The 97503-nt window shown below is 31.9% G+C and carries 76 protein-coding genes and 1 pseudogene; 38 read left to right on the top strand and 39 right to left on the bottom strand.

All coding sequences use genetic code 11. The features are described from left to right. The 3 genes and pseudogenes from DK442_RS24160 to DK442_RS24150 all read right to left on the bottom strand — a co-directional run. Positions 1–184 (bottom strand): annotated as a pseudogene (locus tag DK442_RS24160) (hypothetical protein); the annotation flags it as partial. Between the two features lie 92 nt (positions 185–276). Further along, positions 277–1149 carry a type IV pili methyl-accepting chemotaxis transducer N-terminal domain-containing protein gene (locus DK442_RS24155; protein WP_109438492.1) on the bottom strand — a complete coding sequence of 291 codons (873 nt, stop codon included), beginning with the start codon at positions 1147–1149 and terminating at the stop codon, positions 277–279. A 42-nt stretch (positions 1150–1191) separates the two neighbouring features. After that, positions 1192–1551 carry a hypothetical protein gene (locus tag DK442_RS24150; protein WP_109438491.1) on the bottom strand — a complete coding sequence of 120 codons (360 nt, stop codon included), beginning with the start codon at positions 1549–1551 and terminating at the stop codon, positions 1192–1194. A 450-nt stretch (positions 1552–2001) separates the two neighbouring features. Between DK442_RS24150 and DK442_RS24145 the strand changes: the two genes are divergently transcribed. Together DK442_RS24145 and DK442_RS24140 are read left to right on the top strand one after the other, a co-directional pair. Continuing rightward, complete coding sequence (locus DK442_RS24145; RefSeq protein ID WP_109438490.1) at positions 2002–2811, top strand: hypothetical protein; 810 nt, start codon at positions 2002–2004, stop codon at positions 2809–2811. Positions 2812–2815: 4 nt separating this feature from the next. After that, positions 2816–3475, top strand: a complete 660-nt coding sequence (locus DK442_RS24140) for an alpha/beta hydrolase (RefSeq protein WP_109438489.1) — start codon at positions 2816–2818, stop codon at positions 3473–3475. A 136-nt stretch (positions 3476–3611) separates the two neighbouring features. Here DK442_RS24140 and DK442_RS24135 read toward each other — a convergent pair whose 3' ends face one another. The 3 genes from DK442_RS24135 to DK442_RS24125 all read right to left on the bottom strand — a co-directional run bounded on the left by DK442_RS24135 (position 3612) and on the right by DK442_RS24125 (position 7186). After that, a complete protein-coding gene (locus DK442_RS24135; RefSeq protein WP_109438488.1) occupies positions 3612–4202 on the bottom strand; it encodes a YdeI family protein in 591 nt (196 codons plus the stop codon). 26 nt (positions 4203–4228) lie between these two features. Then, positions 4229–4624 (bottom strand): hypothetical protein, encoded by a 396-nt coding sequence (locus DK442_RS24130; RefSeq protein WP_109438487.1) that lies wholly within the window; start codon positions 4622–4624, stop codon positions 4229–4231. A 162-nt stretch (positions 4625–4786) separates the two neighbouring features. Beyond that, on the bottom strand, positions 4787–7186 hold the full coding sequence (locus DK442_RS24125; RefSeq protein WP_109438486.1) for a TIM-barrel domain-containing protein: 2400 nt from the start codon (positions 7184–7186) through the stop codon (positions 4787–4789). 322 nt (positions 7187–7508) lie between these two features. Here DK442_RS24125 and DK442_RS24120 point away from each other — a divergent pair, with 322 nt between their 5' ends. Further along, positions 7509–10373, top strand: a complete 2865-nt coding sequence (locus DK442_RS24120; RefSeq protein ID WP_160114333.1) for an esterase-like activity of phytase family protein — start codon at positions 7509–7511, stop codon at positions 10371–10373. Positions 10374–10483: 110 nt separating this feature from the next. On the opposite strand, the gene DK442_RS24115 is transcribed toward DK442_RS24120, so the two are convergent. Then, a complete protein-coding gene (locus DK442_RS24115) occupies positions 10484–10981 on the bottom strand; it encodes a hypothetical protein (protein WP_109438484.1) in 498 nt (165 codons plus the stop codon). Positions 10982–10984: 3 nt separating this feature from the next. Further along, on the bottom strand, positions 10985–11746 hold the full coding sequence (locus DK442_RS24110) for an MBL fold metallo-hydrolase (RefSeq protein ID WP_109438483.1): 762 nt from the start codon (positions 11744–11746) through the stop codon (positions 10985–10987). Positions 11747–11913: 167 nt separating this feature from the next. Between DK442_RS24110 and DK442_RS24105 the strand changes: the two genes are divergently transcribed. Further along, entirely contained in the window at positions 11914–13362 is a 1449-nt protein-coding gene (locus tag DK442_RS24105) for a nicotinate-nucleotide adenylyltransferase (RefSeq protein ID WP_109438482.1), read from the top strand. A gap of 71 nt (positions 13363–13433) precedes the next feature. Here the strand turns inward: DK442_RS24105 and bcp are convergent, their stop codons facing one another. After that, positions 13434–13883, bottom strand: a complete 450-nt coding sequence (bcp, locus tag DK442_RS24100) for a thioredoxin-dependent thiol peroxidase (RefSeq protein ID WP_109438481.1) — start codon at positions 13881–13883, stop codon at positions 13434–13436. Between the two features lie 159 nt (positions 13884–14042). Between bcp and nth the strand changes: the two genes are divergently transcribed. After that, positions 14043–14711 (top strand): endonuclease III, encoded by a 669-nt coding sequence (gene nth, locus DK442_RS24095; RefSeq protein WP_109438480.1) that lies wholly within the window; start codon positions 14043–14045, stop codon positions 14709–14711. A 235-nt stretch (positions 14712–14946) separates the two neighbouring features. Here nth and DK442_RS24090 read toward each other — a convergent pair whose 3' ends face one another. After that, positions 14947–15531 carry an RNA polymerase sigma factor gene (locus tag DK442_RS24090; RefSeq protein ID WP_109438479.1) on the bottom strand — a complete coding sequence of 195 codons (585 nt, stop codon included), beginning with the start codon at positions 15529–15531 and terminating at the stop codon, positions 14947–14949. 240 nt (positions 15532–15771) lie between these two features. On the opposite strand from DK442_RS24090, the gene uvrA reads away from it, so the two are divergent. Then, on the top strand, positions 15772–18552 hold the full coding sequence (gene uvrA / locus DK442_RS24085) for an excinuclease ABC subunit UvrA (protein ID WP_109438478.1): 2781 nt from the start codon (positions 15772–15774) through the stop codon (positions 18550–18552). A 246-nt stretch (positions 18553–18798) separates the two neighbouring features. On the opposite strand, the gene DK442_RS24080 is transcribed toward uvrA, so the two are convergent. Then, the gene (locus DK442_RS24080; RefSeq protein ID WP_109438477.1) at positions 18799–19998 is read right to left on the bottom strand and encodes a leucine-rich repeat domain-containing protein; all 1200 of its coding nucleotides are present in this window, start codon (positions 19996–19998) and stop codon (positions 18799–18801) included. 195 nt (positions 19999–20193) lie between these two features. Here DK442_RS24080 and DK442_RS24075 point away from each other — a divergent pair, with 195 nt between their 5' ends. The 3 genes from DK442_RS24075 to DK442_RS24065 all read left to right on the top strand — a co-directional run bounded on the left by DK442_RS24075 (position 20194) and on the right by DK442_RS24065 (position 23199). Further along, the gene (locus DK442_RS24075; RefSeq protein WP_109438476.1) at positions 20194–20838 is read left to right on the top strand and encodes a peroxiredoxin-like family protein; all 645 of its coding nucleotides are present in this window, start codon (positions 20194–20196) and stop codon (positions 20836–20838) included. A 116-nt stretch (positions 20839–20954) separates the two neighbouring features. Next, the gene (locus DK442_RS24070; protein ID WP_160114332.1) at positions 20955–21623 is read left to right on the top strand and encodes a hypothetical protein; all 669 of its coding nucleotides are present in this window, start codon (positions 20955–20957) and stop codon (positions 21621–21623) included. 481 nt (positions 21624–22104) lie between these two features. Further along, complete coding sequence (locus DK442_RS24065; protein WP_109438474.1) at positions 22105–23199, top strand: amidohydrolase family protein; 1095 nt, start codon at positions 22105–22107, stop codon at positions 23197–23199. A 16-nt stretch (positions 23200–23215) separates the two neighbouring features. Here DK442_RS24065 and DK442_RS24060 read toward each other — a convergent pair whose 3' ends face one another. From DK442_RS24060 to DK442_RS24035, 6 genes are all read right to left on the bottom strand, one after another. After that, positions 23216–26491 carry a tetratricopeptide repeat protein gene (locus DK442_RS24060; RefSeq protein WP_109438473.1) on the bottom strand — a complete coding sequence of 1092 codons (3276 nt, stop codon included), beginning with the start codon at positions 26489–26491 and terminating at the stop codon, positions 23216–23218. 269 nt (positions 26492–26760) lie between these two features. After that, positions 26761–27792, bottom strand: a complete 1032-nt coding sequence (locus DK442_RS24055; protein WP_160114331.1) for a T9SS C-terminal target domain-containing protein — start codon at positions 27790–27792, stop codon at positions 26761–26763. Between the two features lie 195 nt (positions 27793–27987). Further along, on the bottom strand, positions 27988–30582 hold the full coding sequence (locus DK442_RS24050) for a TonB-dependent receptor plug domain-containing protein (protein WP_160114330.1): 2595 nt from the start codon (positions 30580–30582) through the stop codon (positions 27988–27990). Between the two features lie 35 nt (positions 30583–30617). Continuing rightward, complete coding sequence (locus tag DK442_RS24045) at positions 30618–31538, bottom strand: FecR family protein (RefSeq protein ID WP_109438470.1); 921 nt, start codon at positions 31536–31538, stop codon at positions 30618–30620. Between the two features lie 161 nt (positions 31539–31699). Beyond that, positions 31700–32218: an RNA polymerase sigma factor gene (locus DK442_RS24040; RefSeq protein ID WP_109438469.1), complete on the bottom strand. Its 519-nt coding sequence runs from the start codon at positions 32216–32218 to the stop codon at positions 31700–31702. A 245-nt stretch (positions 32219–32463) separates the two neighbouring features. Next, on the bottom strand, positions 32464–33060 hold the full coding sequence (locus DK442_RS24035) for a hypothetical protein (RefSeq protein WP_109438468.1): 597 nt from the start codon (positions 33058–33060) through the stop codon (positions 32464–32466). Positions 33061–33305: 245 nt separating this feature from the next. Here DK442_RS24035 and DK442_RS24030 point away from each other — a divergent pair, with 245 nt between their 5' ends. After that, positions 33306–34613: a hypothetical protein gene (locus DK442_RS24030; RefSeq protein WP_109438467.1), complete on the top strand. Its 1308-nt coding sequence runs from the start codon at positions 33306–33308 to the stop codon at positions 34611–34613. Positions 34614–34703: 90 nt separating this feature from the next. Here DK442_RS24030 and DK442_RS24025 read toward each other — a convergent pair whose 3' ends face one another. The 4 genes from DK442_RS24025 to DK442_RS24010 are packed head-to-tail and all read right to left on the bottom strand — an operon-like array spanning position 34704 to position 40242. After that, entirely contained in the window at positions 34704–36164 is a 1461-nt protein-coding gene (locus tag DK442_RS24025) for a polysaccharide biosynthesis C-terminal domain-containing protein (RefSeq protein WP_109438466.1), read from the bottom strand. Positions 36165–36199: 35 nt separating this feature from the next. Further along, positions 36200–37486: a glycosyltransferase family 4 protein gene (locus tag DK442_RS24020; RefSeq protein WP_370444680.1), complete on the bottom strand. Its 1287-nt coding sequence runs from the start codon at positions 37484–37486 to the stop codon at positions 36200–36202. An 8-nt stretch (positions 37487–37494) separates the two neighbouring features. After that, positions 37495–39939, bottom strand: a complete 2445-nt coding sequence (locus DK442_RS24015) for a YfhO family protein (RefSeq protein WP_109438464.1) — start codon at positions 39937–39939, stop codon at positions 37495–37497. Between the two features lie 33 nt (positions 39940–39972). Further along, positions 39973–40242: a DUF4834 family protein gene (locus tag DK442_RS24010; RefSeq protein WP_109438463.1), complete on the bottom strand. Its 270-nt coding sequence runs from the start codon at positions 40240–40242 to the stop codon at positions 39973–39975. A gap of 100 nt (positions 40243–40342) precedes the next feature. Between DK442_RS24010 and DK442_RS24005 the strand changes: the two genes are divergently transcribed. The 3 genes from DK442_RS24005 to DK442_RS23995 all read left to right on the top strand — a co-directional run bounded on the left by DK442_RS24005 (position 40343) and on the right by DK442_RS23995 (position 43725). Continuing rightward, entirely contained in the window at positions 40343–42019 is a 1677-nt protein-coding gene (locus DK442_RS24005) for a transporter (protein ID WP_160114329.1), read from the top strand. A 135-nt stretch (positions 42020–42154) separates the two neighbouring features. Then, entirely contained in the window at positions 42155–43273 is a 1119-nt protein-coding gene (locus tag DK442_RS24000; protein ID WP_109438461.1) for a GNAT family N-acetyltransferase, read from the top strand. A gap of 233 nt (positions 43274–43506) precedes the next feature. Beyond that, positions 43507–43725 (top strand): hypothetical protein, encoded by a 219-nt coding sequence (locus tag DK442_RS23995; protein WP_109438460.1) that lies wholly within the window; start codon positions 43507–43509, stop codon positions 43723–43725. Positions 43726–43799: 74 nt separating this feature from the next. Here DK442_RS23995 and DK442_RS23990 read toward each other — a convergent pair whose 3' ends face one another. The 3 genes from DK442_RS23990 to DK442_RS23980 form a co-directional block, all read right to left on the bottom strand. Continuing rightward, positions 43800–45059 (bottom strand): aminotransferase class I/II-fold pyridoxal phosphate-dependent enzyme, encoded by a 1260-nt coding sequence (locus DK442_RS23990; protein ID WP_109438459.1) that lies wholly within the window; start codon positions 45057–45059, stop codon positions 43800–43802. A gap of 269 nt (positions 45060–45328) precedes the next feature. Then, a complete protein-coding gene (locus DK442_RS23985) occupies positions 45329–46369 on the bottom strand; it encodes a PLP-dependent cysteine synthase family protein (protein WP_109438458.1) in 1041 nt (346 codons plus the stop codon). A gap of 87 nt (positions 46370–46456) precedes the next feature. Continuing rightward, the gene (locus DK442_RS23980; protein ID WP_109438457.1) at positions 46457–48535 is read right to left on the bottom strand and encodes a S9 family peptidase; all 2079 of its coding nucleotides are present in this window, start codon (positions 48533–48535) and stop codon (positions 46457–46459) included. Positions 48536–48670: 135 nt separating this feature from the next. Between DK442_RS23980 and DK442_RS23975 the strand changes: the two genes are divergently transcribed. Both DK442_RS23975 and DK442_RS23970 read left to right on the top strand, forming a co-directional pair. Further along, a complete protein-coding gene (locus DK442_RS23975; RefSeq protein WP_109438456.1) occupies positions 48671–48994 on the top strand; it encodes a YbaB/EbfC family nucleoid-associated protein in 324 nt (107 codons plus the stop codon). 126 nt (positions 48995–49120) lie between these two features. Beyond that, entirely contained in the window at positions 49121–49441 is a 321-nt protein-coding gene (locus DK442_RS23970) for a YegP family protein (RefSeq protein WP_109438455.1), read from the top strand. Between the two features lie 29 nt (positions 49442–49470). Here DK442_RS23970 and DK442_RS23965 read toward each other — a convergent pair whose 3' ends face one another. The 3 genes from DK442_RS23965 to DK442_RS23955 form a co-directional block, all read right to left on the bottom strand. Then, on the bottom strand, positions 49471–50517 hold the full coding sequence (locus DK442_RS23965) for a low specificity L-threonine aldolase (protein ID WP_109438454.1): 1047 nt from the start codon (positions 50515–50517) through the stop codon (positions 49471–49473). A 74-nt stretch (positions 50518–50591) separates the two neighbouring features. Further along, positions 50592–51815: a lanthionine synthetase C family protein gene (locus tag DK442_RS23960; protein WP_109438453.1), complete on the bottom strand. Its 1224-nt coding sequence runs from the start codon at positions 51813–51815 to the stop codon at positions 50592–50594. Between the two features lie 101 nt (positions 51816–51916). Continuing rightward, positions 51917–54334, bottom strand: coding sequence for a zinc-dependent metalloprotease (locus DK442_RS23955; RefSeq protein WP_109438452.1), 2418 nt, complete (start codon positions 54332–54334; stop codon positions 51917–51919). A 112-nt stretch (positions 54335–54446) separates the two neighbouring features. Between DK442_RS23955 and prfB the strand changes: the two genes are divergently transcribed. The 5 genes from prfB to DK442_RS23930 all read left to right on the top strand — a co-directional run bounded on the left by prfB (position 54447) and on the right by DK442_RS23930 (position 61106). Further along, positions 54447–55545 (top strand): peptide chain release factor 2 gene (gene prfB / locus DK442_RS23950; RefSeq protein ID WP_109438451.1). Its coding sequence is split into 2 segments (ribosomal slippage): positions 54447–54509 and positions 54511–55545, totalling 1098 coding nucleotides; the frame shifts between segments, so codons are not numbered across the junction. Between the two features lie 162 nt (positions 55546–55707). Continuing rightward, positions 55708–56049, top strand: a complete 342-nt coding sequence (arsC, locus tag DK442_RS23945; RefSeq protein WP_109438450.1) for an arsenate reductase (glutaredoxin) — start codon at positions 55708–55710, stop codon at positions 56047–56049. A 179-nt stretch (positions 56050–56228) separates the two neighbouring features. Next, a complete protein-coding gene (locus tag DK442_RS23940) occupies positions 56229–58688 on the top strand; it encodes a TonB-dependent receptor domain-containing protein (protein WP_109438449.1) in 2460 nt (819 codons plus the stop codon). A gap of 441 nt (positions 58689–59129) precedes the next feature. Then, positions 59130–60527: a class II fumarate hydratase gene (fumC, locus tag DK442_RS23935; RefSeq protein WP_109438496.1), complete on the top strand. Its 1398-nt coding sequence runs from the start codon at positions 59130–59132 to the stop codon at positions 60525–60527. A 129-nt stretch (positions 60528–60656) separates the two neighbouring features. After that, positions 60657–61106 carry a DUF2147 domain-containing protein gene (locus DK442_RS23930; protein WP_109438448.1) on the top strand — a complete coding sequence of 150 codons (450 nt, stop codon included), beginning with the start codon at positions 60657–60659 and terminating at the stop codon, positions 61104–61106. A gap of 412 nt (positions 61107–61518) precedes the next feature. Here the strand turns inward: DK442_RS23930 and DK442_RS23925 are convergent, their stop codons facing one another. After that, positions 61519–62802: a cystathionine gamma-synthase family protein gene (locus DK442_RS23925; protein WP_109438447.1), complete on the bottom strand. Its 1284-nt coding sequence runs from the start codon at positions 62800–62802 to the stop codon at positions 61519–61521. A 133-nt stretch (positions 62803–62935) separates the two neighbouring features. Here DK442_RS23925 and DK442_RS23920 point away from each other — a divergent pair, with 133 nt between their 5' ends. The 3 genes from DK442_RS23920 (at position 62936) to DK442_RS23910 (ending at position 65652) form a co-directional block, all read left to right on the top strand. Next, on the top strand, positions 62936–63391 hold the full coding sequence (locus DK442_RS23920; protein ID WP_109438446.1) for an Lrp/AsnC family transcriptional regulator: 456 nt from the start codon (positions 62936–62938) through the stop codon (positions 63389–63391). Between the two features lie 77 nt (positions 63392–63468). Continuing rightward, a complete protein-coding gene (locus DK442_RS23915; RefSeq protein ID WP_109438445.1) occupies positions 63469–64197 on the top strand; it encodes an SDR family oxidoreductase in 729 nt (242 codons plus the stop codon). A gap of 147 nt (positions 64198–64344) precedes the next feature. Continuing rightward, positions 64345–65652, top strand: a complete 1308-nt coding sequence (locus tag DK442_RS23910; RefSeq protein WP_109438444.1) for a kelch repeat-containing protein — start codon at positions 64345–64347, stop codon at positions 65650–65652. A 17-nt stretch (positions 65653–65669) separates the two neighbouring features. Here the strand turns inward: DK442_RS23910 and DK442_RS23905 are convergent, their stop codons facing one another. After that, the gene (locus tag DK442_RS23905) at positions 65670–67016 is read right to left on the bottom strand and encodes an MFS transporter (protein ID WP_109438443.1); all 1347 of its coding nucleotides are present in this window, start codon (positions 67014–67016) and stop codon (positions 65670–65672) included. A 198-nt stretch (positions 67017–67214) separates the two neighbouring features. Here DK442_RS23905 and DK442_RS23900 point away from each other — a divergent pair, with 198 nt between their 5' ends. Next, on the top strand, positions 67215–68192 hold the full coding sequence (locus DK442_RS23900) for a lipid A-modifier LpxR family protein (protein ID WP_109438442.1): 978 nt from the start codon (positions 67215–67217) through the stop codon (positions 68190–68192). A gap of 4 nt (positions 68193–68196) precedes the next feature. Here DK442_RS23900 and holA read toward each other — a convergent pair whose 3' ends face one another. After that, complete coding sequence (gene holA, locus DK442_RS23895) at positions 68197–69201, bottom strand: DNA polymerase III subunit delta (RefSeq protein WP_109438441.1); 1005 nt, start codon at positions 69199–69201, stop codon at positions 68197–68199. Between the two features lie 26 nt (positions 69202–69227). On the opposite strand from holA, the gene DK442_RS23890 reads away from it, so the two are divergent. From DK442_RS23890 to DK442_RS23875, 4 genes are all read left to right on the top strand, one after another. Next, complete coding sequence (locus DK442_RS23890; protein WP_109438440.1) at positions 69228–69671, top strand: type I restriction enzyme HsdR N-terminal domain-containing protein; 444 nt, start codon at positions 69228–69230, stop codon at positions 69669–69671. Between the two features lie 203 nt (positions 69672–69874). Next, positions 69875–71065: a M57 family metalloprotease gene (locus DK442_RS23885; RefSeq protein ID WP_109438439.1), complete on the top strand. Its 1191-nt coding sequence runs from the start codon at positions 69875–69877 to the stop codon at positions 71063–71065. Between the two features lie 192 nt (positions 71066–71257). Continuing rightward, positions 71258–72250, top strand: a complete 993-nt coding sequence (locus DK442_RS23880; RefSeq protein WP_109438438.1) for a glycosyltransferase family 2 protein — start codon at positions 71258–71260, stop codon at positions 72248–72250. Positions 72251–72348: 98 nt separating this feature from the next. Continuing rightward, positions 72349–73212, top strand: a complete 864-nt coding sequence (locus DK442_RS23875; RefSeq protein WP_109438437.1) for a flagellar motor protein MotB — start codon at positions 72349–72351, stop codon at positions 73210–73212. A 483-nt stretch (positions 73213–73695) separates the two neighbouring features. Here DK442_RS23875 and DK442_RS23870 read toward each other — a convergent pair whose 3' ends face one another. Then, positions 73696–74289 (bottom strand): PPC domain-containing protein, encoded by a 594-nt coding sequence (locus tag DK442_RS23870; protein ID WP_109438436.1) that lies wholly within the window; start codon positions 74287–74289, stop codon positions 73696–73698. 225 nt (positions 74290–74514) lie between these two features. Between DK442_RS23870 and DK442_RS23865 the strand changes: the two genes are divergently transcribed. Further along, positions 74515–75387 (top strand): AraC family transcriptional regulator, encoded by an 873-nt coding sequence (locus DK442_RS23865; protein ID WP_109438435.1) that lies wholly within the window; start codon positions 74515–74517, stop codon positions 75385–75387. A 16-nt stretch (positions 75388–75403) separates the two neighbouring features. On the opposite strand, the gene DK442_RS23860 is transcribed toward DK442_RS23865, so the two are convergent. Both DK442_RS23860 and DK442_RS23855 read right to left on the bottom strand, forming a co-directional pair. Further along, complete coding sequence (locus DK442_RS23860) at positions 75404–76024, bottom strand: L-threonylcarbamoyladenylate synthase (protein WP_109438434.1); 621 nt, start codon at positions 76022–76024, stop codon at positions 75404–75406. Positions 76025–76143: 119 nt separating this feature from the next. After that, entirely contained in the window at positions 76144–78474 is a 2331-nt protein-coding gene (locus DK442_RS23855) for an ATP-dependent helicase (RefSeq protein WP_109438433.1), read from the bottom strand. Positions 78475–78904: 430 nt separating this feature from the next. Here DK442_RS23855 and DK442_RS23850 point away from each other — a divergent pair, with 430 nt between their 5' ends. The 6 genes from DK442_RS23850 (at position 78905) to DK442_RS23825 (ending at position 86563) form a co-directional block, all read left to right on the top strand. Further along, positions 78905–79192, top strand: a complete 288-nt coding sequence (locus DK442_RS23850) for a hypothetical protein (protein WP_109438495.1) — start codon at positions 78905–78907, stop codon at positions 79190–79192. A gap of 265 nt (positions 79193–79457) precedes the next feature. Continuing rightward, positions 79458–82316 carry a PKD domain-containing protein gene (locus tag DK442_RS23845; RefSeq protein ID WP_109438432.1) on the top strand — a complete coding sequence of 953 codons (2859 nt, stop codon included), beginning with the start codon at positions 79458–79460 and terminating at the stop codon, positions 82314–82316. Positions 82317–82489: 173 nt separating this feature from the next. Then, positions 82490–83029, top strand: a complete 540-nt coding sequence (locus tag DK442_RS23840; protein ID WP_160114328.1) for a DsrE family protein — start codon at positions 82490–82492, stop codon at positions 83027–83029. Between the two features lie 110 nt (positions 83030–83139). After that, on the top strand, positions 83140–84432 hold the full coding sequence (locus DK442_RS23835; protein WP_109438430.1) for an amidohydrolase: 1293 nt from the start codon (positions 83140–83142) through the stop codon (positions 84430–84432). Between the two features lie 11 nt (positions 84433–84443). Beyond that, a complete protein-coding gene (locus DK442_RS23830; protein WP_109438429.1) occupies positions 84444–86003 on the top strand; it encodes an FMN-binding glutamate synthase family protein in 1560 nt (519 codons plus the stop codon). A 41-nt stretch (positions 86004–86044) separates the two neighbouring features. After that, on the top strand, positions 86045–86563 hold the full coding sequence (locus tag DK442_RS23825) for a hypothetical protein (RefSeq protein ID WP_109438428.1): 519 nt from the start codon (positions 86045–86047) through the stop codon (positions 86561–86563). Positions 86564–86649: 86 nt separating this feature from the next. Here DK442_RS23825 and DK442_RS23820 read toward each other — a convergent pair whose 3' ends face one another. The 5 genes from DK442_RS23820 to DK442_RS23800 form a co-directional block, all read right to left on the bottom strand. Further along, positions 86650–87348, bottom strand: a complete 699-nt coding sequence (locus DK442_RS23820; protein ID WP_109438427.1) for a hypothetical protein — start codon at positions 87346–87348, stop codon at positions 86650–86652. Positions 87349–87407: 59 nt separating this feature from the next. Continuing rightward, positions 87408–88571: a family 16 glycosylhydrolase gene (locus DK442_RS23815; protein ID WP_109438426.1), complete on the bottom strand. Its 1164-nt coding sequence runs from the start codon at positions 88569–88571 to the stop codon at positions 87408–87410. Between the two features lie 213 nt (positions 88572–88784). Next, the gene (locus DK442_RS23810; protein ID WP_109438425.1) at positions 88785–89708 is read right to left on the bottom strand and encodes a patatin family protein; all 924 of its coding nucleotides are present in this window, start codon (positions 89706–89708) and stop codon (positions 88785–88787) included. 6 nt (positions 89709–89714) lie between these two features. After that, a complete protein-coding gene (locus tag DK442_RS23805) occupies positions 89715–90608 on the bottom strand; it encodes a patatin family protein (RefSeq protein ID WP_109438424.1) in 894 nt (297 codons plus the stop codon). An 8-nt stretch (positions 90609–90616) separates the two neighbouring features. Then, entirely contained in the window at positions 90617–92737 is a 2121-nt protein-coding gene (locus DK442_RS23800) for a M1 family metallopeptidase (RefSeq protein WP_235011027.1), read from the bottom strand. 365 nt (positions 92738–93102) lie between these two features. On the opposite strand from DK442_RS23800, the gene recG reads away from it, so the two are divergent. Beyond that, positions 93103–95205 (top strand): ATP-dependent DNA helicase RecG, encoded by a 2103-nt coding sequence (gene recG / locus DK442_RS23795; protein ID WP_109438423.1) that lies wholly within the window; start codon positions 93103–93105, stop codon positions 95203–95205. A gap of 60 nt (positions 95206–95265) precedes the next feature. After that, positions 95266–95721: a hypothetical protein gene (locus tag DK442_RS23790; RefSeq protein ID WP_109438422.1), complete on the top strand. Its 456-nt coding sequence runs from the start codon at positions 95266–95268 to the stop codon at positions 95719–95721. 29 nt (positions 95722–95750) lie between these two features. Here the strand turns inward: DK442_RS23790 and DK442_RS23785 are convergent, their stop codons facing one another. After that, positions 95751–96119 (bottom strand): hypothetical protein, encoded by a 369-nt coding sequence (locus DK442_RS23785; RefSeq protein ID WP_109438421.1) that lies wholly within the window; start codon positions 96117–96119, stop codon positions 95751–95753. A gap of 136 nt (positions 96120–96255) precedes the next feature. Between DK442_RS23785 and xerA the strand changes: the two genes are divergently transcribed. Beyond that, on the top strand, positions 96256–97329 hold the full coding sequence (xerA, locus tag DK442_RS23780; RefSeq protein WP_109438493.1) for a site-specific tyrosine recombinase/integron integrase: 1074 nt from the start codon (positions 96256–96258) through the stop codon (positions 97327–97329). Positions 97330–97503: the final 174 nt, after the last annotated feature.

The raw sequence follows: 97503 nt of genomic DNA, 5'->3' as shown, positions 1-97503 counted from the left end.
ATCCAAATTTTAAACGCGAACGTTGTTGTACAAATAATCCTGCATCAACTCCATCTGGTAAAAGGCTTCCAAAACCATTTAAATATTCTAACCGAGGCCTGATATCTGCATCAATACTTAATTCTTGTGCATAATTTTGAATTATAGTAAAAATCAATACTATTAAAGGTATTTTTATTTTCATATTTCTATATTTTAGATTGAAGATAAAAAAAATACGTACCATTATGATTCATAATAAATACGTATTTTCTCTTACTAAATTAACACTTAAAATTACAATTTAACCTTTTCGTATAAGCTGGTTACAGCATTAAATGCTTTTGTAAGTTCATTACTAATTCTGTACATATCAGCAGGCTTAATCCCTTGTTTAAATAGCTTATCCTTGTTAGATTTAACCTGATCCCATTTTGACATTGCAACTCCTAATTTCTCATCTATTCGTGTGTTATTAAAATTTGAGATTAATAACATGCTAATAGCACCATCCAATTCATTATATACATTCTTTAACATTTGCTCAGAATTTTTATCTTTTATTGTAGGTTGATTCGCAAAATAATACAACGCCAACCTTTGAGACAACATTCGTTGTCTACCGGCCATATTGATAATTTGTTTTAATTCTGTATCTTCTTCTCCTAAACTATCGTCTTCTAATAGAGATTCCTGACTATTATTAGCTCCTTTAGACTCAACTATAACAGCAGAAACCACATTATTCGAAGCTTTTAAAAGATCAGTATTCATATCAATAATTTTCTTTGCATTATCATAATTAGGTGTAGTTTCTATCAACTTTTTAAATTCTTTCCAGATTGATTCAACTGTTGCTATTCTATCCTTGGTAACTTTATAGCCAGAGTTTTGTAATAAGATACTATTTTGTTTTTCAAAAATCAATTTACTGGTTAGTAAATCTCGTTTTGCAACAGCATCACTTGGGTTTTCCACAATATATAAATATGCTTTTGCTATTTTTTGACTAAGCATTCGCTGTTTCCCTGAGATATTTACTGCTTTATTAAAGTTTAACATTCCATAAGAATTGCTTTGTTGGGCAATAATAGTATTTGAAACTGGCATCATTATTCCTATAAAGAATAGTATTACCATAAATTTGAGTGTAAAAATTTCTTTTTTCATGTAATTGAATTATAAGGTTATTGTAATTTTAAATTTGGGGTATTAATACTCTTCTAGAGCAAATGTTTTAACTTTATTATCTGAAGATAATCCGAGAACTAAAACAGAGGATGCATTTTCGAATTCTGTTAAATACCTCCTATTTCCATCTTCTTCTACTAAAAGAGTAGATTCACTCATAGTACCTTTTGAAGCGTGGTTCTCCTCAATAAAACTTTTTACTTTATCCAGAGAAAATGTTGATTGTAAATCAGCTGAGAAAACGCTAAAAATTTTATTAGCATCTTTAGCATTATACCCTTCAGATATAGTGGTTATTATGGTTTGATAATCATTGTCGGTTTGCGAGAAACCAAATTGCACAAAACATAAGAGCACAATTGTATAGGTAATTTTATTCATAAGATATTGGGGTTAATGATTAATATTTTACATATGTTTGAATGTACTATAGTACTTTTATTAGGGTCTAAATTAAATTAGATATAAGTAAAAAACACTTATAGTAGTTGAAATACCATTTTCTTCCTGTCAAATACCTTCTTAAGAAGATAATTGGATAATTTATAAGCCTGTTTTTTTCTATAAAAGCCTGTGTGAAGTCTTAAAAACATATTGAACTGAAAATCAATATGATATCAATATATAAAACAATTATGGTTAAACCATAATAAAATTACGTTTATACATCAAAAATTAACATGTGTTTATTAATGCAATTAACTGTAAAACATACATTTAAAACATTTCAAAGCAGTAATAACAACTAAAAATTAACATTATTTCATTTTTTGTTAAATAATAAACTTTAAACAAAAAATAGTATCTAAATCAATCAGTATATTTACTTTAATGAATTTAATCGTAAAAATTATAGTTAAGATTCTTATCATAATCTTGTTAACTGTTACCACACAAATAGGAGGAATTATTTATCTATGTACGGACCTATTGTTTTTAAGAAAAAAAAATAGAAAAAAAGCGATTATAAAAACAATCACATTTTTTTCTATATATACTTTTGTTACCTTTTTAATCCTTCCTTATGTAACTCCTCTTTTTGGAAGAGTAAAAATTAAAGATTCGTCAACTATAGAAGCACATACTTTTTTAACTAAATTCTTGAATAGAAATTATGTAACACCACAATTACAAAATGCACTACAGCAAATTGCTCATTCATTTGAAGAATCAAATCCAGAAATCAAATTAGTATATCTAGATGCTAATTTTCCTTTTATTGATAATTTCCCATTACTTCCACATCTTAGTCATGATGATGGCAAAAAAATTGACATTTCGTTTATTTATAAAAACCAAGAACATCATATAGTTAATAAAAAACCTTCTATTAGTGGATACGGAGTATTTGAATCTCCTACCAAAAATGAACATCAGCAAACCACAATTTGCAAACAAAAAGGATATTGGCAATATGATTTTACTCAATATTTTACTTTCGGAACAGTAAACAAGAGTCTAAAATTTTCTAAAAAAGCTACAAAAGATTTACTTTTGGCAATTGTAAAACAAAAACAGGTCAGTAAGGTGTTTATAGAACCTCATTTACGATATCGTTTGGGCATACAAAGTCCTAAAATTAGATTTCAAGGATGCCGGGCTGTAAGACATGATGACCATATACATCTACAAATAAGATAAAACTATGCAAACCCAATCACTTTCTCTATATCATATTATCCAGGCACCATCAATCAAAAAAGAAAAAACCCCAGTGTTATTTATGTTTCATGGATATGGAAGTGATGAAAATGATCTTTTTTCTTTTGCAGCAGAATTACCTGAAGAGTTATGTATCATTTCGGTTCGTGCTCCGTATCCTATGCAGCCATATGGAAATGCCTGGTATGCTATCTATTTTGATGCTGCTCAAGGTAAGTTTAGTGATGACAAGCAAGCCATCGAATCCAGAGATAAGATTGCTAATTTTATTGATGAAGCTGTAAATGCATATGATTTAGATTCAGATAATGTTACTCTTCTTGGGTTTAGTCAAGGTACTATTTTGAGTTATGCCGTGGCACTCTCCTACCCTCAAAAAGTTAACAATGTAATTGCTCTTAGTGGATATTTGAATGAAGACATATTAAAAGAGGGATATAAATCTAATGATTTTTCCAAGTTAAACTTGTATTGTTCTCATGGTAGCGTGGATCAGGTTATCCCTGTTGATTGGGCTCGTAAAGCTCCTGTCTTACTTAAAGAATTAGGGATAGAAACTTCATTACATGAGTTTCCTGTAGGACATGGTGTTGCTCCGCAGAACTTTTATCAGTTTAAGGAATGGCTGAGTACATTGATCTAATGCTTATTATAAATCAATAATAATAATAATAATAATAATAATAATAAGGTAAGTAATATAAAGGATTGAGATTCCAGCAAAAAGAACAGTATAACTTTACTATTCAATAATAAACGAAAATTTCATGATTTAATAATTATCTATATTTATCATTTAGCCCTATTCCCCTGTTAATCATAGGAATAATTTTTTCAAGCCTTGATAATTTTGTAGCTTCTCGTTTTGCAGTAGCAATATATTCTACATATTCTTTTTGTTTAAAAGGAGTTAATTGCTCAAAACATTGTTTAAAATCTGAATCTGATTTTAATGCATTGGATAATTCCAGAGGAAATTTTACATCTTTTGATTTGGTTGGTTTAATTTCTTTTCCATCCTTCTGATTTTGAATCGCTTCTTGTATATATTGAAGCACCAGATCTTTATCAATATCATTTACACTATTAAATCTCCATTGTCGCAGCCCTTTAGTTTTTCCTTCTTGAGCGTTTACCAATGCATTAGAAACATCCTTAAGAAATACCCCTTGAAAAAACCAAATACCCACATAAGATTTAAAAGCACCTAAACCTATTACATTTTTATTGTTAATCGTATATACAGGAGCTCCCCATTTTATAGTTTCCTTCAATTCTGTAGAAAGCGCTATACTTCTTAGAACCTCTAAAGCCTCTTTCCAATTTTTATTTTTTATAATGAATTCTTCTACTGATTTATTTTTTTGCATGACTTAATGTATACATCAACCCTACTTTACTTTCTTCTTAATGTTGAAAAAGCTACGACTTCATTCTCATTTAATATATAGTAACTAAAGCTAATATGATTTTCATCTACTTTAGTGAGTATAACTTTCCCTTTTTCTATACAGGCATTGGTGTTTTCTATTATTAATTCAGAAAAAATAGCTCTACCATTAGAATAGTCTATCAATTCCCAATTTCCATTACATTTAAGACTAGGATATTCTATATTAAATAACTTTTTAGTGGCATTAATATTTAGATTAATAGACCAGGTATAAGTTTCTTCAAAATCTAATTGACATCCAACGCCTTCCCATTGACCATTGAGCCATAATATATCATTAGATTTACACCCCGTTAGGCTTAGGGCAATAAGCAAAAAAAGTATATTCTTTAGTTTCATTTTGTGTTATATAATGTTGAGTTACTAAGTTGATTAAGTGCCTTAATATACTATTTTATATATAAAACCAAAGAAATTTTATCTCTTCTCTAATATAACAAACCTTATAATGTATTATTCATAAAAAACTGATAAATTATAGTATCCTAAATTACAGTAGTACTACAACAAAATATTCATGTTTTTAGTTTCAGCAGAATTCCAGTTAAAAGATAATACTACCGTTTTATCTTCTTCACTCCAATCAAAAGAAATTGATCTATCATCTATCTTAACTGATTTTGGTTTTTCATTAATATTATGTATAACTAAAGAAATGTTTCGATCACTTGATGTATAATTTATTCCTTTTTTTGCAGATAGATAAATAGATAACTCCCCTGATGATGTTTTACTATCAAATTTTAATATTTCATATTTTCCATTTTCAAAAGCCATAGGTGTTTTACCATCATCATCGTATAATGTCCCAAAACTCTTTTTGACCATACTATCATAGTAAAAATGTAGTACTAAATCTTTGGTAGAATATTTATCTGTGGTTAAAACAGGTGCTACCATTGGAATAAAAGCGCCTCCTTTTACAAATACGGGAATATGATCTTTTGCTACGTTAACAGTTTTATATCCTCCCCCTTCAAACTTTTCTCCTGTAAAAAAGTCATACCAATTTATTCCCTTTGGAAAAGGAACATCCATAGATGCTATTCCGGGTTGTATAACCGGAGATACTAGAAAATCATCTCCCCATAAATACGTAAAACTTAGTTCTAATAGTTCTCTATCATTAGAATGTTCAAAAAACAAAGGACGCATTAAAGGCATTCCTGTTTGATTATTATTAAAAGCGATCGTATAATTATAAGGTAACAAACTATATCTAAGTTCAATACTTTTCTTGGCTAGAACTTTTGTTTTCTTATCATGAAAAACAGGCTCTGGAGCAATATGTTCTTGTGCGTGGGGCCTGAATATTGGTTGAAACACACCATATTGTAACCAACGTGTATATAACTCAGCATCAAAAGTTTCTCCACCAGCAAATCCTCCAAGATCAGAATGCATATATCCCATCCCCTGCATTCCCATCTGAAGCGCTATTTCTGTTTGTGGTTGTAATCCTCCCCAAGTTCTATTTACATCTCCAGACCATGGTATCATACCAAAACGTTGTGATCCCGAATACCCTGCACGCATTAATATAAAAGGACGCTGATCTGCAAAATCTTTATGATATCCTTCTTGTATCATTCTCGCCCAATCATGACCATATATATTATGGACTTCGTCTGCACTTCCTACGGCATGTTGTAAATCTGATGGGTGCACCTCGGGTTCTCCAAGATCTCCCCACCAACCTGCTACACCAAAATCTTTAACATGCTCTTTGTAAATATTCCAAAACCATTCTTTTCCTTTGGGGTTATAAATATCAATAATTCCTGTATTACCAAAGTAAAAATCATAGGTAAAAGGTTTCCCTTCTATATCAGTTCCTAAAACTCCTTTTGACGCTGCTTCATCCCATTTCTTAGAAGATGTTAATACAAACGGCTCTGTAATAAGAACCGTTTTAACGCCATTAATCGCAAAATCATTAATCATTTGTTTTGGATTGGGAAATGAGTCTTTTAAAAACTCAAGATTTCCCATATGCCCTTTAATATCTTTTCCAAACCAATAAATATCTAAAATTACAGCATCTAAGGGGATACTATCTTTTGCAAATTTTTCTACGGTCTCACGAGTTTCTCTTTCAGAATGATACCCAAAACGACTAGCAAAATTTCCAAAAGCCCATCTAGGCGGTAAAGGTTGTTTACCTGTTAGTTCTGTATACTCATACATTAAATTTTTCCAATCATCTCCAGCTATTACCTGATATGTTTTTCGTCCGTCTATTGTTTCGTACCCAAGTGTATTATCTTTTTCACTATCAATATCCAGAAACCCAATAGGTGCATTATCAAAATGTACTGCATATATCTTAGAAGAAAGCACTAAAGGCATAGTAAAATTCATTAATTCTGATTGGGTTTCATATCCATAATGAGCTTTATTGTATAATTGAAGTCTTTTACCTCTCCTATTCATTCCAACTACTCTGGATCCTGCTCCATAAATTACTTCGTCTTTATCTAAATTAAAGTTTAATATTTCTAAAGAATCTGTTTTTACGTATCCATCTTTTTCAGATATTAATTCTTTCCCTTTGTAGGTGTATGAAATATGAAATGGTTCTTTAGTAATATGAATATCAATACCATTAGTATTAATGGTCAAAATACTATCACTATCAACAATAGCTGTCTTTGTTAATCTGGGTTTCAAAATAACCGCATGAGATGTAGAATCAAATGTTTCTCCTTTGGGGATAAACGAAGTTTCTATAATTTTATCTGAATAGATTTTAAACCTATATTTTCCATCTTTTTTATAAACTTCTATATATCCATTTTCATTCTTATAACCCTGATAAGATCCTTCATATTTTTTTTTACATGAAATAATGGTTGACGCAACTATTATAGAAACTGCAAAATGTAGAAACTTGATATTCATCCTTGACGTATGTTTTCTTAAATATATTGAAATCAAATATAATTTAATCCTCTTAGAATACTCCTATAACCCCTTACCCTGCTTGAGAATTATTGAATTTTCATCAAAATTCAATTTATGTAATAAGAATCACAATATATCACTACAACGTTTTCGTACAAGTTCCTAATTTAGTTTTCATGTTCATCCTGGGTATTACACAATCATAAAACAGCTAACCTTATCCTAAACATTTGTTTAAAGAAGATAAACGATTTGGTAATATACAGCGCGTAATTTTATGAAGTCATTAACCAAATTAATCTTAAACGTAATACACATCATGAAACGTCATTACCAAATCATTTCAAAAACGACATACTATACACTATTAAGTATCTTATGTATCTTATCGTCATCACTTCAAGCCCAAAACTCAAAAAAAGAGATTATAGAGAAATCTCAATTCGAGATTCCTACTGATAACAATTACAACAAGAAAATGATTCCAAAAGGAACTGGTAAGTCCTTTACCAACTTTGGAGACATACTGATCTCAAGAGCAGTTTTGCCTGCTGCCAGCTTCTCTGAAGGCCCTTCCTCAGGACAATATATAAACCAAGGATTGATCAATCAACAACCAGTTCCTTTTTTAAACAAACAACCTATACAAGGTTTTTCTGCCGTTCTAAACAATTTTGACAGAACCTTTACCGTATTGTCTGATAACGGTTTTGGTAGTATCGAAAACTCGGCAGATTATCATCTACGTCTTTATAGAATACAACCAAAGTTTAAAAGTATTATTGCGCATAACGATGGTGGAATTGACGTACTAGACTTTATAGAATTGCGTGATCCCAATCATTTGATACCTTTTGCAATAACTAACCATTTTAGTGATTCCAGAATCCTTACCGGCGCAGATTTTGATATAGAGTCTATACAAAGAACGGCTAACGGCGACTATTGGATTGGTGATGAATTTGGTCCTTTTTTGCTACATTTTGATAAAAATGGGATTTTATTAGACCCTCCCTTTTCTCTTCCTGATTTTGATAATCCAGGAAAAGAACTTCGTGCACCACAAAATCCATATAGTGAAGAATTTAGTGCACTTCGTGTTATGAACGCAATGAGATCACATGCAAAAGCAAACGGAAGTAAACCACCAGTGATGTCCCCATGGTTTGTCATGTTGGATGATCAAAATTCTAATACAAAGGTTGAAAGTAGAGAAAACCCTCCTACTGGACTCAAACAAGCTTCTAGCGAATTATTTAATGTTTCTTCTTTAAATCGAGCAGGACATCAAGTAGTAGTATATACCGTTAATGATCTAGAAAACATGAATCTTCTTCTCGATCAAGGAGTACAAGGAATCATTTCTGATCGCCCAGATTTATTATTAGAAGCGATACAAAATTTTGATAAAAACAAAGATGGTCAACCGGATTATATAAATGCAGATGGTTTGATTGATGTAAAGTTGTTTGATGCACAAGGACACAGAGGCTCACGAAATCTACGTCCTGAAAACACATTACCAGCCATGGAGGCCGCTTTAGATTTCCTTATGCCTACTCTCGAAACTGATTGCGGAATTACTCTTGACGGAGTTCCTGTTTTGGATCACGATCCACATATTGAAGCTGCAAAAACCCGTAAAGTCGATGGTACTCCTTATGAATTTAACGATGAAGTATTAGTAAAAGATCTCACATTAGATCAAATTCAAACAACATTTATTGCTGATAAAATATTAAATGGAAGACCTGCTCAAACCAATGATCTTTCACTGTCCCCGGTTGCAGTAGCATTTTCAAATCAAAAAGAGCTTGTTGATCCCTATATTATGCCATCGTTACAACAATTATTTGATTTTGTTGACTTTTATATTGAATATTATAAAAACGGACCTGGAGCATCAGATCCCGAAGCAATGAAACGTTGGATGAATGCATCCAAAGTCCGTTTTAACATCGAAACCAAAATCAATCCAAGAACAGACACTGATGATCGTGGAGATGTTTTTGCCGATAGAACGGTCGATCCTGAAACTTTTACTAAAGTCATAGCAGATGTTATTGTAAAAAATAACCTTACCGACAGAGCAGATATACAAAGTTTTGACTTTAGAACATTATTAATTACACAAAAACATTATCCTGAGATACGAACCGTATGTTTATTTGGTGATTTCCCAAAGGTTGGAGATGCTGGAGATGGAACAAACCTACAAGATCAAAATGGACAAAATACGCCATGGTTAGCTGGATTATATTGGCCTTATCGTAATACAGAATTAGATACACCTTTCCGTGTAAAAGGTAGTGGTGGTTTTGAAGGACTGGCACTAAGTACAGATAAAAGAACGTTACTTCCTTTGCTGGAAAAGCCTTTACAAGGTGCTGATAATAATAATCTACTTATTCATGAATTTGATTTAGAAAGTAAATCATATTCTGGTAAAAAGTTTGAATATCCTTTAAATCAAAAAGCGACCGCAATAGGAGACTTTATTATGTTTAATCGCAAAAGAGGTTTAATCATCGAACGTGATGGTTCACAAGGGGATCTAAATGGTTTTAAAGCCATATATGAGATAGAATTAGATGAAAATGAAGAATTGGTAGAAAAAAGACTTAATGTAGATCTTCTTAAAATTAAAGATATTCTTAGAATTTCTGAACCTGGATTGGATGGTGATATCGGAATAGGAAGAAATTTTGCTTTTCCTTTTGTAACTATAGAAAGCGTGGTCGTTTTTAATCCGTTTTTGATTGGAGTACTAAATGATAACAATTATCCTTTTAGTATTGGTCGACATGTAGGTACAGGACTACCTGATGATAATGAATTTATTCTTTTATGGCTTGATCAACCCTTAGGAAGGTCATGGAATAGACTAAAAACAGAAGAAGAAGATGTCATTTCAGAAAACATTAAAGTGTATCCTAATACATTTAAAGAGCAAGTCACGTTTTCAAATATAACTAATGATAACAAGAATGAAGTATCTATTACCATTTATGACATACGAGGTAATCTAGTCCGAAAATTAGTTAATCATAAAGAAAGTGAAGGGAATTTTAATTATACCTGGGATGGATCATCAGATAATGGATCTTTAGTTTCACAAGGAACTTATATCGCTATAATAGATGTAGACGGAAAACTGACTAAAAAGAAATTATTAAAAAAATAGACAACATACCTTAACCAACTTTCTTATCACACATTACAACAAACCAAAAAAAGCTACCTGATACCAGGTAGCTTTTTTAATATATTATCTGAAATTTCTTACTTTTTAAACTAGTTTTTAGGATATAAAAATGATTTTTCAACTTCAAAATCCACCACTCCATCTTTTCTAACCTCATAAGTAATAAAAAGCTCTCCCCAATATACACCATCAGTAAAATCTGCTATGATCCATTTATGATTAAGAAGTCTTACTTTATTAATAGCCATATTACCTTCCATCCCAACAAACGGAATTATTGGGTTATCTTCCCCTGCTTTATTTTGACTAATTATCTGATCTCCTATAGTTAGAGCTAATTTATTTGCATCATAACCCATTTCTTCAAAATACGCAGCTGCATCTTCGTTACTTTCTAAAGAAAAATAAGTTAAATCTAAATTAATATCCACAAGTGAATCAAAAGCTACTTCTTTTTTGGTAATCTTAGCTTTTAAATTATCAATCTTTGTATCATAGGACTCTTTTGCCTTTTTAGCATTCATAAATTGAAAAAGAATAAATAATGATGCAAAAATAAATAGGTATAAAAAAATCTTACTCTTCATGTTTTAAATAGTTATTTTTAAGTTATCGTATGCTATATACACATTTTGGGGCAATAGTTTCTCTACTTCTGCATGAAACCCTAACATATGACTAATATGAGTTAGATATGCCCGATCTGGTTGGATATCCTCTATGAACTCTAGAGCTTCTTCTAAATTAAAATGAGAATGGTGAGGTTCTATCCTAAGTGCATTAACAACCAATACCTTAACTCCTCTTAATTTAACTCTTTCTGCTTCTTCTACAGTTTTTACATCTGTTAGATATGCAAAATCTTTAAAACGAAATCCAAAAACTTGTAATCGGTTATGAAAAGTATTGATAGGAACAACATCTAGATTACCCAATAGAAAAGGAGTATTATCTAATTCATTTTCTATAACACTTGGTGCTCCAGGGTATTTATTTTCTGAAGCAAAAATATAATCGAACCTTACTTTTAAAGCTTCCATAACTCTTTTGTGGGCATATATTGGGATATCACCTTGCCTAAAAAAAAAGGGACGTATATCATCCAATCCCATGGTATGATCAGCATGCTCATGAGTAAAAACAACACCATCAATTCTTGAAACCTGATTAGATAGCATTTGTTGTCTAAAATCTGGTCCGCAATCTATTACATAATTGTATTTGTCCCAAGAGACAAGTACAGAAACCCGAAGTCGCTTATCTTTGGGATCATCACTTAGACATACAGGATGATCACTTCCTATAATCGGAATTCCCTGTGAGGTCCCAGTACCAAGAAAAGTTACTTTCATAATTATGATAAACTACAGCAAATGTACTTATATTTTTTTGGCAAAAATTGTAGGAATATATTAATTCTTTTTAACGACTTTTTAAAATGTAGAAATTTCACATTCAAACTTTTTTAATACTTATGGTATTAGTACCTTTACATTAAACAAAAAAAGCCCTTTTTACTATGCCTATTAAGATAATGGGAGATAAAGAATTTGAATCTGTCCCTTCAATAAAGAGTAAAGCTTTACGTATTAACCTCAATCAAAACATCTACGGTACTTTTGCAGAAATTGGTGCTGGTCAGGAAACTGCGCGAAATTTTTTCAGAGCAGGTGGCGCTTCAGGTACGATTGCAAAAGCCATGAGTGCTTATGACAAAGATTTTAGTGATGCAATTTATGGTATCGAAAATGATAAACGTTATGTTACTGAAGCACGGTTAAAAAAAATGCTTAAGCATGAGGTAAAACTTATCGAAGAAAGGATTACTCGCGAAAAACATCCAAATAAGTTATTTTTTAGTTATGCCAATACTGTAGCGACTATTGATTTTGCAAAAAAGTACAAAGGACATGGTTGGGTTGGTATTCGTTATCAGACGGTTCCTAATGAAGAGTATAATGAAATTACACTGCATATTCGATTCCATGAAAATGATGCTAGATTACAGCAAATGACTCTTGGTGTATTGGGTGTGAATCTAATTTATGGTGCTTATTATAAATATGATAACCCAAAAAAATTATTACGTTACCTGTATGATCATTTGGATAAAGATCAAATTGAAATTGATACTATAAACTTTTCTGGTCCCCGCTTTACAAAAGTAGATAATCGTTTAATGAGTTTACAACTTGTTAAAAATGGGATGACCGAGGCGGTTATGTTTGGTCCTGATGGAAATAACATATTACCTGCCGCGATTTTATATAAGAAAAACATATTAGCCCTTCGTGGGAGTTTTAGACCTGTTACCAAGGTTAATATGGACATCTATAAAAAATCACTCAACATGTTTTTGAGTGAGAATAAAGTAAAAAAAGAGAAAACTGTAGTTATTTTTGAAATCACTTTATCCAACCTAAGAGCAGAAGGAGAAATTGATGAAGAAGATTTTATGTCAAGAGCCAGATTATTATGTTCTCTTGGACAAACGGTAATGATTTCAAACTTCAAGGAATACTATCGTATGGTTGAATACTTCTCTAATTATACCAAAGAGCGTATGGCTTTGGCTATGGGAGTGAACAACCTGGTAGATATTTTTGATCAAAAATACTACATGCACTTAAGTGGAGGGATTTTAGAAGCTTTTGGAAAACTATTCTTCAAAGATCTAAAAGTGTATCTATATCCATTAAAAAATCATGAAACAGGTGAACTTACAGATAGTGATACTCTTAAGGTACATCCTCGTATGAAAGAATTATACAAATTCTTTAAATATAATGGTAAACTGCAAGATATTACAGATTACGATCCATCTATCATGGATATTTTCTCCAGGGAAGTTCTTCAAAAAATCCAAGAAGGAGAACCTGGTTGGGAAGATCAGTTACCTGAACTTATCCCTGAAATGATTAAGGCAAATAATTTCTTCGGATATAAAACCGTAGAATCTGTAGAATAAACAATTAAGATATTTTAAATAAAAAGCAGCATTAATAGAGATTATTAATGCTGCTTTTTTATATATTTTAATTATAATATTTGCGCAGTATGATCTTTTGTTTTTACCTTGAGTATTACTTCTGAAATAACACCGTTTTCATCAATAACAAAGGTGGTGCGGTGGATTCCGTCATACTCTTTTCCCATAAATTTCTTAGGCCCCCAAACTCCAAAAGCCTCAATAACTTTTTTATCCTCATCGGCTAGTAATGGATAAGGTAACTCGAACTTATTTTTAAAATTTTGTTGACGCTTTGCACTATCTGCGCTCACTCCAAGAATCTCATACCCTTGATTTTGAAAAGTTTGATAATTATCTCTTAGATTACACGCTTCTGCCGTACAACCAGGGGTACTTGCTTTGGGATAGAAAAAAACCACAAGCTTTTTTCCTTTGTAATTATCCAAGGTAATCGTATTTCCGTCCTGATCTAATGCTGAAAAATTAGGAGCTTTATCTCCTGCTTGTAATGTGGTCATTGTTCTATGATTTATATGAATTAAATTTTGTTTAAAGTTTCTGAATAAAGATAAAACAAAAATAACGATATCGTTTCAGTTTTATAAAAATTTTAATGATTATCCTCTATTATATTCGATTTATAATTTAATACTTTAGCATAAAACAATTTAGGCAATATGACCAAGCAGGAAAAGATAGATTTTACAATTAAAACGTTACAAGAATTATATCCCAGAATTCCTATTCCACTCGACCATAAAGATCCTTATACCTTATTAATTGCAGTATTAATGAGTGCACAAAGCACCGATGTTAGAGTCAATCAAATTACTCCTTTATTATTTGATCGTGCAGATAATCCATATGCAATGGTTAGGCTATCTGTAGAAGAGATTAGAGAAATTATAAGACCCGTTGGTTTAAGTCCAATGAAATCTAAAGGAATACACGGATTATCGCAGATTCTTATAGATAAACATAATGGCGAAGTTCCTCAAAGCTTTGAAGCATTAGAAGAACTTCCTGCTGTTGGACACAAGACTGCAAGTGTTGTTATGTCACAAGCATTTGGAGTACCTGCATTTCCTGTTGATACTCATATCCATAGATTAATGTATCGTTGGGGATTTACCAATGGCAAAAATGTAACACAAACAGAAAAAGATGCCAAACGTTTATTTCCAAAAGAATTATGGAATGATTTACATCTTCAAATCATTTGGTATGGACGAGAATATTCTCCTGCTAGAGGCTGGGATCTTGATAAAGACATCATCACAAAAACTATAGGTAGAAAAACCGTTTTGGATGAATATTATAAAAGTAAAAGGCCCATTAAAAAATAATGGGCCTTTTATAAGTTTAGTTTAAAATCGTTTCAAATTTAAGGTTATTACACTCTAAAACTTGTAATGATTTTGAATAGCTTAAGAGAAAATCAATTGTTTTTCTGCTAGGTACTAAATGTTTTTCTTCTTTTGAAGACTTAAAGTAAAATTTTGCCATATTATATAATCTTAAATATTAGGGTTATTTAAAATTATAACGCGACAAATTAAACTTTATTGCATCAATACGTTATTAATTTGTTAAAACAATATTATTTTTTTCAATTACTTTTCTTAGGTTAATTAATGCATACCTCATTCTACCAAGGGCTGTATTAATACTTACACCTGTTTTATCAGATATTTCCTTAAAACTCATATCTCGGTACATACGCATAACCAGAACTTCTTTTTGATCTTCTGGTAATTCTTGAATTAAATTACGTAAATCCTCTTCTACCTGATCTTTAATTATTCTTTTTTCAGCATTAAGATCTCCATCACTTATCACAGAAAAGATGCTAAATTCTCCATTATCTTCAAATTTTGGCATTCTATTTCCTTTTCTAAAATGATCAATGACCAAATTATGAGCAATACGCATTACCCACGGTAGAAATTTTCCTTCTTCATTATATTTCCCATTCTTTAATGTTCTGATAACTTTTATAAAAGTATCTTGGAAAATGTCTTCTGAAACATCTCTATCAAAAACTTTAGAATAAATAAAACTGTAAATACGCTGCTTATGTCTTTCTATTAGAACAGATAAAGCACATTCGTCTCCTTTAATGTAGTTATTAACCAGAACTGCGTCTGTTAGGGTGTAATTCTTCATACCTTAATTTAATTTTAGTACCAACAAGCTTGGGGCTCGTGCTATGTTAAACTTAAAAGTAAAGGTATGCTATAGGCAGTTTCGTTTTAGATTTATGGTTTATTTACAGGGGCTAATATAGTAACTATCATTGAATATCAAACAATTTCTTGTTAATTTTTTTAACTAAACTTTCATTTGACATAGGTTATAATACTTGTTTTGTAATCATTATCTTTGCGCTCTTACCGCGTATTTACTATGATTCAAGACATTACAACCTTAGATCCAAAAGACAATATAATTATAAAAGGAGCTAAACTTCACAACCTGAAAGATTTAGACGCCGTTATCCCAAGAAATCAGTTAGTGGTTATTACCGGATTATCTGGATCTGGTAAATCCAGTCTTGCATTTGATACCTTATATGCAGAGGGACAACGTAGATACGTTGAAAGCCTTTCGTCTTATGCTCGCCAGTTTTTAGGACGACTCAATAAACCTAAGGTTGATTATATAAAAGGAATTGCTCCTGCAATAGCTATTGAGCAAAAAGTAAATTCTACCAATCCAAGATCTACTGTAGGTACGACAACAGAAATTTATGATTATCTCAAATTACTTTTTGCCAGAATTGGAAAAACCTACTCTCCTATCTCTGGTAATCAAGTAAAAAAAGATCGCGTAACTGATGTTATTGAGTATGTAAAAACATTTGAAAATGGTGAGAAACTCTTATTACTCTCTCCTATTCATATCGAAGATGGAAGAACACTAGAGGGTAAACTAAAAGTACTACAACAACAAGGGTATGCGCGTATCAAAGTAAACGGCACGGTGCACCGAATAGAAGAAGCAACTATTAATGAAAAAGATGATTTTTATCTAGTTGTAGATCGTATCGTAAAAAAAGATGAAGAGGATTTTTATAATCGTTTAGCAGATGCTATTGATTCTGCATTTTTTGAAGGTAAGGGAATTTGTCATATCGAAACACTTACTGATAATAACATTAAAGAATTTAGTAACACTTTTGCATTAGATGGTATTACTTTTTTAGAACCTAATGTGCATCTTTTTAGTTTTAATAATCCATATGGAGCTTGTCCAGAATGTGAAGGATATGGTGATGTTATTGGTATTGATGGAGATCTTGTTATTCCTAATACCGCTTTGAGTATTTATGAAGAAGCTGTTTTTCCATGGCGTGGTGATAGTATGAGCTGGTATAAGGATCAACTGGTAAACAGTGCATACAAATTCGATTTCCCTATTCATAAACCTTATTTCGAATTATCGGACAAAGACAAAGATCTTCTTTGGTCTGGAAATGAGTACTTTGAAGGAATTACAAGTTTTTTTGAAGAATTAGAATCAAAAGCATATAAAATTCAAAATCGTGTAATGCTTTCTCGCTATCGCGGAAAAACAAAATGTTCTACTTGTAAAGGGAAGCGTTTACGCAAAGAAGCCAACTATGTAAAAATCAATGGAGCTACCTTAACAGATTTGGTAGAGAAGCCACTTAATGAATTAGCTGATTTCTTTAAAGACCTTACCTTAAATGAATATGATACAAAAATTGCCAAACGCCTTCTTAAAGAAATCAATAGCCGTTTAGAGTTTTTACAGAATGTTGGATTGGAATACTTAACACTTAATAGAAAATCAAATACATTATCTGGAGGAGAATCGCAACGTATTAATCTAGCTACTTCGTTAGGAAGCAGTCTGGTTGGATCTATGTATATCCTGGATGAACCAAGTATTGGATTACACCCTAAGGATACCGAAAAATTGATTAAAGTATTACAATCTCTTCGAGATCTTGGTAATACGGTAATTGTAGTAGAACATGATGAAGATATCATGAAAGCGGCCAATGAAATTATCGATATTGGTCCCGAAGCCGGTACACATGGAGGACATGTCGTTGCTACGGGAGCATATGATGAAATTCTAAAAGCTGATTCATTAACAGCAAAATACTTAAATGGAACTCTTGAAATTGAAGTTCCTAAAACTCGTAGGACCTCAAAATATTATCTTGAAATCATTGGAGCTCGAGAAAACAATCTACAAAACATTGACCTTAAAATCCCTCTTGGAATCTTTACCGCCATTACCGGGGTATCAGGTAGCGGAAAAAGCACACTAGTAAAAAAGATCATTTATCCTTCTGTACTTAAGGAATTAGGAGGTTATGGAGAAAAAGCAGGTCAGTTTACAGAACTTAAAGGTAACTACAGCAATATAAAACATGTAGAGTTTGTAGACCAAAATCCGATTGGTAGATCATCACGTTCTAATCCGGTTACTTATATTAAGGCATATGATGATATTCGTAATTTGTTTGCTTCTCAAAAATTATCTAGTATTCGTAATTATAAAGCAAAACATTTCTCATTTAATGTAGATGGCGGACGATGTGAAACTTGTAAAGGAGAAGGAGAAGTTACTATCGAGATGCAATTCATGGCAGATGTACATCTGGAATGTGAAACTTGTGGAGGTAAACGTTTCAAAAAAGATGTTCTCGAAGTAACATTTCATGATAAAAATATTCATGATATACTATCGATGACTATAGATACAGCAATTGATTTCTTTTCAGATCACAATCAAACTAAGATACATAAGAAGTTACAACCATTACAAGATGTTGGACTTGGCTATGTTCAACTGGGACAGAGTTCTTCCACCCTATCCGGAGGAGAAGCACAGCGGATTAAACTTGCTTCGTTTTTGGTTAAAGGAAATACCAAAGACAAAGCCCTATTTATCTTTGATGAACCGACAACAGGACTTCATTTTCATGACATCAAAAAATTATTAAAATCTTTTAATGAATTAATATCCAAAGGGCACTCTATTTTGGTAATAGAACATAATCTAGATCTCGTTAAATGTGCTGATCATGTTATCGATCTGGGACCAAAAGGAGGAAAAAATGGAGGTACTATAATGGCTGAGGGTACTCCTGAAGAAGTTGTAAAAATAAAAGACTCATATACGGGCCAGTATTTAAAAGAAAAATTATAAGAATATATTTCCCCTCCTTCAGGCAGCAACAAATTCTAGACTTAAAAATACTTTCTGCTTCAGGTAGAAACAAATATTATCGTTAAACAACACGTTACCTTTCGTTGGGAATAAAAAAATAAAAATAAACACTCTTTTTTAAAAAGATAATCGATTAATTATAGGTCTCTGAAACAGGAATGACAAGCAAACCATATAGCATAGTAGGTATTCATATAACAATGTTTCCATTTTTAATCTACATCATTAATCACATACACCAGTATGTAAACTGACTCTAGAAATATCACTTATAAAATTGCATAATGGTACGGATAATCCAGCCAATGGGTTTTTATATAAATCTAAGTATTTAAGCTTTATTAAATCTCCAAAACGATCTGGAAGACTCGTTAATTTATTATAAGACAAATCTAATGTCTCAAGCTCTTTAAGATCGACAAAACTTTCTGGAAGACGAATCAATGGGTTTTTATATAAATTCAAGTATTCAAGTTTTAATAGACCTCCAAAACTTTCTGGAAGACTAGTTAATTCATTATCATCTAAATTCAAGTATTCAAGCTTTATTAGATTTCCAAAACTTTCTGGAAGATGAGTTAATTCATTATTATTTAACCTCAATCCTTTAAGCCTTGTAAGGTTTCCAAAACCTTCTGGAAGATGAGTTAATTCATTATCGTTTAAATTCAAATACAAAAGCGCTGTAAGACCAACTAAACTTTCAGAAAAACTAATAATATTATTATTCGTCAAATACAATTTTTTAAGTGTTATAAGGTCTCCTAAACTTTCTGGAAAGCTTATTAATTGATTATAAGACAAATCCAATTCCCCAAGTGCTTTAAGACCTCTAAAACTTTCTGGAAGACTTGTTATTTGATTTTTATACAAATTCAAGTATTCAAGCTTTATTAGGTCTCCAAAACTTTCTGGAAAGCTTGTTAACTTATTATAAGATAAATCCAGTTCCCCAAGTACTGTAAGGCCTCCAAAACTTTCAGGAAGACGTATTAATTGATTGTCAGACAAATCCAATTTTACAAGTGTTATAAGGCCTCCTAAGTTTTCTGGAAGATGAGTTAATTGATTTTCAGACAAATCCAACTCCTCAAGTGTTGTAAGACCTCCTAAGCTTTCTGGAAGATGAGTTAATTGATTGTCAGACAAATCCAATTCCTCAAGTGCTGTAAGATCTCCAAAGCTTTCTGGAAGAAGGGTTAATTTATTTGATCTTAAATCTAATTCGGTTACTCTTCCTTTAACCATCGTTACACCTACCCAATCCTCTATCGTTGTTATCTTAATATCCCAATCTAGTCTATTATCTGGATTTGCTCTATACAAATTAATTAATACATCGCGATCATCCTGAGCAATACCGCTGCTACATAAAAATAATCCTATAAAAATTAATACTACACGAACAAAACTTATGATGTTCATAAAACTTAATGATTTTTCATGGTAAAGATGATTATTTCTATATTAAGACACTACCCCTTTTTCTGGGGTTAAGTTTTTTTATCCTTATACTACTTTTGACCTTGATTCGATATTAACATTATTATAGCATTTATCTCTGTAATGTAATTCATTTCGTAACGGCTAAACGTAGACATTTAATCTTAAACCAAAACAATGTCACTTACTCAAGATCTAAAAGCTCGCGCAGATCAATCTGTAGCGAAATATTCAGAAAGTACACACAGAATAATGAATAATGGTATACAAACCTTACGCGATGAAGGACTTGTATCCAAAGCATTAAAAACCGGAGATCAAATTCCAGAGATTACACTTCCCAATGCAGCCAATAAAAAGATGTCTGTACAAGAATTATTATTAGATAAAAAAATTGTCCTATCCTTTTATCGAGGCGGATGGTGCCCTTATTGCAACCTGGAACTAAAAGCATTACAAGATGCATTACCTGAAATTGAAAAATATGGAGCAACTTTGGTGGCTATAAGCCCTGAAACACCAGACAATTCATTAACTACTTCAGAAAAAAACGGATTACGTTTTGAAGTTCTTTCTGACTTAGATAATAAAATTGCCAAAGCATTTAACCTCGTATTTACATTACCAGAAGATCTTATTGAAGTTTATAAAGGCTTTAAAATTGATTTAGAAGCAAATAACGGAAATACTGCTCAACAACTTCCAATATCAGCAACATATATAATTGATCAGAACGGAACTATCATTTATGATTTCATTAAAGAAGATTATAAAGAAAGAGCGGATCCAGAAGAAATAATTAGTTTTCTGAAAACCAAATAATTACCCTTATTTTTCATAACCTTACTCATTTTTGGCACGCGATTTGAAACAGTATTAATCAAATAGCGGAAGCCGAAAAGCTAATGAGTAGGCATAAACCCAAAACAGGTAAGGTTATGAAAAAAATGATACTTTTTACTGCAGCTTTGTTACTGATAGTAACAACTGTAAAGGCAAATGATCACAATCATGCGGATCACAAGGATAGGGTTACAAAACGCTATCATAACACACAACCAATTGTCTTTATCGAAGGAGGAATAAAATTTCTTGTTTACCCAGAAGGTAGCATTGACTATAAAGTGCTTAATCGAAGAGGTAGATCTCATTACGGAAATTGGAATACCAGAAGATATAATACTCCCGGTACATATACTCAACGTGTACGAGCACATCATAATAATTTTATCAGATATGATTATTACGGTAGACTAAAAAAGGTCGGACCAAATTATATCAGTTATGATAGATATAATAGAGTACGAAGAATAGGTACAATATCAATTCGATATAACAGAAGAGGATTAGTGTATCAAATAGGTGGATTACGTATCTACTATAACAGATATGACAGAATAAGAGAGACAGAAGGTAATATTCACTATGATGGTTGTGGATACTGTGGTATCGATGGATGTACTACAACTCATGATCCTTATTATAACAGGAATTGGCAGCCAAAATATTATAAGCACGATAATGACGATGATCATTATTATAAAAATAGAAAAAGGAAGAAAAGATATCATGACGATGATGACGATGATGATCGTGATGATGACTAAAATATAAAATTTAGTTGTTGGTTAGTTGTTTAAAATCCCGTTACCAAATACTTCAGGTAACGGGATTTTCTTTATTTGATTCCTTGTGAAATCTATCACATTTTTAGGCCTCCTGTCTCCTATATTTGGTTAATAAATTGGGAAATAATCATGTTTTCAAAAAATAAAGTAGGGTATTTTATTTCTTTTTTGTTTTAGGTATGTAAGAGCATCATAATTCTTTCCATAGCGATCAAATTTGATTCTTATTGTGCCGATAAACCTATTTTGTAAGTGAATTAAAATAAAAATATATACAATGTAATTGGTTGGTGATTTGTTTATAAAGATCCTTGTTACTTTTCATACTTAGTAACAGGGGTTTTTATTATTGTACTATTATCATTGATTTTATAGAGTTTATAAAGTGTTGTTAACCTTTCTTTTTGACGGTATGATTATTATATATTTATGTTTTTGCTATCTAAATCAAATCACAAATATGAAATTCTGGAAAGCCTTTTTACTAGTTCTATTAGCATCTATTACACAAATAGCCGCGCAAAAAATGGAATTTGAAGATTATGATCCCCCTTCTACTCTTGTTGTACCGGGAGAAGAGGTCAAAAAAGCAAAGTTCCCTTTTATCGATGTCCATAATCATCAATTTAGAATGCCAACACAAAACCTTCAAGATGTTGTTTCTGAAATGGATAAACTCAACATGGCAGTGATGGTAAACCTATCTGGAAGAGGAAGAGGATCTGATGAACATCTTGCTAAATCATTAGAAAATGTAAAAACGAATTTTCCTAATAGATTTATTGTATTCACCAATATTAACCTTACAGGTATTGATGAACCTGGTTGGACGCAAAAAACTGTTTCTCAAATCGAAAAAGATATAGCTCTTGGTGCCAATGGATTAAAAATTTATAAAAGTCAAGGCATGGATAATAAGGATAGTAATGGGAATCGTATTAAAATAGATGATCCCAGAATTGGACCTGTTTGGGAAAAGTGCGGAGAACTTGGTATCCCTGTATTGATCCATTCTGCTGATCCAAAACCATTTTGGGATGCGCATGACAATAAAAATGAACGGTGGTTAGAGCTAAAACTTAGATCAAGAAGAAAAAGAGATGCTAATGTTACTGGATCATGGGAAACGATTATACAAGAACAGCATCGAATTTTTAGAAAACATAAAAACACTAAATTCATTAATGCCCATTTGGGTTGGTATGGTAACGACTTGGCTAAACTAGCAAAACTAATGGACGAAATACCAAATATGTATAGTGAAATTGGAGCTGTAATCGCAGAATTAGGAAGACAACCCAGAAATGCCAAAGCCTTCCTTACAAAATATCAAAACAGAGTGATGTTTGGAAAAGATTCCTGGAATCCAGAGGAGTATTATACCTACTTTAGAGTACTCGAATCTGATGATGAATATTTTCCTTACTATAAAAGATACCATGCCTTTTGGAAAATGTATGGATTAAATCTTGATGATGAAGTATTGAAGAAACTATACTATAAAAATGCTTTACAAATTATTCCAAATATTGATAAAAGCTTGTTTCCAAAATAATATCTCTCTATAAAAACTATACTTGTTTTTTTTTCTTTCTATATAAGAAAACAAGCAAAGAAAATATGAGAATTATACCAGATAAAATAACCCAATACGTATATTCAATAGGCTTATCCATTTTTATAGCTTCTGAGTTTCCTAAGAGATAATAATTACCCCAATAAAAAGGGGCTATATGATATAAATCAGCTGTCTTTAAAAAATCTAATTTTGCTTTTTGTAATGCTTTACTTTTATTCATACCATCTGCAAGATTAGTATAAAATTTTTCTATAAGTTTGGGAGCGCTTCGATCTGATACCTCCCATGAACTTAATAACAAACTCCTGGTTCCTGCGTATTGAAATGCTGTACCTAGACTCATAATCCCTTCTCCATTCGCGATTTTCCCTGTTCCCGTATTACACGCACTTAATACTGTAAGCTCTGCCGGAATGTCCAATGCAAAAAGTTCGTGAGCATATAATAGATTATCCTCTAGAGTATCTTTACTTTTTGTAAAATACAGTTTTGAATTTTCTGGTTTTTCGTTATCCACTTCGCCATGCAATGCCAAATGAAGAATACTATATTCATTTGCATTTTTCTTAAAATTAGATTCTATAGCTTGATTGCCATAATAATACTTACCATTAATAATCTTAGAGATCGCTCTAATTTCTTCTCGAGTACCAGGCAAATCATCTTCGGCATCTCTAAGTGTTGCTAGACTTATCGTAGTGCTAGCTGCAAGATTGGTCGTATCTGAAAATGAAAAAGCTAGGCATTCTTTTTTTATTTCTAAAGTTTGATGACTATTCCCTATCTGATTGAAGAGTAGATTAGCAGAGTTGGCATATGATATCGCATAATCGCGAAGCAAATATGGTAAACTTCTAGCATCACTTGTTTCATTTTTCTGAGTCAATAATAATTCAAAATTAAGATTCCATAGCGCGCCATCTGGGATGATAATTAACTGTTTGGTTTCAATAAATCCTGATATGGGTTGAATTAGTTGCTCACAAAGTTTAAAAGCTATATTCTTATAGTCCAAAATATTTTTACTAATTATTGCAGTCTTGAGGAATGATAAATTCTTTTCTATTTTTTTTACGCTTCCTAAATCTATCATTTTGAATGTATTATTGGCTATTACAAAAACGTATAATCTCTCTTTTGACATAAAATATTGTAAAATCGTATTATCTGTCTTTAAGTTGCTTTGAATATATTCTATTTCATTATACAAATTATTATATTTTAAATCAAAATAGCTTTTGTAAAACTGTCTCATAATAGACTTTAATGAATCGCTCCTTCTATTAACGCTAAACAATTTATCTTTGTACTTTGATATTTTTAAGGTATCCAAACTATCTGATATAGATGTCAGCTCAGTTATTTTTGATTTATAATATGATTGGTCTACTTTTATTTGGTCATCAAGAGTGATAATACTTGAAGGAATTTTAAAATTGTTTTTAATTTTAATTTTTAATAACAACTCTTTAAGAGTATTTGCTTTTTTCTTTTCGAGATAATAATATGCCTTTTCTAAATGCATTTTTTGAGTTTCTTCTTTTGCCATTAACCCTTCGGCAATTATTGCTTTTTCATAAATATCAGAAGCTAATTCTGAAAACTGCATCTTATCCTCATAGTTAAGTATATTATACCTATTCTTATCAATAATCGAATCTAAGTAAGAATATGTAGACAAAGCAGTCTTCATAAATTTCACATTTTTATTTTTATGATATAATTCACCTAATACATTAGCTTTATTAAAAAGAGAATTAATTTGAATATTACTATTAAAGTCACTTTCTAAGTCTGGGTTATTATAAATTGATTTGCTATCAAAATGCCGATTATTACTTATTAGTGATTTTTGATAATACTCTATAGCTCGGGTATAATCTCCTTTAATACTATATACATTTCCTATTTCATTATAACATTTAGCAACCTCATGACTTTTATTCGTATATAATTTAGAATATACCTTTATTGCATTTTTATAATTTTCAATTGCTAATTCTAATTCTTTATTTAACTTATATGTATTTCCCAAATTATAGTAACTATATCCTTCATCCGGTAATGTTAGCCCAGGATTAATTTTATAAATCTTTAATGTTTTTTCAAAATAGGTAATCGCTTCATCATATCTTTTAAGTTGATTCAATGTTATTCCCATATTTGTATAAAGAACTACAAAACTTATATGATCTTTTTTATGATATAACTGATGAGTTTCAATTGCTTTTTTAATATAATTTAATGCTTCATTGTAATTTTTCACCTTGATATAAGTAGCACTAATGTTATTATAAAAACCTGAAATTTCGGGTATACTATTTCTCTTATTAACTTCTGAGGCTATATTTAAGGCTTTTTTGAGGTATTCTAAGGATAAATTATACTGACCCATTAACCCATAAACATTTCCCATTCCTGAATATGATTTTGCAATCACAAAATTATTTTTTCCAAATATTTTGATTTTCAATTCTAAAGCTTTTTTATGATAATCTATAGAAGTTTCATACCTTCCCATATTCCCGTTCAATACTCCCATATTATTATATATACCACTTAGAAATCTTTCATATTTTTCTTGAGTTTGGGGTAGCGCAGATAGAGCTTTTTCATAATATTCTAATGCTGTATCATTTTCTCCTATTTCTGTATAAACATTACCAATATTCGAATACACAGTGCCAACTCGCACATGACTTTCTCCAAATTTTTTTTTATAAATTTTCAAACATTTATCCAGATAATAAAGAGATTTAGTATTGTCTCCTAAAATAGAGTATATCCTTGCTATATTTTTGTAAATTCCAACCACCTGATTATTATTCTCAGGTATAAGAGTTAGTAATATTTTTTTTGCCTTTTTAAAATTTAATAATGATTTATTATAAGAGCCAATTCTTAGATAATAATTAGCCATATTATCAAAAGCATTAGCTTTTTGTCGATTATCTTTTGTAAAATATTGATTGCTTACTACTAATGCTTTTTTCGAATTTTGTAGTGATTTTTCTAACTTCATGATTCGCCATTGATTTTCGGATATTTTGTTATAACAACTTGCCACTTTTCCCCAAACTTTTGCTTTTTTATATTCAGGAAGTGCTTTGTTAAAAAATTCAATGGATTCTTCATGCTTTTTATCTATTAATAATGAATCTGCTTTTTTATAATACTGAGAAGCTACTAATGTATCTGCTGATGTTTGTGCAAAAACGTTGGTAATTATAAAAAATGAAACTAAAAGAAATACTATTCGTTTGACCATGAATGAAATATTGATATTGTGTGAAATTAATGCTGGTGATTATGCTACAGGTTTACAATATATGTAAAAAACACATTTAATTTCTTAAAATCAGAAATGTATAATCTGATTAATTTAAGTTATAATGATTTGTCTTTATAACTTTCTTAATATCATAGTATTCTCTTTATTATCCTAGATAACAATAAATCATTAAGTAGTATAATCAAAAACAAAAGAGGCAATTAGAACATCTATTGCCTCTTTTTATTTATCACAAACTTTATGTATTACCAAACACGGCTATTCCCGTTTTCGTCATTAAAATTTTGAAGTTCGTTCCAGATAAAATTTACTGTTTCTTGATAGTTGTCTCTAACTGTGCTATGTACAGTTGTAGGGATTTCAAAATCTGATGGTGGTGGTATCCCATACATAGCAGAATACGTTATTAAACTTGCTAGAAAATAAATGGTTGGCCTTCCATGAGGAGCAGCATCTTCGTATAAGTCCAAAATCGGAATTTGTTCTAAAGCTGTATCTGTAAGTAGTTTACTTATAATTGGCCCTACCGGAATCATCTTAACATTAGGCCTATCAACCAATAATGCGTTATGATAATCTAACCACCAATTATGAAAATCTCCAACTGTATTTGCGTTATAATTAGCAAATTCTTCTTGAGAAGGAGGAAATGAGTTTACAAAACCAGCCATATCAGGCCAATTTTCATAAATATAAATTGTTATCCCTTCTTCTTGTTGTCCAACCCAATCAATAATATCTGTAGTAGCACTAAGAGGTGTTGTATTATCAGGATTATCTCCATCATACGGCGTATTTGCAGGTTGATACTGTACAAAATTGGCTGCGGTTAATAGTATCGTGTTAAAATTAGCCTCAGAAAATGGCTCAACATCAGAATTCCAAACTCCAGATGCTATATCAAATCCCCACTGTGCAATTGGTGGAAGATTATCATGTTGCGGTAAAAAACCATATTGACCATCTACAGCATAGCTATAACCAGCAGATTGGGATAATACATGCATCCAATGAGGAACTGTTGTTTCGTCGCTTGGAGTAGGAATAAGTGGTGGCGAGTGTACAATAAGGCTATGTCCAAATATAAATGTTTTTACATCTGTACGTAGCGGTGTTCCTTGTGTTGGAGGACTAGGGGTACCCCCTGAGTCCTGATCTCCTCCCGAATTTGGATTCATTTCAGAATCTGTGGCACTCAAAGCATCATCGCTACTATTACAGTTAAGTAGCGTCAAACAAAAGAATACATAAATAAATAATAAAGAATTACGTCTCATGAATTAATTTTTAAGCATGATTAATTAAATTCAAGTGGGATGAGAGTTTAGTTAGTCTTATGATATAGTAACGTTAATCATTGCGTCAACCCTACCACAACTATTCATATAATTCTTATGTATTTGATGAAAAATGAAAACTCTTTAAGAGATGTCTATAACAAATAGGTAAATATCTAATATTAAAATCTGTTCTTAAAAATTAAAACGGATAACCACATCTGGTGTGAGTTGTAATGATTTGTTTTCAAAACTTTCTACAAAAATTCCATTTTCATCCTCTCTTCGAGAAAACCCTTGAGTAATCGTATTTTTTCTATTGTAAATATTACGAATGGAGAATCCAATCATTCCTCCCCAGGTTTTTTTAGTTTTAAAATTAAATCTATATACTGCAGAAGCATCTAATCTATGATAATCCTTAAATCTACTAGAATTAATTCCTTTTGGATCGATTCTAATACCATCGTCTATATTATCAACATCTCTTAGTAATCTTGTAAATGGTCTTCCGGTGGCATAATTCCATCCAAGTGCAAACTCAAAATTATTAACCTTTAAAGTTTGAGAGATATTTAATACATGTCTTTGATCAAAATTTCCTGAAAAAGCATTCTGCTGTATACTAGGGAAAGTAACTAGAGCTTTACTTAAAGAATACCCTATCCAGAACCTATAATTCTGAATCCTTTTTTTTAGTAAAAAATCAAAACCAATACGTTCTTCTTTTCCTATTTCAAAAACATTATCGGTATCTGCAGAAGCAACTTCCAAAACAAAATTATTAATTGATGTTACATCAGTAAGCTTCTTATAATAGGCTTCCAAATCAAAATTCCATCCGTTAATGGTGTATAAAGAACCAAAAGTAAATTGCATGCTTTTGATTACTGGAACAAAAACGGAGTCATCATTTCTAATTTTTCCAGAAAGAAGCCATACATTATCTGCAACTGGTAAGCCTTCAATTTGATTATAAATACTACCAAAAGTAACCAGGCGGTTAAGTTGTTGATTTTTTAATTCTGCCGAAGTAGTTAGTCTAAAGTTCTTTAGCACTTCTACAGAAGAAAACATACGAGGTTCTATAAAAAACTGATCTGTATTACTCAAATAGGAGCCTCTAAGTCCAAAATTCATATATAATTTTGGAGATTTATAAGTATATTCAGAAAACAAGGTATGATTATTTCCTTCTCCTCTAATTTCATCCTCCAAATCTACATCTACAACTCCATTAGCAATTTCGCTTCTATTATAATTTGCCTCATTATAAACAAATTGATACCCGACACCAAGAGTTTGTTTTGGAGCTAATGGAATAGCTAAAGAATACTCTGCTCCTATATCCTTTACTTGATTATTCTCATTAAAAATAAAAGTTTGTCTTGAATTGGTATTAGATCCAATGATCTTATAACGAGTATCATATATTGAAAAATAAACATTTGTTTTCTGGATGATATTGTTCGAATATTCTTTTCTCCAATTTAGACTAGCTCCCCCGTTCCTAAGTTTAAGAATATCATTAATACGATTAAAAGAGGTAATCGTATCTGCTTCATTTCTAATATTATCTAATCTATTTTCTGCAAATATTCCACTAAATTTTATTGTATTTTGTTCATCTGGATGCCATACAAGTTTAATGTTTGTATCCGAAAAGGAAAAATCATCTTCTCTAGCTTCCCTATCCAAAGTTCCTTGTACATTACTATCTGGAATATCTGCCCTGGTATTCTGAAAGACTTTTCGAACTAAATTATTGTATGCTATATTTCTATACACATCAGTAGTAGATCTGCGAAAAGCCGTCATCACACCTATTTTTTCTGACAAAGGAAGTTTGGCAAAAATATCTGCATGAGTAAAATTTACTCCGCCTCCGATTTTAATTTTTTCGATCAAATCATCATCAGATTCTATAATCACTGCTCCAGAAATACGATCTCCATACCGTACACTGGTTCCACCTCGATATACCTTTACATTTTTGACTATATAGGGATTGAAAGTTGATATTTGATTAAAAAAATGGCCATTATGATACATTTTGATACCATCCCATAGTACCAGGTTTTGATCTGGAGTTCCTCCTCTAATATATAATCCCGCTGGATCCTCTGTTGGGCTATTTACTCCTGGCAATAATTGTAAACTCTGTAAAACGTCTGGTTCTACAAGTCCTGGTAGAATTCTGAGCTTTTTGGTAGATACATTAATAGAAGCATCTTTATTTTTTTGTACACCTGTAGTAAGATACTCATTAATAACAACCTCACTTAAACTCTGAATTTCAGGATTTAATCTAATTGTATCACAACTCGAACCTGAAAAAGCAGAAGCTTTAATTGTTTTTATATCATACCCTAAATAAGATATAGAAATTGAATCTTTTGGTCTTAATCGTAATCTAAAATAACCTCGCTCATCTGTAAGCTTAATTGCATTATTGTTGTTTAAGATAGTAGCTTGGGTAAGCTCAAAAGTAGATGCCGCATCGACCACAATACCACATATTTCGATAGTTTCATCATTTTCTACCAAAATATAACTTTGATCGTCAACCTTTTGTAGTATAAATTGCGTTTGTTCTTTTATCTCTTTTAATAGTGAATCAATAGAGATTGTCTTTTGATCAATTTTTAGTTTTACATTCTTGACCGCTTCAACATCATAAGAAAAACTATATTGATATTGTTTTTTAAATGCTTCAAGAATATTAAATATCGATTGGTTTTCAACAACCTCTACACTATCTACTTGTTGTGAGTAACCTGATATATTCAAAAAACATATTAATAATACAACGAACTCAAAACGTATCACTTATTCTTTAGGGCTATAATTTTTTCTCCTTCAAATGTATAACTAATATTCATAGGGTCAAAACTAGTACGTAGAGCGGTTTCTAGATCATCATGATTAAAGAAACCTGTAAATACTCTTTTTACATCTACGTTTCCTGTATTAATTTTAATGTTATACTGTCTTTCTAATTCTTTTATAAGTTGGTCAAGAGATACTTCATAAAAACTACTTTTTCCATGTAACCAATCTGGTTTTAGTTTTGTAATTTCAAATAAAGACAGGCTTTCATTTTCATTGGATCTGGTAGCCTTTCCCTGGGTAAGAATAACCTCATTGTCATCTTTCTTAACACTCACTTTACCCTCGAAGCAATGCACTTCTAATTTTGTATTTCTGGAATATACGTCAAATTCGGTGCCCAAAACGGTAATTTCCCCATTTTTGGTACTCACTGTAAATGTAGATCCTTTGCTTACATCAAAAAAAGCTTCTCCTTGTAATTGAAGTACTCTATCTTCTGTAAAAGAATCTTTATCATATTTTAAAGAAGAATCTGCATTTAGAGTCACTACAGAATTATCAGGTAGTGTTATTGTTTGAGTTTGCGCCATTTCAGTACGTATTCTAACATCTTGAAAAAATATAGTCCTCAATCCAATAATAACCAAAATTACCGCTGCAGCACTATACATCCATGTTCGAAGTTTAATCACTTTTGAACTTTTGGATTTATTATATGAAGCATTGTAGATCTTTTGTTCTTTTAAACCTTTTTCTACATCAAACACAGGTCTTTCAAGTCGTTCTACTCCTTTTAATATATCTTTATATGCCAAATAGTCTTCTGAGTTTTCAAAGGCTTTACGTTCTTCATTAGAAAGCTCTCCAGATAACCATTTTCCTAAAAAATCATCTTTATTCATATCACTTTTCATTAACTTTCTTTTATAGAGTCATCATCGGATAAAGGTGAAAACACTAAATTCTTATATAAAGTTGAATTAACGAACGAATTAAGTTCCTTCGTTGTAAGTTCACCGTATATCCATTTAGCCAAAAATTCATTTTGATAATGTGGATCTAAAAAATTCATATTTTACAGATTAGGTGTTTTTATTTTTTTTCTTAAAATAACTAATGCCAGATGCATTCGTTTTTCTACAGCTTTTACAGAGATTCCAAGCATTTCTGCAATTTCTTTGTAGGTTTTCTTTTCTATTCTATTCAATAGAAAAACTTCACGTTGTCCTTCTTTTAAACCAGAAATAGCCATATTTAAGCGATGCATAAATTCTTTTTCTTCCATCTGAAATTCTGGCGATTCATTCGTATATGTTTTTTGCTCTATTTCCTGGTATTTTAAAACTGTCTTTTGATGCACGATAGCATTGATTGAAGCATTATTAGCTATTTTATAAAGAAAACTTTTAGCTGCACCAAAAAGTATTTTTGAACAATTAATCCATAATTTGGCGAAACTATCCTGAACAATATCCTGAGCTTTTTCCATATCGCCATATTTATAGTAGAGATAATAACATATCTTTTCTGCGTGTTCACGGTATAATTGTTCATATATTTTTTCTTCGCAAACACTAATTACTTTCTCTGGCATTGTCAAAAAATTTAAGTCAGTTATATTTTAATATAAAAGGTTAACGGTTCTATATAGCTATTAAATTACCATTATTACTATGAATATCATAATTCATAAATAGATATTGGGGTAAATCTAAAGTTACTGAAACTATGTTTCACAACTCTAAAACAAATGAATTCATAAATACCCTACCCAAAATTCAAAAAATAAAAGTAAATTATTAAGCACTCTATTATAGAGTATGAATACATACTAAATTGTTACCATGAGTATCCGATTGTGAAATCTACAACGGGGGTAAATCCGTCTGAAAATCCTTTATCAAATATATTTACAGCAGTTCTATACCGTGCTCCCCCAGCTACTTCTATAGTCAACCCTTTTAATCCTTTCTTAAACATCCACTGGTATCCCATTTTACCAGAGCCACCTATTTGAAGCCATTCAAAATCCACAGCTTGATTATTAATCCTACTTTTATATTTACGATAATTATACTCTCCCAATAACCCACCACTTACGAACCATCCTTCGGGTGCTTTTTTGTATTTTGACAAATAGAATCTCATATCTGCTTCAAAAAAAATGTAATAATCTCTTACAGATAATGCAGTATTAAAAATTTCATCCTTTCTAAATTCCTGAATCAAGGTAAAGTTTAGTGACGTTTTGGGTTTAATAACTCGTTCATACCCTATACCAATCTCACCAATCAATGCATTTAATGGAAATACTTTAATTATATTTTTAGGCATAAATGTATTTTCTTCTTTATTATTATCATGTACTGTTTCCTGAGCATTTAATGATACTACGGTTAATAATCCTATAAATATGCTCAAATATATTTTTTTCATATTCCTGCTTTATAACTTGTATTAAAATTTTACACCTCTAAAACAAATAGTTAGATAAATACCCTACTACGAATTCAGTTTTTACAAAAAACAAATTACAAGTCACTGTTTATCAATATTTTAATTTAAAAATTAACTATTCTAAAAAATCTAATCACATAAGTCTATTTTTTTTGGCACGCTGCTTGATACTATAAAAGTGAAGTTGAAAATCAATTTCAACATTCATTTTAAAACCACAGATTATGAAAAATTTTGTTTTACTTTTTACAGGTTTATTATTAGCTTCATTTACTGCTAATGCATCCGAAACGAATATCGAATCGACGGCTAGATATTCTAACTATGGAAAATCATTTATTTTTTCTGAAGGAGGAATCGACTTTTCGATTTATGCAGATGGACAATTTGATTTTTATCTTAATGGACAACGAGGTGGTGTAAGTGTTGGTGTTAATACTCCGGGAGTGAATATAAGTTTTAATTCTGGTTACAATTATGATTCGTATGTACAATATGATGATTATGGAGCCGTGGTACAGATAGAAGACACTCCTATTTTTTATGATTACTATGGAAGAATTATACAGGCTGGTGATATATATATAAACTATAACAATTATGGTCGTATATCTAGAGTTGGTGGATTATATGTACATTATAATAATTATGGTAATTTCTTAAACTGTACTGGTTATATCAATAGTTACAACAGGCGTTATGTATATAGACCATTTCATGCATATTTTACAGTACCAGTAGTAAGTAGATGTATTGTGTATGAAAGACCATACAGAAGATATTATACACCGTACAGATGTTCTTATACTGTATATAGAAACAATTACTATGATGGATATTACCAGAGATCATATAGAAGTCGTAACTATTACAGACCACATAGTAGAATAACTAATTATCGCAGAGGATATAGAGGTTCTAGCGCAAGAGGTATAACATATAGAACTCGAGGTCACAGAACAGCAATGTACAAAAGAAATGATCGTAACTATAGTAAAATAAATCGTAGTAGATCTAATAATTATAATACTCGTTATGCAGATAGAAGCAGATCAAAAACATATAACACCAGAAATGCTACAAGAAGTAGATCTAATTATAATACTGGTAAAAATGTGAATAGAACTCGTTCTGTAACACCAAATACAAGAACTCGTTCTGTGAGTAGAAATGTCCAGAACAAGCAAAGAGTACAATCTAATAACAGAAGTACTCCAACTAGACAAAGAGTACAGACTACACAAAGAAATAGAAATGCTGTAGCTAGTACATCATCTAGAAATAATAGTAGAGCAAAATATAACAGAAGTATTAGAACTCAAAAACCTGCTGCTCGAACAAATCAGGCACAGAGACAAAAAAGTTCTTCTAGAAATTACTCTGGAAATGTAACAAAACGTTCTAATAACAGTCAATATAGAAGCAGAGGAACAAGTAGATCCAAAGCTCAAGTAAATAGACAAAGAAGTAATACTTCAAGAAGTACAAGATCGAATAACTCTCGTTCTCGTTCTTCCAGAAGCAGAAGCTAAGAAGACATATAACAACATTTATTTTTTTGGTTGGTTAGTTGGAAAATCCCTTAGAGTAGAATGCTCTGGGGATTTTCTTTTTGAATTCTACTATCTTAATTTATTTATACTGTTCTTAATTAAAACATTTAAATCAGGAGATATCGTTAACGCATAAAGAATTATGGTATAACTTAAACTTATTAAAATACTTTTAATAGTTATATTCATAAAAGGATGAAATGGTAAATCCCAAAAATAAAACCCAAATACATAACCTAAAATCAATAAGAGCGTTAAAAAGGTTTTTTTAGAAAATGGATGCATATTAAATTTTTTATACACTATCCATACTTTAGCCATATTATAACAAGAAACAGCTACAAAGGTTGCAATTGCTGCTCCTGTAACTCCAAAAACCGGAATACAAAGAATATTTAATACAACTGTAAGAATTGCCATTCCTATTCCTATATATAAAATAATTCTATAATAATCTGAGCTGTATAAAATCGAATTGTTATTTCCCAATAGATTGTCAAATAATTTAGCACTTCCAATCAAAATGACTACCCAAATAAATAATTCATATTCATCAGGAATAATTTCAAACAATTGGCTCACATTACAGATAATCAATACAAACAATAACCCGCTAGTTGCTAATAGATTTAACGAACTCTTTTTGTATAAGTCACGTAATTTTTTCTTAGCATTTTCATTAATCAATTTAGCAGTCAAAGGATACGTAATTTGATGCATTGCTCTAGAAGGAATAATGATCACACTTGCTATATATGCACATATCCCATATTTTGCGACATATTCTATTGGAAGATATCGTTCTATCATCGTTTTATCCAAATCGATCAATAACGTAGCCACTGATCCTGCAATTAGAATAAGTGTAGAATACTTAAATACTGCTTTATAATTTTCTGGCAGAGAAAAACTTAATGTAATACGATGTAATCTAAATGCATATAATTGCATAATTACCATTCTTAACAGACACGCAACCACTAGTGCATATATAAATTGATCAGGTGTGAGTATTTTAAAATACACCAGGAATAAAAGGATACTTATACATATTCTAAGAAATAATTCCTTTATAAAGTTTCCAAAAACACTTTTGAGTTTTACCTTGGACCAGGCAAAGAATACTTCAAAATAAGATAAAGCGAATGCTATGACAAAAATTGTCCAAACATAAGGTTGTATAATTGTATTCTCTTCTTCAAAAAACTCTAAAATAGTAGTATAAAACAGGATTCCTATTACCCCCAGAATTAATGCAATTATGGAAGGTAAAATTAGCATTAAAGTAAGAAATTTATGTTGTTGATTATCATCAGCATATGAAGAAAAAAACTTGATTAAAGTGTTGTGTACACCAAAGGCCATTAGGGGCCATATAAGATTCGAAGCAGAAAGAAGATAGGAAACTAGTCCATAATATTCTTTTTCCATGAAATTAGTATATAAGAACAGTGTATTAATTGCTCCAATACCAAACCCAAGGCAAGTAATAACTACATTTTTAACAGTCTGATTAACAACTACTCCCATTACTTATTCAAGTCTCATTTTTTAAATTTCCAATGTTATTTAACCAGCTGCCGTAGTATTTCAGCAAATTCCCTAGTCAGCTCCCTCCTACTATATTTTTCTATTCCGTCAACCCCAGATATTAATGTTTCTTTTTGAAACTGATAAAAGTATTCTTGTATTTGTGTTTTTATCTCTTCATATTCATGGTATTCAAAAAAAGATCCTGAGCTAGTTTCAGAAATCAATCTGGATACATCTGCATCTTTAGGGCCAATAGCTAAAATAGGTCTTTTTGAAACCATATATTCGAATAGTTTACCCGGAATAATACTTTTGGTTTCTTCGCTATCAATTTCAATTAATAGCAAAACCTGAGAACTTCTCTGAATCTTGACTGCCTCAGCATGAGGAACATATCCTTTTAATATCAAAAAATCTGATAACCCAGATTCCTTTATTGAGGATAACACATCGTCACTTACCGCTCCTACTAGTTGTAATCTAAACGATTGGGCAAAAGTTTCATTTTCTTTTACTAATTCTGACAATACATTCCATAAATGTATTGGATTTCTCCCCGATAATAAAGACCCTATATGCGAAATTGTAAAATGAGAATCCAGAATAGTCTTTTCTACTTTTTCTATATCGTACCCATTTGTGATTACAGAAACAGGGGTGGTTGTAATCTCATTAAATTCTTTTTGAGTAGTAAAACTAGTAACGACTATGTGATTAGCCCTTTCCAGAACATCTCTTTCTAACTTTTTATGTTTATATATAGATCGTTTGGTTAACTTTAATTTATCATGATATCCGATAGTAGTCCACGGATCCCTAAAATCAGCTAGCCATTTTACTCCCAAAATTTGTTTTAACTCCTTCCCTATGAGGTGTACACTATGCGGTGGACCTGTTGTTACTACAGACTTAATATCATGTTCTCTTATATAATCTGTCAAATATTTTACCGAGGGTTTTACCCAAAACTTACGAGCATCAGGGATAAAAAAGTTGCCTCGTATAAATAATAGTAACCTTTGAATAAAAGATTGCTTTTCTTTATTTGCAATAATTCCTTTACTTATGGTTTTAGCTTCTTTCTTTGAGAAGATTTGAGCGAAACGATAAGGTTCAAAAATAGAATGTTTAAGAATAGTTATTCCTTCTGGAATTTCTGATAGTAAAGAATCATCTACTAAAGGGTATGTTGGATTTTCTGGTACATAAACTACTGGTTCTATATCAAATTCTCTGAAATATTTTACAAACTTTAACCACCGCTGTACTCCAGGGCCACCTGCAGGTGGCCAATAATATGTAATAATCAGAACTTTCAAAATCTTATTTACTTATCTTCTTTGGGTAAAGATAGTAAACTACCTGTTTTTTTATACTGATAATAAAAACCTCCAATTATTAATAAAATAAAGATAATAGAACTTGTTAGAACAATACTACTTCCCGTCTTTATTACCTGGGGTTCAAACTTAAATTCTATTTTATGTTGTCCTTCAGGTATTGGTAATCCCCTTAACATATAGTTTACCTGAACATGTTCAACTGGGTTTCCACCGATATAAGCTTGCCAACCTGGATAGTATGTTTCTGAAAAAACTGCAAAACTCTCTTCTTTAACTTTAGATTCATATACCAAATGATTAGGTTGATGAGCAGTTAATGCTATATACGCCAGGCTATCTGATGTATACTTAGTTTTAGAAATTACATTATTAAATTTAGAATTGATTACAGCCTGTTTTTTGTTATCTAAATCCTTCAATGCTAATATTTCCTCGTTTGCAGAACTCACCTGTTTAACTTCAGAAACAAACCAAGCATTTCCATTAGTATAAGGATTAGTTAAAGCTTTTACTCCATCTTCATCCTGAGTAATGATATACTTTACATTTAGCATATTCATAACTTCAACATCATTTTTAGCCAAATAAAATTCAAACAAATCCTGCATTCTTCCAGGTTTAGCTGCATGATATCCACCTAAAGCATTATGAAAATATGCTGCTCTACCCGAATTAAATGGATCTGCTGTTAAATCAAATACTCTAAAATGTCCTTTATCTTTAAAAATCTCTTCATCTGCTTTATTTGCAATAAAAGGTTTATTAAACTCTCTAGAGGACACAAAATTACTCTTGTTCACATAGTTCCAATCTACCAGAACTAAATCCAGAGTAATTAAAACTCCTACCCCTATTAATAATAGATTCTCCTTTAATTTTCCTTTCAGATATAGCCAACATCCTCCTGCAATCAATAAAATTAATACCAGTGACCGTATAGTATCGGTAGTAAATATTGCTTTTCTATCTTCTTTTATTGCTCTTAGGTAATCTGGGCCACCTTGCTCTAATAGTAAACTGTCTCCTAGTCCGCTAAAACTAAATAATGTAGACTTAAACAATAAAAAGATTAACGTTAATCCTCCCACAATTCCCGTTGCATATTTTAGAGCTTTTATTTTTGAATCCTCTGAAACTTCTTTACTAAGCAATTTATGTATTCCCACAACACCTAAAATGGGAACACATAACTCTACAATCACTTGTATAGAAGATACTGCTCTAAACTTGTTGTATAAAGGAAAATAGTCAATAAAAAACCTAGTGAAAAATTCCAGATTTTTCCCCCAGGAAAGCAGTAATGCTAAAATAGAGCCTCCAACAATCCACCATTTTAATCTGCCTTTAACTAAAAATAATGCTAAAATAAATAAGAATAATATGGTTGCACCGATATATGCAGGTGCCCCTACAAATGGTTGATCGCCCCAATAGGTAGGTACATATTCTGTATATGATTTTGCCTGAGCAGGAGACACTCCTAACCTTAATAATTCTTCATAAACATTAGAATCTGTTCCTAGATTTTCTGTAGACGTACCTCCCATAAAGCGAGGAATAAATAGATTAAAACTCTCTAATCTACCATAACTATATTGTGTTATATAATCAAAGTCTAAGCCCGTACCTTTTTTCTCTTTTCCATTTGCTTGTATCGTAATTCCCGTATCACCCCTTGTACTAAATTGTGTATATTCTTTTGTTGCTAAAAGGCTGGTCGCATTAAGTAACAAAGAAAATAAGACTGCAAGAACCATTACTCCCAGAGATTTAAAATAATCAGGTATTTCCTTCTTTTTATATGCATCTATTAGGTATGAAATTCCCAAAACAAGTACTAACAAAAATAAGTAGTAGGTCATCTGAAAATGGTTGGCAGCAATTTCTAAAGCCATGGATATGGCTAATAAAAGAAAGCCCCAAATGTACTTCTTCCTAAATGTGAGTATAATACCACTAAGTACCAAGGGCATATAACCGATGGCATGTGCTTTGGCATTGTGTCCAACACCCAATATGATGATAAAATATGTAGAAAAACCAAAAGCCAAACTTCCTAAAAAAGCAAGCCTGTAATCCATTTTTAAAACCAATAAAAGAATATAAAACCCAATAAAATATAAAAACAAATAATCAGCTGGTCTTGGTAAAAATCGTATAAGTCTATCTATTTTTTTTACATAACTATGTGGATACTGTGCGCCCAATTGGTAAGTTGGCATACCTCCAAAGGCATTGTCTGCCCAATATGGTTCCTCTCCTGTTTGATTTCTAAAATCAGTTTGTTGTCTTGCCATTCCGGAATATTGAACAATATCCCCTTGTTTCATTTTTTTTCCACTTAGAACCGGGCTAAAATAAGCTAATGAAGCAATTATAAAACTTATAACAACAAGTAAATGAGGTAAGAATCTTTTGATTAAAGGCATGATAAGTGTGAGTTTACTAAATAAGGAGCCAAATTAATCAATTTCCTCATAATCGATATACTCTCCTACATCTTTATTAGAAGTTTTTTGTTTTGGTTTTTTTTCAATAGTAACTTCACCATCATTAGATTGGCGGGGTTGTTGATACTGATCAAACTGTTGTTGGAATTTCTCTCCTGCTTTCTTTGTTACATATTTAAGCAATAGAGGACCAAATAATCGCGTTAATACTTTTAGTCCATAATATATTAATACAATAATGAGAATTACCTTCAATACCCCTTGCAACGAAGCTTCCTGCATATCATTTTTTTTCAAAAATAATGAACTCTCTATACAATTACATGTAGACTATCCTAAAAAAATGATAAAATCTGCTATATTTGAACCAAATCTATTGAATATGAACCCTAAATCTATTCTTTTATTAATCACCTTTTTTCTATTTGGTGTAACCTTATCTGCTCAGTATACTGAGAAAATAAACACGAATAGACCTGGAACGTCTCAAGGCGCGTTTTCTGTTGGTAACAATGTTTTACAATTAGAAGGAGGTATAGGTTTTGGAAAAGAAAAGCATAAAATTCTTAATACAAAAACTAATGTTTTTAACTTTGATTATTCTGTAAGGTATGGTCTATTAATTGAGCAATTAGAACTTAGATTAAATGGTAGATTTAGAGCCGATGGTGTTAGACAAACTATTGGAGGTAATGAGGAAAAAATAAAGAGAAGTAATTTTGAAGTCAATACCATTGGTGCAAAATATTTGATTTATGACCCTTATAAAAAACCAAAAAAGGATTCTATAAATTATGATGCATTAAAAAGTTGGAAAGAACGCTATAAATTTAAATGGAAAAGTTTAATCCCAGCAGTTTCTGCTTATTTAGGGGCTAACTTTATTTCTTCTGATAATCCTTTTACAGCTCCGAATGACGATACTTTTAGTCCAAAGATTGTTGTAATGACACAAAACAATTGGTCAACAAGTTTAAATGGAGATTGGGTATTAGTGACAAACTTAATCGTTGACAAAATAACTACAGATGATCCTATTATAGGGTGGATTATTACTTCTACTCATACTATTAATAAAAAATGGGCTGCCTTTGGAGAATATCAAGGGCAAAAAAGCGATTTTTATAGTGACAATATTTTAAGACTAGGAGGAGCTTATTTATATCAAAAAGATTTACAGTTTGATGCTAATATTGCTTTTAATTTTAAAGACACTCCATCCATTTTTACAGTTAGCGTTGGAGCATCTTATCGATTTGATTGGCATAATAAAGATGAAATTATAGAACAACCAGGATTAGAAGGTGGTGTTAAAGAAGATGAAGAAGGTTTAGAAAAGAAAGAAGATGGTGAAGGTGAAGAAGATATCGAAGGAGATCTTGAAGAAGGGGAAGATGGTTTAGAGATTGAAAATGATAGCCTTAAATTACTAAAAACTCCTTTTATCAATGATTTTGAAGATGACGACTTCAGAAATGCTATAGAAAAAGATCTTGATGAAAGAAGAACTGCAGACCGTTTAGAACGAGAGCGTATAGAAAATGAGAAGCTTTCTAAAAAAGAAGGTAAGAAATTCAAGAAAGAAGAAGCACGACGATTAAAACGAGAGGCAAAAGAAGCAAGAAAAGCTGAAAAAGCTGAGCAACAAGCAGCAAAAGAAAAACAAAAAATGATTGATGATATAGATGCCGAATTGGATAAAATGGAACAAGAACAAGGTGTCGATCAAGAATTACAGGATATTGACAAAGAGCTCAAAGAACTTGAAAAAATGGAAAAAGAGCTTGATATAGATAATGAAAAAGAGCAGAAAAAGGCTGAAAAGAAAAAAGAAGAAGAGAAAGAGGAAGATGTAGATGCCGAATATGAAAAGTATCAGAAAGAACAGGAGAAAAATAAAAAAGCAGAGGAAAAACGTAGAAAGAAGGAAGAAAAGAAGCGCCTGAAAGATGAAAAGAAAAAGAAAAAAGAGGAAGAAAAACGTAAAAATCAGGAAGAAAAAGAAAATGACACAAATAATTCTGATGTAGATAAAGAATTAGAAAAAATAGATCAATAATGGTAAAAAAACATAAATAGAACTCTTTAAATGCTATAATTAAAGAATCTATTACATTATTACCAAAAATGATCCGCATGCAAACATAATATTTAATAAAAGGATTATATATTTGTGACGAATTAGAGATGATATATGATTACGATTAAAGAAATTACTTCAAAAGGAGATTTAACTACGTTCGTTAAATTTCCTTTTGATTTATATAAAGATTCCCCATACTACGTTCCGTCGATCATCAAGGAAGAGTTAGACGTAATGAATCCGAAAAAAAACCCTGTATTCAGAAATGCTGATGCAAAATACTTCTTAGCGTATAAGAATAATACAATCGTTGGAAGAATTGCTGCCATTATAAATTGGATTGAGGTAAATGAACAAAAAAAACCAAAAGTACGTTTTGGATGGTTCGACGTTATTGATGATATTGAAGTCACTAAAGCTTTGCTTGAAAAGGTAAGAGAATATGGCCTTCAAAACTCTCTTGAATACATGGAAGGCCCCGTAGGCTTTTCTAATATGGATAAGGCAGGAATTTTAATTAAAGGGTATGAAGAGTTAAATACAATGATCACGTGGTATAATTACCCCTATTATGCAAAACACATGGAACTTCTTGATTTTGAAGCTGCAGCCACATGGGTTGAATATAAAATCAGAGTTCCTAAACAGACAAAAGAAAAAGTAATCAAATTTGCCAGTGTAATTAAAGAACGGTATCAGCTTAAACTTCTAAAGTTTAATAAAAGTAAAGAGATTCTTCAGTATGCTGATGATATGTTTGATTTGCTTAACAAAACGTATAGTAGCCTACAAACTTTTGTTCCGATACAACAATATCAAATAGATATGTACAAGAAAAAATACTTGCCATATCTTAATCCAGAGTATATTACCTGTATTGCAGACAAAACTGGTAAACTTATAGCATTTTCTATTGTTATGCCATCATTTTCTAAGGCTTTGAAAAAAATGAATGGCAAAGTATATCCCCTTAGGTTTTTACATATCTTAAAAGCACAGCGTAGAAACAATACAGCTGCCTTTTATCTTATTGGAGTTGACCCAGAATACCAAAACAAAGGAGTCACTGCACTTATTTTTAAGGAAATGAATGAAGCTTTTCTTCGTAACGGAATTGAAGTTGTAGAAACCAATCCAGAACTAGAAGAAAATAAAGCAATCCAGGCACTTTGGAATGGCTATGAGCATGAACAACATAAAATGAGAAGAACATTTCGGAAAAGTTTATAGGTTTAAATTTTGGACCTCATTTACTTCAATACTTATCACATAGATACATACTTCATTATTTAAACATTTACTACTACTTTTTTTCATTAACATTTAATCATATTTACTTGTTAAATAAGGTATCCTTAACCATATTTAAAAGTCATTTGATTATATTTAGGTAATTTACAAATGACATTAACTTGAGTGTCTTAAAAGAAATCAGGATTCTTAACATCTTAAAACCTATAATCATGTTAAAAAAAATTTTAGAATTACAAGGAGTTCAAAAATTAGTAAAACATCAACAAAAAACCATTCATGGAGGTGAAGCAACATTCCCTGATAATGGATCACAAGGCCCTGTTTGCTTTATTGGACCAATAAAGCTAGATTGCTCTACCAATACAGATGGACGATGCACATGTATAAATGGAAGATGTGTAAAAGGCCCTAGTACACATTGCAGATAAAAAACAGAAAAATAATTCAATAAAAAAATCCGCTAAATATTTAGCGGATTTTTAGTATAAACTTTTATTCTATATTACTCTCCCATGGCTGCAGCAACAGCGGCAGACATGCGTTTATATGTTCCATTTTCTAATCGTTCACGTATAGCTGAGAACGCTATTAATGTTTCCTGAATATCTTCCATAGTATGAGATGCTGTAGGTATTAACCTAAGTAAGATCAATCCCTTAGGTATCACAGGGTATACCACAATAGAGCAAAAAATACCATGGTTTTCTCTAAGGTCTTTTACCAAAGCCATAGCTTCTGGAATACTTCCCTTAAGATACACAGGTGTAACACAGCTTTGTGTAGTCCCTAAATCAAATCCACGTTCTTTTAATCCATTTTGCAATGCATTCACATTTTGCCACAATTTAGCTTTTAATTCAGGCATTGTTCTTAGCATATCCAAACGCTTTAATGCCCCTACGACAAGTTGCATTTGAAGTGATTTTGCAAACATTTGAGACCGCAAATTATATTTTAAATAATCTATAATTTCCTGATCTGCTGCAATAAACGCTCCAGTACTAGCCATCGATTTTGCAAACGTCGCAAAATATACATCAATCTGATCCTGAACTCCTTGCTCCTCACCTGTTCCTGCTCCAGTCGCTCCTAACGTACCAAAACCATGTGCATCATCAACAAATAATCTAAAATTGTATTTTTCTTTTAAAGCTACTATTTCCTTTAATCTTCCTTGCTCTCCACGCATTCCAAAAACACCTTCAGAAATCAATAAGATTCCTCCTCCAGTTTTCTCAGCCATTTTTGTGGCTCTCATCAGGTTTTTATCAATACTTTCGATATCATTATGTCGATACGTATAACGTTGTCCTTGATGCAATCTTACGCCATCTATAATACAAGCATGTGCATCAACATCATATACTATTATATCGTCTTTACTTACCAAGGCATCAATTGTAGAAACCATTCCCTGGTATCCAAAATTCAATAAGTAAGATGCTTCTTTATCAACGAATTCTGCCAATTCGTCCTGTAATTGCTCATGAAGATCGGTATGCCCGCTCATCATTCTAGCTCCCATAGGATAGGCAGAACCATATGCTGCTGCTGCTTCTGCATCAACCCTACGTATCTCTTCTTTATTGGCTAATCCCAAATAGTCATTGATACTCCAGGTAATTACTTCTCTCCCTTGAAACCTCATTCTATTTGATATAGGACCCTCTAGTTTAGGAAAAACAAAATATCCTTCTGCTTTATCTGCCCATTTCCCTAACGGCCCTTTGTCTTTATAAATCTTATCAAATAAATCTCTCATTTATCAAAAAATTGTTTCTTATAAGTGTGCGAAAATACGGAAAATTGATTTGATGGCATAATTATATTTAAATTCACTTTCGTAAAGCTTTATTTTAACAAAACGTAATCTAGTGAATATATTTTGCAGTTGGTATTTTGATGATTTCCCGTAATTTAATAAATAAAAATGACATCAACAATTGCAGAGATCAGTACGCTATCTAAAGAATTTATACAAAAAAAACATCTCAAAATATCGAGATGTTCATATCGTTTTTAATTTTTATATTATTTTATGAATTCTACTTTTCTAGCATCAATTTCATTTTTGCTATCAAAAAATCCTTGTTCAGACATCCAGTCATCACTAAATACCTTACTCATATATCTAGAACCATGATCAGGTAGAATTACAATAACATTACTATTTTCATCAAACTCCCCTTGGGCAGCTAATTGTTTTATTCCTTGCAAAGCAGCACCACTGGTATATCCTAAAAACATACCTTCTTTTCTCACTAATTCTCTGGCTGTATGTGCACTATCTTCATCACTTACTTTTTCAAATTTATCAATCACATCAAAATCTGTTGCCGTAGGAATAAGGTTTTTACCTAAACCTTCAATTCTATATGGATATATCTCTTCCTGATCAAACTCTCTGGTTTCATGATATTTCTTCAAAACAGAACCATATGCATCGATTCCAAGCACTCTAACATCTTTATTTTGTTCTTTTAAAAACCTTGCTGTACCAGAGATTGTACCTCCGGTTCCACAACAAGCTACAAAATGCGTAAGCTTACCATTAGTTTGATTCCATATTTCTGGACCGGTAGAGTTATAATGTGCATCAATATTTAATTCATTAAAATATTGATTTATATAGACAGAACCTTTAATTTCTTCATGAAGTCTTTTTGCTACCTGATAATATGATCTCGGGTCATCTGCGCTTACATGAGCAGGGCATACATATACCTTTGCTCCCATATTTTTGAGCATATTTATCTTATCCTTTGAGGATTTTGAACTGACTGCAAGAATACAATCATACCCTTTAATCACACTTACCATTGCTAAACTAAAACCTGTATTACCACTAGTAGTTTCAATAATAGTATCACCTGGTTTAAGAATACCTTTTCTCTCGGCTTCTTCTATAATATAAAGTGCTATTCTATCTTTTGTGGAATGTCCCGGATTAAAAGATTCTACTTTGGCGTAGTAATTTCCCGGAAAGTCTTTCATAATATTGTTTAGTTTTATAAGCGGGGTATCGCCAATAAGCTCTAAAACATTATTATAAGCCCTAATATCTTCTCTCATATAGTTGTGTTTATGCAGATGTATGAAATAAAATGGGGGTTCAAAATCTGCTACAAAAACGGTACGAAGTTACACTATTTTTTTTAATTACTCTTTTATACTTTCTAAATCTAATAAAAATGCATATTCCTCTGCTACTTCCTTAAGCGCTTCGAATCTGCCAGAAGCTCCTCCGTGACCAGCTTCCATATTAGTATGTAGTAATAACAAATTATCATCTACTTTTAATTCTCTTAATTTGGCCACCCATTTTGCTGGTTCCCAATATTGCACCTGTGAATCATGTAACCCTGTTGTTACCAACATATTTGGATATTTTTGTACAGCCTCAACTGCTACATTATCATAAGGAGAGTACGATTTCATATAAGTATAATATTCTTCTTCATTAGGATTACCCCACTCATCATATTCTCCAGTGGTAAGAGGAATACTATCATCTAACATTGTACTTACAACATCAACAAAAGGCACAGATGCTACCACTCCGTTATATAATTCAGGAGCCATATTTACAATTGCTCCCATTAATAACCCACCGGCTGATCCTCCCATAGCATACAAATGATGTGCAGAAGTATATTCTTGTTCTATTAAAAATTTTGAGCAATCGATAAAATCTGTAAAAGTATTTTTCTTTTTTAATAATTTACCATTATCATACCAAGATCTCCCTAAATATTCGCTTCCTCTTATATGTGCTATTGCATAAATAAATCCTCTATCTAATAAGCTTAATCGTACTGTAGAAAAATATGGATCTATAGTGGATCCATATGAACCATATCCATATTGCAATACAGGATTATTACTATCTTTTTTAATTCCTTTTCTATATACTAAAGACATTGGAACCAATGTACCATCTTGTGCGGTAGCCCAAACTCTTTCAGACGTATAATCATTTTTATCAAACTTACCTCCTAATACCTCTTGTTCCTTTTTGACTTCCTTTTCCTTAGTCTCCATATTAAAATCTATAACAGAATTAGGAGTAGTAAGAGAATTATAAGAATACCTAAGGGTTTTGGTATCAAAATCAGGATTAGTACTTACATAAGCAGTATATGTTTCATTATCAAAAGGGAGATAATAATCTGCTGTACCATCCCATCTTTTAATATTAATTTTATTAAGTCCGTTATCTCGCTCACTAATAACTAGATAATCCTTAAATATTTCAACATCTTCTAATAAAACACTGTCTCTATGTGGTATAAGATCTTTCCAATTTTCTTTGATTGTATTTTCTTCTGAAACTTTCATCAATTTAAAATTAGTTGCTTTGTCTGCATTAGTCAAAACATAAAAATCGGTATTATAATGAGCTATACCATATTCTACACCTCTAATTCTAGGTTGAAAAATCTGAAATTCTCCTGTAGGATTATCAGCTCTTAAGATTCTATATTCTGAAGTAAGTGTACTACTAGAACCAATGACAAGATACTTACGAGATTTGGTTTTATACACAAATGTAGAAAATGTATCATCTATCTCGTTAAAAACCTCTACATCCTCTGTAACCGAAGTTCCTAAAACATGTCTGTATATTCTATCAGACCTTAACGTCTCTTCATCTTTTTTTGTATAAAACAAAGTTTTACTATCGGCCGCCCAAGTACTTCCTCCTGTTGTGGTTTCAATAGTCTCAGGATATATTTCTCCAGTTTCTAAATTTTTAATACGTATTGTATACTTTCTCCGACTTACGGTATCCACACCATAAGCAGCTAATTTATTATCTGGACTTATGCTAAGCCCTACTAATCTAAAATAACTATGACCTTCTGCCTCTTTGTTACAATCAAATAGAATTTCTTCTTGTGCTTCTAAGGTTTCTTTTTTTCTGGAATATATAGGATAATCCTTCCCTTTTTCATATCGTGTTAAATACCAATACCCATTGAGCTTATAGGGAACCGAAGAATCATCTTCCTTGATACGACTTTTCATTTCTTCAAAAAGATTCTCTTGAAACTTTTTGGTATGAGCCATCATTTTATCATTATAATCATTCTCTTTTTTGAGATAATCTATTACCTCTGAATTCTCCCTATCATTCAACCAAAAATAATTATCAACACGAACATCTCCATGTTTTTCGAGTTTAGTTGGCTTTTTGGCGGCAATAGGTGGCTGAATTTTAGTCTCAGATGTCGGCATAATATTGTTTTAACACGAATGAGCAAAAATAAGCGATATTAAGAATATATGGTACCGAGTTTTCATAATAATCTTGCTAGTTTATTAACAACCAAAATACTAATTTTGCAATTATAAATTTCAAAATAAATATACATGTTTGGAGATATGATGGGAATGATGGGAAAACTCAAAGAAACCCAACAAAAAGTAGAAGAAACTAAAAAAAGGCTGGATACTGTTTTAATTGACGAAAACAGCACCGATGATTTACTTAAAATCACACTTACCGCTAACAGAGAAATAAAAAGTATTACTATATCAGATGAGCTGTTGGCCGACAAAGAACAATTAGAAGATTATCTAATTCTTACACTTAACAAGGCAATTGTTAAAGCAACACAAGTTAATGAAACAGAATTAGCAGCAGTAGCAAAAGAAGGTATGCCCAATATCCCAGGATTAGATATGTTTAAATAGCGGTATTCTAAATATAATACATCTAACTTTCTAAAAAAGTATGCTTAGGCGTTTTTATATTTTTCTTTCTGCGATTTATTATATAATTTTAACAAAAGCTAAAAAATTAACTAAAAATCTAACAATATGTTTGAACTCAAAAATAAGGAAGGGTCTAGCTATCATTTTACTTTAAAAGCAAAAAACGGGCAAGTTATCTTAAGCAGTGAAGTTTACAATAGTAAAGCTGCTGCAGAAAATGGAATTGCTTCTGTTAAAAAGAACGCTTCAGAAGATGGTAGATATGAGCGTAAAACTGCAAAAAATGGAAAATTCTATTTTAATCTTAAGGCAGGAAACGGTCAGATTATTGGGAGCAGTCAGATGTACTCTTCTGAGTCAGGTATGGAAAATGGTATTAATTCTGTTAAAGAAAACTCTTCTGGAGCAGATATTAAAGAAATTTAATTTTACTAAGTGTTAATAATAAAAGCTGTTCAAATACCATGAACAGCTTTATCTTTTTGCGCTGATACCGATGATAACATCTCGAGAAAATATTCGTGCATTTGTTGTGTATAGCCCAAGTGGGTTACAAATCTCAACTTACCTTGCCCCATACCATAAAAATGAATGTTTTTTAATGCCATTTGTGCAATAAAATCCTCCTCTTTACCATCAATAGTAAATATGATAATATTTGTATCTATAGATTCTACTTGTTTTACAATTGATAATTTTTCTAAAACTTCTCCTATTTCTCTAGCTCTTTTATGGTCCTCAGCAAGTCTGTCAATATGATTCTCTACAGCATACAATCCTGCAGCCGCCAGGTATCCAACTTGACGCATCCCTCCTCCTAAAACTTTCCTTACTCTAATAGCTTTTTCCATAATTGCAGCATCCCCAATCAACACAGAGCCTATAGGCGCTCCTAGCCCTTTACTTAAACAAACAGAAATAGTATCAAAAATATCTCCATATTGCTTAGCACTTTCTCCTTTGGCTACAAGGGCATTCCATAATCTTGCTCCATCCAAATGATATCCCAGATTATATTGATCACAAACTTGTTTAATTTTTTTAATATCCTCAAAATCATAACAAGCTCCTCCTCCTTTATTTGTCGTATTTTCTATGCATACCAAACTTGTTAACGGACTATGATAAAAATCAGGAGGGTTGATAGCTTCCTCAACTTGAGCAGCTGTAATCATACCTCTATGACCATCCAACAATTTACAAGAAACTCCGCTATTAAAAGATACTCCTCCTCCTTCATAATTATAGACGTGCGCATATTCATCAGCAATTAGCTGCTCTCCCGGTTGAGTATGTAATTTGATAGCAGCTTGATTTGCCATGCTTCCAGAAGGAAAGAACAAAGCCATGTCTTTACCAAACATATGTGCTATTTTTTCTTCTAAAGCATTTACAGTAGGATCTTCTTTATACACATCATCCCCTACTTCTGCTTCCATCATAGCGTTTAGCATTTCTGGAGTTGGCTTGGTAACCGTATCGCTTCTAAGATCTATTTTCATTGTCATAAAGTTTTAAATGAATCATACAAATACAAAATTTAATTTCTTAAAAGTTGTAGTGAATCTGTATCTAACTAACTAATTAAAAGACATTCATCCCATTTGGTATCAAAAGGTGCTAAATAGGATATAATAGACAATCCTATACCCGCAATTCCTTCCAATAAACTCTCTTCATTTTTCCATTTCTCTTCATCAGAACCTCGCCAAACCATATATCCCGCATATCCTTTTTCATGAGTTCCCATAATAAGTGCTTGCTCAGCCCAGTGGTCAGCAGTTTCTTTAAATATTATTTCTTTGGTTTTTCTATATAAGTAATTATATATATGAAGTATACCATATGCCCCATGACATAATCCAGCATCCATAACTCCTGCTTCTTTTATATCCCTTCTTTTGGTAGAATGCTTTAATATAGTAATCGCTTCATTTTTAAGTTCTTCATCTTTTAGAGCTTCTCCTGCATGTAAAAGAGATATTCCTACTCCTAAATCACCATAACACCACGCTAATCTCGAATAATAATTTACATTATTTTCTTTTTCTTCAACTATCCAGCTAGGAAATTGTGAACTCTCTGTAATATCCCGATTCTTATAACTCAATATAAACTTCACTGTTTGAGTTAATACCTCATTAACATCGTCATAAAACTCTTCATGCTCTGCTATCCTGGACAAAAAATTAATCGTACTTGATATTCCGTGAGATAAACTCAGGTTACACCCCCTAAGGTTATCTTCTTTTTTTAAAATAGATTCCCACCAAACTCCACGGTCATTCTTTTTTGCTGTTTTTTTGAATGCATTTATTAACTCATCAAGGTATTCTTTATATCCTTCTTTCAATACCAAAGAAGTAGTGTTTTGATACCGTTTTAAAAAATAAAACCCATATCCCATCGCCCCATGTAAAAAATCAAAGTTTTCTGTTTCTATATCAGCTCTCATAGCTGATAACAGGTATTCATCTAGGTCAGATGACAGAAAATCATCTTCAAGTTCTACAAACTCCTCTTCTTTAAGAATTTCTAATACCCAACATGCTCCAGCGATACCTGTACAAAAGGTTGGGTAAGTAAATCCCTCATTAATAAGTTCTACCGCTTTTGTTATTATATCAGCACCTTTATCGGCATGTGTATCATCATCCAAAAACTTAGCATAATAAAATTGAAACAATGCTATACCTGAGACACCTGACAATACTCCTACTTCTTTGTTTTCAAAAGTTTTATCATCTAAAATATCACTAATTTCTTTCAATTTTTTTTTAAAATCCTTTTCTATATTCATGGAGCATTATTTATTTAAGAAAGTCAATTCGTCATTAGAACAAACCTATGAAACTAATTCTTTCTATAAAATGAATTTGAATACTAATTCTCTATTTTATTTTACGGTTGTATACTACATTTATAACTTCCAATAGGGGAACCATCCGGAATTTTTGGAGATGGTAAAACTTTAAATTTTTCGGGATTCTGCAAAAACCTGTTGATTTGATTTAGATAATAACTATCATACACTTTATAAGTTGAATTCGCTGGTGTATTTTTTAGAAGAATTGTTAAGTCTATAAGTTTCCCATAAGCTATAGCATTCACCTGAGTGTAAGCTTTTTTGTCAACACTAAGATTCATAAGATGTTTTAAAACATTCGCTTTAATCACCTCTTGAATTTCTTTATGATAACTATTTTTTACTTTAGTTTTAAAAGATAATGCTATTAATTGATCCAATGTTTCAGAAAGGCCCAATTGATCTTGATCTAAACTCTTTTGCTGTACTAATCTCGAAGTCCTTTCTGGATGTAACAAAAGAGAAAGACTCATATCGCTTGCCGTTGAAGCTACACTAAGAGCATCAAAACCTACTCCTGTTTTTCCTTTGAAAGACTCTCTGGTGCGATAATAACCAAAAGCTCTTGGAGGGAACAATTTTAGTTTATCTTCTGGAATAGCAAGTTTTTGTGGGGTTAGAGTCTGTAGGACTTCTATCAATGCTTCCTTTTGTTTTTTAGGACTAACTGTCTCAACAATGGTTTGTTGATCGTCTTTAACAGCATAATTATAATTCAAACCCCCGATAAGCTTTATAGCGGCCTCAGTTTGATACCTATGCAAGAAATAAAGTGGCACAAAAACATCTTCCAAAACAGAATAAGGTTCATTACTACGAATATTATCAGTAGAAAAAGTTTTCATAGCAACCTCTCTAATTTTTAATACATTTTTCAATTCATCTGTAGCACTCTTACCATTATCCCATAAATGTGCCAGTTCATGCGCACCTCCTTGTGGTCTCGCATCACTATCAGATATGAACCTAAGCCCAGATGAATACGCTTTATCCAAAATAGCCCTAAGTGCCTCGTCTTCATTCGCTCCTTCTGCAAATTCAGAATAACTATATGCTACGGTTACTTTATCCCATTCGCCTATATTTATATCATACGCATCCGATAAATCTACCTCATTGTTTTTAAGGGTAATTGTTGGATGAGGATAATCCATTACTGAGGCCCTTCCATTTGTACTTGCTGCAAAATTATGAGCAAATCCAATAGTATGCCCTACTTCGTGAGCCGATAATTGTCGAATACGAGCTAAAGCCATTTCTAACATAGGCTTATAATTATCATCACCAGTAGCAAAAGGTTTATTTAACAAAGCTTGTGCAATTAAAAAATCCTGTCTGATTCTTAAACTTCCCAGGCTTACATGCCCTTTAAGGATTTCTCCTGTTCTAGGATCTACTACACTAGCTCCATAACTCCATCCTCTTGTTGACCGATGTACCCATTGAATAACATTGTATCGTAAATCCATTGGATCTGCATCTGCAGGCAACATCTTTACCTGAAATGCATCTTTAAAACCAATAGCTTCATATGCTTGGTTCCACCACCTTGCTCCTTCTAACAAGGCTGATCGTACTGGCTCTGGAGTACCAGGATCTAAATAATAAATAATTGGCTCTTTAGCTTCACTCATTGCCAGCTTTGGATTCTTTTTCTCTAACCGATGACGAATACTATATCGCTTAGTAATTGGTTTATGTACAGGAGTAGCATAATCCATATAGGATATAAATATAGAACCACTTCTGGGGTCAAATTTTCTTTTCTTATATCCATCATCTGGTAATTCTACAAATGAATGATGCTGAATAACAGTAAGGTATTTTGAATTAGGCGCTACGGATCTAACATTACGACCAGTAGAAACTCCTTTATATGTAAGTAAAGCCTCAAATTCTACATTTTTAGGAAAAGCTTTAGTTCTTTCGAGACTTAAAGCGCTTTTTTGCTTATCTATACTGTAAGCACCTTCTTTTTGAGCTTTTAACCGTCCTATTATACCATGAGTATCCTGTAATAAGAAAGGCGTAAGATCCACTATATACTTTCCCGCTTTCTCCTCCTTAATAGGAAAACCAAATAAAACTGATTTAGCAAATGCCTGCTCTACACTTCTTTTCTCCAACGCATTATTGGTAATAGCTCGATATTGTTGATTAGGCTGAACTAATAATAATTTATTTCCTGCTTTTTGAAATTTTACCACTACTCCATCTCCAATTTGGCCTCTATCTAACCCAATATCATTTGAACCCAAACCAGTAGCCAAAGAATGGACATATAAAAATTCAGACTCAAGCTTATCTACCTCGAGATAAATCTCATCTTTTTCTTCATTGTAATGAAACTTAAAGTAACCATCATAAGATTTTAAATTTTTCTTTTCTTCAAGAAATTGAGCAGAAATAACATTTCCTATTAGAAAAAACAAACAAACAAAATAAAGTTTCATAGCGTATGATTTGTGTAGAAAAGTTTATAAAATTTCTAAAACTATAAAATAACATAAAAATTATTTCTTACTGAACTGTTAAATCCTATTTTTGTCAAAAATTAATTAGATGATGATAACAACAGAGACTTTATTAGATCTCAGAAAGCGCCTGGTTGCGTTAAGGAGGTATCTTTGACATTGATGCCAAACTTATTGAAATAGCTAACGAGGAGGAAAAGACTTATGCTCCAGATTTTTGGAACAATGCCCAGGAGGCTGAAAAATTAATGCGCTCTCTTAATGCTGAAAAAAAATGGGTATCTGATTATGAAAAAGGTGTTTCTCTAGTAGATGATCTTGAGGTTTTGTATGAATTTTACAAAGAAGGAGATACCACAGAAGAAGAAATAACAGAACGTTATCAAGAATCTTTATCCGAAATTGAAAGCTTAGAGTTTAAAAACATGTTAAGTGATGAAGGAGACAGCATGAGTGCCGTATTGCAAATTACAGCAGGTGCCGGAGGTACAGAAAGTTGTGATTGGGCAAGTATGCTTATGCGAATGTATTTAATGTGGGCAGAAAAACAAGGGTATACCGTTAGAGAACTAAACTACCAAGGAGGTGATGTAGCCGGAATAAAAACTGTTACACTCGAAATTGATGGTGATTATGCCTTTGGATGGCTTAAAGGTGAAAATGGTGTACATCGATTAGTGAGAATTTCTCCGTTTGACAGTAATGCAAAACGACATACTTCTTTTGCTTCTATTTATGTATATCCACTTGCAGATGATAGTATAGAAATAGATATTAATCCTGCAGATTATGAGATCATAACATCCAGGTCCAGTGGTGCTGGTGGGCAAAATGTAAATAAAGTAGAAACCAAAGTACAACTTACTCATTTCCCAACAGGTATACAGATTTCGTGTTCAGACACCAGATCCCAACAAGAGAATAGATTAAAAGCTTTACAAATGCTTAAATCTCAATTATTTGAAATAGAACTTCAAAAACAACGAGCACAACGGGATGAAATTGAAGCTTCAAAAATGAAAATAGAATGGGGATCGCAGATTCGTAATTATGTTATGCACCCTTATAAACTTGTAAAAGACGTAAGAACAGCTGAAGAAACAGGAAATGTTGATGCCGTAATGGATGGAAATATTGATCAATTTCTAAAAGCTTATCTGATGATGATGGGGCAAAAAAATGAAGAATGAATTAGAGTAACGAATGAGGTAAACTAATAATTATACAATAAAACCAAATTTAAATTTTTAGCATTACGTTAGAAAAGTAAAAAACAAATTCGAAGTCAGAGATTGTATTCTAAAAGTGGATCACACCTCTGTCATTAGATTTCTATCTCTAAAAAAACAACTATGACAACGATTTATCATAATCCAAGATGCCGTAAATCCAGAGAAACTCTTGCTATACTAGAAGAGAAAACAGAAGATATTACAATAGTAAAATATCTGGAAACTCCTCCATCTGTTGAAGAATTAACCGAAATAATAAAATTTTTGAATATTTCTCCAATAGATTTGGTGAGAAAAAATGAAACCGTCTGGAAAGAAAATTATAAAGGTAAAGAGATTACTAATACTGAATTGATTTCTGTTTTAAGTAAGCATCCAATTCTTATTGAAAGACCTATTGTTGTTAAAGATAATAAAGCAATTATAGGAAGACCTCCACAAAAAGTTGTTGATATTCTTTAAAAAAAAAAAAAAAAAAAAGTAATCATCGATTAAACCTTTCTAAAAATTAATAGTCTAAAATAAGCCATATAAAAGTGATTTTTATATGGCTTATTTAATATAAAGACATTTAACAGAGTATTAACCGCTTTATAGTATCTCCTTAGATACTTTTGGCCCTTATTTTATCTCATTAAAACATGAAAAAAGGTTTATTTCTATTATTATTTATATGTACTTGGGTTACTTTTTCTCAAGACAGAAATTTTTCTAAAAACCCTATAACAATAACAGGTTATGTACTTGATCAAGATACTAATGAACCATTGGAATATGCAACAATAGCATTTTTCAGCCCAAAATTAAAGAAAGTAGTAACTGGGGGAATCACAAATGAAGAAGGGAAATTTAGTATAGAAGTAACTCCGGGGGTTTATGATGTAAGTATTGAATTTATTTCCTTCAAAACCAAAAAACTACAAAAACAGAAATTATTCAAAAACACCAATCTCGGAAAAATATCTTTGGGTTTAGATACAGAGACGCTTGATGATGTAGTAGTCATTGCAGAGAAAACCACTGTTGAGATAAAACTAGATAAGAAAATTTACAATGTCGGAAAAGACCTTACTGTAAGTGGTGGCACAGTTAGTGATGTTTTAGATAACGTCCCCTCTGTTTCAGTTGACGTAGAAGGTAACGTAGCTCTTCGTGGAAATGATAATGTTAGAATTCTGATCAACGGAAAACCATCGGGATTAGTCGGTTTAAATAGTACTGATGCCTTACGTCAATTACCTGCAGAATCCATAGAGAGAGTTGAAGTAATCACATCTCCTTCTGCCAGATATGATGCAGAAGGCACTGCAGGAATTCTGAATATCATTTTAAGACGAAGCAAATTACAAGGTGTTAATGGAGCAATTACAGTGAATAGCGGATACCCGTTGGCTGGAGGTATCTCTGGAAATATAAATTACCGTACAGGGGATTTTAACTTTTTCACTACTTCTGGCTATAGATATAGAGAATCTCCCGGAAATTCATTAAATGAAACAAAGTTTTTCAACATTGATTCTGATGGAATAGATAACCCAGATACTTTTCTTAATGAAGACCGAGACTTTGATAGAATACGCAAAGGACTAAATTCTAATGTTGGTGTCGAATGGTATATTAACAAAACTTCATCCATTACAACATCATTTTTATATCGATCAAGTGATAATGAGAGTAATACGACAAATATAATTACAGAACTAGATGCTAATGGTGACATCATAAGTCAAAATACCAGATTTGATCCGGAAACGGAAGACGATACCACTAAACAATATTCTCTTAACTACACTAAAGATTTTGATGATACCGGACATAAGTTAACCTTCGATTTTCAAATTGAAGATAGTAGTGAAGAAGAGCGTTCTCAAATCACACAGGAAAATATTACAACTACAGAACTAGTTAACACCTTAGAAGATCAAGATCGTATTTTATTACAAGCAGATTATGTACTTCCCATTGGAGAAAAAAGTCAGTTCGAACTAGGATATCGTGGTAATTTTAATGAGCTGGACACTGATTTCCTCGTTCAATTTGAAGATAATGGAATAACAACTACAGATACTGACTTATCAAATACATTGCTGTATCGAGAACAAGTAAATGCTGCGTACACACAATTTGGAAGTAAATGGGGAAAATTGTCTTATCTGTTAGGACTTAGAACAGAGAGCACACGTATTACAATAGATCAACAAACCAGCAATGAATTTAGTAAAAAGAACTATATAGATGTATTTCCAACCATAAACCTTGGGTATGAATTATCAAAAAAACAAAGTTTAACTCTTGGATATAATCGAAGAATACGTAGACCCCGCTCAAGATTTATCAACCCGTTTCCTTCAAGATCCAGTGCAACTAATATTTTTCAGGGGAATCCAGATCTAGATCCTAGTTATGCTAATACTTTTGACTTAGGATATCTTAATAGAATGGGGAAACTAACATTAAACACGTCTATTTATTATAATCATTCTACTCAAATATTCACTTTCATTTCAGAAGACACTGGTGATACTGCTACTATTGGAGCAGATGATAATAACCCAGGCACAGAGGTCCCCGTTATTAGGAGAAGACCAATAAACCTAACCAGTTCTGATCGATATGGTTTTGAGTTTACATTAACTTACAATCCAAGCAGGAAATGGAGGCTAAATGGTAACTTCAATGCTTTTCAAAACAATATTAGAGGAGAAAATAATGGTGAAAATCTAGATGCTGATATTTTCAGTTGGTTTGCAAGGATAAATAATAAAGTTACATTACCTGCCAAAATCGATTGGCAAACCAGTATTTTTTATAGAGGACCAAATGAAAACGCTCAAACAAGAAGTGATGGGATTTTTAGCATGACCCTTGCTTTCAGTAAAGATGTATTTAAAGAAAAAGGATCATTAACCTTTAATATAAGTGATGTGTTTAACTCAAGAAAAAGAATGAGCACTTCTACCACATCTACTTTTATTTCTGATAGTGAATTTCAATGGAGAGAACGTAGTTTCAATCTCTCTTTCACCTATAGATTTAATCAGAAAAAGAAAAGACAAAGATCTCAAAGAAACTTTGATGGAGATGACGAATTTGAAGGATAGTATACTTATGAAAAATCATAGGATAAAACAAAAAAAGGAAGTCAAATTGACTTCCTTTTTATATATAATTAATATCTAATTATGCTTCTTCTCTAGCCTTACGTTTTGACTCTCTCCACATTTTAAAGTTCTCAATATTTGCACCAATAATCCAATAAGGAACTACAAAAGTTAATAAAAAGATCATTAGCCAAAATCCTATAGTTAGGATAGTTAAAAAAGCTAAAAAACCAAGGTACTGATCAAATTCAAACATAACGATATTCTAATTTTCAATTTTGACAAAGATAATAAGTCTTATTTATATGTCATAACAGAAATATAATTTATTTTTAAATCTCTTCTGATCATAATTTATATACCAAAAAATAGTCGCTTTATTCAGAAATAGGACGGTAAATGCTTAAATTTGCCCTTTCAAAAAAACAAATCATTAAGGCTATGCAATATAGAATAGAAAAGGATACAATGGGCGAGGTAAAAGTACCTGCTGATAAGCTTTGGGGAGCACAAACAGAACGTTCTAGAAATAACTTTAAAATCGGGGCACCTGCTTCTATGCCACTAGAAATTGTTTATGGATTTGCCTATTTAAAAAAAGCTGCTGCATATACCAACTGTGAACTTGGTGTTTTACCAATAGAAAAAAGAGATTTAATTGCACAAGTATGTGATGAGATATTAGAAGGAAAACATGATGATCAATTTCCTTTGGTAATCTGGCAAACAGGTTCTGGTACACAAAGCAATATGAATGTAAATGAGGTTATTGCAAATAGAGCACATCAGTTAGCAGGGCAAACAATAGGAGAAGGAGAAAAAACATTACAACCAAATGATGATGTTAATAAATCTCAATCTTCTAATGATACTTTTCCAACAGGAATGCATATTGCTGCTTATAAAAAAATAGTAGAAGTTACTATTCCTGGAGTTATTCAATTAAGAGATACGCTTAAGAAAAAATCAGAAGAGTTTAGAGATATTGTAAAAATTGGAAGAACGCATTTTATGGATGCTACTCCCCTTACAATAGGACAGGAATTATCTGGATATGTTTCTCAATTAGATCATGGAATAAAAGCATTAGAAAACACTTTACCCCATATGGCAGAATTAGCATTGGGCGGCACTGCAGTTGGAACCGGATTAAATACCCCAAAGGGATATGCTAAACGAGTGTCAGAATTTATTGCACAATTTACTAGTTTACCATTTATCACTGCTGAAAATAAATTTGAAGCTTTGGCAGCACACGACGCATTTGTTGAAAGTCATGGAGCTTTGAAGCAATTAGCTATTTCTCTTAATAAAATAGGAAATGATATTCGAATGTTAGCTTCTGGACCAAGAAGTGGTATTGGAGAACTAATTATTCCTGCTAACGAGCCAGGAAGTTCCATTATGCCTGGAAAAGTAAACCCTACACAATGCGAAGCTTTAACCATGGTATGCGCTCAAGTGTTAGGAAATGACGTAGCTATAAATGTTGGTGGAATGCAAGGTCATTTTGAATTAAATGTTTTTAAACCTGTAATGGCGGCCAACCTATTACAAAGTGCACAACTTATTGGGGATGCTTGTGTTTCTTTTGATGAACATTGTGCTCAAGGAATCGAGCCTAATCAAAAAAGAATCACAGAATTATTAAATAATTCATTGATGCTCGTTACTGCATTAAATACAAAAATAGGATACTATAAAGCGGCAGAAATTGCTAATACAGCTCATCAAAACGGTACAACATTAAAACATGAGGCTATCGCTTTAGGGTATGTAACCGATCAAGAATTTGATGAATGGGTAAAACCTGAAGATATGGTAGGGACTTTAAAATAAAAAGCTACCTCTTTAAACATCAAGCCTCACAGTCTTTTACATTAGATTGTGAGGTTTTTTTATACATTATAATTAGTCATTTTATAGTTTTTTTAAGATTAATGCAGTATAATTGATAAATTTATATCAATGAGATTTATTTTTCTTTTGACAATATTTTTTCTGATTGCCCCAGATTCTTCTATTACATCCGACACGTATATCGGGAAATGGGAAATAACAGGAGGATCAATTATCGAAATTTATAAAGATGGAGATAGTTTTTATGGAAAAATTCATAAACGAGCAGAGAACCCATTATCCAATTTTAATGGTTTAGATAATAAGAATCCTGTAAAAGAGCTTCAAAATCGACCTTTGTTAGGGATGAATATCTTAAATAAATTAAAATATGAAGATGGTGAGTTATCTGGCGGTACGATATACAATGCCGATAGCGGAAAAACGTATACCGTTAAAGTCTGGATTAATAGTGAAGATATTGATTTATGTTATATTAGAGCGTATAAAAGTTTCCTGTTTAAAACCTTCAAAGCAAGAAGAGTAAAATCTGATGATACTATAAGTATTTCTAACTAATTTTTATATAATAAATCCGCATTTATACAAATACGGATTCACTATTTTTTTCTCTTACTTTTTTAATTTCCCCAAATTAATTCATAAGATAATATGTAATGACTATTATCTGTGTATTGCATTACTACTAGCTTTTGGAAGTTCTTTTACAAATTCTAAAATAGACTGAAAATTGATACCGAATAAATTCATGATTTCTATGTGTAAAATTGGTTTATACTATTCTTTTTTATAATTCTGAAACAAAGATACTATGATTACCTATTCACACAATGGGGAAAAAACCCCATTTTACTTAGTAGATATTCCCCTCTACTCTATAAATTCTCAAAAAACCTGAAATAATGACCCTAAAACAACAAAGCACAACTCGATTTAAGTTGTGCTTTGTTAATTAATAGCAATATGGTTTTTATACCTTCGCTAATTCTAGCATAGAATTAGTTTCAACTTTTTCCAAAGCCTGTTCCAAATCCCAAATGAGATCTTTAGAATGCTCTACTCCAATTGATAATCTTACCAATTGATCTGTAATTTTCATTTGCTGTCTTTGTTCTTCATCAACTCCGGCATGTGTCATTGTTTTTGGATGTTCTGCCAAGCTTTCTGTACTCCCCAAGCTTACAGCGAGCTTCATAAGTTTCAGGTGATTCAAAAAAGTAAATGCTTCCTTTTCTCCTCCTACTATATCAAAAGAAACCATTGCTCCTGGCGCAGAACATTGTTTTTGATATATTTGATATCCTTCACTCCCTTCTTCTAATAAACCTAGATAATATACATTTTTAACTTTTGAATGGTTTTTTAGATAGTCGGCAACAATCTGTGCATTTTGAGTTTGCTGATCCATTCTCACTTTTAGCGTCTCTAAACTTCTTAACATTAACCATGCGGTATGCGGACTTACCATATTTCCAAGAAACGTACGCAATGTCTTAACACGCATCATCAATTCTACTTTTCCTAAAACAGCTCCGGCAATAAGATCACTATGTCCTCCAATGTATTTTGTTGCAGAATATAACACCAAATCAGCCCCGCATTGCAAAGGGTGTTGCCATAAAGGTCCCATGTATGTATTATCTACAGCAACAAGAGCCTTTTTATCTTCTGTACTGAATTGTTTCGCTACTTGACTAAATTTCTCAATATCAACAATGTCATTGGTTGGGTTAGCCGGTGTCTCCAAATAAATCATTGCCAATCTATCTGCTTTACCAGAATCATTAATCATTTCGATTACTTCATCCATACTTTGATTTGGCATTATTCCGATGGTGTGTACACCAATTTTATCAAGAAAATGATGAATAAAATGATCCGTACCTCCATACAAAGGATTACTATACACCAATAAATCTCCTGGTTTCAGAAACTCTAATAACACAGTGCTTATTGCCGACATTCCGCTCTCAAATACAGCACAATCATCTGCTTTATCCCAAAGGCATAAACGATTTTCTAAAATCTCAAGATTTGGATTATTAATTCTACTATAAATAAGTCCAAGTTCTTCTTTTGGAGACTTTTCTCTTAAACCATATGCCAACTCAAAAAAGGCTTTCCCCTCTTCTGCTGTCTTGAAAACAAAGGTTGATGTTTGAAAAATAGGGCATTTTATTGCTCCTTCTGATAACTCAGGTTTATATCCATAAGTCATCATAAGGCTTTCCGGATTAAAGTCGTGTTCTTTCATTTCATAAAACTAAGAACAAAAGAATTAAAAACCATATTATCAAATAATTTAAGAATATAATTATACAAAAATTACTATTAAAGAATTTTATTCTATTTTTGATTCAATAAAAGAGATTATAAAGAAAAATATTATGGATAAAATTGATCGATCAATATTATTTTTATTACAAAAAGATGGAAAAATTACGATCAAAGAGATAGCAGAAAGACTTAACTTAACCACTACTCCAATATTTGAACGGGTCAAGAAACTAGAAAGAGATGGTTATATTAAGTCATACAAAGCTATTATAGATCGTAAAAAAGTGAACTTACAATTAGTAGTATTTTGTAATGTTACTTTAAACCTTCATCAAACGGATTATCTAAAGAAATTTGAGAAAGATATTCAACAATTTCCTGAAGTCGCAGAATGTTATCATGTTGCAGGTATGTTTGATTATCTCATTAAAATATATGCCCCGGATATGGAACGGTATCAAGATTTTCTTTCTAATAAACTAGCTTCACTAGAAAATATTTCTAAAGTACAAAGCTCTTTTGTAATGACAGAAGTAAAAGATTTTTCTTATTTACCTATTCCTTAAAAATAACATTTAGGGTTAACAAAAGATTTAGAATTCATACTATATCTTTGATATTAACTTAAAAATTACATGAAAGAATGAATATCAAAGATGCAAAAGTATTGATAACCGGAGGGAATTCTGGTATCGGAAAGGCAACAGCAAAACTTCTAAAAGAAAAAGGAGCAAAAGTAATTATTTCTGGAAGAAATGAGGCAACACTTCAGGAAACTGCTAATGAATTAAATATAGACTATATAAAAGCAGATGTAACCAGTGAAACTGAAGTAAAACAGATGGTAGAAGCTGCAAAGGATAAAATGGATGGTCTAAATGTATTAGTTAATAACGCAGGGTATGGATATATATCAAAACTTGTTGATATTGAAGCAGATAAATTTACAGATCAATTTAAAACTAATATTTTGGGTGCTGCTCTTTGCGCAAAGGAATCGGCAAAGCATTTTGTAACAAAAGAATATGGAAATATTATAAATATTGGTTCTACATCTTCATTAAAGGGTTCTCCTACTGCTTCTCCTTATGTGGCGACCAAGTTTGCATTACGAGGTATGACAGAAAGTTGGAGAAATGAGTTACGGCCTCATAACATTAGAGTGATGCAAGTTAATCCAAGTGAAGTAATGACTAGTTTTGCTGATAACAGAGTAGATAACAATCAGGCTGTAAAACAATATACCGAAGTAGAACAACAGACCAAACTTAGAGGTGAAGAAATTGCCCATACCATTACCAGCCTTTTAGAAATGGATGATCGTGGATTTATAACAGAAGCTACTGTGTTTGCTACAAATCCAAAAACCTGATAACATTAATTATTTAAAAGCTCTGTACAAATCAAAAAATAAAACAATTGGTCATCATAAAAAGTGATATGTTATAGGATAATAGATGTGAGTTTTGTTTATAGTTTAAAAACCAAATATATTCATACTTATCAAAACTTGTACATCATGAAGAATGATCTTTTTTTATTATCTACAATTTGCATAATCATTTTTTTTAATTCAGCATATGCTCAAGATTCTTGGATAAATAAAAATGAAAGTGAAAATTATGTTGCACGGCACGAATGTTCATTTGTTCAATCCGGTAACAAATTCATAATGTTTGGAGGAAGAGAGCAGGCAAAAAGACTTGACATATATGATTATAGTAGCAATACATGGTCTCAAGGTACAGAGGCACCAATAGAATTTAATCATTTTCAGGCTACAGAATATGATGGTTTAGTATGGATTATCGGAGCTTTTAAAACCAATAACTTTCCTAACGAAATTCCGGCAGATCATATTTACATTTACAATCCGTCATTAAATATATGGATGGAAGGTCCTATGATACCTCCTAAACGAAGAAGAGGTGGTGCAGGTCTAGTAACGTACAAAGATAAGTTTTATTTGCTTGGAGGAAATACCAAAGGCCATAACGGAGGGTATATTCCTTGGTTTGATGTATATGACCCATTAAATAACAACTGGAAGCAACTAAAAGATGCTCCAATATCTCGAGATCATTTTAGTGCAGCCATTATTGATGATAACATCTATGCTATAAGTGGACGAAAGTCTGGAGGCCCTGGAGGTACATTTGGTCCCTTAATACCTCAAGTTGATGTCTATGACCTGAAAAAAGGTAAATGGTCAACATTAAATAAAAAGCAAAACTTACCTACTCCAAGAGCTGGAGCAAGTATTATCGTATTTGAGAATGAATTATTTGTAATTGGTGGTGAAGGAACAACTCGGGGTCCGGCTTTTAAAAAAGTAGAAGCTTATAAGCCTTCAACCAACTCATGGTCTAACAAGTCTGATTTAAACTTTCCCCGTCATGGAACTCAAGCCATAGTATCAGGAAAAGGAATATATATTGCGGGAGGTTCTCCTGTACAAGCAGGTGGAAGACAACATCACATGGAAGTTTATAAAAAAGATGAACCCAAAGGAGATGCAATACGCGCAAGTACCTTAAGCGCTGTCAAAGAAGTTATTTTTAATCCAAATAAAACAAGAGATATTTTAATTACTTCATCTGGTGGGAATGCTGGTAATTTCATCACTAATATTGCCATTATAGGGGAAGGATCTTCTAATTTTGTAATAAAGAAAACCCTGCTTAATCATCTTATTAGATCAAAAACTACACAAGAAATAACCATGCTAGCGAATACCTCAACGGTTCAGAAAACAGCAAATCTAATTATCACTTATGATGACGGCAAGAATTTAAATATTAAACTTAAACTGATTCCATCGAATTAAAGTTAGATGTTGTGATATTATACTGTCTCAACCTGATGTTGTTCTGATCTTAAGTTTTTTTTATTTTTCAGATGATTTACAAGAACCAAAATAAATATCAAAAGAAATATTACCGCTCCAATACTAAAAACTTGTGTCTGTAAACTTTCAAAAAGGACACCTCCAAGAATAAGCCCGAAAATACTTGCACAACTTCCCATACTGTTGCCATATCCCTGGATTGTTCCTTGAGTCTGATGATTTCCTGTTTTAGATAATAATGATAAAAAATTTGGCCACATTAAACCATTACCTAGAGATAGTAGAGTGTTTGCAACATACATAACAATAATATTAGGAAAAGATAGCGCATAGAAGCTTATCGCCAAAAATATAGTTCCTACTGCAACAAATAAAATGTTTGAAACTTTACCTGATAAATAGGATAATAATGGCCCTTGTACTAAGATCATTATGACGCTTGAATATGCCAGAAAAACTCCAAGTTCTATCGATGACCACTTTAATATAGTAGTGGCATAAATAGGTAGACCTGCATAAAAAAGACTAAAAGCTAAAAAAGTAAGAAAATATATAGCGTATAATAATGGAATTTGATCTAGTTTTAGAATTTCTAAAAATGTATTTGACTTTACTTCTGATTTTATATCATCAGTATAACAATCCTTATGTTCTACCTGAAAAAATCTTCTAAAAGATGTCAACCCAGAACTACCAGTATCTACCACACAAGGATTACTTTCAGGTAGTTTTAATGTAATCACAATAATGGCAATCAATGAAATCATAGCAGCCAGAATAATCGGTAATGCTTCTCCCAAAAAAGTAGATGCTAATATTCCTGCAACCGCAGGCCCCAAGACAAAGCCAAGGCTTGTTGATGCGCCCATCATTCCAAAATTCTTATCTCTATCATCGTCTGTAGAAATATCTGACAAATATGCATTAGCTACTGATACATTACCTCCGGTGAAGCCGTCAAAAATCCTGGCTACAAAAAGTAAGATGAGTGGTAATGTCATAATATAACTTCCGGTAAAATCAGCATCTGATGACCAAAGTGTGGTCTTAGGAAGAATAAAAGCCAGTAAAAACAACAACCAGGCTATAAATGTTCCCGCTTGACTTATCATCAGTACTTTTTTACGACCAATACGATCTGATAATTTTCCTAAAACCGGAGCTCCTATTAATTGAAAGAAAGGATACATCGCTCCCAAAATACCATATATAAAGCCATTTCCTCCAAGGTCAACAACGATAAATATTAAAATAGGAATTACAATACTATATCCCAATATTCCTATGAAATTAACTAATAGGATAGGAAAAATTGTAGCATTAAAAAACTTAATAATTTTCATCAATTAAGGTTGAATATGTAATAATCTCTATACATTTGAATTGTTTTAATAACATAAAGATAATTGTATCCTTTGATTAAGTAGGTATCCATATATTATATTTCTAAATAATATTAGTTAGTATACCATTAAAAAATCGTCTTAATCATTAAAAAAGTTAATGTACTTAATAATTACTGATCTTTAACTCAATAATCAATGCTTAGAAAAAATCTGCTTTTTTTTACACTTTTATTTACTCTCCTCTGCCCTTTTTATGTAACTAGTCAGGAGAATCATTTTAAAAATCAGATTAGATCGACAAACGATAATGATATTTACGTATTCTATAGAGATACAGATAGATATTACTCCTATGGTGTAGGTTTTGATTATTCTTTTACTGCAGATAAATTTCTAGGATTACAAAATATTTTTAAAAATAAAATCACAAATTTTTACAATATTGGTGTCAAAATAGAGGGGTATACCCCTTCTGGGATTGATGAGTTTGTAAAAACAGATATTGTAGAAGGTCCAGAGAATTTTGACAGACCCTTTGCTGGATTACTTTATGCTTTTCTAAACACTACCTATGTATTTGATCGCTCTTTTTTAAAAGCTGAAGTACTTACAGGAATTCTGGGACCTTCATCTCAAGCCAGAAATTTACAAGATTGGTTTCATGAAAGTATTAGTAATGATCCTATTTATGATGGGTGGCAATTTCAACTTAAAGATCAATTCCTTGTCAATATGAATTTGGATTATCTATACGATTTTAACCCAAATAATAATTGGCTAAATTTCTTTGGTAAAGGCAATTTAAAGCTAGGAAACTTATATATTCAAGCAGCTCCTACTGCAGGATTCAGATTAGGGAAATTTGAAAAACCCACCCATTCTGTCAGTTTTAATAATTCAATTCTATCTCCTAAAAAAACGACAGAGATTTTCTTTCAGTTTAGTATTGAATCAAGAATTAATTTATTTAATGCAACGATTCAGGGAAATTTATTTAAAGATGATCCAGTTTCTGTATCCGATCTGAATAATTTATCATGGCATATGAATAATGAAATCCATTTCTCTAGAAATCGACTTTCATTAAGTGTTATCTATTCCTGGTCTACCGGAGTGTTAGATACTGCTCAAAATCATGTATTCGGAATTGTTGGTGTGGCCTATAGGTTCTAACCTCTTATCGCATTATTTTGACTAAAAGTTCTTTTAAAATATCTCCTTGAGGAAGATTTGCTGCTCCTACTCCTTTACTCTTTATGTCAGCCTCTCGTAAAAAGGCAATGATTCTACTTACTTTTTTCATAGGATAGTTATGTGCTGCTTCTGAATAATCTTTGACAAAATAAGGATTGATTTTGAGAGCACTAGCTACATTGCGTTGTGACTTATCTGATAAACCGTGATATTGTAATACCTGAGAAAAAAAACTATATAGCAAAGAAATAGTGACTACAAGCGGGTTATCTTTGGGATTTTGAGCAAAGTAATTAATTATCCTATGTGCTTTAACTCCATTTCTCGTTCCAATAGCTTTACGAAGCTCAAAATTATTAAATTCCTTACTTATACCAATATTCTCTTCTATTTGATCCGCAGTAATCTGAGAACCAGCCGGAATAATTAGTTTTAATTTTTCTACTTCATTATTTATCTTGCTAAGGTCAGTTCCTAAAAACTCCACAAGCATTTGAGCTGCTTTTGGTTCAATTGAATATTTACCTCCTGCTAATACTCTTCTTATCCAATCTGCAACCTGATTTTCATATAGTTTTTTCCCTTCAAAAATAACCCCGTTTTTAGCAACTACTTTATAGAGCTTTTTACGTTTATCTATCTTTTTGTATTTATAGCACATAACCAAAACTGTAGAAGGTTGTGGGTTTTCTACATAATCAGCAAGTTTTTCTATTGTTCTTGATAATTCTTGTGCTTCTTTAACAATAACAACCTGTCGCTCTGCCATCATAGGGAAACGCTTAGCATTTCCAACAATATCATCAATAGTTACATCTCTACCATAAAGCACCATTTGATTGAACCCCTTTTCCTCTTCAGCAAGTACATTCTTATCTATAAACTCAGAAATCTTATCAATATAATAAGGCTCTTCTCCCATCAAAAAATAGACGGGTTTTATGTTTCCACTTTTAATATCGCTTACGATTTGTTTTACTTCATCCATTCAGAAAAATTCATCAAATTTGTACTATGCAAAAGCTTAACTTTCCAGAGTATCAATTCAGATTCAAAAGTAGCGAAAATAAAGTTTCTATTTTTGACAGAATCCGCAAAAAATTTGTTGTCCTTACTCCAGAAGAATGGGTTCGACAACATACCATTCAATATCTTATTGACGAAAAAAAATATCCTGAAAGTTTAATTAATGTAGAAAAACTAATTAAACTCAATGGACTGACTAAACGATATGACATTATAATTTTTAATCCGAATGGAAGTATCTACCTTATAGTTGAGTGTAAATCTGCTAGTATAAAAATAACCCAAAATGTTTTTGATCAAATTGCAAGATACAACCTTGCTCTGGATGCCGAATATCTGATGATCACAAATGGTCTTGATCATTACTATTGCCAGATGAATTATGTTGATGAACAGTATACTTTTCTAAAAGATATTCCTAAGTACAAATAACTTCACTTAAACCATTATTTTACAACAATTTAAACACCGAAAAAATACTTCAACCAACAAAAATAGTCACCTTAAATTTATGAATTTGAAGTTTAGATTTATAAATATCAAGAATGTTGGTTTGTAAAACAAAATGAGTTCTGATAATTTCAAGTCTTAAATAACTACAAACTGGTAAAACTACATCTTAAAACTTAAAAATTATGAATTCATTAAAATCATTTGGCATTGCAATTTTATCTTGCTTGCTACTTATTATGACCTCTTGTGAGGTAGATCAGGATGTATCAAATGAAGATGCTATTGAGCAACAAAATGATGCAGTACTAAAAACTATAGAAAAATGGGGATTTTCAAAAGACGTTATTGAAGATCTTGGAGACTACTACTTAGTAGATGGAGATATTGTTTTTGATAAAAATGCAAAATATCCTGATCCAGAAGATCCTGTTTCCAAACAAAGACGACACCCACAATCTGTTACCATTTCTAATGTAAGGATTTACATCAACCCTGGAATGGATGCGAATTGGAGAAATGCGTCTGTACAAGCTATTAATCGATGGAACTCAGTAAATTCAAAACTTAAATTGAGTGTCACAACATCATCTTCTAATTCTCATATTCAGATCATGTATGATTCGCAAGATCCTTCAATTAACTTAGCATCTAACGTTTTTGGACGAGGAACATTTCCGACTGGAAACGGATTACCAGGCAGAGGGATTTGGGTAAATCCTGATTTTAATTCTCCAGGACTTTGTGGCAATGCAATTACTCAAAATATGAGAATAGCCAATGTACAACATGAAATAGGTCATAATGTTGGGATTACTCACACCAATCAATCTTTTGGAAGTCTAATCCCAGGAACACCAAATCTAGATGCTTTATCTGTAATGAATGGGGGAAAAGCATGTACAATTAATAATTTTAGTAATGGAGATAAAACTGCTATTAGATATTTATTTCCAAATACACCAACACCTCCTGTTGTAACTCCAAAAACATTCTATAGATTCTATAATAGTGGAGCTATTGATCATTTCTACAGTACTAACCGAAGCGCACCTTCAGGATATAGATTAGAGGGAGCCATAGGTAAAGTATTTGATAAAAAAGTAACCGGTACTATTCCTCTGTATAAAGCATACAACAGAAATGCCAAAAATCATTTTTATTCTACGAACCGTGGAGAAGTAGCTAATGCTGCTGGTTATCAATATCAAGGAGTAGCGGGATATGTATATTCGTCTAGAGGCAGCGGTAGAATTCCATTATATCGTTTTTACAACAGTACTGTTGTAAATCATTTTTACACTACAAATCGTAACGAAGGTAACGGTGCAGCAGGATATCGATATGAAGGAGTTGCTTGTTATATATTACGCTAACAAACACCTATACATTTTAACCTAAATCACTAACGTTTTACCAGTTATAGGTTAAATGTAATTATTATAGAAAATCAATTTCTCATCAAGTGGACCAACTTGTAGAAATTGATTTTCTTATTTTAAAAAAATATTCCCATAAATTATGGATTATCTACTGCTAATTTTCAATTAAACTCTTTAATTTGCAGTGTGAATATTGCAGTAGTTATATTAAATTGGAATGGTAGATCATTACTAGAAGAATTTTTACCTTCGGTAATTAAATACTCTGAGGAAGCAACGGTATACCTTGCCGATAACGCCTCTACTGATGACTCTATATCATATACACAAACATCTTTTCCGCAGGTAAAGATTATTAGAAATGAAATTAATGGAGGATATGCAAAAGGATATAATGATGCTTTAGCAAAAATCGATGCAGATATTTATTGTCTTCTAAATAGTGATGTTGAAGTAACCCAAAATTGGTTAGTTCCTGTCATCAAAACATTCGAAACTTCTAAAGAGATTGCAGCCATACAGCCAAAAATTTTAGATTACAAAAAGAAGTCATATTTTGAATATGCAGGTGCTGCAGGAGGGTATATTGATAAGCTGGGATATCCATATTGCAGAGGAAGAATATTTGATACACTTGAAGAAGATAAAGGGCAATATAATGATACAACCCCAATATTCTGGGCAAGTGGTGCATGTTTGTTTATAAGAAAACAAGTATTTGAAGAAGTCGGTAAATTAGATGAAGATTTTTTTGCTCATCAAGAAGAAATTGATCTTTGTTGGAGGATACATAACCAAGGTTATAAAATAATGTATGATGGTTCATCTGTTATTTACCATCTTGGAGGTGCAACTTTAGGTACAATGAATCCTAAAAAAACGTTCCTTAATTTTAGAAACAGTTTATATCTATTAGTTAAAAATGTTCCCGGAAATGGTGTATGGGGATTAATTTTCATAAGAATGCTAATGGATGGGCTTGCAGCTGCTCGATTTATACTACAAGGTAAGTTTTCACACTTCCTTGCTATCTTTAAGGCTCATTTAAGCTTCTATGCTAATTTTAACACTTTTATTAAAAAACGTAAAAAACTTTCTAAAACGGGGAAATATTATTCATTTTTTTCCGTTGTATGGCAGTATTTTATTTTGAAACGTAAACATTTCAATCAATTATAAGGGTATATAATAAATTATTGTTAATGACCTAGTATTACGTCACAATTTTAATAATTTTGAGTTATATAACCAGAATAAGACTAAAAACAAATTTTCTAATGAAAAAAGTAATGATTATTGGGGCTTCCCTTGCAATTCTGTTATCTTCTTGTGTCTCTCAGAAGAAATTTTCAGATTTAGAAGCCAAACAAAAAGAAACAGAGGATCTATTAAATTCCGCAACGGTAAAATTAAATAGCTGTCTAGAAGAAAAATCAAGTTCGACTTCGCAACTTAAAGTTCTTCAGGATCAAGTATCAAATCTTAAAAATCAAAATTCTGCTTTACTAAATAACGTAGGTAATTTAGCCACTTTATCGACAAAAGAAGCAGAGAATCTTGAAAAATCTTTAGAGAGTATCAAGGAAAAAGATATGCAGATAAGAACAATGCAGGATGCTATTACCAAAAAGGATTCTGTAACCTTAGCACTTGTAACAAGTCTTAAAGGTGCTTTAGGAAATCTTGCTGATGAGGATATCGAAATTAACGTAGAAAAAGGAGTAGTATATGTTTCTATTTCTGACAAACTACTTTTCAAGAGTGGTAGCTACAATGTATCTGCAAGAGCTCGTGAAGTACTTGGTAAGGTTGCCAAAGTAGTTAATGACAAGCCAGATATCGAATTCTTAGTAGAAGGTCATACTGATAATGTGCCTATCAAAAACAAAGTACTTTTAGATAACTGGGATCTGAGTGTAAAACGTGCTACTTCTGTAGTAAGAGTATTGCAAAATGATTTTAAAGTTGATCCAAAACGTATGACTGCAGCTGGTAGAAGTTATTATGTACCAGTAGCTGATAACAGTTCTGCTGCCAATAAGGCAAAGAACAGACGTACCAGAATTGTTGTATTGCCAAAACTTGACCAGTTTTACAATATGATTGAAGATGGAATGAAAAAAGCTTCAGGAGGAAACTAATAATATCACCTCTAAATATATTAAAAAAGGGTTGTCGTAATGACAACCCTTTTTTAATATCTATAAATTTTCATTCAAATTATTAATAAACAATAACACTTTCTCTCAACATAAGCTAACCAATTCATACAACACTCCCTACCCAATCAACCCTTCTAGCACAAAATTATATACCCTTTCAATTGCTTTATAACATAACTTACACTTTAACCTGGGAATATAATCTATATGTATGTAGATATGATTTGAACTAATACCGCTATTTAAAACTTGTATATCTATACTTATTAAATCAAACTATTATGATTTTAGGTATGATACCATTGTCGACAACAATTCGATAAGGTTTAAAATATGACTTCTTTTTGTATTTCTAAAACATGGCATTAAAGTGAAGTTGAATGGTTTTTATCCTAATTTGAAACCAATAAAAAAGGCAATACAAATGTATTGCCTTGTTTGTGGTTGAGTTAATAAAACAATCTAGATACTAACTTCTTTAATAAATACCCTATCTTTTAATCTGAAATGGATATCGTATTTCCCTGAAGGTACTTCTGAGAAATTATATGTTCTTTGAATAATGAATTCACCTTCTTCTCCGATTATCTTTTCATCAAATACTAATGCACCGTCTATGTCATAAATAGAGACATTTAATGGTGTTTCTTCTGTTCTTGTTACCATCACCTTAACTAATGTATTCTCTACTAATAACTTTGGTTTAAAAATTGTAATTGTAGAATTTTCTATTAAGGCTATCCCTTTTGTATTTTTTATTACCGGAGTTACTCTTACATCAAATTCTGTTTCTGTCTCAATAAAATAAACACCATTCTCTACAGTCCTAAAATTAAAATATTTTTTATATGTAGGCATCGCATCTAAAGTCGCATTAAACAAGATAGTTCCTGAATAATCTTTAAGATATAATTTCTGTCCTTTACTAATATTAGTCAATGAAACATTAATTGTAGAAGAGTTCTCAATTTTTACAGATAAAAAATCTGATGCTTTTACAGCCGTACTTAACAAAACTGCAAATACAATTAGGCTTAGGTTAATTACTCTTTTCATCTCTTTATGGTTTTAATTGTTAATGTTTGATGGTACAAATGTATCTTAGAAAACTCATATCAAACACAACAATATTTGCATATATATGTGCTATTTTAACCTTATGCGTTACAATAAAACCCCACCTGTGTTAATTTAACGTATTTTTTTATTTAACTTTACAATATTTTAACAAAAAAAATATAATATTAGCTCTAAAATCAAAGAAAGAATATCAATATATCTATGAAAAACATAAAACCTTCTTTAGAAAAGATTTCACCAGAGTTTGGAAGTTCTCTTTATTATGAAACATTTTCTAAAGACAATAAAAACAAAGCCCCCATTTGGCACTATCATCCAGAGATAGAAATTGTATACGTAAATGGCGGTACTGGAAAAAGACAAATAGGGAGTCACATGTCGTATTATAGGAAAGGAGCATTAATGCTTATTGGTTCTAACCTTCCTCATTGCGGGTTTACAGATTTGATGACAGGTAATAGTAGTGAAACTATTATACAAATGTTACCTAATTTTCTAGGAGCATCATTTTTTGATATTCCAGAAATGAATGCCATCGGGAAACTTCTTGATCAAGCCAAAAAAGGAATCATATTTCATGGAGACACTAAAAGAAGGATCGGAGCACAGATTGAATCTTTAAAAAATCTAAGTTCATTTGAAAAGTTAATCGGCATATTGCAAGTCCTTAAAGAAATGGAAATGACAAATGATTATACTATATTAAATGCCGAAGGATTTATAATAGAAACCGCATTACAGGACAATAATAGAATAAACCTGATTTTTAATTTTGTGCAGCAAGAATTTAGCAGACCAATCCCATTAGAAGAAATCGCGAGTAAAGTTAGCATGAGTGTTCCTGGTTTTTGCAGGTATTTTAAAAAGATTACAGGAAAAACATTTACACAATTTGTAAATGAGTATCGATTAGTACATGCTGCCAAACTTCTTCATGAAAAGCAAACCAGCATAACAGATATTTGTTATGAAAGTGGATTTAGTAACTTCTCTCATTTTAATAAACTATTCAAACAATTCTCGGGAAAAACCCCTAGTATGTATAGAAATGAATTGAACTATTCTGTTTCATAAAATCAATAAAGTCCATTTAGATAATATCTATAGCTCCTTTACCTTCTCTAACCAGTACGGGTTCACCACTGGTAAGATCAATAATGGTCGAAGGAATATTATCACCATATCCACCATCAATTACCAGGTCCACAAGATTATCCCATTTTTCTAGAATTAACTCTGGATCTGTAGTATATTCTATCACCTCATCTTCATCATAAATTGATGTAGATACGATAGGGTTACCTAATTCTTCAACAATAGCAGTACAGATATTATTATCAGGAACTCGAATTCCTACAGTTTTCTTTTTCTTAAAAACAGTAGGTAAATTATTACTTCCCGGAAGGATATAGGTGTACGGCCCTGGTAATGTTCTTTTAAGTAATTTAAACGTCGCATTATCGATTTGCTTAACATAATCAGAAAGATTACTTAGATCTTTACAAATAAATGAGAAATTAGCTTTAGCAAGTTTTACTCCTTTGATATGTGCTATTTTTTCTAACGCTCTGTTATTGGTAATATCACAACCCAATCCATATACGGTATCAGTAGGGTAAATAATTAACCCACCATTTCGCAAACATGTAACTACCTGTTGTATCTCTCGTGGATTCGGATTTTCATTATATAGTTTTACAAAATCAGCCATAGTTATTTTTACTGGTATAAATATACTCTATATATCTAGTATATTATTGTAAAAACATCGGGATTAACATCTAAAAAATAGATCTCCTTTATTAAGAATTATCTGGAAGAAGCATTGTGCTACCCTATGATCTTTAATTTTGCAAATCTTAATAAGAGCTTTTTAATTCCGCCTTTTTCAAAATGAATTTCTGCTTTTTTATCTTGCCCCACTCCTTCAATTTTAATAATTTTCCCTAATCCAAAACGCATATGTTCTACTGCTGTTCCTGGAATAAGTTCTTCATCAAACAAATTAGTTTTTGATTCATTAGTAGTATTATCAGATACTGGCCTAAGTTTCCGTAATTTCCTTAATTGTTCTTCATTTGGCTTATGTGCCAGGGGTGGAGCTCCAGAAACGGGTTTCTTAAGACGTAATTTACTTTTATCAACCTCACCAAAAATATCAGAATCAATTAATGGTTTATAGCGATAGCCTTCTACTGGAGTGATGTATTCTAAATATTGATCATCGATCTCTTCAATAAATCTGCTTGGTTCTGCATCTACCAATTTACCCCATCGATAACGAGATTGCGTATATGTAAGATATGCTTGTGTTTCTGCACGTGTTAGTGCCACATAAAACAAACGTCGCTCCTCCTCTAGTTCGCTTCGGGTATTCATACTCATCCCAGATGGAAAAAGATCCTCTTCCATCCCAACGATATAGACATAGGGAAACTCTAGCCCCTTAGCCAGGTGAATTGTCATTAGTGCTACTCTATCATCATCCCCAGTATCCTGATCTAGATCTGTTGCTAATGCCACATCTTCCAGAAATTCTGCCAAAGACCCTGTTTCATCTGCTACTTCTTTTTGTCCTTCAACAAAATCACGAATTCCGTTTAATAACTCTTCAATATTTTCAATTCTAGCAATTCCTTCTGGTGTACCATCTTTTTTTAGTTCTTGTAATAGCCCTGTCTTTTTAGCCACTATTTCGGATAATACAAATGCATCTGAATTTTGATTCTCAATTTGAAAACTTTTAATCATATTCATAAAGTTCTCCAAACGAGTTTTTGTACCACTATTAATTTTTAAATTAATACGATCCAAATTTTCTATAACTTCAAAAATAGAACGATCATAATGGTTGGCTGCTACAATTAGCTTATCTACTGTAGTTCCCCCTATTCCTCTTGCAGGGTAATTAATTACCCTTTTTAAAGCTTCTTCATCTTTAGGATTAATAATTAATCTCAAGTATGCCAGTACATCTTTGATTTCTTTTCTCTGATAAAAGGATAATCCACCGTAAATTCTATATTTTATATCACGTTTACGTAATGCATCTTCAATAGCTCTTGATTGAGCATTTGTTCTATATAGCACTGCAAAATTACCATTTCCTAGTTGGTGTTGCATTTGATTTTCAAAAATCGAACTTGCTACATATCTTCCTTCATCTCCATCAGTGAGTAATCTATTCACAAATATTTTTGGTCCGGGATCATTAGCCGTCCAAACGACCTTATCTAATTTGGTCTTATTCTTATCAATAATAGAGTTTGCTGCTTCTACAATATTCTTTGTAGATCTATAATTTTGTTCTAACCTATATTGCTGAACATTATCATAATCTTTCTGAAAATTAAGAATATTATTAATGTTTGCTCCACGAAAAGCATAAATACTTTGTGCATCATCCCCTACTACACAAATATTTTGAAACTTATCTGATAGTGCCCTAACAATAAGATATTGAGAGTGATTAGTATCTTGATACTCATCAACAAGTATATACCTAAATCTATTTTGATATTTAGCTAAAACTTCTGGAAAACGATTTAATAGCTCGTTGGTTTTTAACAATAAATCATCAAAATCCATTGCTCCTGCTTTAAAACATCGATCAACATAATGCTGATAAATTTCTCCCATCCTTGGTCGTTTTGCCATTGCATCTGCTTCTACCAATTCAGCATTTTGAAAATATGCTTTTACAGTAATCAAACTGTTTTTATAAGAGGAGATACGGGAGTATACCTGTTTATACTTATAGATATCTTTATCCAACCCCATCTCTTTGATAATAGAAGCTATTAATCGTTGAGAATCCTGGGTATCATATATTGTAAAGTTTGATGGGTACCCTAATTTATCTGCTTCAAACCTAAGGATTTTAGCAAATATTGAATGAAATGTCCCCATCCATAAGTTTTTTGCTTCACTTGCTCCAACAATAGTAGCAATACGCTTTTTCATTTCACGTGCTGCTTTATTGGTAAATGTTAAGGATAATATATTAAACGAATCTACTCCTTTATGCATTAAATAAGCAATTCTATAGGTAAGTACACGTGTTTTTCCCGATCCGGCACCTGCAATCACAATCATAGCTCCATCCACCTGGAGTACAGGTGCTCTCTGTGCATCATTTAACTCTGCTAAATATTCTTCCAACGTAACAATGTTTTATAGAGGCGAAATTTAAGCAAAGAAGGACGGTTATGGAAGTGTAGTTGATCTTTTTTGTAAACAAATCACAGTCAATAACTTTTATACAATAACAATTTGGTCATATTGTTATAACCCTGCATACATTAACAATAGATTGTTAATATCATATGCATAAAATTCTATTTTCATTTTTTGTAGTCATTTACCTTATAAAACAACTCTATCACAAACATTTTTCTACACCATAGTCCCCATAAAACTATCCGTTAAATATTATTGATATTAACAGTGTTTTTTCTTAAACGTTAATATCTTTTTGATAATTTTAATAGATAAAATGCATTTTTTTAAGACAAAAAGTATTATATTTAGAAAATCTGAGAATAGAATACCATTTTTTATCAGAACACTAAAAATAACCAAACTCATCGCTATGGCCCCAAACATGGATGTACAAATAGTACAAAAAGAGCAAATCAAATTTTTAAAATTCCCTAAAGAAGATGTCCTAGACAAAAGAAAAGATCAGATTGATCGTTTTCTAGAATTACAAAGAGCACTTTCTCTTGGTAACTTAGAACATCAAAAAGTAAGGATCGTCTTTGTTGATGATACCGGTCTAAAAAAGGTAGAAACTACTATCTGGGGGATTACAGATAAAGAAGTAATATTAAAACAATCAACGATTATCCCTTTAGAAAGAATTATTAGTATCTCATAGTTCGATATTATGATAAACGCTTTATATCCTTAGTCAGTCAAGGATATAAAATTTTGAGTTTTTTAAATCTAAAACTAAGTGTGGTATAGGCGTATTTTATATAAAATGCGTCCTATATCTATTTTTGATACTTATAAAAAATTTTAAATGATATAATGTATTCTATATCATTAACTTCAATACATATAAATCTACTATACTAAAATCATTAATATCGAGTTTAGTAAAGATAGTCGTCAAAATAATTACTTACACCCAACCCAACATGAAAAGAAAATTATCGAAGTATTTTCTTCTAACTAGCATTGTGCTTAATGTATGTCTCACATATAGTCAATCAGACCAACCCCAATTAGTATCTAATAATCAACAAACGTTTATTGATAATCTAATCAACCCTAAAAAAAACACCTCCACTTCTATAAAAACAGCAGGTAATCAAGAACTTTCTCTTACTCTTAATCTTCAAAAAGAAATCAATAATGATCTTATATTAATAGGTAATATTAATAATGATAGATTATCAACATTTACTTTTTCAAAAACAAATGCTGGACTAACAGGAGAAATTGTAATGCATAATCAAAAAAAAGCATATACGTTATACTCTGAAGCAGATGGTAAAGTTTTTATAAAAGAAACCAATATCAATGATGTTTTATGTGTAGACCTGGAAAAGTCAGCTTCAGGAAAGAATCAAATAAATGGAGGTCCTGTTTCAAAAACATCACTCCAATTAGAAAGTTTGCCGGGAGCAACAGGTGTTATTTACCTTGATTTTGACGGAGAATTAGTTTCTGGCACGAGTTGGCTTGGTGGAGCTACAATAGATGCACAATCACCTAATTTTAGTGATGAGAAGATAATTGAAATTTGGAAAATTATGGCGGAAGACTTTCGTCCATTCAACCTTAATATAACTACTCGTAGAGATCTTTTTGAAGCGGCACCCAGAAATCGTAGAATGATGTGTATTTTCACACCAACTACAGATGCAGCCCCAGGATCAGGAGGGGTAGCATATCTTAATTCTTTTTCGAGAAACAATGATAACCCATGTTGGGTATATAATCTAGGTACCAGATCTGCAGGAGAAACGGGATCTCATGAAGTAGGCCATACTCTTGGACTATCGCATGATGGACAAGGAAGTACAGAATATTATAATGGCCACGGTCAATGGAGTCCGATTATGGGATGGAGTGCTAGCAGACCAATTGGACAATGGAGTGCCGGAGAATACAACGGTGCTACAAGCTCACAAGATGATATTGCAATTATAGCAAATACCAGAAATGGTATTGGTTTTCAAAATGATGATCATGGAGATGATATCACAAATGCTACACCATTAAGAACAAGTCCCGCAGGTGATGTAAACACCGATCAAAATTTTGGTTTAATCAGCACAAGAGAAGATAAAGATGTATTTTCATTTGTTATAGAAACAGGTAATGTTTCTTTTTCTTTTAGACCTGATCCTGATTATCCAAATTTAAATATTCAAGCTAGAATTTTAAATGAACTGGGACAAGAAGTACTATCTTCTGATCCTTCTGGCCTTTCTGCTTCTATAAATGAAAACCTAACAGAAGGAATTTATTATATAGAAATTGATGGTGTTGGTGAAGGAAATCCAAATAATGGATATAGTGATTATGCTTCACTTGGAAATTATACGATATCCGGAAGTTATATCCTAGGTGATGACAATCAACCTCCTTTATCTGAATTTGAAGCTAACACAGATTGCTCTACAGTTAATTTTATCAACTCTTCTACCAACAGAATAAATTCATACCTATGGGACTTTGGTGATGGCCAGACTTCTACCCAAGAAAACCCAACGCATACTTATGCTTCTGTTGGAAATTACACTGTATCGTTAACAACCACAAATGATTCAGGAAGTAATACCGAAGAAAAAATAGATTTTGTAACCATAGCATTTCCAAATCAGCCTGCGGCTTCAGATCAAAATGCTTGCAGCGGAGAATCTATAACTATAACCGCATCTGGAAATAGCAATTATAGGTGGTATACTGTTCCAACAGGAGGTATCAGTCTTAATACTGGATCAACTTATGAAACACCTAACCTTACTACGAATACAACGTACTATATCGAAGGAGTAATTGGAACTTGTATCACAGCAACTAGAACTCCCGTTAATGTTACAGTATCTCCAAGTCCTGATCAACCTACAGCATCAAATCAAGAGATTTGCAGTCCTGAATCCGTAACCATAACGGTATCTGGAAATAGTGAATATAGATGGTATGAAATGCCAACAGAAGGTACTAGCATTGCATCAGGAGCAACGTTTAACACCCCTGTTCTCGAATCTAGTAAAACTTATTATATTGAAGGTTTTATAGGAAGTTGTGTTACACCAACAAGAACTGAAGTGACAATAACGGTATCTGGAAATCCAGATCAACCTGTTGTATCTGATCAAAATATTTGTACAGGTGAATCTACAACCATAACGGTATCTGGAAATAGTCAATATCAATGGTATGAAACGCCTACAGGAGGCACTAGTATTGCTTCTGGTACAACCTATGAAACTCCTGAACTCACGGCAGACAAGACATACTATATCGAAGGAACAAGTGGTAGCTGTACCACAGCAACAAGAACAGAAGTAAATATAGTAGTTTCTGAAATTCCAGAACAACCTCTAATTACTGTTACTCCAAGTCAAAACTTATCAGTTTCTTCAAATTTTGTTACTTATCAATGGTATTATAATGATGAAGTAATTGATGAAGCTATTCAGGCAGAATATATTCCGACAGAAACTGGAGAATATACTGTTACAGTGGCTAACCAAGCTGGGTGTAGTATTACTTCAGAAAAGTTTGTTGTAGATCAATCTTTACTTAATCTAAGGCAAGAGAATAAAACATATACATACTACCCTAATCCTGTTAACGATAATGAACTACTAAATATTGATGGGTTTACTACAGAGGATTATGATCTGAGAATTGTCAATATTCAAGGGCAAGTACTGATTCAATCAACTCCTACTCCTACCATGGATATATCAGAATTATCACAAGGACTATATATCATTTTAGTTAATAATAAAGCGATTGGTAAATTCATGAAAGAATAAACCTTCTTAAATAAATAAAAATAAGCACATTGTCTATATACAGGCAATGTGTTTTTTTATACTCAAAAATATATTTACACTAAACAAAGTAAAAGATTCAAATGCATAAGTATTATTTTAACTTTCCTTTAATAGTTTTTTGAATATCTTTAGAAGCTAAAACACACTACAATTTGAAAAACACAATTGCATCTTATCTTTTTATTTTGGTACCTGCACTTATTTTTTCTCAGCAAAAGTCTAAAGAAGGTAGAATCATATCAGAATATGGAAAAACGTATGAAGTAGTTAACCCTGATTTCAAAACGAACAAACAGCAGAACTTAAAAGCTGTTTTTGATGTTGGAAGAACTTTTAAAGATAGTTCAAAAGTAAATCCTCTTTTTAATACTGCGGCAAGGTACCTTAATATGCATGATGCTGCCGGAGTATCTCTTAAAAATCTAAAAGTAGCATTAGTTGTCCATGGATCTGCAGCAAATGATCTTCTAAACGATTCAAAATATAAAATAAAATACGGTATTGATAACCCCAACACTCCTCTCCTTTCGGCTTTGTCAGAAAAAGGAGTGCAAATTATTTTATGTGGGCAAACCGCTGCATATAGAAATATTACTAGACAAGATGCTTTGCCTCAAGTGCAATTTGCACTTTCTGCAATGACTGCTTTGGTACAATTGCAAAATCAAGACTATAGACTTATTAATTTTTAATCGTAATGAATTTAAGTATTTATATAAGCATATTTTAAAAATGATTATTATACTTGCTGATTCTAACATTTTTTAGATTATTTGACTTCTAAAATAATATTGATAAACTCATGAAAACACAAACACAATCTATTGTATTTATCCTTCTAATGGTTTTTTGTTCTATTCAGGCACAAAAAATTGATCCTGATATAAAAACCACAGCAGAAAAATTAGAATCCAAAGTAATCGAATGGAGACGGGATTTTCATCAAAATCCTGAGCTTTCGAATCGAGAATTCGAAACTGCTAAAAAAATTGCCAAACATCTTAAGGATTTAGGTATGGAAGTAACAGAAAATGTTGCAAAGACCGGTGTAGTTGGTATTCTTAAAGGAAGAAAAGAAGGTAAAACTGTGGCTTTAAGAGCAGATATAGACGCGTTACCGGTTACAGAACGTGCTGATGTGCCCTTTAAATCGGTGGTAAAAACTACTTTTCTGGATACAGAGGTTGGAGTTAGTCATGCTTGTGGCCACGACACTCATATTTCTATCCTTATGGGAGTTGCAGAAACTCTTGCCAAACATAAAGATAAAATAAATGGAACCGTTAAGTTTATTTTTCAACCTGCAGAAGAAGGCCCTCCTCCAGGAGAAGAAGGCGGAGCAAAATTAATGATCAAAGAAGGAGTACTAAAAAATCCCGATGTTGATGCTATTTTTGGTTTGCATATTAATTCTGGAACAGATGTTGGAAAAATTAGATATAAACCAGGAGGAACAATGGCAGCTGTAGAACGATTTGTTATTAATGTAAAAGGAAAACAAACTCATGGTTCGGCACCATGGACAGGGGTCGATCCCATTTTGATTTCTGCTAAGATAATTGATGGTTTACAAACTATTATTAGTAGAGAATCTCCTCTTGTAAGTGAGGCTGCAGTAATTACAGTTGGTAAAATTACTAGTGGAGTACGTTTTAATATCATTCCCGAAAGCGCAGAAATGATTGGTACTGTACGTACATTAGACCCTCAAATGAGAGCACTTATTATTCGTCGTATGAAAGAAATGGTACCTTCTATTGCCAAAGCTTATGGCGGAGAAGCAACTATTGATTTTCAAAATAACACATCAATTACTTATAATGACCCGGATCTTGTAACAAAGATGTTACCCACCATTGAAGGTATTGCTGGTAAAGAAAATGTAATTTTATCTAAAGCAACTACTGGTGGTGAAGATTTTTCTTATTTTCAAGAGGTTGTCCCTGGATTTTATTTCTTTTTAGGAGGAAAATCTCCTGAAGCTAAAAAAGTAGCAGCACATCATACTCCGGATTTTTATATTGACGAAAGTGGATTACTATTAGGAGTTAAAGTAATGTCACAATTAACACTTGATTATCTTAATGCGCAATAGATAAAATAGAAATGGAAAGTATACTTAGTTTTTTAGGAGCGATCCCTTGGTGGGCATGGGGTATTGCTGTATTAGTAATGATTGCAATACGAGATATCTTTTTTAATCAAAGACATACTATTAGTCATAACTTTCCAATTGTTGGCCATCTAAGATATTTACTAGAGAGTATTGGTCCAGAAATTAGGCAATATTTTGTAGCAAATAATAGAGAAGAACTTCCTTTTAACAGGATTGAACGAGGGTGGGTCTATGCTTCTTCAAAAAATGAAAATAACTACGAGGGTTTTGGTACAGATAGAGATATCTATGTGCATCAACATATTTTTGTTAAGAACTGTATGATTCCTTTTAAAATGGATAAAAATCATCCTAACAAAGAAGACAAATCCTTTCTTCCTTGTGCAAAGGTGATGGGGCTATATAATAATAGAACAAAACCTTATCGACCAGGATCTGTGATTAATATCTCTGCAATGAGTTTTGGTTCTCTTTCTGCTCGAGCTGTAGAATCTTTAAATATCGGAGTACAAAAATCAAATGCGTATCATAATACCGGTGAAGGCGGACTTTCTCCCTATCACAGTAATGGTGGTGATGTTATTTTTCATTTCGGAACAGGGTATTTTGGTGTAAGAAATGAAGATGGTGATTTTTCAATGCAGAAGATGAAGGAATTAGTGACAAAAAACCCTTTTATTCGCGCCATTGAAATTAAGTTATCTCAAGGTGCAAAACCAGGGAAAGGCGGTGTACTACCCGGAACAAAAATCACTCCCGAAATTGCACAAATACGAGGAGTAGAAGTTGGTAAAGATGTTTTATCTCCTTCTTCGCATACTGCTTTCACAAATGTTCCTGAACTTCTTCAATTTATTGAAGACATTGCCTCAGAAACAGGACTTCCTGTCGGGATAAAAGCAGCTATTGGTAAAACAGAGCAATGGGAGCTCCTTGCTGAGCTTATGGCAAAAACAAATAGAGGTCCTGATTTTATCACTATAGATGGTGGCGAAGGTGGTACAGGAGCGGCACCTCCAAGTTTTGCTGACCATGTATCTCTTCCTTGGGTCTATGGATTTACTGCTATTTATAAAATTTTTCAAAAACACAATTTAACCGATAGGGTAGTTTTTATTGGAAGTGGAAAACTAGGTTTTCCTGCTAAGGCCGCTATGGCCTTTGCTATGGGTGTAGATTGCATAAACGTAGCCCGAGAAGCTATGATGAGTATTGGTTGTATCCAGGCACAAATATGTCATACCAACCGTTGTCCAAGTGGTGTAGCTACACAAAGTAAATGGCTACAAAAGGGGATTAATATACCGCTTAAATCTGATCGTCTTGCTCAATATTTTAAGACCTTCAGAAAAGAGTTTACAGAAATCACACATGCAGCCGGGTATGAACACCCTTGCCAGTTTACTATGAACGATATCGATCTTAATGTAGATGATGGAGAATTAACTAAGACGTTAGAAGAATCTTTTAAATATGCAAAAACCAAAGTAGAGTATACTTGTAATCAAGATTTAAAAGAATGTACGTATCTTGGAGGCTATTCTAAATAAAGAACTGAAAAACAATCTTACCATATAACTAATACAATAGAATGAAATTTGAAATTATACCTTTAATTATTTCTTTAATCCCAGCAATACTTATTACACTACTTGCAGTATATTTTTTTAAAATGCATACTACAAATGAAGAAAGACGACGTAGGTTTCTTTTGCACAAAGAAAATCAAAAACAAGCCCTTCCTCTTAAACTTCAGGCATATGAGCGTATGGTTTTATTTCTGGAAAGAATATCTCCTGGTAAATTATTAACCAGAATGGCTCCTGTAGGAGAAGATAAAAAAAGTTATGAAACCCTATTAGTACATACTATAGATCAAGAATTTGAGCATAATCTTACCCAGCAAATCTATATCTCTGATGAAAGTTGGAATACAGTTAGAGCAGCTAAAAATGCTACAATTGGTATTATCAGAAAAGCTACTTTAAAAGAAGATGTCGATTCTGCTGATAAAATGAGAGAAATTATTCTTACCGAATTAGTAGAAAAAGGTTCTCCTAGTGATACAGCATTAGCTGTAATCAAAAGCGAGGTTAGCGGACTTTTTTAGTTTTATAAAGACTCCTAATTATCATATAAAACCGGTTATTCTATACGATAACCGGTTTCTTTTTTTATTAAAACGTTTCTTTTATCTTAAGGAGTAGAAAAAGCTGTTACCGCAGATTTGGTTTTATTACCAAAAGCATCATTGGTAACAATCTGAATATAATAGGTAGTTGCAGCGGTTAAACTTCGACTTGCTATTGTTGTACTAGTTGTATTTCCTAAAACATCTACCGGAGGGTTTGTGGTTCCCAAAAATACATCATAAGATGTAATATCATTATCTTCATCTGCACCTATCCATTCTATGGTTTTTGATAAACCGGTTAAAACATCCAGATTTTTTGGAGTGCTTATTTCTGCAGGAAAAGGAGCATAATTTACAACACCTTCTGCTGGACTGTAAAATTCCCAAACGGGACTTGTACTCGTTTCTGCATCTCCAGAGCCAATAGCTGTCACGGACCAGGTATATGAATTATCCTGTAATAATTTAATTTTGACAGTAGTTTCTCTTGATGATACTTTCGAAGTCGTATTTGTTTTTAAATCTGTAATATTAACGATATAACTTACTGCATTTTTTGCCGTATTCCATTCAAAATCAATTTCACTCTCTGTAGAAGATATAAATGTACCAGAAGTACAGGTTGCATTTTCTGATGGAAACACCAAAGATGCAGGGTCAGGAGTTACTCCAGAAGGGGTCCCTTCCCCATCATCAGAACCACTACAGTTCAATAAAAAAGCAATCCCAATAAGTGAAACTATTATTTTAATTTCTTTCATTTTTATTTTTTTTAAATTTCTTTACTTCTTTTTTAATCCTTTATATAAGGACTGGTCACTTAGTTCTGAGGTTCTTTAATAACTAATTCAAAACATTGTTTAAAATCAGGAAGACCTTCGGCAGTAATACATACCGTATAGTTTCCACTCCCAAGACCATCAAAAGATGTAATTGTATCAAATTCATTCGACATTGAGGTTCCTTCAATAACCGCAGTATACTGAAGTTTCTGTGTAGCCTCAATTGATATTGTAGCATTTTTACTTCCTTTACAACTTTCTCCCGCCGATCGTACCTTAAAATTAGTATTTGTGATATTAATTGCCTGACAAATATCATTAGGCAACCCTTGACAATCACTCGTTCCAACGGTTGAACCTAAACTCCATACTCGTACCCAGTCAATTTCAAAACTTGGTAATGTTTGTCCAGCTTGAGCTGCAGTGGCTGCATCTGGATGATTAGGTTGAAAACCTCCTGATCCACTATTATAATCTGCAACATCTACTGTATGTGGAGAAGATGACAATATAAGGCTCATATCATAAGGGTCATTTGCCGCATCTTCAGGCTGATCTGTGGTTAAGTATTTTACTCCATCATAGTAAAAAGAAACTTCTGTAGGAGTCCAATACATCCCCCATACATGCCATTCGAATGCATTTCTAGTTCTTACACTTTCTATGCTTGCATCAATTTTGGTTTTACCATCGATTACTCTTTTTTCACTATAATGATGAGAAGTTGTTGCTTTATTTTCGAAGAATCGTGTAGCAAAACCGCTATACTCCATTAAATCAAATTCTGTAGCAGTTGGTCCAGGAGCTCCATTTCGAAAATTTTTCCCCCAAATCCACCATGTTGGCCAAATACGTCCATTAGGATCTGCAGTTATTCTTATCCTTGCTTCGTAATAACCATACCTATCATTTCCAATAGGTTTACGTCTGGATTCAATCCATCCTCCAAGAGGTCTACCTCCTGCGGGATAAGTATTATTTATTTTTAATGTACCACCACTTACATCAAGAGAGTTACTACTAAATCCTCTTAGTTCATCTGTTCTAATAATCCAGTCACTTGTATTCACTGAACTTCCATCAAATTCTTCAGAAAATATTTTAACCCAAGGTGTATTTGGTGGTGGTATTTGCGCATTCATACTCATTATTGCAAAAAGAAAGGCTAATGCAAAAATTCTTTTTAATACAATTCTTATCATAGATATTTTTTGTTTTAAAGAAACTTAATAAAAGTGAATGCTAGTAACAGATATGGTTTTTTAAGTATAAAAAATATAAATTATTTCCTTTTTTAATTTGAATATCCCTAAAGTTTGTATGATCTGAAGGAATATACGGTCAACAACAAATTGCACTAGTAAGAACAGTGTCTAAAAATTGATATATCATTAAAAGTATCTTAAGCTAGACAATTACCCGGCTAAATCAATATCTTTAAGTTTATTTTCTTCTGCTTGTTTTGCTTTTTCTGCGGCATATTCAAATCCTTGTCTCCACCAGCTCCCCATTAATTTTTTATTAAAAATCAAAGAATTCTCGGTGAGTTTAGAAGGTGTATAATATAAATTTAACGGTACATTTTTATTAATTGCAGCTAATTTACCAACTACAGTATCATGACCTTCAACTTGATCTAACATATGGCTAAACAAATTCACCATAAGAGAAAATGGATTTTTTCCAAGAACTTTATTGTACTCCATGTTTTCAGATTCTAGAATAATGGCATCCACCTCTGTAGCTCCACGTCGTATTGCTTCTCTAATAGGAACCATACATCCAAAACCACCATCTGCATATTCGTAACCATCTTTGGTTGCCAAACTCATAAAAGGAACGTAATTACAAGATATCCAAACCCAGTCACAGAAGTCTTCATAAGAACAATCTTTTATAGATTTATACTCTGTTCTATTTTTGGTAAGGTTAGTAACGGTAACAACAATATCATCTACTTTTTTACGAGCCAATCTAAATTCTGCTTCTGAGAAATTCCTTCTAATAGCTCTTCTTAGGTTTTTACTTTCTCCAAAAGTTCGTTTTCTTTTAATGAACTGCCATAATGATGAAAAAAAGTTAACAGATACAAACTCTCGATTTCCTTTTTTTCTGACTATAAATGGATTTACATTAAAAATTGTATGTTGATTTACATTGGTATAGATATCGTACATTCTATCGATATTCCCTAATGCCAGCTGTGCAATCAATAAACTACCTGTAGAGGTACCTAAAAAAAGATCATATTTTTTTCCTTGTTCCTGGATCAGATATTGTGCTACACCACCGGCATATGCTCCTTTACTTCCTCCGCCTGAAATTACTAATGCTCGCATATTTTTTTATAAGGGGTTTGATATATTTTTTTGTTTTGCAAATTCATAACCTTTTGTCCACCATTCGGTCATTTTTTCTTTATCAAAAATTAATGAATTTGTCGTAAGGACAGTTGGAGTAAAATATAAGTCCATGGATACATCTTGTTCTATTGCTCTAAATTTACCAATTCTAATGTTTTGATTTTCAATTCTATCCATCATAAAATCGACCATATTGGTTATTAAAGAGAAGGGATTCTTTGTAGGCATACGATTAAGGTAATTAACTTCCGTTTCTAAAACGATAACATCGATCTCTGTTGCTCCTCTTTTAATAGCTTCTTCTATCGGCACCATAGACCCTAACCCTCCATCAACATAATCACAATTATTTTTCCTGACCAAACTCATAAAAGGTGGATAATTGCATGATATCCAAATCCAGTCCAAAAAATCCTCGTATGTACACTCTTTAATAGATTTATACTCAACAATATTAGCCGAAAGATTAGTCACCGTAACGATAACATCCTTTTCTCCTGATTTTAAAATTTCAAAATATTCATTAGAAATTGCACTTCTTACAAGGTTTCTTAAATTTTTACTATCCCCAAATGATTTTTTACCTCTAATCAGATTACGCAAAACATTAAAATGATTAATACTAATACTTGTATATCCCTTTTTCTTTTTGACAATAAATGGACAGTTTCTAAATATTGAAGATTGATTTACCGAAGTATAAAAACTTTTTATTTCTTCGATTTTAGACAAAGCCAAATGTGAAACTAAAAGACTTCCCGTAGAGGTACCAAGAAAAAGGTCATACTCTCTATCTAAATCTTTAATTAGATACTGTGCTACGCCACCTGCAAAAGCTCCTTTACTGCCACCTCCGGAAATTACTAATGCACGCATATTCTATTTTATGGGGTTAATTTTTTCTGTAAAAAATCTTGTTGATTTTTTGGTAAATTATTCATTAAAACTACATATTTCTTTTGATATTTTTCATTCTTTAATAATTTATCAAGAATTTTTCTACAAGAGTTTCTAAAACGCCAATTATGGTGTGTGGCACCATCTACAAGATGTATTAATGATTTGTCGGAAAAAGCCTGTAAACTTTCCAAATAAGTAAAAGCGCTCTCGCGAGTATTAAAATTAAATTTTGGTGCTGTATAGTTTACCAATTCAAAGTAAAACTTTTGATGATTTTCAGTTTGATACTCTTTAGTATTTAAAGCTAAAACTAACCAAAGCATTCTAACATTTTTAGTATTAAAGCCTATCACTTCCTTGGTTAATTCTAAATATTCTTTTCTTTTTTCTGGAAAACTAGCCCATAAATGATACAAGGCCGGTTCTATGGTTGCATATGATGGATCACTTAATAAGGATTCATATTGTTGTTGTAAATCCTTAGGAACATCGCTTAAGGTATTGGCAATAGCTTGTCGAACAAAAATATTATTTGTAGCAAAAGCTTTATCATATAAGGCAATAATTTCCTGATCTGATTTTCCTTCTAGTTGATAAATCACCTCTTGACCAATGTAATCATTTACAGGAAAATCCAGTGCTTTTGCTAATCTCCCCCATTTTCCTGCCAAGGGTTGTGTGCGTTCCTGAGCTAAACCGAGGTAACTCTTAATAAAATCGGATTTGGTAAGAATATCTAATGCTTCTTGTGAAGGGAATTTTACATTTTCTAACCATAATTTCTTGAAGGAAGTCAAATCAGTACCACTCACCTCTTCTGCTATTGTAATAAAATCATTTGTGGTTGCATTCTTAAATTTATGTTTTTCTAGGTAGTTATGAATTACTATTTTAAAACTGGTATCTCCTATAAGGTCTCTAAGTGCATGAATAGCCCAGGCTCCTCTTTGATAAAATGTTAATGAACTCGCTTTGGGATCTAATAATGCTGTAGCATTTTTTGTTTTGGATAATTCTGTAAGTTGCTCTGCACTTTCATATAATTTATATAGAAAATAATCCTCTCCAAAAATTTCTTTTTCTGCTAATAAAGCATAGTATGTTGCAAAACCTTCTTGCAACCAATGGTGAGTCCCTTCAGTTTCTGTAACCAAATCACCAAACCACTGATGTGCCAATTCATGCGCATTTACATTAATATAATTTCTATCAATAAAAGCAGTTTCATCTACTACAAAAGCATCAGAAAAAATAGTAGTCCCTGTGTTTTCCATACCTGCATATAAAAAATCTTTTACAGGAATTTGTTTATAATTCTGCCAAGGAAAAGAATATCCTATCTCTTTCTCCAAAAAATCAAATATCTTCTTACTATGCTTGTATGTAGATTGATATTTTTCTTTATCTCCAGGGTAGTAATACATTTCTAAAGGTGTTCCATTTGCAGAAACTTCGACTACCTTTTCATATTTACCAATAGCAAAAGCCACTAAATAACTACTCATTGGCTTTTGCATATCATACTGCCAACTTTGTATAGAATCATTGATCGCTTCGTTCTTTACAAGTTTTCCATTTGCTATTACTTCATATCCTTTTTCAAAATCAATAGACAGATCAAATACTACCTTTTCATTCATATCATCAAAACTAGGCAACCAATTAGAAGTATATTTACCTTGACCTTGTGTCCATATCTGATCTTTACCATGATAATCTTTAACAAAGTATAATGCTTTTTTGGGCGTGGCTTCAAATTCAATTGAGATCTTATGTTTAGCATCTACTTTAAAATCAGAATTAATAACAATCTTCTTGTCATCATATTTAAAGTTTGCTTTTTCTCCATCCAGGGTCACGGTTTTGATTTTCATGTTTTGCGCATCCACAAAAATAGATGTTGCCGTTTTTAACATTGTTAATGTATACTGTACTTTTCCTTTTACAGTTTTTGTTTTTGCATTGACCAATACATCTACTTTACCCTCTAAAAAATCAACTTGTGATTGTTCTAAGGTATTGCTATACATTAAGTCTGAATCTACCTCCAGCGCAAAACCCGTATATGAAAATAAAACTGTAAAAAGGGCTAAAATTAATTTCATTTGTCTCTGTTTCTTTTATTTATAATAAAATGAGATTTGTATTAAAGTTGATTTAGTCGAGTTTTAAATCCTTTAATATACTCCTAACACCTCTTTCATCAATCAAACGTTCTGCCAAAATAACGATTTTACTCTGTCTATGTGGCAAATTTTAGCTCTAACCCAAATTACTCATTAGAAAATCTACTACAGCTGAAAAACTCCTTCAAACACAATCGCTTTGCTACATTTTTAAGTTTAACCATAGCGCTACTATGCTAAAACTTAGAAAATATCAGTGTTTATTGTATTTTCCAACTTCGTAACGAAGTTCTAATGAGTAATTGGGGTTGAACTATTTTCTAAGAAATACTATCTTCGTTCTAATGAATCCTAATATTTTACAAACTCCTATTGATTACCTTAAGGGTGTTGGGCCATCCCGTGCAACGCTCTTACGTTCTGAATTAGGTATTCATACCTATCAAGATTTTATTAACCTATTCCCTAACCGATATCTCGATAAGACAAAATATTATAAAATCAATGAATTACAACGTAATTCTGCAGAAGTACAGATTATTGGCAAAATTATCAATATAAAAACTGTAGCACAGAAGAAAGGAAAACGTTTGGTTGCTAAGTTTATAGATGACACTGGCGAAATGGAACTGGTATGGTTTAGGGGACAAAAGTGGATTAAGGAAAACCTAAAACTTAATACTCCTTATGTTATTTTCGGGAAAACGAAATACTATAATGGGTTTAATATGCCACATCCAGATATGGAGTTGCTTACAGAACATGAGAAAAACTTAAGAACTGTCATGCAACCTATTTACCCTTCTACAGAAAAGCTTTCTAATAAAGGCATCACAAACCGTGTAATGAGTAAAATGATGCAACAACTATTTGTTGAAACCAAAGTACGTTTTTATGATACACTTTCGAGTGAAATTCTGGAGGAATTAAAGTTAATTTCAAAAAGTGAAGCTGTTTTTAATGTTCATTTTCCTAAAAACCAAGAATTACTTGCTAAAGCACAATATCGTCTTAAGTTTGAGGAGTTGTTTTACATACAGTTACAACTCATTACCAAAAAGCTGATTCGAAAACAAAAAATCAAAGGTTTTCCGTTTACTGAAGTCGGAGAACATTTCAATACCTTTTATAAAAATCATCTTCCTTTTGAGCTGACCAATGCTCAAAAAAGGGTTATTAAAGAAATTCGCAATGATATTGGTAGTAGCGCCCAGATGAATCGACTCCTTCAAGGAGATGTAGGTTCTGGTAAAACCATAGTGGGATTAATGACTATGTTATTGGCTATAGATAATGGTTTTCAGGCTTGTTTAATGGCTCCCACAGCAATTTTGGCTAATCAACATTATATGGGAATCCAGGAGCTCACGAAAGATCTGGATGTGAATGTAAAACTATTAATGGGAAGCTCTAAAGTTAAAGAAAGGCGGCAAATTCATGAAGAATTAGAAAATGGCTCACTACATATATTAATTGGTACCCATGCTATTCTAGAAGATAAAGTACAGTTTAAAAATCTTGGACTTGCTATTATTGATGAGCAACACCGATTTGGAGTAGCACAACGTGCAAAATTATGGCATAAAAACACGTATCCTCCTCATATTCTTGTAATGACTGCTACACCCATACCCAGAACATTAGCTATGAGTTTATATGGAGATCTGGATATTTCTGTAATTGATGAGCTCCCCCCTGGTCGTAAAGCCATTAAAACTGTACATCGCTACGATAGTAATCGTCTAAAAGTATTTAAGTTTATCGCCGACGAGATCCAAAAAGGTCGCCAGGTTTATGTGGTATATCCACTAATTCAGGAATCTGAAGTTATGGACTATAAAGATCTTATGGACGGTTATGAAAGTATTGCTCGCTCCTTCCCTGCTCCACAATATCAAATTTCTATTGTTCATGGTAAAATGAAACCCGCTGATAAAGATTACGAAATGGATCGTTTTGTAAAAGGAGAAACTCAAATTATGGTAGCTACTACTGTTATTGAGGTTGGAGTCAATGTCCCAAATGCCAGTGTAATGATCATTGAGAGTGCAGAACGATTTGGTTTATCTCAATTACATCAATTGCGTGGACGCGTGGGGCGAGGTGCAGAACAAAGTTTTTGTATTCTTATGACAAGTTTTAAACTGTCTGCAGACAGTAAAACCCGATTAGAAACGATGGTTCGCACTAACGATGGCTTTGATATTGCCGAAGTAGACTTAAAATTACGTGGCCCAGGCGATATTATGGGAACACAACAGAGCGGAGTACTAAATCTAAAAATAGCAGACATTGTAAGAGATAATGATATTTTAAAGACTGCTCGTTATTATGCTATGAAGATTCTAAATGATGATCCTTCCTTATCTGCTGAAAAAAATAAAGTATTATTATACACCTATCAGCAGTTAGCTAAGCATAAAAACATATGGAATTATATTAGTTAACATATACTAATCCAAAAGTATCTTTGTTATTACATTTATAGTCAATGCAATAATAATAATATGAAAAATTTAGTCCTCTTTGGTTTTCTTTTGTTCTTTTCTACCCCTTCTGTTTTTGGTCAATACTTAAAAGAACAAGAATGGACAACGCTTTCAAATTATAAAAAATCTAATGATAATACTGGTTTTGAAGCATTTCTTAAAAAACGGGGTTTTTCTAAGTCAGATCAAACTAATGATAAATATGTATTTTATAACTGGAAGAAAACTGATAGTTTTTATTATGGAGTAAGAGTTAATTCAAAATCCGGACAAGTTACTTATATGACTAATGATCAAAATTATGTTTTAAAATTATTATCCAGATTTGTTTCAGAATATTCGCATATCAAATCTGAGAAACAAGGCACTCTTGCTATGACACATATTTTTCAATCACAAACTAGTACCATAGCTGTTAAATTAGATTTATCAACAGATTCGGGAACGCATTTGTTGTTTGCCAGTAATAACTGATAAACAAAACGTTTAATATTTACGTAAAATTACACCTCCATATATTTTTGCCATTTTACCAAAATGTACTTTTCTTTTTGATTTTCTTTCAGCAATAAAAACCCATATTCGTAGCAAAAAAGATAGACTTGTCCTTTGGTATTTTTCCAGTAGTGTGTAAAATATTTTGGATTGAAACCTTCTGCTAGTAATTTCTCTTTTCTTACAGTTGATAAACCTGATTTATTATAAGCTTTTAGTATTTTTCTATTCGTCTTTAATTGTTTATCTATTTTATAATACTCATCTTCTTCTTGTTTTCTTTTTTCATATTGCTGTGCAGATTTGCAATATGCAGAGCAATATTTTTTATCTGACCTTCCCGTAATTACAGTATCACAAACTGGGCATTTTTTCATTATAATTTTTTTAAACGAATAATATGCGAATATTATACGGATAAAACACGATTAAAGTATTTTTTTCCATCATTTTTACCCTATGAATCCTTCTAAACACATAACAATAAAACATCTATTTATACAAAATGAGAAAATGATCGGTTTACAATTTTATCCGGATAAAGTCATACACGCTTTGGTAAAAGAATTACCTAATCCTAAGTGGAGTAAAACATATGCTATGGTTTACATTAAGAATACCAGGGAGAATCTAGATATAATTTTTGAAACATTTCGTGGTATTGCATGGATTAATAGTAATTCCTTTTTTAAGGAGAAAACAATAAGGAATAATACTCCAATCGATATTAACTGGTATCGCAACAGAGTCAAAACTACTTCTTATAATTACGTCCCTGAAGAATATTTAAAAAAACTAGAACTTAAAAGATACGCTCTAAACACTTGTAAAACTTATATTTCTCAATTTGAAAAATTTATCAACCACTTTTACGATTGCCCAATTGTAGAACTATCTGAACAAGAGATACGTAATTATTTACAACATCTGATTCGAGAAAATAAGTCTAACAGCTATATTAATCAAGCTATTAATAGTATTAAATTTTATTATGAGGTCGTAATGGGAATGCCTAATCGATTTTATAGTATTGAAAGGCCTAGAAAAGAACAGAAGCTACCCAGCATATTGGCTAAAGAGGATATATTAAAAATGATTAACCTTACAAAAAACCTAAAACATAAATGTATTATTAGTTTGTTATATTCTTCTGGATTACGAAGAAGTGAATTATTAGATCTAAAAATCACAGATATCAATAGTAACAGCATGCTTATTAAGGTAAGACAAGCTAAAGGAAATAGAGATCGATATACGGTTATTAATCAAGTGGTTCTTAATAACCTTAGAGCATATTACAAAATATACAAACCAAAACTATACTTATTTGAGGCCATAAAACCTGGAAAGAAATATAGTCCTACCAGTGTCTTTAAAGTTGTTACTCAAGCTGCGAAAAAGGCTAAAATCAATCAATCGGTACATCCACATATGTTAAGGCATAGTTTTGCAACACACCTATTAGAAGAAGGAATAGATTTACGATATATACAAGTCTTGTTAGGGCACAATTCCAGTAAAACAACAGAAATTTATACCCATGTAGCAATAAAAAAGTTTAAAAACATAAAAGATTTATTAATTTAGTTCCCCACATAAAAGAAATATAGTTACCATGGTAACTATATTCAATTGTTGTGTACAATATGATGAAGAAGTTAATTTTAATATTATTTTTTTTACCACTCACCGTAATCGGACAACATCTCAAATGTTGTGAATCTCAAAAAGAAGTGGAATCTTATCTGAGCGGAATATGGA

This window comes from Aquimarina sp. AU119 (assembly GCF_900312735.1).
In the GTDB taxonomy this organism is placed as follows: domain Bacteria; phylum Bacteroidota; class Bacteroidia; order Flavobacteriales; family Flavobacteriaceae; genus Aquimarina; species Aquimarina algiphila.
This window is presented reverse-complemented; position numbering and strand designations above follow the sequence as displayed.

Coding starts and splice junctions, on each gene's coding strand:
- DK442_RS24155 (WP_109438492.1), bottom strand. CDS start 1,149: ATGAAAAAAGAAATTTTTACACTCAAATTTATGGTAATACTATTCTTT.
- DK442_RS24150 (WP_109438491.1), bottom strand. CDS start 1,551: ATGAATAAAATTACCTATACAATTGTGCTCTTATGTTTTGTGCAATTT.
- DK442_RS24145 (WP_109438490.1), top strand. CDS start 2,002: ATGAATTTAATCGTAAAAATTATAGTTAAGATTCTTATCATAATCTTG.
- DK442_RS24140 (WP_109438489.1), top strand. CDS start 2,816: ATGCAAACCCAATCACTTTCTCTATATCATATTATCCAGGCACCATCA.
- DK442_RS24135 (WP_109438488.1), bottom strand. CDS start 4,202: ATGCAAAAAAATAAATCAGTAGAAGAATTCATTATAAAAAATAAAAAT.
- DK442_RS24130 (WP_109438487.1), bottom strand. CDS start 4,624: ATGAAACTAAAGAATATACTTTTTTTGCTTATTGCCCTAAGCCTAACG.
- DK442_RS24125 (WP_109438486.1), bottom strand. CDS start 7,186: ATGAATATCAAGTTTCTACATTTTGCAGTTTCTATAATAGTTGCGTCA.
- DK442_RS24120 (WP_160114333.1), top strand. CDS start 7,509: ATGAAACGTCATTACCAAATCATTTCAAAAACGACATACTATACACTA.
- DK442_RS24115 (WP_109438484.1), bottom strand. CDS start 10,981: ATGAAGAGTAAGATTTTTTTATACCTATTTATTTTTGCATCATTATTT.
- DK442_RS24110 (WP_109438483.1), bottom strand. CDS start 11,746: ATGAAAGTAACTTTTCTTGGTACTGGGACCTCACAGGGAATTCCGATT.
- DK442_RS24105 (WP_109438482.1), top strand. CDS start 11,914: ATGCCTATTAAGATAATGGGAGATAAAGAATTTGAATCTGTCCCTTCA.
- bcp (WP_109438481.1), bottom strand. CDS start 13,883: ATGACCACATTACAAGCAGGAGATAAAGCTCCTAATTTTTCAGCATTA.
- nth (WP_109438480.1), top strand. CDS start 14,043: ATGACCAAGCAGGAAAAGATAGATTTTACAATTAAAACGTTACAAGAA.
- DK442_RS24090 (WP_109438479.1), bottom strand. CDS start 15,531: ATGAAGAATTACACCCTAACAGACGCAGTTCTGGTTAATAACTACATT.
- uvrA (WP_109438478.1), top strand. CDS start 15,772: ATGATTCAAGACATTACAACCTTAGATCCAAAAGACAATATAATTATA.
- DK442_RS24080 (WP_109438477.1), bottom strand. CDS start 19,998: ATGAACATCATAAGTTTTGTTCGTGTAGTATTAATTTTTATAGGATTA.
- DK442_RS24075 (WP_109438476.1), top strand. CDS start 20,194: ATGTCACTTACTCAAGATCTAAAAGCTCGCGCAGATCAATCTGTAGCG.
- DK442_RS24070 (WP_160114332.1), top strand. CDS start 20,955: ATGAAAAAAATGATACTTTTTACTGCAGCTTTGTTACTGATAGTAACA.
- DK442_RS24065 (WP_109438474.1), top strand. CDS start 22,105: ATGAAATTCTGGAAAGCCTTTTTACTAGTTCTATTAGCATCTATTACA.
- DK442_RS24060 (WP_109438473.1), bottom strand. CDS start 26,491: ATGGTCAAACGAATAGTATTTCTTTTAGTTTCATTTTTTATAATTACC.
- DK442_RS24055 (WP_160114331.1), bottom strand. CDS start 27,792: ATGAGACGTAATTCTTTATTATTTATTTATGTATTCTTTTGTTTGACG.
- DK442_RS24045 (WP_109438470.1), bottom strand. CDS start 31,538: ATGAAAAGTGATATGAATAAAGATGATTTTTTAGGAAAATGGTTATCT.
- DK442_RS24040 (WP_109438469.1), bottom strand. CDS start 32,218: ATGCCAGAGAAAGTAATTAGTGTTTGCGAAGAAAAAATATATGAACAA.
- DK442_RS24035 (WP_109438468.1), bottom strand. CDS start 33,060: ATGAAAAAAATATATTTGAGCATATTTATAGGATTATTAACCGTAGTA.
- DK442_RS24030 (WP_109438467.1), top strand. CDS start 33,306: ATGAAAAATTTTGTTTTACTTTTTACAGGTTTATTATTAGCTTCATTT.
- DK442_RS24025 (WP_109438466.1), bottom strand. CDS start 36,164: ATGGGAGTAGTTGTTAATCAGACTGTTAAAAATGTAGTTATTACTTGC.
- DK442_RS24015 (WP_109438464.1), bottom strand. CDS start 39,939: ATGCCTTTAATCAAAAGATTCTTACCTCATTTACTTGTTGTTATAAGT.
- DK442_RS24010 (WP_109438463.1), bottom strand. CDS start 40,242: ATGCAGGAAGCTTCGTTGCAAGGGGTATTGAAGGTAATTCTCATTATT.
- DK442_RS24005 (WP_160114329.1), top strand. CDS start 40,343: ATGAACCCTAAATCTATTCTTTTATTAATCACCTTTTTTCTATTTGGT.
- DK442_RS24000 (WP_109438461.1), top strand. CDS start 42,155: ATGATTACGATTAAAGAAATTACTTCAAAAGGAGATTTAACTACGTTC.
- DK442_RS23995 (WP_109438460.1), top strand. CDS start 43,507: ATGTTAAAAAAAATTTTAGAATTACAAGGAGTTCAAAAATTAGTAAAA.
- DK442_RS23990 (WP_109438459.1), bottom strand. CDS start 45,059: ATGAGAGATTTATTTGATAAGATTTATAAAGACAAAGGGCCGTTAGGG.
- DK442_RS23985 (WP_109438458.1), bottom strand. CDS start 46,369: ATGAGAGAAGATATTAGGGCTTATAATAATGTTTTAGAGCTTATTGGC.
- DK442_RS23980 (WP_109438457.1), bottom strand. CDS start 48,535: ATGCCGACATCTGAGACTAAAATTCAGCCACCTATTGCCGCCAAAAAG.
- DK442_RS23975 (WP_109438456.1), top strand. CDS start 48,671: ATGTTTGGAGATATGATGGGAATGATGGGAAAACTCAAAGAAACCCAA.
- DK442_RS23970 (WP_109438455.1), top strand. CDS start 49,121: ATGTTTGAACTCAAAAATAAGGAAGGGTCTAGCTATCATTTTACTTTA.
- DK442_RS23965 (WP_109438454.1), bottom strand. CDS start 50,517: ATGAAAATAGATCTTAGAAGCGATACGGTTACCAAGCCAACTCCAGAA.
- DK442_RS23960 (WP_109438453.1), bottom strand. CDS start 51,815: ATGAATATAGAAAAGGATTTTAAAAAAAAATTGAAAGAAATTAGTGAT.
- DK442_RS23955 (WP_109438452.1), bottom strand. CDS start 54,334: ATGAAACTTTATTTTGTTTGTTTGTTTTTTCTAATAGGAAATGTTATT.
- arsC (WP_109438450.1), top strand. CDS start 55,708: ATGACAACGATTTATCATAATCCAAGATGCCGTAAATCCAGAGAAACT.
- DK442_RS23940 (WP_109438449.1), top strand. CDS start 56,229: ATGAAAAAAGGTTTATTTCTATTATTATTTATATGTACTTGGGTTACT.
- fumC (WP_109438496.1), top strand. CDS start 59,130: ATGCAATATAGAATAGAAAAGGATACAATGGGCGAGGTAAAAGTACCT.
- DK442_RS23930 (WP_109438448.1), top strand. CDS start 60,657: ATGAGATTTATTTTTCTTTTGACAATATTTTTTCTGATTGCCCCAGAT.
- DK442_RS23925 (WP_109438447.1), bottom strand. CDS start 62,802: ATGAAAGAACACGACTTTAATCCGGAAAGCCTTATGATGACTTATGGA.
- DK442_RS23920 (WP_109438446.1), top strand. CDS start 62,936: ATGGATAAAATTGATCGATCAATATTATTTTTATTACAAAAAGATGGA.
- DK442_RS23915 (WP_109438445.1), top strand. CDS start 63,469: ATGAATATCAAAGATGCAAAAGTATTGATAACCGGAGGGAATTCTGGT.
- DK442_RS23910 (WP_109438444.1), top strand. CDS start 64,345: ATGAAGAATGATCTTTTTTTATTATCTACAATTTGCATAATCATTTTT.
- DK442_RS23905 (WP_109438443.1), bottom strand. CDS start 67,016: ATGAAAATTATTAAGTTTTTTAATGCTACAATTTTTCCTATCCTATTA.
- DK442_RS23900 (WP_109438442.1), top strand. CDS start 67,215: ATGCTTAGAAAAAATCTGCTTTTTTTTACACTTTTATTTACTCTCCTC.
- holA (WP_109438441.1), bottom strand. CDS start 69,201: ATGGATGAAGTAAAACAAATCGTAAGCGATATTAAAAGTGGAAACATA.
- DK442_RS23890 (WP_109438440.1), top strand. CDS start 69,228: ATGCAAAAGCTTAACTTTCCAGAGTATCAATTCAGATTCAAAAGTAGC.
- DK442_RS23885 (WP_109438439.1), top strand. CDS start 69,875: ATGAATTCATTAAAATCATTTGGCATTGCAATTTTATCTTGCTTGCTA.
- DK442_RS23875 (WP_109438437.1), top strand. CDS start 72,349: ATGAAAAAAGTAATGATTATTGGGGCTTCCCTTGCAATTCTGTTATCT.
- DK442_RS23870 (WP_109438436.1), bottom strand. CDS start 74,289: ATGAAAAGAGTAATTAACCTAAGCCTAATTGTATTTGCAGTTTTGTTA.
- DK442_RS23865 (WP_109438435.1), top strand. CDS start 74,515: ATGAAAAACATAAAACCTTCTTTAGAAAAGATTTCACCAGAGTTTGGA.
- DK442_RS23860 (WP_109438434.1), bottom strand. CDS start 76,024: ATGGCTGATTTTGTAAAACTATATAATGAAAATCCGAATCCACGAGAG.
- DK442_RS23850 (WP_109438495.1), top strand. CDS start 78,905: ATGGCCCCAAACATGGATGTACAAATAGTACAAAAAGAGCAAATCAAA.
- DK442_RS23845 (WP_109438432.1), top strand. CDS start 79,458: ATGAAAAGAAAATTATCGAAGTATTTTCTTCTAACTAGCATTGTGCTT.
- DK442_RS23835 (WP_109438430.1), top strand. CDS start 83,140: ATGAAAACACAAACACAATCTATTGTATTTATCCTTCTAATGGTTTTT.
- DK442_RS23830 (WP_109438429.1), top strand. CDS start 84,444: ATGGAAAGTATACTTAGTTTTTTAGGAGCGATCCCTTGGTGGGCATGG.
- DK442_RS23825 (WP_109438428.1), top strand. CDS start 86,045: ATGAAATTTGAAATTATACCTTTAATTATTTCTTTAATCCCAGCAATA.
- DK442_RS23820 (WP_109438427.1), bottom strand. CDS start 87,348: ATGAAAGAAATTAAAATAATAGTTTCACTTATTGGGATTGCTTTTTTA.
- DK442_RS23815 (WP_109438426.1), bottom strand. CDS start 88,571: ATGATAAGAATTGTATTAAAAAGAATTTTTGCATTAGCCTTTCTTTTT.
- DK442_RS23810 (WP_109438425.1), bottom strand. CDS start 89,708: ATGCGAGCATTAGTAATTTCAGGCGGAGGAAGTAAAGGAGCATATGCC.
- DK442_RS23805 (WP_109438424.1), bottom strand. CDS start 90,608: ATGCGTGCATTAGTAATTTCCGGAGGTGGCAGTAAAGGAGCTTTTGCA.
- DK442_RS23800 (WP_235011027.1), bottom strand. CDS start 92,737: ATGAAATTAATTTTAGCCCTTTTTACAGTTTTATTTTCATATACGGGT.
- recG (WP_109438423.1), top strand. CDS start 93,103: ATGAATCCTAATATTTTACAAACTCCTATTGATTACCTTAAGGGTGTT.
- DK442_RS23790 (WP_109438422.1), top strand. CDS start 95,266: ATGAAAAATTTAGTCCTCTTTGGTTTTCTTTTGTTCTTTTCTACCCCT.
- DK442_RS23785 (WP_109438421.1), bottom strand. CDS start 96,119: ATGAAAAAATGCCCAGTTTGTGATACTGTAATTACGGGAAGGTCAGAT.
- xerA (WP_109438493.1), top strand. CDS start 96,256: ATGATCGGTTTACAATTTTATCCGGATAAAGTCATACACGCTTTGGTA.